This is a genomic window from Coriobacteriia bacterium, assembly GCA_041658765.1.
Classification (GTDB): domain Bacteria; phylum Actinomycetota; class Coriobacteriia; order Anaerosomatales; family JBAZZO01; genus JBAZZO01.
In genome coordinates, this window is the sequence record JBAZZO010000004.1 from 1 (window position 1) to 115,007 (window position 115,007).

Genomic DNA, 115,007 nt, shown 5'->3' on the forward strand with positions numbered 1-115,007 from the left:
ATGCAACCCGCAATTCACGAAACGTGTATCTATGACATTTCGCGATTTCCGACTGGTCGCAAACCCCTGACCTGCACTTTTATCCTCGGACGTGGCCCAGAAGGGCAATTAGCTGCGGAACGCAGGTGTGCAGGTGCGGTACGTCCTGCAACAAGCCGTTCTGCGATGGGTCGCACCTGGAGACGGGCTTCAGCGACGAGGCGTGACCCCGGTGCCCGCCGAGAGGACGATGGCGAGGCCGCTTCCGACCGCGAGGCCTAAGGGGACGGACAATCCGATCAAGGAGACCCGTCCCGAGACCTGAGCGGAATGCGGGACGAACCACGCGATGGCGATGAGGACGAATCCCAAGACGCCGGCGATCCGTATCGCGTCGAGCGCGGCCGGCGTGGACGGTGTCCCTCCTCGCAGTCGGGAGAGGACGCAGACGGCGGCCGAGAAGAGAGCGACGGCCTCCACGCCCGCGACGACGGCGTAGAGCACCCAGCGCGCGAAAGAGCCGAACATTGCGCTCGAGAGCACGAAGATGACGAAAGCTGCCGCGATGAGCGCAGGCGGCCACCACGCGAGGACGCGAACGACGTCGCCCCGTCCCAGCCGGCCCGCGTGGAAGGTGCGGACGGCGAGACCGGCGAGGAGAGGCAAGGCGAGCAAGAGCGTCCACGAGACCGCGCGCGGAGGTGCGACACCGCCGGCCTGCATGAGTGCGGATGCGCCCATCACCGAGACGAGCGAAAGGGACGCGGCGTCACAGAAGAGCACGATCCGGGGGGCGGGGGCGTCCATGGACCCATGGTAACGCTCCGGCGCTAGAATGGATGATGTGACGGCAGGGAGGACGGACTTTGCGCATCGTCGACACGCACACGCACATCTTCCCCGACGACCTCGCCCCAGCGGCCATCGGATCGCTCGAGGCCGAGGGCGGTATCCGCGCGAGATACGACGGGACCCTCTCGGGTCTCGTGTCGGCGATGGATCGCGCGGGGATCGACGTCTCGTGCATCCAGCCGGTCGCGACGAAGCCGGGCCAGGTGCGCCGCATCAACGATTGGGTCGCGACACTGGCGGGCGACCGCATCGTCCCGTTCGGGACGATCCACCCCGACATGCCCGACGCGCCGGCGGAGGTCGAGCGTCTCGCGGCTCTGGGACTGAGGGGGATCAAGCTCCATCCCGAGTACCAGACCTTCGTGCCCGACGATCCACGCATGGACGCACTATACGAAGCCGTGGTCGGATGCGGGCTCGTCGTGCTCTTCCACGCGGGCGCCGACATCAATTTCAAGACCGTCCGCGGCACCCCGGAGGTCTTCGCCCGCCTTCTCGACCGCCACCCGCGGATGCGCGTCGTCCTCGCGCACATGGGGGGCTACATGTGGTGGGACGAGGTCGAGGCCCACCTGCTTGGGAGGGACGTGTTCTTCGACACGGCCTACACGCTCGGTCACCTGCCGGACGAGAGGTTCGTGCGCATGGTGGAGGCGCACGGGTCCCAGCGCGTGCTCTTCGGCTCGGACGGGCCCTGGACGGATGCGGCGGAGGAGGTCGCTCACATCCGGTCGCTCGGGCTTTCGAGCGAGACGTGCGAAGCGGTCCTGGGCGGCAACGCCGAACGACTGCTCGGGCCGGCAGCTAGGTGAAGGCCCGGCCGTCGCTCTCGGCGGCGAGCTGCTCGTACGCCTCGTTCATGAGGTGGATGCGTTCGGCCATCTTCGCCAGCATCTGCCACACCACGGGGTCGCTCACGTAGCTCTTGAAGGTAGCCGTGTCGATCGCTTCGACGACGGTCTCGCCGATCGTCACCGCGGCGGCGGAACGAGGGCCGGGATCGAACAGGCCCATCTCGCCGAAGATCTCGCCCTCGCCGAGGACGGCCAAGGTCATCTCCATGCCGCTCTTCGCTCGGACGATGTGCACCGTGCCTGAGCGGACGACGTACATATCGGCAGCCGGGTCGCCCTGTGCGAATATGGTGGCGCCGTCTGGATAGGTGCGCGGGATGCCCTCGAGCATGCGATCGACCCCCTCGTGTCGCCACCATTCTCGACGTCAGGACGACAAGATGCAACGAACGGAGTCGAACAGATGGGTCCTCGTCGATCCGCAGCCGTTCTCGTGGCCGTCGTTGCGGCGCTCGCGCTCTCGGGATGCACGCCGGCCCTCGACCGTCGACCGGAACCTCGCTCTCAGGGGCCCGCCCGGCCGATGCCCTACGCGAAGCGCCGTTCGGACCTGCCCACCGGATTCCCCATGCAGGTGCCCGTCCTCGATGGGCGCGTCACGCGCGCTCTCGTGCAGCATCCCGGTGCGGTGTGGCTGTACGACATAGAGACATCCCTCACGGTCGACGCGGCCGTCGCGTGGTACCGCGACGCATACACGCGGGCGGACTGGACGGTCTCGGCCCAGTCGGCGAAAGGGATGGCGCAGGCGCGGGCCGTCACCCTCGACCTGCGGAAAGGCGATGGCGCCCAGTCTCTCGTGCGCGTGACGCCGACGAAGGATGCGCGCGCGATGGTGAGCGTGGCCGTCGGTCTCGGCGTGGCGTCATCGCAGTAAGGTCGGACCCGCGTTCCCGGTCTCAGTACCTGAAGACCGCCGAGAGCGTAGCGCCGTCGATCGGACCGGGGTGCACTGTCCCGCCTCCCAGGAATGTGTCGACGGCGGCGTGGTCGGCCAGGTCGTCGTCACCGAGTACGGGTTGCTCGTGTACCTCGACGGTGCCGCTCGCGCGATCGAACGAGCCCCATATCGGCAGGTCGGGAGAGACGAACAGCGTCTCCACCCGGCCGTAGGCCGCGGCCGGCACGACTTCGAGCGGGTCGGCGGATGCGTGCGGGGTCGCGGCGAGGTCGCGGAAGCGCGCGGCCGCCTTCTCCGCGATCCGGTCGAACTCGGGCGCGACGGCGGCGCACGCGCGCCGATGAAGCTCGGAGGGCGTCATCCCGTCCGGGTTCCCCTCGACCGTCGATTCTACGAGACGACGCGACATGTCGGCCTCGCGGTAGAGCCCTGCCAGCGGCTCGGTGGCGGCCAGCACGAGCGGGCCCCCTTCGTTCGCGATCAGGTCCCGGACGCCCGCGGCGACGCGCCGGCAGTATTCGATGAGGTATCGAGTGGTGACACCGCTCTCCGTACCGCCCCCGTGGAACACGGCGGCCCGCCGGCCCGGCGATGCCGTCCGTCCGCCCCTGCCCGTGTGAGAGCGGACCTGCTCGTCACGGCCGTCGTTGCGCACGACCTCGTCGAGGCTGGTCGGCAGGTCTCCGATCGGGGCGGGCGTCAAAGCCATCGACGAGCCTTGCCAGAGGCGGACGCTGTGCTGTGTGAGACTGAGCACGTGGAAGCGTGCGCAGGCGTCGAGGTTCACGAGGAGCGGCTTCACGTGGAATCGCTCGTTCACGGCCACGTGCGGCGCGACATCGTGCGGGAAGCGAGCCACCCGCATGTCGCCGCTCTTGAGGAAGACCGCGACGCCTCCGGGTTGCGGCCGCCAGAAGAGGCCGTCCTCGAGCAACGCGCGGGCGGGGGCCAGCACGCCGGCGACCTCCGATCCTCGCGCATCGAGCGCATGCAGCAGGCCTTCGGCCTCTCGTACGAGTCCCCTGAACGTCGAGTGGTCGCCGTGGTTGTCGGGGGCGGCGGCGTGTGTGGGCAGGTAGATCGAGACGTGGCGTCCGCCGTGGTCGCGGGCGAGGCTCTCGAGGTCCTCGCGCGATAGCGCATCCATCGTGTCCGCCCTTCCCTCGCGCGGGTGAGACGTCCCCGTCATCGCCGGTAGGTCCCGGTGATGCGGCCGGAAGCGGGCACATGCCCGCGCAGCGTGGCGGACACGCGAGGCACGGCGAGCACGGCTTCTCCTTCCGCTTGCGTACTCAGGTATGTACCCGACCTTCCTCCCGTGTGTCTGAACCGAGAGGAACGGGTATATGTATGTCCTCGTGAGTCAATGGCGAGAAGACCGAAGGGGGCGTCCGAGAGGGCGCCCTCGGCGGTTCCCGGGTCCGCGGACGGGGCCGCTTGGGCGTGTCGGCCCCTCGGCCTATACTGATGAGGCTCTCGGCCCCGCGACGCTGACGTCCGGGCCCGGGCGGCGGCAAGTCGTGAACCTGGTCAGGTCCGGAAGGAAGCAGCCATAAGCGGCCTCTGTCGGGTGCCCGGTCCCGGTCGTGAGCGCCGCGGGCGGGAGCGACCAGCCGGAGGGGCCGATGACGCACCAGTCTCTGTACCGCAAGTACCGTCCGCAGGCCTTCGACGAGGTCGTCGGCCAGGACCACATCTCGCGCACCCTGCGCAACGCCGTCGAGGACGGATCGGTCGCGCACGCGTATCTCTTCACCGGGCCGCGCGGTACGGGAAAGACGACGACCGCGCGCATCCTCGCCAAGGCGCTCGACTGCGCGAAAGGGCCCACGGCCGAACCCGACCAGACGTGCGAGGACTGCCTCGAGATCGCCGAGGGCCGTCATCCGGACGTGTACGAGCTCGATGCGGCTTCCCGCACGGGGGTCGATGCCGTGCGGGAGGAGATCATCAGCCGGGTCAACTACGCTCCCACGCGCGGCCGCTGGAAGGTCTATATCATCGACGAGGTCCAGATGCTCTCGACCTCGGCCTTCAACGCGCTGCTCAAGACGCTCGAAGAGCCGCCCTCCAGGACCGTCTTCATCCTCTGCACGACTCATCCGCACAAGGTTCCGGAGACGATCCAGTCCCGCTGCCAGCGGTTCGACTTCCACCGCATAGGCGTCGACGGCATCGTGTCGCGCCTTGCGGCCATCTCGGAGGCCGAGGGGATCTCGGTCGAGGAGGGCGTGCTCGCGCTCGTCGCCAAACACGCGCTCGGCGGTATGCGCGACGCGATCGGCACGCTCGAGCAGCTCGCCGCGTTCGGCGGCAAGACGGTCTCTCTCGCGGACGCGGAGGGCCTGCTCGGGGAAGTCGACACGGCGGCGCTTTTCGAGGTGGCCGGTCTGATACTCGACCGCGACGTCGCGGGTTGCTTCCGCTACATCGCGGACCTCGCCGAGTCGGGCGCGGACATGTCCGAGTTCGTCAAGGGTCTGACCGGGCATTTCCGGGACCTCTTCGTTGTGGCCAGCGTGGGTGACGCACGGCGCATCGTCGAGGTGCTCGAATCAGAGTTCGCTCACCTCGAGGAGCAGGCGCATGCGTTCGGCTCGGAGCGGCTCGCGCGGATCCTCGGCATCCTCGGGGAGGTCTCCGGCGAGCTGCGGTTCTCCCCGGATCCGCGCCTCGTTCTCGAGGTCGCACTCGCAAGGATGGTCCTGCCCCGCGGGGAGCTGACGCTGGCCGCGCTCGCCGAACGTGTCGCGACGCTCGAGCGCGCGCCCGGCGCGGCGCCTGCGAGTCCGGCCGCGAAGCCGGGATCCGCCGCCGCGGCCATACCCGACGCGGTCAAGCCCGCGCGGACCCCACGGGAGCCGGCGGTCGCGACGCAGGTCGCCGGAGGTCCCCGGGCCCCGTCCGGCCCTCTCGACCGGGCGGCTGTCAAGCGTGGGTGGAAGGCCGTGCTCGCCGAGGTCAAGCGGCTGCGGCCGGCTCGTTCTTCGCTCTTCGACGGTACCGAGGTGGACGTGGACGGCGACACCCTTGTCGTCGAGTTCGCCTCGGACGCCGGTGCGGTCATGGCGCTCGCCGGCGAGCAGGAGACGCTACAGCTCCTGCGCACCTGCGTGGAGGCGGTGCTCGGTCTCGACCCGCCGATCGAGTACCAGGCTGGGCGCGGAGGCATCCATCCGTCCGCTGAAGAAGTCCCTGCTGCGGCTCCCGCCGACGATGCGGCGAGGATGCTCATCGACGAGCTAGGAGCCGAAGTCGTGGCCGAGGCCCGACACTCCGACGAACAGGACTGACACTCTCCCAGCGACACGAGGAGGACCCGTGAAGCCGAACATGGCAGGCATGCTCAAGCAGGCTCAGAAGATGCAGGCCGACATGGCCCGCATCCAGCAGGAGCTCAAGGACGAGCGGGTCGAGGTGTCCGTCGGCGGCGGTTCCGTCAGGATCGTCATGACCGGAGACCTGCAGGTGGTGGCCGTGACGATCGATCCTGCGGCGCTCGATCCCGACGACGTCGCCTTGCTCGAGGACCTGGTGACCGCGGCCGTGAACGAGGCCGTGCGCCAGGCGCAGGACCTCGCCACGCGTCGCATGGCGGCGGTGACCGGCGGTCTCGGGATCCCGGGGCTGTAAGTGGGGTACTACGCTCCCTCCATCACCCGCCTGCTCGAGGAGCTCGAACGGCTCCCGGGGATCGGTCCCAAGTCGGCGCAGCGCGTCGCCTACCATCTGCTGAAGGGGGACGACGAGGCTGCCCGCCGTCTCGCCGACGCCGTCGTGGAGGTCAAGCGCTCGGTCAGGTTCTGCGACCGCTGCTTCAACTTCGCCGAGGGGGAACTCTGCGAGGTCTGCGCGGACCCCGAGCGCGACGAAACGCTGCTCTGCGTGGTCGAGGAGCCCCGCGACGTGGTGGCGGTCGAGCGCACCGGAGGCTTCCGAGGGCGCTACCACGTGCTCCAGGGCGCCATCTCGCCCATCGACGGTGTCGGTCCGGAGCAGTTGCGCCTTCGCGAACTGGTCGACCGGCTCGCCGACGGCTCGGTGGTCGAGGTCGTCGTCGCCACGAACCCGAACGTCGAAGGCGAGACGACGGCGCTCTACATCGCGCGACTGATCAAACCGCTGGGGGTGCGAGTGACTCGGATCGCGTCGGGTCTGCCCGTCGGCGGGGACCTCGAGTTCGCCGACGAAGTCACGCTCGGGAGGGCCATCGAGGCGCGGCGGGAGATGTGAGCGGGACTTGCTGGAATACTCTGTCTACCGTTCACCGACGATACGCGCCGCTTACCGCGCCGCCGCGGTGGCAGGCCGTGCCCGCGCGGAGGTCGGCCCTATCCTGTTGAGACCCGACGCCGCGCCTGTGGGAGCTTTGTCTCCGGGTGCCGTCGTCTGAGGACCGTACCGAAGGAAGGGGAGAGGATGCAGCAGCTGACGGAGATCCGTTGGCATGCGCGCGCCGGTCAGGGAGCGGTGACGGCCGCGAAGCTCGTCGCGGAGACAGCGCTCGACCTCGACTGGTATCTGCAGGCGATGCCCGAGTACGGCCCGGAGCGGATGGGCGCGCCGATCCAGGCGTTCACGCGCATCAGCGAAGTGCCGATCGAGATCCACAACAACATCGAACACCCGGACGTGGTCGTGGTCCTCGACGAGACACTGCTCACGATCGTCGACGTCGCCGGCGGGCTCGCCGATGGCGGTGTCGTGATCGTGAACACGTGCAGTCCCCCCTCTGCGCTGCGTGCGGCGCTCCGTCTCGGCGACGACAAGCGCGTGGCGTGCGTCGACGCGTCGGGCATCGCGAACGAGACGCTCAAGCGGGACATGCCGAACACGCCGATGATCGGCGCTCTCGCCAAGGCGACCGGCATCTTCACTCTCGATCAGGTCCGCGACCACATGGTGAAGTCCTTCGGCAAGAAGTTCTCCCAGGAGGTCATCGAGGCGAACGTCGCATCGGTCACCCGGGCCTTCGAGGAGGTGCAGGTAGCGTGAGCTGGGACATCTCGAAGATCGGATCCTGGAAGGCCGAGGACTTCCCTCGCGGCGCGGTCATCCCGGAGGCGGGGAACTCGAAGGACTACGTCACCGGCGGCTGGCGGAGTTCGCGCCCCGTCCGTGACGACGACAAGTGCACGCAGTGCCTGCTGTGCTGGATATGGTGCCCCGACTCGTCGATCGCCGTCGCCGGCGAGAAGGTCACGACCTTCGACTACGATCACTGCAAGGGATGCGGGGTCTGCGCCAACGAGTGCCCGTCGGACGCCATCACGATGGTGCCTGAGGGTTGCGAACTCCCGGAGGTGAAGTAGATGCCGACGCAGAAGACCCTCGCCGTCACCGGGAACATCCTGGTCGCCGAGGCCATGCGGCAGTGTGCGCCCGACGTGATGGCGGCATATCCCATCACGCCCCAGACGACCATCGTCGAGGAGTATGCGAAGTTCGTCGCCCAAGGCAGGGTCCACACCGAGTACGTCACCGTGGAGTCCGAACACTCCGCGATGAGCGCGTGCGTCGGCGCTTCGGCGGCGGGCGCGCGCGTCATGACCGCGACGTCCTCTCAGGGTCTCGCGCTCATGTGGGAGGAGCTCTACATCGCGGCGGGGATGCGGTTGCCCATCGTCATGGCGAACGCGAACCGCGCTCTGTCCGCGCCGATCAACATCCACTGCGACCATTCGGACGCCATGGGCGCCCGCGACTCGGGCTGGGTGATGCTCTTCGCGGAGGACGCCCAGGAGGCCTACGACAACACGATCATGGCGGTGAGGGTCGCCGAGCATCCCGACGTGCTGCTCCCGGTCATGAGCTGTCTCGACGGTTTCATCACGACGCATTCCATCGATCGCGCGCAGGTCATGGACGACGAGTCCGTCGCGACGTTCGTGGGAGAGTACCGGCCCGAGAACGCGCTGCTCGACATCGATGCCCCGGTGGCCCACGGCGCCTTCGCCGGACTCGGCGGGCCGTACTTCGAGTTCAAGAAGGCGCAGCGCAACGCGATCGACCGCTCCAAGGGCGTCATCGAGCAGGTCGGCGCGGAGTTCGCGAAGCTCTCCGGACGTCCGTTCGGCCTCATCGAGACTTGGGGCATGGACGACGCCGAAGTGGCCGTGGTCGTGATCGGTTCCACGGCCGGCAACGTGCGGCATGTCGCACGCGCCGCGCGCGAGCGCGGGGTGAAGGCGGGCGTCGTGAAGGTCCGCTGCTTCCGTCCGTTCCCGGTCGCCGAACTCGCGGCGGCTCTCGCGGGATGCAAAGCCGTCGCGGTGCTCGATCGCGCGGAGTCGTTCGGTGCCGAGGGAGGGCCGCTCTTCCTCGAGACGCGCAGCGCCCTCTACGACACGTCGTCCCGCGTGCCTGTCGTGGACTACGTCTACGGGCTTGGCGGCTCCGACGTGCGCCTCGACCTCCTTGAGCGTGTCTATGGCGACCTGACCGACATAGCCGAGGGTGCGGCCGTCCCGTCCGGTATCACCTACCTTGGCATCCGATAGGAGGACGCGGTGGCGAATCTCAAGGAACTGACGCATCGCGAGGACCGCCTCGCCGGCGGCCACCGGCTCTGTGCAGGCTGCGGCGCCTCGATCGCAGTGAGGCAGGTACTCCTCGGCGCCGGCGAGGACCCTATCGTCGTCGGCTGCGCGACAGGCTGTCTCGAGGTCTCCACGACGATCTATCCCTACTCGTCGTGGAAGACCCCGTTCATCCACAACGCGTTCGAGAACTCCGCGGCGACCGTGTCCGGCGTGGAGGCGGCGTTCCGTGGGCTCAAGCGCGCTGGGAAGATACCCGGAGACAAGCGGGTGAAGTTCGTGGCTTTCGGCGGAGACGGCGGGACGTACGATATCGGCTTGCAGTCGCTGTCGGGCGCCATGGAGCGCGGACACGACATGGTGTACGTCTGCTACGACAACGGCGCGTACATGAACACCGGCATCCAGCGCTCGTCGGCGACGCCGCGCGGTGCGTGGGCGACGACCGCAGAGGTGGGAAAGGCGCAGGCCGGCAAGATGCAGCGCCGCAAGGACCTCACATCCATCATCGCCGCTCACGGGGTCCCGTACGCGGCCCAGGCGTCGATCAGCCACTGGAAGGACCTCACCGACAAGGCCGCCAAGGCTTTCGCGGTCGAGGGACCGGCGTTCCTCAACGTCTTCGCCCCGTGTCCACGGGGCTGGCGCATCGGCTATGACAAGACCGTCGAGATCGCGAAACTCGCGGTGCAGACAGGGTTCTGGCCTCTCTTCGAGGTCGAGGACGGCGCGTGGCGCCAGACCGTCAAGGTGGCGAACCGGAAGCCGGTCGAGGAGTTCCTCAAGCCACAGGGGCGGTTCAAGCATCTCTTCACGCCAGAGAACGCCGGAGTCCTCGCGGCGGTACAGGCGGACGTGGACCGGTACTGGGAGTACGTGCAGCGCCGATGCGAGTGCGCCTGACCTCAGGACATCGAGATAGTGGTCACGGAGGGCCTTCGGGGATTACCCGGGAGGCCCTCCGCGGTTACACTTGGGAAGCCGGGCAAGTCGCCCGGTGCCGGAGGGAGTGTGTGCTAGTGCGCAGCCAATGTCGTCTCGTCCTCATCGTCGTGGTCGCCGTCGCGCTCGGTCTCGGCCCCGTGTCGTGCGCTCGCAAGGGCGACGCGGTCTCCTCCCAGAGCAAGCCGACCGGGCGGATCGAACGGTTGCGCGTGTCGGGTTCGGGTACGGCCCTCCCCCTTCTGCGTCTCCTCACGGACAGCTACTCTCGCGTCGTGCCGGGGGGCGACGTCAGCTTCGTCTACCTTCCAGGTCTGCACTCCGGGGGCGGCGTGAAGGGCGTGGTCGCGGGCGACCTCGAGATCGGCGCCGTCTCGCGCGAACTCACGAAGGACGAGCGCGGGCTTCACCTGAGGTACGTGCTCCTCTCCAACGACGGTCTGGCGATCGCGGTCCACCCCTCGGTCGGCGTTCGGGGAGTCACCACTCAGCAGGTCCGCGAGATCTACTCCGGCAGGTTCGCCAACTGGAAGGAACTCGGCGGAGCCGACCTGCCGATCACGGTACTCGACCGCAACGAGGACGAATCGGCGAAGATCATCCTCCGGAAGTACGTGCTCGGGTCGGACCTCGACGTCACACCTCGCGCCGTCGATCTCTACTACGAGAGCGACATGATCGAGGGCCTCCAGACGACCCCGGGTGCGATAGGCTACTTCTCCCTGGGTTACGGACTCTCCCAGAACGTCTCGGTCGACTACCTGACGCTCGACGGAGTGGCGCCGACCGTCGCCAACATCGAGAGCGGTGCGTATCGAGTGGTCCGGCCGCTCGGTGTCGTCGCGCGCACGGACGCGAGCGACGGGGCGGACCGGTTCCTGGCCTGGGCCTCAGGTGTTGAGGCGGCGGCGCTGATGGAGCGAGTCGGCTTCGTGCCCGCGCGGCGCTGATCGGGCAGCCATGCTTTCGCGGCTATTCGGCAAGCACCTCCACAACCAGATCATCGCGCCCCTCGTCATCGTGGCGGCGATCGTCGGATTCATCGCCACCCTCGTCGCGGTGATCCTGTTGTCCCGGGTCATCGACCAGTGGGTCGACCAGGCCGCACACTCCACCACCGGCAACGTGGTGGCCCGCATCCAGTCCCGGACCGACGACCTGATGCGCAGCGCGACGCTCGCCGCGGAGAACCCGAGGCTGGTGACCGGAGTCGTAGCCGGCGATGCCGGGAGGGTGACCGGAGAACTCGTCCTGTCCAACGCCGCGCTCCGGGCGGACAGTCTGATGGTCGTCGACGAGGACGGCCGGGTCTTGGCGGTGACCGGGCGGCTCGGGGTGTTGCCGGGCCAGCACCCGTTCAGCAGCCGCACCCGCCGATGGGCCGTGCGATCCATGCGCCACCCCGTCCTCACCGAGGTCGCGGGACGAGTGACGCTGACCGCGCTCCAGCCCGTGAGCGAGCCCGGGGGCAACGTCCACGTCCTCGCTCTGTCCACGGTCATCGACGACGCCTTCCTGCGCTCCGTGTCGCGCGGTTCCGCTGCCGACTTCTGCTTCTTCGGGCCCTCGGGTAAGCGGGTCGCCTGCACGGTCGAGTCTTCTTCCGCGCTTCGCTCGATCATGGAGGGTCTGGACCTTCCGGCCCGGGAGGCGATCGCGGCCTCACGACGCGGTGGATCGCCCAGCGCGGACCTGCGCGTGGAGGGTCGGGACATGCGGGTCTGGGCGCAGAGGGTCACGATACCCGGCGATCCGACCGGCGGAGAGGGCTATCTCGTCGCCTTCGTCAGGACCGACGTGAGCGAGCAGACGAGGGCCACCACGACGCGGCTCATCTTGATGTGGTCCGTCTTCGCCATCCTCGTGCTCGTCGGTCTCGGCTGGTGGGTCGCGCGGCGGATCTCGGACCCGCTCGTGCTCCTGACACAGAGCGCGCGGCGTGTCGCCGACGGCGACTTCTCGAGTCGCGTCGAGATCCCCGGCGGCAACGAACTCACGCAGCTGGCCGAGAGCTTCGATCAGATGACGGAGTCGTTGCGCAACCGGACAGAGGTCCTCACGAAGAAGGTCCTCGAGCTTGCCACGCTGTACGAGATCAGCCGTTCGCTCGGTTCGACGCTCGATCTCGACGTGCTCCTCGATTCCGTGCTCGACTCCACGATGCGCATCTTCAACATCGAACTCGGCTACGTCACGCTGCGCGACAAGGAGACCAGCCGGATATCGCTGCGCGCCTGGCGCGGGCCGGGCCAGTCGCAGGCCGACGAGCGCGCCGTGCGTTCCTCCATGGCGGAATGGGTGATACGAGAAGGTCGCCCGCTCATCTTCAACCCGCCGGCGAGTGGCGAAGGACAGCAGGTGGACACCGTCTCCGGTGCGCTCGCCGCGCTCTGCGTGCCCCTCATCTCGGGGGAGGGGACGGTCGGTGCGATTACGGTAGGCACGCACGACCGGACGTTCCGGTTCAGCAGCGACGACGTGCGACTGCTCTCGACGATCGCGAACCACGTGACGATCGCGGTCGGCAACATCGACCTCTTCTCGAGCCTGCAGGAAGCCTATCTGGCGACGGTCCGATCGCTCGCGGCGGCCGTCGACGCCAAGGACCCGTACACGCGAGGTCACTCGGACAAGGTCGCCACGTACGCCATGGCTATCGCGGAACGGCTCGAGTTGTCGACCGAGCAGAGGACGGCGCTCGAGATGGCCGCGTACCTCCACGACATCGGGAAGATCGGCATCCGCGAGGAGATACTTCTCAAGCCGGGGCGCCTCTCCGCGCCCGAGATGGGGCAGATGCGCCATCATCCTCTCATCGGCGCGAACATCCTGCGGCCGGTCGCCTTCCCTTGGCCCATCGCGCCGGTCGTGCGCCACCACCACGAGCACTGGGACGGGTCCGGCTATCCGGCGGGGCTGAAGGGGGAGGAGATCCCCCTGCTCGCCCGGATCCTGACTGTCGCGGACGCGTACGAGGCGATGACCGCCGACCGGCCCTATCGTCCCGGCCGTTCGCGCGAAGAGGCCATCGTCGAGCTCCGGCGGTGCTCCGGCAGCCACTTCGACCCGCGGGTCGCCGAGGCCTTCATCTCCGTGCTCGAGGAGAGTCCCGGCGAGATCGAGTTCGGGCTCCTTCCCGAGACGGAGGACGTGCAGCCGGACGAGGCGCGCGCGATCTTCGTCGCGATATGCGACGGCATGGTCAACAGCTTCCGCCGGCTCGGCGGGCCTCGTCTCGCGACGAACCTCGAAGCCGAGCTCAACGCGTTCTTTGGGCGCGAGGACCTTCCGTACTCGTTCGAGTCGGGTCATCTCTACGTCCGCACGGAAGCGGTCAGCCCCGAAGCCGAACTCGCGGGCATGCGCGCCACGGTGCACCACATCACCGCATCGATGGAGCGGACCTCTGGCCGCAGCCTCGTCGACCACTTCTACCAGGAGGCGCTCACGGGGCTGTCCGAGAGGATGCGCGTGCTCGCGCGGGTGCTCGACCTCTACGTCTCCGTGTGACCTGGTACACTATCCCCCACGACGGCGCCGAAAGGCGCCGCTGAGGCATGTCGACGCTGGAGGGGCGATGGCGCTCGTCGTCCAGAAGTACGGCGGTTCGTCGGTCGGGACGACCGACCGCATCCTGGCGGTCGCGCGACGCCTCATCGAGGCGAAGGAGCGCGGCGATCGAGTCGTGGCGGTCGTGTCGGCGATGGGGGACGTCACCGACGAGCTTCTCGAACTCGCCGGCGCGATCAGCTCCATGCCGCCCGAACGCGAGATGGACATGCTTCTCGCGACGGGCGAGCAGGTCACCATCGCGCTGCTGGCCATGGCGATCCACTCGCTCGGCCACGAAGCGATCTCGCTCACCGGCGCGCAGGCCGGGATCGTCTCGGACGCGAGCCACACGAAGGCCCGGATCCAAGCCGTGCGAGCGGATCGGGTGCTCGAGGCCCTCGACGACGGCAGGATCGTCATCGTCGCCGGATTCCAGGGGCTTACCGAGGACGGTGAGATCACGACGCTCGGGCGCGGCGGCTCCGACACCACCGCCGTCGCGGTCGCCGCTGGACTCTCGGCGGACGTGTGCGAGATCTACACGGACGTCGACGGCGTGTACACGGCGGACCCTCGCATCGTGGCGACCGCGCGCAAGCTCGAGCGGGTCTCGTACGAGGAGATGCTGGAGATGGCCGCGACGGGCGCGCGCGTGCTGCAGCTGCGCAGCGTCGAGTTCGCCCGGAACCACGGCGTCACCATCCACGTCCGCTCGAGCTTCAACAAGGAGCCGGGCACGATCGTCAAGGAGGCTGACGGGTCGATGGAAGAAGCGATCATCTCCGGGGTCACGCACGACACCTCCGAGGCCAAGGTCACGGTCCGCGACGTGCCGGACCGTCCCGGCGTGGCCGCGGACGTGTTCACGCGTCTGGCCGAGCACAACGTGAACGTGGACATGATCATCCAGAACGTCTCCGAGGACGGGACGACCGATATCTCCTTCACCACGCCGAAGGAGGACCTCGTTCGCGCGAGGCGGGCCGTCGAGCTGACGGTCGCCGAGATCGGTGCTCGGGACTGGTCGGTCGACGAGTCCATCGCCAAGGTCTCGCTCGTCGGCGCGGGGATGAAGACCCATCCCGGGGTCGCCGCGAAGATGTTCCAGACGCTCGCGGACGCGGGTGTGAACCTCGACATGATCTCGACATCCTCGATACGCATCTCATGCGTCATCGCGGGTGACATGGTGGAGGCGGCCGTGCGAGCTCTGCATGCGGCCTTCGGGCTCGAAGGGGAGGCCGTTCGCGCCGAGTTCTCACCGGCGGCGCCGAGGGAGGGCAGCTAGATGTCCTGGGACAAGCTCATGCCCGAACGTCCCGTCGTCGCCGTCGCGGGAGCGACCGGCGCGGTGGGCACCGAGATGCTCGCCGTGCTCGAACAGCGCGGCTTTCCCGCGTCGCGCGTCGTCGCGCTCGCGTCGTCCCGCTCGGCGGGACGCCGACTCCCGTTCGCCGGAGGAGAGCTCGCCGTCGAGGAGATGACGCCCGCCTCGTTCGCGAGTGTCGATATCGCGCTGTTCTCGGCCGGGGCGTCGGTGAGCAAGGAGCTGCGCGACGCGGTCGTGGAGTCGGGTTGCGTCATGATCGACAACTCGTCCGCCTTCCGCATGGACGACGACGTGCCGCTCGTCGTGCCCGAGGTCAACCCCGGCGACGCCTCACTCCATTCCGGGGTGATAGCGAACCCGAACTGCTCGACGATCCAGATGGTCGTCGCGCTCGCTCCGTTGCACGCTCTCGCGCCGATCCGTCGCGTCGTCGTCGCCACCTACCAGGCGGCCTCGGGTGCCGGGCAGGCCGCCATGGACGAACTCTACGGGCAGTCGGGCGACTTCCTCGAGGGCCGGCCGCTTCAGGTCCGCGAGTTCGCGCATCGCATCGCGTTCAACTGCATCCCCCACATCGACGTCTTCCTCGATGACGGCTCCACGAAAGAAGAGTGGAAGATGGTCGTCGAGACGAAGAAGATCATGCACGCGCCCGATCTCGCGGTCCACGCGACCTGCGTGCGCGTCCCCGTTCTGCGATGCCACTCGGAAGCGATCGACGTCGAGTTCCACGGGCACGTCGGCATCGACGAAGCCAGAGCCGCGCTTGAGGCCGCCGAGGGAGTGACGGTCCTCGACGATCCGGGCACAAAAGCCTATCCGATGCCGGCGCTGCTCGAGGGGACCGACGATACGTATGTGGGCAGGCTCCGCGTCGACCCCACCGTGGAGCACGGGCTGTCGATGTGGGTCGTCGCCGATCAGCTTCGCAAGGGCGCCGCCTTGAACGCGGTCCAGATCGCCGAACTGCTCCTGAGGTAGCCGCCGAGGGGACTGTGGACGGCGGCGCTGTGGGGTACCATTGGTGAAGGGTCCTTGACCGCAGGGACATGGCGCGTAGGGCACGGGAGGCTGCATGGGCGAGGCGGAGATCCTTATCGTCGAGGACGACGCGACCATCGCGCGTTTCGTCGAGCTCGAACTCGAGCATGCCGGCTTCTCCGTTCGCCGCTCGGCTGACGGACCCGCCGCGCTCGAGGCCGTTTCCGCGGCGCGTCCGGACCTTGTCGTGCTCGATCTCATGCTGCCTGGCCTGGACGGGCTCGAGGTCGCCCGCGCGATCCGGGAGACCGATCCGGACCTGCCGATCCTCATGCTGACCGCGCGTGCGGAGACGGGCGATGTGGTCGACGGGTTCGAGGCCGGCGCCGACGACTACTTGCGGAAGCCCTTCGAGATGAGGGAGCTGCTATCGCGGGTCGGAGCTCTGCTGAAGCGCACCGACTCCACTCGCGACAGGTCGGTGCTCAGGGCCGCGGGTGTGGAGGTCGATCCGCTGGCGCGCAAGGCGAGCCTTGACGGTCTCTCGCTCGACCTGACCGCGCGGGAATTCGACCTCCTCGCGTATCTCGTCGGGAACGCCGGGCGCATCGTGAGCCGCGAGGAGATCCTCGAGGAGGTCTGGGGCGGCCAGAGGGTGAGCGACAGCAACGTCATCGAGGTGTTCGTCTGCCACTTGCGGGGCAAGATAGGCGACACCGACAACTCGGTGATCCAGACCATCCGGGGTGTCGGGTACTTCTTCACCCGATGATCTGATGCATCTCACCTCGTTCCGCGCGCGCATCTTCCTGCTGGCGGTCATGTTCGCCGTCCTCCTCGTGGGCGCCGTCTCGGTCACGACGTACGTCGTCGTGGCGGAGGGGATGTCCGGAGTGGCGTTCGATACCGTCGCCCAACTCTCCCGGCAGGCTGCCGAGGAAGTCCAGCTCCAGGCGACGAACGCCAAGCTCTCGGCGGCGCAGGAGGGGCTCACGGGCGCCGTGCGGGATCGCGAGGCACGGCGGCGCTTCTTCAGGTCCATCCCGGAGATGTTCGGGACCTCCCGGTACGCGGAAGGCGCGTTCGCCGTCTACGACGAGGGCCTGGTACCGGTCTGGTTCTCGGCGAGCAGGGCGGTCCTGCCTCTGGGTTCGGAACGCGCGGAGACTCTGCGTCGCCACCGCGTCCTCCAGACACGTACACGTGCCGGGAGCGTCCTGTCGGGCATGTTCGGCTCCGCGGATCTGGGGGTGTACGCGGTACACGTCCCTGTCCGGTTCCCGGACGGCAGATACGGCGTCCTCGACGTGATCTACTTCCCGGTCCGCGAAGAGGCCACGATCGACGCCATCCGGCGCCCGATGGCGGCTGTCGCCCTGACCACTATGCTCGCGGCAGTGATGATGATGCAGCTCAGCACGGGCTGGGTCCTCGGGCTCATCGACGATCTCCGCATCGCCGCCGACAGCGTGGACGCAGGTCAGTTGGACGTGCACCTTCCCCAATCGGGCCGGAACGAGATCGGCGAGCTCTCCCGCTCGCTCAACCGGCTCATCGATCGTCTCCGACAACGCGCGGGGGCCCAGACGCGGTTCGTCGCCGACGCGTCCCACGAACTCGCGACACCGGTCGCCGGGATCCGGGGCTACGTGAACATCCTGAGGAAGTGGGCCGCGGACGACCCGGAACTGCGGGCAGAGGCGCTGGACGCGCTCGACCGGGAGTCCGGACGCATGATGAGACTGACCCGAGATCTGCTTGCGGCGATCCGCGGGGAGAGCGGGCCGCCGCCAAGGGCGATACGTTTCGATGTGAACGCGGTGTGCCGTGCCGTGCTGAGTTCGGCCTCCGGCCTCTACTCCGGCAAGGCCCTTGCCATCGGGGGACCGGGCGGGGAACCGCTCGTGCTCATGGGCGATCCCGAACGCATCGAAGAGGCGCTCTCGGTGCTCGTCGACAACGCTTGCAAGTACACCTCGCCCGGCGGCTCGGTGAGCATGACCACCGCGAGGGTCGACGACCGGGTGGTCGTACGGGTATCGGACACCGGCGTCGGCATCCCGCCGGACGACCTGCCCTACATCTTCGAACGCTTCTACCGGAGCGATGCGTCGCGTTCGAAGGACACCGGGGGCTTCGGTCTGGGTCTTGCGATCGCGAAGCTGGCGATAGAGTCGAGTGGCGGGACGATCGAGGTCGTGAGCGCGTTGGACGAGGGGACGACGTTCACCGTCTCGCTCCCGGGGGCCATCGTCTGACCGTCGCCGCGACCGCAGTGACCGCCCGTCGTCATGCATGACCGCTGGTCCGAAGAGGAGACCGCGCGTCGCCTTCCCATCGTCGGCCTGCCGAGAACTGCCGATAAAACATCGAAGTAGTATGTCCGGCGGTTCGAGAGGATCCTGGTGGGCAGCGAAGCGGACGTGGTGAGAGGCACCTTCACCTCAGCGGCGTGGCGGCAGACCGCCGATGCGCTCTTCGAAGCGCTCGGTGTCAGCGTCACAGTGTTGGATCTCGAATCACCCACCATAGGTTACCTCGGCCCCGTCGGCGCCTTCTGCCATCTGCTCGGCGAGGACGGATCGTCGTCGGTCGGTCTCGGCTGCGCCATGGACGTCGTCGGCGTCGACCTCACCCGTACGGGTCGAGTGACCTGCCGCGCGGGACTCCCTGTCATGCTCACGCCGCTCGTGGTCGATGGCCGGGCCGTGTGCCACGTCCGGGTGTGCGGCTTCGTGCACGCTGCGAAGGACCGCCCCGCCCTCGTCCAGCGCATGATCGCTCGCGGGGTGACGCCCGGCGTAGCGCGTTCCGCCGTCAGGTCGGTACCCGTCCTCGGCAAGCGCCGTGTCGACTCCGTCGTGCGTCTCGTGGTGTCGCAGGCGCAGACGATCATCGCGAACGCGCTGTCGGGCGCGGACCGTGATGTGAGGATCCGCGAACTCGAAGCGCTCTTCGCCGCGCGTCGCGACATCGAGAGCGCCAGGCTCGACGTCGAGTCGCTCCCGCGAGTGATGCTGGAGCGCGCCCGGACGCTCGTCGACGCGACGGGTGGCGCTCTCTCGATCGTGCGTCCCGAGACCGGCGAACTGGAGACGGTCGCTGTAACGGGGACTTGGGACCCGGCGAGTCTGGGCGGGCGCGAGGCGCTCGACGAGGGTACGCCGGGGCATGTCGTCTCCACCGGTCGCTCCGTGGTCATCAGCGGCCGGGACGCGGTACCGTCGGCGGCCGGTACGGGTCGCACCGGCTCCGCGATCCATGTCCCGTTGCGCGCCGGGGACCGGGTGGTCGGCGTCCTGAGTCTCGAGGTACCCGCGTCGGCGGGCCCCGTCCGCTCGGGCGACCTCGTGCTCGTGGAGCGGTTCGGCCAATTCGCCGGCGCCGCGATCGACGGTCTCGACACCCAGGTCGAGGGCGGGGGCATGCTCGTCGAACTCATGGAGCTCAACGCCGTGGGCGCGAGCCTAGGGGCGACCATCGACGTGGAGCGCATCGTCTCGCTCCTGTCGAGCGTCGTGGACAACACCTTCGACCGCGACATGAGCGGCATCGTCCTTTTCGGCTGGGGTATCGAGGAGCGTCACGTGAGCCTGCGCCGTCAGGTCACGCAAGGGGACGTCCAGACCGTTCTCGCCGAGGCGCTCTCCGACGCCGCGGCACCCGATGCGGGCGACGTGACATTCCATTCGGCCGGCGGAGGCCTCGTCGAGAGCGAGGAGGCGCAGGGGGACTGGTCGGTGGTCACGGCGGACATCACGGCGAAGGGCATCCTCATCGGACGTCTCTTCATCGCCGACGCCACCGCTGGTTCGTTCGGCTATCGGGACGTGCGACTCCTGACCGGCATCGCTTCGCACGCGTCCGTCGCCCTCGAGAAGGCGTCCCTCTTCCGCCGCATGCGCGACGACATGACGAAGACGATCACCGCGCTGTCGGCGACGCTCGACGTGAACGAGCGCTTCCAGCGCGGGCACTCCGATCGCGTCATGGACTACGCGATGGCGATAGGCGAGGAGCTGGGCCTACCCTACGACGACATCGAGGTCCTGCGTTTCGCCGGTCTGCTCCACGACATCGGGAAGATAGGCGTGAGCGAGGAGATACTCCTCAAGCCGACGCGCCTCACAGACGACGAGATGGCTCACGTCAGGCGTCACGCGGAGATCGGGGCGAGCATCGTCGACCAGATCGAGTTCCTCGGTGCGGTCACGCCAGTCATCATGCACCACCACGAGCGTTGGGACGGGACGGGTTACCCGTCCGGTCTCGCGGGAAGAGCCGTCCCCCTGCTGGCGCGCATCCTCGCAGTCGCCGACTCCTTCGACGCGATAACGTCCGTCCGTACCTTCCGGTCGGCTATGCCCGTCTCGGCTGCCCGCATCGAGCTGGAGGCGGGCGCGGGGACCCAGTTCGACCCCGATGTCGTGCGCGCCTTCCTCGCCGTGCTCGACCATCGGGCCGGAGTCGCCGCGACGGGACTGTTCGCGGACCACGTCCGGGGAGCAGGAGAGGCGCGCGACGGTCACGGACTGCCGTCCTGACCCTTCGTCGGGTGTGCTAGCATACCCGGATGGTCACCACGAGGCATATCGCTCGAGCCGGTCTCATCGCCGCGGTCTACGCCGCCCTCACGCTGCTCGTCCTTCAGTTGCCCGGACAACTCGGATGGGGACCGGTCCAGTTCCGCGCGAGTGAGGCGGTCACCGTCATCGCGGTGCTCACCCCTTCGGCCGTCCCCGGCCTCTGGCTCGGCGCGGTCGCCGCGAACGCCTTCATGTTCACGCAGGTGGGCCCGGTCGCCCTACTCGACGTGGTCTTCGGCTCGCTGGGCACTCTCGCCGGCGCCGCGTGGACCTGGCGCTTCCGCCGCCGCCGGGCGCTCGCGCTAGCGGGGCCGGTCGTCGCGAACGCCCTCATCGTTCCGGCATACCTGCCGTTCCTCCTTCGGGGCCTGGGCTTCTACACGCTGCCGTTCGTCGGGACGAGCATCGAGGGCAGCTGGCCCGCGATGTACGCATTCGGCGTGATCGCGGTCGGCATCGGGGAGGCCGCCGTGGTCTACGGGCTCGGATGGCCGCTGCTCGTCGCGCTCGACAGGCTGGGGATCGGCCGTCTGCTGGGAGACGAGGCCGGGTCCGCCTCCCCGGGGAATGAACGGGGAGGGGGAGGCGACCATGCGCGAGGCGCTGCTTTGGACGAGTGAAGGCGAGCGGATCCGCTGTCTGCTCTGTCCCCACGCGTGCAGGATAGCCGACGGCTCACGGGGAGTCTGCGGGGTGCGGGAGAACCGGGACGGCGTCCTGTGGGCGCTCACGTACGGCAAGGTCTCGTCGGTCGCGGTCGACCCCATCGAGAAGAAGCCGGTCTTCCACTTCCATCCGGGCACGTCCGCCCTCTCGCTCGGCAGCGTCGGTTGCACGATGCGCTGCCTGCACTGTCAGAACTGGAGCATCAGCCGGGCGACGCCGGGCGATGCCGGCCGCGCCGGAGAACTCGAAGACCTCCCCGTCGCGGAGGTGGTGCCGCTCGCGCTCCGTCACGGCTGCCGGGGTGTGGCCTTCACGTACAACGAGCCCGTCATCTGGGCGGAGTACGTGCTCGACGTGTCGCGAGAGTGCAAGGATGCGGGTCTCTACACGGTCATGGTGACGAACGGCTATGTGACCGAGGCGGGCCTCGACCTGTTCGGCTCGGCGATCGACGTCTGGCGCGTCGACGTCAAGGGCATCAGCGACGCCACCTACCGGAAGTTGTGCAAGGTGCCCTCGCCGAAGCCCGTCTTCGAGATGGCCGAGCGCGCGAAGTCCGTCTGGGGCATGCACGTCGAGGTCGTGACGAACGTCGTCCCCACGATCAACGACGACGAGGAGACCCTACGCTCGATCGCGGCTTGGATCCACGACCGTCTCGGGCCCGGTACTCCGTGGCACGTCACGCGGTTCTTCCCATACCTGGAGCTGTCGCATCTCGAACCGACGCCGCCCAAGACGCTGCGGCGCGCGCGGGAGATCGGACGGGAGGAAGGGTTGGACTTCGTCTACCTGGGCAACGTCTCGGAGCCGGGCGGCGAGGACACTGTCTGCCCGGGATGCGGCGCCGTGGCGTTGAGGCGTGACGGGTATCGCGTGGAGGATGCGGCCGTGACCGGCGGAGCGTGCTCGGGATGCGGGCGCGGGCTCGGGATCGAAGGGTGACCCCGACGCCGCTGCGGTATGATGTTGAGGCGCTCGCGGCTCCCGGAATGGCCGCGACGACGCCGACGGAGGACGGACGCCCTTGAGTAGCCCCTGCGTGATCATCCCGACGTTCTGGACGAAGGTGCGCGGACGTCCCGCGCCCAACGCCATCACCTACGACCACCCTACCCCGGTGGACGGCAAGAGCACGCTATCCGACTGCCTCCGTTCTCTCGACGGCGTTCGAGGACTCGACAAGGTGGTCGTCATCGTCGCGGCGACCGAGGCTTCCGTCGAGCACGAGGCTGAGGATCGCGTGCGGGACATCCTCGCGGATTTCCCCGGCATCGACTCCCTGCTTTTCGGGCCCGCCGAGCTCGGCTCACTCCATCGCCGACTCGAACAACTCGAGTTCTCCGACATGCTGTCGGGGCTCGGTCTCGCGGGCTACGGCGCGGTGCGCGACGTCGGGTTGCTCGTGGCGGCGGTCCTCGGCTCGGAGGGCGTCGTCTTCGTCGACGACGACCAGATCGTCATCGACGAGTCGTTCCTGGCGCACGCGATGGCGGGGCTGGGCAGCCGCGACGAGGCCGGCCGGCCGATACTGGCGAAGAGCGGGTACTACGTGGACTCGGAGGGGCAGTACCAGCGTCACGACGAACCCCACTGGGCCGACATGTTCTGGCGTCAGGCGGACGCGCTCAACGGCGCGCTCGCCGTCGTCGCTTCGCCTCCGCGCATCAAGCCCAGCACGGTCGCGTTCGGCGGCTGCCTCGCGCTCCACCGCGACATGTACTGCAATGTCTCGTTCGACCCGTGGGTCCAGCGGGGGGAGGACGTCGACTACGTCATCAACGCGCGCATGCACGGCGCGGACGTCTTCCTCGACGGGGACTGGGCCATCATCCACCAGCCCCCGGACCGCCCCAGCGAGGCCGCGGCGTTCAGGCGCGACGTCTATCGGTTCATCTACGCGCACCGTAAGATCGAGTTCGCGAAATCCCAGGTCGACCTGCGGCCCGTATCGGCCGAGTCGCTCGAGCCGTACCCCGGGGAGTTCATGGGCTCGTCGGTGGTGTGGCGATCCGTCGCCACGGCGCTGATGCGCGCCATCTCCGGGCAGGAGCCCAGGGAGTACCTGCGCATCGCGCGGGAAGCTCTCGCCGACGCGAGTGCGTACGCCCGTGCGAACTGCGACAACTACTTCTCCTTCCAGCGGCGCTGGCCCATCATGATGGATCGCTTGTGGGAGGACGTGGCGCTCAAGTCGCTCTTCACCGGCGAACGGCGCATGGACCGCACGGCGATCACCGGTCGCTTCCCGCCGGTCAGGGGTCACTGAGCCGCGTGGGCGGGATCTGGCCGGCGGTCGCCGTCGGCTTCGTCTCCGGGGTCCTCTCTGGGGCGTTCGGTGTCGGAGGCGGACTCGTCACGACGCCCGCCGTCCGTCTCCTCCTGCTGCGTCCCGCACTCGTCGCGGTGGGAACGCCGCTGCCGGTGATCATCCCAGGCGCGCTCGTCGGCGCTCTCACGCACGCCCGCCACGGGAACGCTGACGTCCGCCTCGGTCTTGCCTTGGGGATGTGGGGCGTGGGAGGGTCTCTCGTGGGCGCCTGGTGCTCCTCTCTCGTAGGCGGCAGGGCGGTCATGCTCGTGACGGCCGTGTTCGTCGCCTGGGTGGCGCTCGACATCGCGCGCGGCGACTCTCGCGCGCGAGTGGTCGAGGGAGTCCCCCAGGGAGAGACGCCCCCGGGACATCTCGGCATCGCCGCGCTAGGCATGCTCGCCGGACTCTACTCGGGCTTCCTCGGTCTAGGCGGAGGGTTCGTCATCGTACCGGGGCTCACCCGATGGTTCGGCGTCCCGATGAAGCGAGCCGTCGGCACGAGCCTTGTGACCGTGGCGGTCCTCGCGGTGCCGGGCACGATCGCGCACCAGCTGCTGGGCCACATCGACGGCCGGCTCGCGCTCCAGCTCGCGGCGGGGGTCGTTCCCGGCGCGCTGCTCGGCGCGCGGCTCACCCTGGCCGCTCGGGAACGCTCGGTCCGGTCGGGTTTCGGCGTCATGATGTTCGCGACAGCCTTGTGGCTCGCGTTCGGAGAGCTCTCGGCGGGAGCTAGGTGAGCGCATCGATGAGACCGGCCTCCGACGAGGATCTGCCGGCCGTCTGGAACGCGGCGCGCACCGCGCGTATCTTCCCGGACTCGGCCGCGTTCGAGACCTTCCGCGGCGAGGCGCCTTGGCGCGTCCGCGTCAACTCCCGCGGGGAGGCCGCCGTCGTCGAGCGCTGGCGCGACCACCTGGACCTGCTGGCCATCCGGGGTCTGTGGTGTTCTCCACGTCGGGTCGCCGTCGCCGTCGAGGACCTGCGGGCGGTGGCGCGCGCCCAGGGCCTCGGGCGGCTCCTGGGGCCCCTGCTCTGTGAGGACGCGGCGCGGCCGTATCTCGCGGCGGGGATGCGGGTCGCTCAGCGGACGATCACCCTGCGTCTCGACAGGCCTGGGCGCCACAAGCCCGGACTCTCGATGCCGGAGGGCGTCGGTCTCCGGCTCGGCACGGCGGCGGACCTGCCGGACCTGCTCGATCTCGACACTTCGTGCTTCGACCTGTTCTGGCGCTACGACGCCGTGCATCTGATGCGCTACGTCGCGGAGGAGCGGCTCGCCCTGGCTGAGAGCGCCAGCGGGCTCATCGGCTATACTCTGTGCACCGTCACGGCCGACGAGGGTATGGTCAACCGTCTCGCCGTCCGTCCGGACGCGCGCAACCGCGGGGTGGGGCGCGCGCTTCTCAGTGACGCGATAGCGTACTCGGCCCGAGCGGGGGCGGTCTCCGTGATGTTGTGCACGCAGACGGACAACGCGGCTTCGCGCCGTCTGTACGCCGCCGCCGGCTTCCGCGAGATGGCCGGCCGGATGGTCTTCCCCATCGATGAAGGTCCGGGGCCGGGATGATCGTCGGACGGCTCGAGCGGATCCGTGCCGCGCTCCCTTCCCGCAGTGTCTTCGTCGACCTGACGCTCGTCGGCGCCACCACCGTCATCGGCCTCGTCGCGCTGGCCTCGCTCGTCGTGGAGGTGCCGCGCTACGCCGTCGTCGCGGCGGTCGTCGGACTCCTCGTCGTGGCCGCCGGCACCCTCGTCGCCCGTTTCGCCTCGCGTCCCGACCATCTGCGCGCGATGCAGTCGGAGCAGATCCTCCGCATCGCGACCCAGAGCCTGGCGCACTTGAGGAAGGGCCTCGACGAAGAGACGGCAGGCGCCGTATGCCGTCTCGCGTATCTGGAGAGTGAGGCGGACGCCGTCGCGATCACCGACACGGAGAGGGTGCTCGGTTTCGCGGGGATCGGCGAGGACCATCACACCATCGGTGGGCCGATCCTCACGAGGGCGACGAGGGAGGCGCTCGAGCACAACGAGCACCGCATACTCTCTTCGAAGGAGGAGATCGGCTGCCCCAGGAGGGACTGCATGCTGGCGGCGGCGATCGTGGTGCCGCTCGAGATGCGCGGCAGGCCCGCGGGCACCCTCAAGTTCTACTACACCACCCCGCGCCTGCTCAACGAGACGCAGGTCACGATGGTGGAGGGTCTCGCCTACCTTCTCTCGACGCAACTCGAGCTCTCCGAGCTCGAGCGGCAGACCGAGCTTGCGTGCCGAATGGAGCTCAAGGCCCTTCAGGCGCAGATAAACCCGCACTTCCTCTTCAACACGATCAACACGATCGCCATGCTCATCCGCACGGACCCGGCCGAGGCGCGGCATCTGCTCCGGGAGTTCGCGACGTTCTATCGCCGCACGCTGGAGGCGGGTGACGAGATGGTGACCCTTGCCCGAGAGCTCGAGTACACGCGCTCCTATCTCGGCTTCGAGCGTGCGCGGTTCGGCGACCGCATCCGCGTCGTCGAGGATGTCGCCGAAGACACGCTGCCCGTCCTCGTGCCCGCGTTCGCGCTACAGCCTGTGGTGGAGAATGCGCTGCAGCACGGGATGCCGCCGGAGGGATCGTTGCTGATACGCATCAGCGCCTCGCGCAGAGGCGAGCTTCTCACGCTCGGCGTGGCCGACGATGGTCTCGGGATCCCGGAGGAGCGCCTGCCCCACGTGCTCGAACCCGGCTACGGCAAGGGACTTGGCATCGCCCTCAAGAACGTGGACGATAGATTGCGCGGCCACTTCGGGCCGGGCAGCGGGATCAGCGTCGCCAGCGTGTTCGGCGGCGGCACCACGGTGACCCTCTCAATCGTCTTGGGCCCGGCGACCGCGAGTGAGGCATGAGATGCTGAAGGCCCTCATCGTCGACGACGAAGCTCCGGCTCGCAGCGAGCTGCGTTTCCTTCTGGGCGAGGCGGGCGGCGCGGGGGTCGAAGGCGAGGCGGCCAGCGCCGTGGAGGCGCTGCGGCTCATCAAGGCGACGGCCTTCGACGTCATCTTCCTCGATATCGACATGCCGGGGCTCTCGGGCATGCAGCTCGCCGAGGTCCTCGCGGGCCTCGACCGTCCTCCGGCGGTCGTCTTCGTCACCGCGTACAGCGAGCACGCGGTCAGGGCCTTCGAGGTCGCGGCGGTCGACTACCTCATGAAGCCGGTGGACGTCGGGAGGCTGCGCCAGGCGCTGGAGCGGCTTGCGCCTTCCGAAGAAGCCTCTCAGCGCGTGATCGACCGCGTCCCCGTCGAGAAAGGCGGGCGCAAGTTGTTGCTCGACGTCGGCGACATCGACTACGTCATGGCGCGCGACGACTACTCATACGTCTTCACGGAAGAGGGGCGCTACCTTTCCACCCTGTCGCTGGCGCAGCTCGAGACCCGGCTCGAATCGCGGGGGTTCTTCCGTGCGCACAGGCGCTATCTGGTCAACCTGTCGCGGGTCCGGGAGGTCGTGCCGATGTACGGGGGGACGCTCCTGCTGACGCTGAAGGACACCGCGGCGACGCAGGTGCCGGCTTCCCGCAGGCGCGTCCCGGCCCTGAAGCGGGCCCTCGGTCTCTGATGGCCGGACCGGCCCTGCGCGTGGGTATCGTCTCCGACACGCACGGTTCGCTCTCTCGGGAAGCGAGCGCTCGGCTCGCGGGAGTCGACCACATCCTGCATGCCGGCGATGTCGGCTCGGCCGCGGTGCTCGGTGAGCTCGAGGCGATCGCTCCGACGACGGCCGTGCGGGGCAACATGGACGCCGGTCCCGTGGTGGGCGCGCTTCCGGCTGTCGCGGACGTCACGCTGGGCGGGGTGCGCTTCCTGGTCGGGCACGTCCGCGGCCGGCTGACCGCACGTGGCGCGCCGGACGGAGTGCGCGTCGTCGTCACCGGGCACACGCACGTCGCGGAGATCGAGTCCGCGCACGGCGTGATCTTCGTGAACCCCGGCTCGGCGAGCCGGCCCCCCGACGACGCGCTGCCGACGATCGCGCTCGCTCTCGTCGAGGACGGCGACGTGACCGTCAGGATCGTGACGGTCTGATCGTTCGAGCCGCCTCGGTGAGCGCGCGGGAGAAGCCGGCGACGTTCTCGGCGTCGGCGTCCTGGAGGTCGAAGCGCGCCACCCTTCGCCCGAGCGATGCGAGCGTCGCGAGATCGCCGTCCGCCTGCGCCCCAAAAAGCGCGCGCAAGCCCCATCCGCGGCCTGGGACGGGGACGTCGGTGGCGTCGCGCGTCGTCAGGACGATGAAGACCCCTTCGTCGGGGCCGCCCTTGTGCAGCTGACCGGTGGAGTGGAGGTAGCGCGGGCCCACCTCGAGGCATGTCGCCACGCCGAGAGAGGCGCCGGCGGCGGACAACGAGTCGCGCAACGGGGCGAGCAGATGGTCGTCATCCGGCAGGTAGGCGAGGACGGCGAGGTAGTCCCCCGGCCGGACCGCGGCGAGCACCGGGCGCAGCGCGCTCGCGGGATCGCCGGCGGCGGTCGCCGGCGCGACGAGAGTCCCCGCCAGGATCGCCTCGGTCGCGGACTTGGCGCGTGCGACATCCGGCTGGTCGAACGGGTCGATCCCCATGAGGTGTCCCACGAGCGCGGTCGCGTACTCCCATCGCACGAACTCGGCCGCGAGGTCGAGAGGGGAGTCGAGCGCGAGGTCGAGCACGGGGGTGCCGGGCGGTAGCGCCGCCGTCCAGGCGGTGATGGCGGTGTCCCGAGTCGAGCGGACGAGCACGGCAGCGGCGTCCGAGGCCACGCCAGCCGGCGTCCCTCGCGGTCCGGCGAGGATCGGGACGACGCCAGCGCCTCCCTTTCCGGTGGACTCGGCGAGCAACTGCTCGGCCCAGAGCCCGAAGGCGGCGAACTCGGCGGAGCACGCGATCGTGAGCTTGTCCCTGCCTGACGCCAGAGCGTCGCCGATGAAGGCGGCGAGCTCGGCGGCGGGCCCGCCGGATGCGGCGCACGCCTTCTCCATCGCTTCCGCGCGCGAGAGGAGCGCGGGCAGGTCGGCACCGATCAGCGCGGCCGGCGCCAGGCCGAAGACCGTCAGCGCGGAGAACCGTCCGCCGACGTCGGGCGGAGCCGGCAACGACATCGCGAAGCCTTCGTCGCGCGCCAGCGAGACGAGAGGCGAGCCGGGGTCGGTGATCGCGACGAAGCGCCCGCCCGCCTCGCGTCTGCCGAGCGCCTCGTCGGCCCACGCGCGCAGGATGGCGTAGAGGGAGAGCGGCTCGATCGTCGTCCCCGACTTGCTCGAGACGATGACGAGCGCGCGTCGAGGGTCGAGACGGTCGAGCGCGTCGCGGACCGAGCGGGGAGACGTCGTGTCGAGAACGGTCAGCCGCGCGGCGCCGGGCGCGGTGCCCAGGACCCGCGAGAGCACGAGCGGGGCGAGCGACGAGCCGCCCATGCCGAGCAGGACGACGTCGGAGACGTCGAGACCGCGGGCGTGGTCGACGAGCGCGGCGAGCTCCGGCAGGAGCCGTGCCGCGTCGGTGGCGAGGCGCGTCCAGCCGAGGCGTTCGCGAACGCGCGCGGCTCCTGCCGCGTCGGCGGCCCAGAGCGCCGGGTCGCGGCGCGCGAGCCGGGCCGCGGCGTCGGAGGCGAGCAGGCGTGCGGCGGCGTCCATCGGGGTCTCCTCTCGGTACATGTCGATGTTACCCGTCCTCGGGTCGTGTGTGGTCGAAGGCCATCGCCGGCGCTTCGACGGAGGAGACCGGCGCCAGGCGAGCGACGAGCAGGCCGCCCGCCACGACGAGCGCACCGCCCGTGACGGTCGCGGCGGTCAGCGGCTCTCCGAGGAAGAGCGACGCGAAGAGCACGGCGCTGACGGGCTCGGCGTACGTGAGTATCGCGGCGCGGTCCGTGCGCACCCGGCGGAGCCCGCCGAGGAAGACGATTCCCGCGAAGGCCGTCTGCACGAGCCCGAGGACGGCCAGCGCCGCGAACGCGCGGCCGTTCGAGGGTCCCTGCCCGCGCAGCGAGAGGACGACCACGAACGGCAGCAGGAGGGTGGCCGCCACCCCGTACTCGACGAGCATGAGAGTCGAGCCCGAGACGCCGCGCAGGATGCGCTTGCTGCGCAGGAGCAGCGTCGCGTACGTCAGCGACGAGCAGAAGGCGAAGACGGCCCCCAGCATCTCGCGCCTCGTGCCCACGCCGAGGCCCTGCGGCGCGAGGATGACGACGATGCCGCCGAGCGAGAGCGCGAGCGGCACGGCGATCCGGCGGTCGAAACGCTCGCCGGTGACGAACGGGGCGAGTGCCGCGACGAAGACGGGTCCGGTGTAGCCGAGCAACTCGGCGGTCGCGACGTTCGTCATGTCGAGAGCCGAGAAGAAGAGGAACCAGTTGAGCGTCAGTATCGCGCCCTGCCCCACGATCTGGGCGAGCTTGCGACGCGGGAGACGCGCGACCTCGTCGAGCCGCTTCGTGACGGCCATCCACGCAAGGACCGCGACGGCTGCGAAGACGACCCTGTAGAAGACCTTGACGACCGAGGCGCCGTCCGCGGCTCTCAGCATCAGCGGGATGGTGCCCCATACGACACCAGCGAAAGCGATGCGTGCCAGGCCGGAGGCGCTGTCGCGCCGGGATTCGGGTTCGGTCATACGGCCAGCGTAGCAGACCGTCCGGCGTCAGCAGATGCGCGGGAGCTGCTCCCCGACGAGCATGTCCATGATCCGCGTCGCCCCGAAGGTCGTGCGCACGTAGACCCTGCGAGGCGGCTCGGCCGCGACCTCGCCGACGATGGATGCTTCCTCGCCATAGGGGGCCGAGCGCATCGCCAGGAGTGCGGCCTCGGCCTCGTCGGACGGCACGACGGCGACCATCTTCCCTTCGTTCGCGACCTGGAAGACGTCGTATCCGAGCATCTCGCACGCTCCACGCACCTGCGGGCGCACGGGCACCGCCGTCTCGTCGACGGTGATCGAGACGCCCGAGGCGCTCGCGAGCTCGTTGAGCGTGGACGCGAGGCCTCCCCGCGTCGGGTCGCGGAAGCAGCGCACGTTCGGCGCCGCGTCGATCACGGCGGCGACGAGGCGGTTGAGCGGCGCCGCGTCGGAGACGATGTCGGTCTCGAACGAAAGCCCCTCGCGTGTGGAGATGACGGCGATGCCGTGGTCGCCGAGCGTGCCGGAGAGGAGGACTGCGTCGCCCGGACGGCAGTGGCTCCCCGACAGATCGCGTCCCTCGGGAAGGGCGCCGACGCCCGCGGTGTTGATGTAGCAGCCGTCGCCGTGACCCTTCTGGACGACCTTCGTGTCGCCGGTGACGATGCGCACGCCCGCCTCGCTCGCCGCTTCGGCCATCGAGACCAGGATGCGTCGCAGGTCGTCTACGGGCAGACCTTCCTCGAGGACGAAGCCGACCGAGAGGTAGAGAGGGACGGCTCCCGCGGTCGCGATATCGTTGACGGTGCCGCACACCGCGAGGCGTCCGATGTCGCCTCCGGGGAAGAAGAGCGGGTCGACGACGTACGTGTCGGTCGAGAAGGCGATGCTCGTCCCCGGCATCTCGAGGGAGGCTGCGTCGTCCATGCGAGCGAGGATGTCGTCCCCGAATCCGCGCATGAAGACGTCCTGGATCAGGTCGCGCATCATCGTGCCGCCGCTGCCGTGAGCGAGAAGGATGCGGTCGCCCGCCATATCAGGCCTTCCCGAAGTCGGTGTAGCGGTAGTAGGCGGCGCACGAGCCCTCCGAGGAGACCATGCACGGACCGATGGGGTGCTCCGGTGTGCAGGACTTCGCGAAGAGACGGCAATCGAACGGCAGCGTGATGCCGCGCAGGACCTCGCCGCACTGACAGCCCTTGATCTCCCGCGGCTCGGGCGGCGTCACGTCGAAGCGGCGGGTCGCGTCGAGGTCCGCGAACGCCTCGCGCACGGCGAGGCCGGTGCCCGGTATGACGCCGATGCCCCTCCACTCCGCGTCGCAGGGTTCGAAGACGGTCTCCATCTTGGCGACGGCTGCCCTGTTGCCCTCCGGCGAGACGCCTCGCGTGTAGGCGATCTCGACCTCGGCGCGGCCGTCACGGATCTGGGTCGCCAGCATGAGGACGCCCTGGAGCACGTCGATCGGCTCGAAGCCGGTGATGACGCTCGGAACGCCGAACTCCTGCGCGAGGAACCGGTACGGCTCGATGCCGATTATGGTCGAGACGTGACCCGGCAGGATGAAGCCGTTGACGGCGACGTCGGGGTCGTTGACGAGCGCGCGCAGCGCTTCGGGGACGGTCTTGTGCATCGGCAGCACCGACCAGTTCGTCAGGCCACGCCGGCGTGCCTCCTCGATCGTGAGCGCGACAGTAGGGGCGGTGGTCTCGAAACCGACTCCGAGGAAGACCACCTGGCGCTCAGGCTCGCGTTCCGCGAGGTCGAGCGAGCCGAGCGGCGAGTAGACGACGCGGATGTCGCGTCCGTCGGCCTTCTCGCTCGAGAGCGAGGCGTAGCTGCCGGGGACCTTCATCATGTCGCCGAAGGTGGTGAGGATGACGCCCGGCTGGCGGCCGACCTCGATGGCGAGGTCGATGTCGCGGTTGGCGGTCACGCAGACGGGACACCCGGGTCCGGACATGAGCGTCACGGTCGGTGGCATGACGCCGCGCAGGCCGTGCTTCGCGATCGCCACGGTGTGGGTCCCGCAGACCTCCATGAGCTTCGCGGGCACCGTCGCCGTCTCCGCAAGGGCGCGGATCAACCCCCGGGCGATGTCGGGGTCACGGAAGCCGGCCGTGACGTCCATCCGGTCTCAGACCTCTGCTTCGAGGATGTCGAGATCCTTCAACATCTGCAGCGTCTCGGTGGCGTATTCCTCGTCGACGACCTGGATCGCGAACCCCGCATGCACGAGCACGTGGTCGCCCGCGTGCGCTTCGGGCACGAGGCCCAGGCTCACGTGGCGCACGACGCCCATGATGTCGACGGCGGCCATGTCGTTCTCGTTGATCGAGACTATCTTCGCTGGTATGGCTAGACACATGTGGTGGTGTCCTCCTCGAAGGCGGCGGCGCTACCGGACCGTATGGCGTCCGGCCCAAGCCGCTACGGCCTGGCCGAACGATATCCCGCCGTCGTTGGCGGGAAGTCTTACGTGCGTCAGAGGGACGAGGCCTGACTCGGCCACTCCCCGTAGTGCGTCACCGAGGACTAGGCGGTTCATGAAGACCCCCCCGGCGAGAGCGACATGGCGCACGTCGGCATGCTCGGCCGCAAGGCCAGCGACCCTGATGATAACCTCCGCGACCGCGCGATGGAAGCGAGCCGACACCGTGGAAGGCAGCACGCCATGTGCCATGTCGTCGAGGAGTGCCGACACCACCGGACGCGGATCGATGACGACCGGCCCGTCCCCTTCGAGTCCGAACCGGTATGCTCCTTCTGCGGAGGTGTCGGCGAGGGCCTCGAGCTCGATCGCGGCCTGGCCCTCGTAGAGCGCGTCGTCGCGCACGCCTGCGAGCGCCGCCACCGCATCGAAGAGGCGTCCCATCGACGATGTCGGCGGGGAGTTCACGCCCCTCTCGATCATGCGCAGCAGCGTGGCCTCCTCGTTCTCGGCGAGGCGCGAACGCAGCGCGTCCGCTCCGGGATGGTCGAGCAGGCCTTCGCCGAGCCCCGCGAGCAGCCCGATCGCCATGCGCGCGGGCCGACGGACCGCGGCGGCACCGCCGACGAGCGGGACCTCGGCGAGATGCGCGAAGCGTTCGAAGGAGTCCCACCGGCTGAGCAGCACCTCGCCTCCCCAGATGTGACCGTCGGTCCCGTAGCCCGTGCCGTCGAACGCCACCCCGACGACGAGGTCGCTCACGCCGTGTTCGGCGGTGACGCTCACGATGTGCGCGTGATGATGCTGCACGCCTACGAGCGGCAGGCCGAGCGTCCGTGCGAGCTTCGTCGAGAGATACTCGGGGTGGAGGTCGTGGGCGACGAGCGCCGGCTGCACCCGGAAGAGCCGCTCGTAGAGCAGGAGCGTGCGCTCGAAGTGCGCGAGGGTCTCGGCGTCCTCGAGGTCGCCGATGTGCTGCGAGACGAACGCGTGACCGCCCTTCAGCAGCGCGAAGGTGTGCTTCTGCTCGGGGCCCGCGCCGAGGATGTCGATGTCGGTCTCGAACGGCAGGGCCAGCGGGAAGGGCGCATAGCCGCGGGCTCTGCGGACGGGCTCGACCGAACCGGCGACGACGCGCACGACCGAGTCGTCGTAGCGCGAGCGGATGCCGCGATCGTGGAGGAGGAACGCGTCCGCGATGTCCGCAAGCCGGACGAGCGCCTCGGCGTTCTCCATCGCGATCGGTTCGTCGGAGAGGTTCCCCGAGGTCATCACGAGCGGCCGGCCGAGGTCGGTCAGGAGGACGTGATGCAGGGGCGTGTACGGCAGCACCGCCCCGATCTCCCGCAGCCCCGGCGCCACCGACGGCGCGATCGCCCCGGGAGCGATTCTCGCTCCGGGGGCGGAGGACTCCGACGGGCGATTCGGAGCGCAGGTCGAGACCGAAGGGCTCGGCCGTAGCGCGGAGCTCGCCCGGAGGGGTGCCTCCGCCCCCGGGGCTCCGTGCTCGAGCAGGCGCAGCAGGACGATCGGGCGGACGGGGCCGCTCAGGAGCGATTCCTCTTCGCGGCCGAGCTCGCACGTGCCGGCTATCGACGTGAGGTCGGGGAACATCACCGCGAGCGGCTTGCCCCAGCGCCGCTTCCGCTCTCTCAGGCGAGCGACGGCGGTCTCGTTCGTCGCGTCGCACGCGAGGTGGAAGCCGCCGAGGCCCTTGATCGCGAGGATGTGCCCATCGAGAAGGAGGCGCTCGGCCGCACCGAGGATGGCCTCCGTGCGTACACGTTCGGCGGCGGGGTCGCGGTGCGGCCGGGGCGAGGTCTCCACCATAGGCGACCATCCGGCGTCCTCGGGAAGCGGCGTGGACGCCGTCGTGCCGGTGACGTTGAGATAGAGGCGGGGCCCACACACCGGGCAGGCGTCGGGTTGAGCGTGGAAGCGCCGGTCCGAAGGGTCGCCGTATTCGGCTGCGCACTCGGGGCACATCGCGAAATCGCGCATCGTCGTGAGCGGGCGGTCGTAGGGCACGTCGTCGATGATGGTGAAGCGCGGCCCGCAGTTCGTGCAGTTGATGAAGGGGTAGCGGAACCGGCGGTCGGCGGGGTCGGCCAGCTCGGCGATGCAGGCGCCGCACGTCGCGATGTCCGGCGAGACGAGCGTCATGGCGCCGTCCTCGGCCTCGGAAGCGACTATGCGGAAGCCGTCCGCGCCTTCCGGCTCCGTCTCGCGAACGGTCACCGACTGCACGACCGCCATGACGGGGGCCTGCGTCTCGACCGCGCGAGGGAACGACGCGACGGCGTCGCCTTCTCCCTCGACATGGACCCACACGCCGTCGGATGCGTTGCGGACCCACCCGGAGAGCCCCATCGAGCGCGCGAGGTTGTAGACGAACGGACGGAACCCGACGCCCTGCACCACACCGGTCACGTGCAGTGAGAGCGCCTCTGACACGGTCAGGCCTTGGAGGGCGCTGTGCGGCGGCGGTATCCGTCGGCGACGAAGCGGTTGTTGATGAGCACGAAGAGCTTGTACGCCTGGTCGAGCAGGTCCATCGCCTCGACGGCCATGTGCTCGTCGAGCGACTCCTGCGGGCCGTTGAACGGCGAGTCGTGGATGAAGGCGTTGCGGCACTCGCGCATGTCTCTCCAGCGCCTGGGGAATTCGCGGTAACCGAGCTCGGCCGCCGCGTCCTCGAACTCCTCACCGGTCAGCTGCGGGAAGATCTTGCCGATGCGCATCCCGATGGCTCGTTGCCCGTCCATGAGCGCGCGGCGCACGTCCATGTCCGCGCCGTGCGCCTCGAGGATGCGGTCGAGGATGTCCTCGAGGATCGCCTCGAGGAACGCGGCGGCGAGGATGACGACGACCTCGGACTCCCCCTGGGCGTGATAGGAGCGGATGCGCCGGTCGAGGCGGCGGACGCGCTCGGTCGGGAACGTCCTGCGCTTGCCGCCCTTCGAGCCGCAGTGCGGGCACGCGCTCTCCGAGTCCGCGAAACGCTGGTCGCCGGAGAGGAAGCCGCATGCCGGGCACTCGTGGTAGGCGGGGGTGTCGCCGGTGGGGGTGGCGAAGACGGTGTGGTGCTTCTTCATGGCCGGATTGTACCAGGCGCCGCGCAGGGGCGGCCGGCGCGCGCCGAGGGCGGGGTCTCGAGCCCGTGCGCGAAGAGCAGCGCCTCGTCGGAGAGGACGTCCTTGCACGGTCCGTCGGCCGCCACGCGTCCGGCGTCGAGGATGACCGCTCTCTCGCACAACTCCCATGCGAGATCCATGTCGTGCGTCGCGACGAGTCGAGTCACCCGCAGCGATGTGATGAGGGCGATCATGTCGCGGCGAGCACGCGGGTCGAGGTTGCTCGTCGGCTCGTCGAGCACGAGCAGGGAGGGGTCCATCGCCAACACCGTCGCCAGGGCGATGCGCTTGCGCTGACCGAAGCTCAGGTGCTGGGCCGGTCGGCTCGCCTGGTCGGCCAGGCCGACGGCATGCAGCGCTTCGTGTGCGCGCCGATCGGCCTCGTCGGGCGGAAGGCCCATGTTGAGCGGCCCGAACGCGACGTCGTCGTAGACGCTCGTCATGAAGAGCTGGTCGTCGGGATCCTGGAAGACGAGCCCCACGCGGAGCCGCACCTCGCGCACGGTCGCGTCCTCGATCCCGACGCCGTCGACCGCCACCGTCCCGCTACTCGGTCGCAACACGCCGTTCGCGTGCAGCATGAGCGTCGACTTCCCCGCTCCGTTCGGCCCGAGCAGCGCGACGGACTCGCCCGCGAGCACCGACAGGTCGATCCCGTCGAGCGCGAGGGTCCCGTCCGGATAGCGGTGGCTGAGTCCGATGAGCTCGAGCGCGGGGATCTGCATCTCGTGTGTCCTTCAGTAGAGGGCGACGGCGGTGGCGGTCATGGCGACGAGCGCGAGCAGCAGGATGTCCCCGGCGCCGAAGCGCAGGGTCTCGGCGGTCGGCAGCGTGCCGTCGAAGCCGCGCGACAGCATGGCGGCATGTACGCGCTCGCCGCGGTCGTACGCGCGGACGAACAGGTTCCCCGCGAGGTTGCCGTAGAGGCGCCACCGGCCCAATCGGCCCATCGTCGGCGCCCTGCTGTCCAGCGCGATCCGCAACGAGCGCAACTGCGCCCGGAAGATGTCCACGTAGCGCGAGAGGAAGGAGAACAGAGTGATGAAGATGTCGGGCACGCGCAGCGCCTCGAGCCCGCGGATGAGCCTCGGCACCGGGGTCGTCGCCGACAGGACCACGGTAGCGAGCGCGCAGAGCCACGCCTTGGAGAGGATGGCCCACGCCGCGATCCAGCCGCCGCCGGCGTACGCGCCCGCGATACCGCCGACGGAGAGGGAGCCGCCGCTGTGTGTCACCGGCGCGAAGGCCGCGATCGTCCCCGCCACGGGCAGCACGACGCACGCGCGCGCGAACAGCGTCGCGATAGGCAGCCGCGAGATGGCCGCGACCGCCGCGAACATGACGACGAGGAGCGCGAACTCGAACGGGCGCACCGGCGGGGTGAGCACGATGGCAAGGATCAGGACGATGGTCGCGACGGTCTTCGACCGGGGGTCGAGGTCGTGGACGGGCGACACGAGATAGGTGAGCTGCTCGAAGCCGGTACCGTGGCGGTGCTCGTGCGCGGATCCGGCGTGGTGGTGCGGATGCCGGTGCACCGCGCTCGCGTGCTCGTGCTCGTGGCGGTGGATCCCGGGCGCGCCCGTCATGAGACGGCCCTCCGACGTCTGAAGGCCTGCAGCGCCGTGTACGTCAGGAGTCCGGTGACCGTAAGGCCGACGAGGCCGGCGAGGATCCCGGCCAACGCGTCGCCGGTGATGCCGGGTATCGTGTAGCCGGCCAGCGGACTCTCCGTCCAGAGCGGCTCGGCACGCTGCAGGAACGACAGTTCCGCCGCGACGCGCTCGAGGCCGTCGGGCCGGCGGTACGCGAGGAAGGACAGGGCGGCTGCGGCGAGGGCGGTCGCGCCGAGCGAGCCCGCGAGCCCGCGCGCGCTCATGGTCCGGGCGTCGCCCCGCACCAGGTCGGGGCGCACGGCGAGCACGTACGCGACGAGGCCGGCGGTGACGAACCCCTCGCCGATCCCGATGATCGCGTGCCAGAATCCCATCGCGCCGAGCACCGGCAGCAGCGGCGCTGCGCCCGATGCCCACACCAGCATCGCGGCGCTCAGCGAAGCGGCGACACACGCCGTCCACGCTGCGATGAAGGCCCCCGCGGTACGTCCCCCCCGCGTGTCGCTGACGCGCACCGCGAGGCTGTAGACCCACCACCCGACGAATGGGGCGACTATCGCCATGTCCAGGACGTTCGCCGCGAGAGCGGTCACTCCGCCGTCGGCGAAGAAGAACGCCTGGACGAAGAGGACGGCGGTCACGACGAGGACCGCCGGCCAAGGCCCGAGCAGGATCGCCGCGAGCGCGCCTCCCGCGAAGTGGCCGGACGTGCCGCCCGCCACGGGGAAGTTGAGCATCTGGAGGGCGAACACGAGCGCGGCCATCACCGACATGAGCACGAGGCGGCCGTCGGTCATCCTTCGGCGGACATCGCGGACCGCCCAGGCGAGCGCCGGGACGGCCGCGGCCCACGTGGACGCGACCGTCTTCGTGTCGAGCATCCCGTCGGGGATATGCATGGACGGCCGCCCTTCTCCGAAGTCAGAGGTGCGAGCCGGTGGTGGTCGTCACGAGCTTCCCGTGCTTGACGCCCTTCGTGCCGAGCAGCGTGTCCGCGATGGCCCGCACGCCGGCGCTCGCGCCGCGCACGACGATGACCTCCAGGCAGTTGTGCGCGTCGAGGTGCACGTGCATCGCCGACACGATCTCGTCGTGGTGTGCGTGCTGGACGGCGTCGAGCTTCTCCGACAGGTCGGATGCGTGATGGTCGAAGACCATGGTGATGGTGCCGACTATCTCCTGGTCGGAAGACTCCCACTCGGCGTCGACGAGCGCGTCGCGCACGAGGTCGCGCACGGCCTCAGAGCGGTTGGCCGCCGTTCCGCGCCGCTCGACGAGTCCGTCGAAGCGGGCGAGCAGCGTCTCGTCCATGGCGACCCCGAACCGTGCGAGTCTTCCCATCGTCGCGCTCCCTCGTGTCGGTAACACGAATGGGAGAAGCGTAGCACGCGAGATGGGACCGCGCTAGACGAGTTCGACGGTCACGCCCGCGTCGCCGCCGTCGCCCTCGAGCGCCTCGACGGCGGTCTCGAGGCGGTCGCGCGCCTCGCCGAGCATGACCGTCACCTGCGCGACGGCCGCGCTCGCGTCGTGCGCATGGCCGTGGTCGGCGAGGTGATGGAGCTGCTCGAGCCATTGCTGGGCGAGGCCGAGCAGGTCGTCCACCTGCGAGACGGCGAGCTTGAGCTGACCCGTGTTGACGCCGTGCTCACACATGGGTGCCTCCTAGCCGATCCACTGGGCGAGGTCGTCGAGGAGCCGCTTCTTGGGCATGGCGCCGACGATCTTCTTCACGACCTGTCCGTCCTTGAACAGCAGCAGCGACGGGATCGAGAGGATGTCGAAGCGCGCCGCTACCGCTGGGTTCTCGTCGACGTTGAGCTTCGCGACCACGAGCTTGCCGGCCTGCTCGGTCGCGAGCTCCTCGAGCACGGGCTCCATCATGCGGCACGGGCCGCACCACGGCGCCCAGAAGTCGAGGAGCACGGGGAGCGTGCTCTTGAGGACCGAGTCCTCGAAGCCGGCGTCGGTGACGTGCGTGACGTTCTCGCCCATCCTCGGGCTCCTTTCGTCAGACGGGGCAGACCCGCTCATCGATATGGCGCAGCGCCTCGAACGCCGCGGAGGCGCCCTTCGCCGCCGCGGTCACGACCTGCTTGAGGTCGGAGTCGGTGACGTCGCCCGCGGCGAAGAGGCCCGGTTGCGACGTGAGTCCGTTGCAGTCGACCTTGACGAACCCGCCGTCGTCGACGTCGCAGATGTCCCGGACGAGCTCGCTCGCCGGGTGTATGCCGACGAAGATGAAGACGCCCTCGAGCGGCAGGACCTCGTCGGGCTCGCCCTTCGTCGAGGTGAGCCTCACGCCGGTCACCTTCCCGCCTTCCCCGAGGATCTCGACGACCCTGCGGCTGAAGTGGGGCTCGATGCGTTCGTTCGCGAAGCACCTCTCCTGGATGCACTTCGTCGCGCGCAATTCGTCGCGGCGATGCACGAGGTGGACACGGCTGGCGAACTTGGTGAGGAACATCGCCTCTTCCACCGCGGCGTCACCGCCGCCCACGACAGCGACGGCCTTCTCCTTGAACAGCGCGCCGTCGCACGTGGCGCACCATGACACGCCTCGGCCGGTGTGCTCGGCCTCGCCAGGCACGCCGAGCTTGCGCGGTACGGCCCCGGTCGAGAGGATGACCGTCTTCGCGACGACGTCCTGTGCGTCGTCGAGCGTGAGGCGGAAATCGAGCCCCTCGGGGCGGATCGACGTCACGGTCGCGAAGGTGCGCAGATCGCAGCCGAACCGCACGGCCTGGTCCCGCATGAGCTCGCCGAGCTCGGACCCCTGTACGCCTTCGGGGAACCCGGGGTAGTTCTCCACCACGTCGGTCGTCACGATCTGGCCGCCGGGCAGGCCGGTCTCGAAGACGACGGTGCTCGCCCGCGCCCGCGCGGCGTAGAGCCCCGCGGTGAGGCCGGCGGGACCCCCGCCGACGATGGCGATGTCGATGTGCTCGGTCACGATGTCGTCTCCACGCTGCTGGGGACGCGCAGCTTCTGGCCGGCCGCCGCGGCGTCCTTCTCGACCTGCGCCAGGCTCGTCGCCGCGTCTCGGTGCACCTGCTGCGCGTGGACGTCGCCCCCTCTGGTCAGCTCCAGGACCTTCTCGAACTGGGCGGCGGCGGCGATGTAGTCCTGTCTGCCCCGCCAGTAGAACACGCCGAGGTTGAAGTTCGCCTGCACCTGGTTCGGATCGGACTTCAGCACCCTCGAGGTCTCCTGGATCGCGCGGTCCGTCTGACCCCCGTAGAAGTACGACGCCGCCAGGTCGGTGCGCACGCTCACGTCGTTCGGACGCATCTCCAGCACCCGCTCGTAGTGCTTGATCGCGAGCTGCGAGTAGTTGGGATCGCCGCTCTGAAGCCGCAGCTCGTAGTAGAGGTTCGCCAGGTCGAGACGGGTGTCGACGTCTCGCTCGTTGCGTTCGAGGGTGACGAGGTAGTCGAGGATCCTCTGCTGGCTCGGCGACAGCTGGTCGCGGAACTCGGACGGGACCCCGATCGAGACGCTGCCGCCGCCGAGGTTGGGGCTTCGCACCGCGAGCACTAGGATCGCGGCGAAGACGGCGAGCGCGACCGAGAGGATGCCGAGCGGGATGCGGTAGCGCTGGAAGGGCCGGATGATGTAGCGGCGCCCGAAGCTGCCCTCGACGCCGTCCATGTGCCTCTGGACGTGCACGTCGTAGGTCTGCGCCTTGAGGAGCATGTTGAGGTCGTTCGTGACGAGCGTCAGGTCGTCGCAACCTTCGTGACAGACCTGGAGAGCGACGGCGAGGATGCGGTCGTCGGAGTTGCGCGACGAGAGGCCCTCGGGCATGTCCGTGTCGGTCTCGAGTGGGACGACGCGCAGGCGCCCTCCGTCGGGCAGGTCGACCCCTCCGATGAGGCTTCCCTGCTCGGAGAGCTCGAAGAGCATGCGGCTGACCTCGCGGCCCCGGAAGCGAAGGTCGGGGTCGACGCGGGACGTCTTGAGCTTGTCGAGCTCGGAAAGGACCGTCTCCGGGATGATGACCTCGGCGTCCGGGAACGTGAGCAGCGCGCCGGGATCGGCGAGCAGGACGTTCGTGTCGAGGACCACGGTGCGCATACGACCTCGCTCGATTCCGTGCGGCGCCCCGGGCGGGCTCCGGCTTCTCGGTAGCCATTCTAGTCGAAGGGCGCGACGCCGTCCGCGTCCCTTGCGAAGCGTACGAGGTTCGTTCCCTCAGCCGTGCCCGTTCTGACGGCCGCGGCCGTTGCGAGTGGCCTCGGTGCGCTCCGCCGCGCTCACCCGGCGCCGGATGAAGACGAGCATGCCCACGAGGACGAGGACCACGCTGCCGAGCAGGACGAGCCGGTCCATGTACGACGCGCGCACCGTCACCGTCGTCTGAGCGACCGGGACGTCTCCCGCGAGTACCGTGACGTCTAACGTTTGGGAGATCGCCTCCCTCAGGTCGACGGGGACGGTGACGTACGTCTCGTCGGGCTGGAGGACGACGCTCTCGGTGGTCGTCCGTCCTAGAGAGGGAGTCCGGGGCGCGACCCGCAAGGTCACGACCAGCAAGCGTCCCGAGCCGTTCCGCACGACCACCGGCAGTCTGCCGCGACGCCCGGACAGGGTCACGTCCTGGGCCTGCACCGAGATCCCCGACAGGATCGTGCGCGCGGTCCGCGAGGCGGCGGAGGCGAAGGCTCGCCCGCGGTCGGCGAGACTCCAACTCTCGTCCGGCCCCGCCCAGCAGCGGCTCTCCGCCAGGAGCAGCGCGATGCGGGCCGCTTCGGCGTCCGCGTCCCCGGGTCCCGCCGCCGCTTCGAGCGCGCGCGCCAGGCGGCGCGATACAGCGACCTCCTGCCAGTACCCCGCAGGCGCGGGGCGGCCTTCGCGCACGCTCGTGGGCAGCGACAGCGTGCCGAGGCTGGGGAGTCTCGCCGCCTCGCTGACCGTCACGAGCCGCACCCAGGGGACTCGCGAGCATGCGAACAGCGCCGCGCGCACGGCGGTGGCGTCGGCGGTCATCCCGGGTCCGAGGGTCACGATCGCCACGACCGGGCCGCTCGTATCTCCCGAGACGGCGAGGTGGAAGACGCGATCGGCAAGCCAGGAGCCACCTCCCGCGAGCGCTCGCGAGGCGGCCGGATCGATGACGAGCGCGGTGAGGGTCGACTCGCGGACGCGCCATGCCCCGGAGGCGGGCGTCCCCTCGACGGAACGGGACCCTTCGGGGCGGACCAGGACGGTGTTGATGCCCGCCGCGGCGAGCGCGGGCACGGCGGCGCGCGGCACGCCGTCCCCGAGGACGGCGGTCCCGGCCGAAGGCGTGGCGCGCAGCGAGGCCAGGGTCGCGGAGACTCCCTGCGCGTACTGGGCCGTCAGATCGGGCAGCGCGCCGATGGTCTGGAGCCCACCGAGGTCCGGATCGGAGTACGGCACGTCGAGCAGCTCCGCGCGGCGGGTCACGAGCGTGCGCCGGAGCGACTCGAGGAGGCGGGCGTAGGAGAGCGGCACCGGCTCCGACTCCCTCACCTCGCCCACGCCCTCCGGTCCCGTGGTGTGGTAGCCGGAGGCCACGCGCGCCCATTCGTCGAGGAGCGCGGGCGGCGCGGCGAGCGATACCCGCGCTCCCGTGATCCGTGCCAGCGCGTCGGTGAGAGCGAAGGCTTCGTCCCGCCCCCGCGTCGTGAGGCCCGGGTCGGTCACGAAGCGGCCGGCGGCGTCGAATCCGGGAGAGGAAGAGAACCGCACGACGACGGCGAGAGGCATCACCGGTCCGCCGGGGTCGTACACGAGAAGCCGCCCGACGGTCTGTGTCGGCTCCATGCCGGTCGCGCGGACGCGGATCTCGAGCGGGTATCGGCCGGGACGCACTTCGAGGTCGGCCAGCGATCGGGCGAAAGCCACCGACAGCGTGCCCGGCTCGACGTTCGCGCGGACCTCGGTCTTCTGGTAGATGAGGTGGCCCGACGGGCGACGCACGCGAAGTCGGACCTCGACGTAGGGGGTCAGCGTCGCGACTCGCGCGGAGACGTCGAGGGCCATGGTATCGGTCGAGCTGACGTACGGCACCGGCTGCCGGATGGCGACGCGCGTGAGCGGCGCCGTTGTGGAAAAGGGCGCCGCGGGGGCGTGGGGTGGCGTGGTGAGGGCGACCAGCGCCGCGGCGATGGTTACGAGGAGGGCGAGTCGTGGCGTCGAAAGACTTGAGTGAGGCATCCGGATCTTCCATGCGAGGCGTCCCCGCCCCGAGTGGGTGGGGTCGGCCGCACCGTGTACCATACGACCGTGTCGGGCAAGATTATCTCACGACCGCGAACGGAAGGACGGCGCGCATGTCCGTACGAGACGAGACCACGGCCATTCCCGAGGTGCTCCCCCTCATACCTTTGCGCGACCTGACACTCTTCCCGAACCTCGTCGTGCCGCTCTTCGTCGGACGCGAGCGCTCGATCGCCGCGCTCGAGGAGTCGATGCGCGCCGACCATCTCGTCGCGCTCGTGACCCAGCGCACCGCCGAGACGCAGGACCCGGGACACGAGGACCTGTACGACGTCGGCTGCGTCGCCTCGATCCTCCAGGAGCTGAAGCTCCCCGATGGGACGGCCAAGGCGCTCGTAGAGGGTGTCACGCGCGTCCGCGTCCTCGAGTACCTCGAGGACGAGTCGATCGTCCGCGTCCGCGTGGAGGTCATCGAGGAGCCCGTCGACGTGGACGTCGAGATCCAGGCGCTCATGCGCTCGCTCGTCAACGACTTCGAGAAGGCGGCCCACCTCGGCAAGCCCATACCGCACGAGGTGCTCATGGCTTCGACGTCGATCGAGGAGCCGGGCCGCCTCGCGGACTTCGTCGCGTTCCACCTGAGCCTGAAGGTCGAGGAGAAGCAGGCGATCCTCGAGGCCGACGGCGCGCGCGAGCGTCTCGAGAAGACGATCGCCTTCCTGCGCAAGGAACTCGAGATCCTCGAGATCGGCAGCAAGATACAGAACCGCGTCAAGGAGTCGATGACCAAGTCGCAGCGCGAGTACTTCCTGCGCGAGCAGCTCAAGGCGATCCAGCAGGAGCTCGGCCAGTTCGACGAGATGCAGGCGGAAGCGGAGGACTACCGCGAGAAGATCCGCGCCGCCGGTATGACCGAGGAGGTCGAGGAGAAGGCGCTCAAGGAGCTGTCGCGCCTCGAGAAGATGCCCCAGGCCGCCGCCGAGACCGCGGTCATCCGGACGTATCTCGACTGGCTCGTCGGTCTCCCGTGGAAGACGGAGGACGAGGAGAAGCTCGACCTGATCGAGGCCCAGACCGTCCTCGACGACGACCACTACGGGCTCGAGAAGGTGAAGGAGCGCATCCTCGAATACCTCGCGGTCCATAAGCTCACCGACCGCATGCGCGGACCGATACTGTGCTTCGTCGGTCCTCCCGGCACCGGCAAGACGTCGATCGGACGCTCCATCGCCAGGGCGCTCAACCGGAAGTTCATCCGGATGTCGCTGGGCGGCGTGCGCGACGAGGCCGAGATCCGTGGCCATCGGCGCACATACGTCGGAGCGCTGCCCGGCCGGATCATCCAGTCGATCAGCCAGGCCGGGACGAAGAACCCGGTCTTCATGATGGACGAGATCGACAAGGTGGGCATGGACTTCCGGGGCGATCCGACGAGCGCGCTGCTCGAGGTCCTCGACCCGGAGCAGAACAACACGTTCCAGGACCACTACCTCGAGGCTCCGTTCGACCTTTCCGACGTCATGTTCATCACCACCGCGAACCTGTTGGACCCCATACCGGCGGCGCTGGCCGACCGCATGGAGGTCATCCACTTCCCCGGATACACCGAGGACGAGAAGCTCAACATCGCGAAGCGCTACCTCGTCCCGAAACAGCTCTCTGAGCACGGCCTCCGCACGACTCGGCTCGAGATCGACGACCCGGCGCTGTTCGAGATCATCCGCCGCTACACGCGGGAGGCTGGGGTGCGCGGGCTCGAACGCCAGATCGCCACCATCTGCCGGCAGGTCGCCCGGAAGGTGGTCGAGGGTAAGAAGGGGAAGACGCGCGTCACCGCTCGCACGGCCCACAAGTACCTCGGTCCTCAGAAGTACAGCTTCGGCCTCGCCGAGGAGCGCGACGAGGTCGGTGTCGCGACGGGACTCGTCTGGACGGAGGCCGGCGGCGACATCATCTTCATCGAGGCCACGACGATGAAGGGCAAGGGGAACCTGATACTCACCGGCCAGCTCGGCGACGTGATGCGCGAATCGGCCCAGGCGGCCGTGAGCTACATCAGGACACACGCGGGCGACCTCGGTATCGACGAGGACTTCCAGGAGAAGCTCGACCTGCACATCCACGTGCCCGCCGCGGCGATCCCGAAGGACGGTCCGTCGGCCGGCATCACGATGGCCACAGCGCTCGCGTCCGTGCTCGGGGGATGCCCTGTGCGCCGGGATATCGCGATGACAGGCGAGATCACCCTTCGCGGGCACGTGCTGCCCATCGGGGGGTTGAAGGAGAAGCTGCTCGCCGCGCATCGCGCCGGCGTCAAGACGGTTCTGATCCCGAAGGAGAACGTCCGCGACCTCGAGCTCGTCCCGGAGCACGTCCGCACGGAGATGGAGATCGTCCCCGTCGCGACGATGGACGAAGTGCTCGCGGCCGCCCTGGTGGCCCCATGTGCGCCTGCCGGGGCGAAGCGGAAGACGCGCACGCGGAAGGCGTCTCGCTGATGCGCGTCCTCGTCACCGGCGGGGCGGGGTTCATCGGATCCAATCTCGTCCGCCTCCTCATAGGGGCGGGACACGAGACCGGCGTCATCGACGACCTGTCCACCGGCCGTGTCGACAACCTGCATCCCGCTTCGTGGTTCAGGCGGCTCGACATCCTCGATCCCACGCTCGCCACGGCCGTGGCCGAGTTCGCGCCGGAGGCGGTCGTCCACCTCGCCGCGCAGGTGAGCGTCGGCGAGTCACTGCTCGACCCCGTCCGCGACCGGCTCGTGAACGTCGAGGGTACGCGGGCCGTCGCGCGCGCCGCCGCCGACGCGGGCGTCCGGCGGGTCCTCAGCGCCTCGTCGGCCGCCGTCTACGGTGAACCGGCGACGGTGCCGCTGCCGGAGACGGCGCCGAAGCGCCCGGAGAACCCCTACGGCGAGTCGAAGCTCGCCGCCGAGGGCGTGCTCGCCGAGGAGCTGAGGCCGCGCGGCGTCGACTTCGCGAGTCTGCGTTTCGCCAACGTCTACGGCCCTCGCCAGGACTGGCGCGGAGAAGGCGGCGTGGTCGCGATCTTCGCGGGCAGGATGGCGCTGGGGGAGAACCCGGTCGTCTTCGGCTCGGGAGAGCAGACGCGCGACTTCGTCTACGTCGGCGACGTCGGCGCTGCGGTGTTCTCGGCTCTCGAGTGGGAGGGTCCGCTCGCGGCTCCGGGGGACGACGGTCCCGCGTACAACGTCTCGACCGGCGAGGAGATCTCGGTCGAGACCCTCACGGCGCATCTGCGCGCGGCCGCGCGCTTCGCTCGGCCGATCGAACACGCTCCGGCGCGAGCGGGAGACATCGAGCGCAGCGCCCTCGACCCGGGAAAGGCCCGGAAGACGTTCGGCTGGAGCGCCGCGGTGGGGCTGCCTGCCGGTCTGGAGCTGACCGTCCGGTGGTTCGCGGAGCACCGTTGACCGGCGAGACGGCCGATCCGCGCGCGATGTTCGCGGCGAAGGCGGTCGCGGAGCTCGCCGACGCGGACGCGTCGTGCCTGGGTTCGGACGCCGTGAGTTGGTGCGGCGAGGTCCTCGGGGACCTCGCGCTCGTCAAGGGCTCTCCGGGCGCGGCCGACATAGCCGCGGGGGTCGTCCTCGCCGGCGAGGACGGCGAAGCGGCGCGGCGGGCGCTCGAGGCGCTCGGCGTGGCGTGGGCCGAGGTCTTCGCGACGTGTTCCCGGCCCTCTAGCGAGGCTTCCGGCGAGCAGCGAGCGGTCCGGCTGCGCCTGCAGATCGAGGCGGTCGACCCGCTCGCGGTCGTCGCGCTCGACGCCGAGGCCGCCGCCGACCTGGTCGAGGCGACGGGAGCGGGCCCTCTCGTGGCCGGGGAACTCGTACGCTGGGCGGGGAGGACGCTGCTCGCGGTGGACGGTCTCGAGGCATCCCTGACCGATCCTCGACGCAAGGCGCGCGTGTGGTCGCAGCTGCGCCGCCTGCGTGACGGACTGCGCGTGCCCTGATCAGTCCTCTTCGATCTCCGTGATCGCGCCCATCGGACACTCCTCCATGCACGTCGCGCAAGCCGTGCAGTCGTCCTCGTTCACCGGGTCCGCCTTGTCGTCGATCAGCTCGAGCACGCCCTCCGGGCACGAGTCCACGCAGATGCCGCAACCGGAACACTCGTCCGCGATGATGATGGGACGGGGCATGCCGTTCCTCCGTTCGCCGGGTGGACCGGTCTCAGGCCGGGACACGTCGGCACGTACCATACCCGACGCCCGCGACACCCGCAAGGGCGCCTCCCGAGGTGTTTGGCGGCGATGCCGATGGGGTACAATGACATCTGCCAGTCATAAAACTTGACACGTACACACTCAAGTCCTAGCATCTTCCCCGGAACGACACCGGAAGGAGAGATCCGACATGGCTAAGACAATCGGCATCGACCTTGGGACCACCAACAGCGCCGTAGCGGTGCTGGAAGGCGGCGAGCCCACGGTCATCATCAACGCGGAGGGCGATCGCACGACGCCGTCCGTCGTCGGCTTCCGCAAGGAGGGCGACCGCGTCGTCGGCAAGACGGCGAAGAACCAGGCGATCACGAACCCCGAGAACACCATCAAGTCCATCAAGCGCTTCATCGGGCGCAAGTTCGAGGAGACCTCCTCCGAGCGCAAGACCGTCGCGTTCAAGGTCGGAAAGGGCTCCGACGGCCGCGCGGTCGTCGACATCGACGGGAAGAACTACACCCCCGAGGAGATCTCGGCGATGATCCTCCAGAAGCTGAAGGCGGACGCCGAGGCGTACCTGGGCGAGCCCGTCACCAAGGCGGTCATCACCGTCCCCGCGTACTTCAACGACATGCAGCGCCAGGCCACGAAGGACGCCGGCCGTATCGCCGGCCTCGAGGTGGAGCGCATCATCAACGAGCCGACCGCGGCCGCGCTCGCGTACGGCTTGGACAAGGGCGGCACCGAGCAGACGGTGCTCGTCTTCGACCTCGGCGGCGGGACGTTCGACGTCTCCGTCCTCGAGCTCGCCGACGGCGTCTTCGAGGTGAAGTCGACCAGCGGCGACAACCATCTGGGCGGCGACGATTGGGACCAGAAGGTCATCGACTGGCTCGCCGACAAGTTCAAGTCGGACAACGGCATCGACCTGCGCGCCGACAAGATGGCCCTGCAGCGCCTGAAGGAGAAGGCCGAGCAGGCCAAGATGGAGCTGTCGCAGGCGCAGACGGTCCAGATCAACCTCCCGTTCATCACGGCCGACGCGTCGGGCCCGAAGCATCTCGACTACACACTCACCCGCGCCGAGTTCCAGCGCGTGACGGCGGACCTGCTGGAGCGTTGCCGCAAGCCCGTCGAGGCCGCGATGAAGGACGCCGGGATGAAGATGGGCAAGCTCGACGAGGTCATCCTCGTCGGCGGCTCGACCCGCATGCCCGCCGTCCAGGAGCTAGTGAAGTCGCTCACCGGCAAGGACCCGCACATGGGCGTCAACCCCGACGAGGTCGTGGCGCTGGGCGCCGCGATCCAGGCGGGCGTGCTCGGCGGCGACGTGAAGGGCATCCTCCTCCTCGACGTGACGCCGCTGTCGCTGGGCGTCGAGACCCTCGGCGGCGTCATGACGCGCATGATCGAGCGCAACACGACCATCCCCACCCGCAAGATGGAGACCTACACGACGGCGGCCGACGGCCAGACCTCGGTCGAGATCCACGTGTTGCAGGGCGAGCGCGAGATGGCCGCCTACAACAAGACGCTGGGCAAGTTCACGCTCACCAACATCCCGGCCGCGCCGCGCGGCATGCCTCAGATCGAGGTCACCTTCGACATCGACGCGAACGGCATCGTGAACGTCTCCGCGAAGGACACGGGCACCGGCCAGGAGCAGAAGATCACCATCAGCGGCACGACCGCGCTCTCCGACGAGGAGATCGACCGCATGGTCAAGGACGCCGAGGCGCACGCGGCCGAGGATCAGTCGAAGAAGGAGGAGGCGGAGGTCCGCAACTCGGCGGACACCATCGTCTATTCGACGGAGAAGACGCTCAAGGACCTTGGGGATAAGGTCCCCGCCGAGATGCGCGAGACCGTCGAGGAAGCGATCTCCGAGACGAAGACGGCGCTCGAGGGCGACGACACCGACGCCATCAAGACCAGTGTCGAGAAGCTCGCGGAGGTCTCCCTCAAGCTCGGTGAGATCGTCTACCAGGACGCGCAGGCCACCTCGGACGGCGAGGGCTCTCCCTCCGCCGGCGCCGGCTCCGACGAGGAGGTCGTCGAGGCCGACTACGAGGTCGTCGACGAGAAGGAGTGACGATGGCCGGCAAGCGTGCGGAGCGGGAGACGCCGCCCGTCGACCCCGAGGTCGAGGACGACCTGGGTTCCGTGCTGGAGATGCGCGCGGACGGCATCGAGGCGCGGCTCGAAGCGGCGGAGGCCGAGGCGGCCGCGAACCTCGATCTCGCGCTGCGCTCGCAGGCCGAGTTCGACAACTACCGCAAGCGGGTCGCGCGCGACCAGGCCGACTCGGTCGCCCTGGCGTGCCGTCGCATCGTCGAGGAGCTCCTCCCGATGCTCGACGGTCTCGAGAAGGCGATCGACCACGCGATAGCGGGCGACGACTCCGAGCACCTGCTGACCGGCGTCGAGATGGTCCGCGCGCAGGTGCTCGACGTCTTCGCCAAGGAGGGCGTGGAGGTGATCGATCCGTTCGGTCAGCCGTTCGACCCCACGGCCCACCAGGCGATACAGCAGCGTGAGGACCTCGAGGTCCCCGACGCGACCGTGATCGAGGTGTTCCAGAAGGGCTACGTCATGGCGGGACGCGTCGTGCGGCCGGCGATGGTGGTCGTGAGTTTGGGCGGGAAGGCGCGCCACCTCTGACGGGAGTGGGCCGGCATGGCTCGCAAGGACTACTACGACATACTCGGCGTGAAGCGAACCGCGACCGCCGATGAGGTCAAGAAGGCGTTCCGCCGCGCCGCGAGGAAGCACCATCCGGACACCGGCGGCTCGGAGGAGGCCTTCAAGGAGGTCAACGCGGCGTACGAGGTACTCTCCGACCCCGAGAAGCGCGCCCAGTACGACCAGTTCGGCCAGTACTTCCCCGGCCCGGGCGGCCCGGGAGGCCCCGGACGAGCGCCTGGGGGTCCTCCTCCCGGCGGCTTCCAGAACGTGGACCTCGGCGACCTCTTCGGCGGTGTCTTCTCTGGCTTCGGGGGCTCCGCCGCCGGCTCCGCGCGTCGCGGAGGCGACCTGCAGTACGACGTCACGCTCACCTTCGACGAGGCCCTGCGCGGCGTCTCGCGTAAGGTCGAGGTGCGTCGCGCCGAGGAGTGCGGGACGTGCCACGGGACGGGAGCGAAGCCGGGCACCAGCCCGGTGAAGTGCCCGAACTGCGGCGGGGTCGGTCACGTCACGCAGGGCCAGGGGCTCTTCGGGTTCTCCAGGCCGTGTCCGCGCTGCGGCGGCAAAGGGAGCATCGTCGAGGAGCCGTGCGCCACATGCCGCGGTAAGGGCCAGGTCGTGCGGGTGAAGCCGGTGACGGTGAACATCCCCGCCGGAGTGGCCGGCGAGGGCAAGATCCGGTTCAAGGGCAAGGGCGAGCCCGGTTCGGCCGGCGGCCCGGCCGGGGACCTGTACGTCGTGACCCACGTCGCGCCCCATCCCTACTTCTCTCGCGACGGCGCCGACGTGCTCATGGACCTGCCGGTCACGGTGACCGAGGCCGCTCTCGGCGCAACCCTGACGATACCGACGCCGGACGGCGCCAAGGTCAAGCTCAAGATCACAGAGGGGACCCAGGACGGTTCGGTCCACCGCCTGGCGGGGAGGGGCGTCCCGCGGTTGAAGGGCAAGGGCAACGGCGACCTCAAGGTGCGCATCAAGGTCAGCGTCCCGACCAAGCTCAGCGGCGAGCAGAAGGAACTGCTCAAGCGGTTCGCGTCCTCTCGCGAGGACGAGGACGTGAGGGCGCACGTCCGGTAGCCGGGCGTGACACGTGTCGACGAAGGAGGAGCAGAGGATGAGCGACCGGCGCGGGAACGACCGCGAACGCCCGCTATACATGATCAGCGTGGCGGCGGAGCTGTCCGGGATGCATCCCCAGACCCTGCGCATCTACGAGCGCCGGCGCCTGGTCCAGCCGCAGCGCTCGGCGGGGAACACGCGGCTGTACTCCGACGCCGACGTCGAGAGGCTCCGTCTCATCCAACGGCTCACGCAGGACGAGGGCGTCAATCTGTCGGGCGTCCTGCGCATCATGGAGCTCCAGGCCGAGATGGACCGGCTCCGCGCCGAGCTGGAGGCGCTGCGGGCGCAGGCCGACGCGTTCGAGCGGCGCTTGGCGTCCGAGGTGCGGCTCGCGCACGCGGGCTACCGCGCCGACATAGTGCTCGCGCCGCGGGGCGGGATCGCGCGCCGGGGATAGGAGCGCGGGCGTGTCGAGGAGTGAGGCGAGATGAGGCTCGACAGACTGACGGTGAAGGCCCAGGAGGCGCTGCAGGCCGCGCAGGGGATCGCCGACGACGCCGACGGACCCGCGATCGAACCGGAGCACCTGCTCAAAGCGCTTCTCGACGACGCCGAGGGCGTCGTGAGGCCCGTCGTGCAGAAGGTCGGGGCGGACCCCGACCTCATCGAGGCCGAGATGACCACGGCGATCCAGGCGATCCCGCGTGTCACGGGCCCGGGAGCGACCGGGCCCGCCGGCATCGGCGCGCGTCTCCAGACCGTTCTCGCCGAGGCGTTCAAGCTCGCCGAGAAGCTCAAGGACGCGTACGTCTCGACCGAGCATCTGCTCGCGGGCATCGCGGCCGACCGCGGCGAGGCCGGTCGTGCCCTCGAGCGCGCGGGCGTTACGTCCGAGCGCATCGAGGCCGCGCTCGTGCAGCTTCGCGGCGGCGCTCGAGTCACGGATGCGAACCCCGAGGCGCAGTTCCAGGCGCTCGAGAGGTTCTCCCGCAACCTCACGCAGGCGGCGCGCGACGGGAAGCTCGATCCCGTCATCGGGCGCGACGCCGAGATCCGCCGTGTCATCCAGGTGCTCTCCCGCCGGACGAAGAACAACCCGGTGCTCATCGGCGAGCCCGGCACGGGCAAGACCGCGATCGTCGAGGGGCTCGCCCAGCGCATCGTCTCGGGCGACGTCCCGGCGACGCTCAAGGACAAGGACGTCGTCGCGCTCGACCTTGGGGCGATGGTCGCCGGCACCAAGTACCGCGGGGAGTTCGAGGACCGCCTCAAGGCCGTCCTGCGCGAGATCGAACGGGCCGAGGGCGGCATCGTGCTCTTCATCGACGAGATGCACACCATCGTCGGCGCGGGCGCCGCCCAGGGCGCGATAGACGCCTCGAACATGCTCAAGCCGGCGCTCGCCCGCGGCGAGCTGCACGCGATAGGCGCGACGACGCTAGACGAGTACCGCGAGCACGTCGAGAAGGACGCCGCTCTCGAGCGGCGCTTCCAGCCGGTCTTCGTCGGCGAGCCGGACATCGACGACACCATCGCGATCCTGCGCGGCCTCAAGGAGCGCTACGAGGTCCACCACGGCGTGCGCATCACCGACGGCGCCCTCGTGGCCGCGGCGACGCTCTCGCACCGCTACATCGCCGACCGCTTCCTCCCCGACAAGGCGATAGACCTCATCGACGAGGCGGCGAGCCGGCTGCGCATAGAGATCGACTCGATGCCGACCGAGATCGACGTCGTCGACCGGCAGGTCCGCCAGCTCAAGATCGAGGAGGCGGCGCTGGCGAAGGAGACCGACGAAGCGAGCGGCGAGCGGCTGGAGAAGCTCCGCGCGGAGATGGCCGGCATCGAGGAGCGGCTGTCGGGTCTGAAGGCTCGCTGGCTCTCGGAGAAGGACGTGATCTCCGGCGTGCGGCGTGTGAAGGCCGATCTCGATGCCGCACGCGGCGACGAGGAGCGCGCCGAGCGCGAAGGCGACCTGCAGCGGGTCGCGGAGATACGCTATGGCCGGGCGCCCGCCCTCGAGGCCGAGCTCGTCGAGGCCGACGCCCGCCTGAAGCAGCTCCAGGCCGGCGACGCGATGCTCAAGGAAGAGGTCGACGAGGAGGACGTCGCGCAGGTCGTGGCGGCCTGGACCGGCATCCCCGTCGCGCGCCTCATGCAAGGGGAGCTCGCCAAGCTCTCGCGACTCGAGGAGGAGCTGCACAGGCGCGTAGTCGGGCAGGACGAGGCGGTCGTCGCGGTGGCGAGCGCGATCCGTCGCTCGCGGGCGGGGTTGGCCGATCCCGACAGGCCGCTGGGATCGTTCATCTTCATGGGGCCGACGGGCGTGGGCAAGACCGAGCTGGCGAAAGCGCTCGCCGAGTACCTCTTCGACGACGAACGCAACCTCGTCCGCCTCGACATGAGCGAGTACATGGAGAAGTTCTCGGTGCAGCGCCTCATCGGCGCCCCGCCGGGGTACGTCGGCTACGAGGAGGGCGGCCAGCTCACGGAGGCCGTGCGCCGCCGCCCCTACGCGGTCGTGCTCCTCGACGAGATCGAGAAGGCGCACCCCGACGTCTTCGGCGCGCTGTTGCAGGTGCTCGACGACGGCAGGCTCACCGACGGCCAGGGCCGCACCGTGAGCTTCCGCAACGCGATCCTGATCATGACGAGCAACGTGGGCAGCCAGTTCATCGAGGAGCTCGCGAAGGAGGGCGACGATGCGAGGATCAAGACCCTCGTCGAGGAGGCGTTGCGCGCGACGTTCCGCCCGGAGTTCCTCAACCGGGTCGACGACATCGTCGTCTTCCACTCGCTGTCGATGGAGCAGATCGCGGACATCGTCGAGCTGCAGCTCGCGAAGGTGCGCGAGCGGCTCGCGCAGCGGAAGGTGACGCTCGAGATCACGCCCGCGGCCCTTGAGAGGATCGCCCTCGACGGCTTCGATCCCGTGTACGGCGCGCGGCCGCTGAAGCGCGTCATCGCGCGCGAGGTCGTCGACCGGGTGGCGAAGGGACTCGTCGACGGGACCGTGCGCGAAGGCGGCGCCGTCACGGTCGACGTGGTGGGAGACGAGTTGGTGGTTGCGTAGGGGGCGAGCATGGATCGGTTCGACCGAGCGCATGACGATTTGGTGCGGTGGCGCAGGAGCCGCGACGAACTCGCGACGTCTCGTTCCGGCGATAGCGCGTTCGAGTCCGCCGCCAGGGCTGTGGATTCCGCGTTCAAGGCTGAGGTGCTCGAGTTCAGGATCCGACGCGTGCTGAATGCGCACGTTCTGAACGAGGTCGAGCTCGAACACGTTGACCCGCAGAAGACACCGACGGGCCAGCATATGTGGGACTTCGACTGGTGGCTGACCGAGTCGACGATGCGTAAACTCCACGGCGGGGTGGATGCGCTCGCACAGCTGTTGAACGTGGTTCTTGGATGCGGAGTAGGCGTCGATGATCCAAAGCATGCCAAGGAGGTTGCGGACGCAGTCTGCAGCAGCATCGGCGCAGACAGCGATCTTTGCGTGGCCATCAGGAATCTTCTTGGTGCGTCAGAATTTCGGGACCTTGCGGCCTTTGTGAACCACGTGAAGCACCAGGGGTTCCCCGAGCGGCGTGCAGCAGGCTTCCCGAGTGCGGATGATCGGGCGACGACCATCGGGAGATTTTGCCAGGCGAAGGCGGTGTTCGGGGAATGGAGCCCCCGAGATATTGCCGTGATCATCGATGGAACGAGGTGTCACCTGCTCCATATGGTCGAGGCCGCAGTCGCAGTTGCGCCGGTGCCGCCTCAAACTGCCTGAGGCATCTCGCTCCACTCGCGACCTTGGAGCAACTCCAGTATTGCGCGCGTGTTGTCAGAGACCGGGGTATACTGATAACGCAGGCATGCGCGAGAACAAACTCAGGTCGTCTTCGGATGGCAGCCCCCCAGGGGTGGGATCCTGAGTCTCGGGGCCTGCATTCCTATTGTCCGGGGTTCACAGGTTCGAGAGGAAGGCGCTGGCGCCCAGAATCTCCGGCCTGGGGGGCGGCCATATTTTCACACCGTAGCCCAAGATCGCCTGGTCGCGCCGGTACAACACGGGGCGCAGGGTGTCCGCATAGGATGTCTCGATGTTCCCGAAAGCGTCCGGCTCGACAGCGACGAAGTGCGAGTAGGCAACGGCGTCGGCGATCTGTAGTCCCATCAGCTTGCCGGCGGTGAGCGACTCGATCTTCTCCGGGCGTATGACAGTCCAGTCGATCGCCACGTCGAACGTGTCGGGATCGGATTCGAGGCGGCTAAGATACGCGCGCATGTCGTCGTACGACATCGTTGCTCGGTTCGAGAAGACCACTCGCGCTGTCCCATTTCCGGGATCCTGTGATCCGAGATGGTCCCTGCACAGCCAGGAAACGCGCTCGAGCAGGAACTTGACCGCGTAGAAGTAGAGCCGACTCCCATCCTGGAACTTCTCCGGCTCGGCAATACTTGGTTTGTGGACCATCACAGACACGGTACGGAGTCGTGCTGCGGCGATCGCCTGCGCGAACGGTCTGCGGTGATGATGTTTGAGGTCACGGAAGTGGAGAGGCTTCTTCGGTTCCTTGCCCAAGATGGCCCGAACGTCGTCAACGAGCTTTACCGTCTCGAGGTCCAAGTGAGTTCTGGTTACCACGGCGGAAAGCACGAACCATGACGACGAGCCATCCCCGAAGCGGAATCCCTCGCAGCCGGACTCGTCGATGTAGACAACGTAGCTGGTTGCCACTTGCTCCCCACTTTCTACTGCGAAGCAGAATAGCAGGGAGCACGATGTCAAGTGCGGGATTTGTGTCGGTGCGGGCAAGATCGAGCGGGTTAAAGTGTTCGCAGAGTACCGCGTCGACGACGACGTCGTCTTCCACTCGCTGTCGATGGAGCAGATCGCGGACATCGTCGAGCTGCAGCTCGCGAAGGTGCGCGAGCGGCTCGCGCAGCGGAAGGTGACGCTCGAGATCACGCCCGCGGCCCTTGAGAGGATCGCCCTCGACGGCTTCGATCCCGTGTACGGCGCGCGGCCGCTGAAGCGCGTCATCGCGCGCGAGGTCGTCGACCGCGTGGCGAAGGGACTCGTCGACGGGACCGTGCGCGAAGGCGGCGCCGTCACGGTCGACGTGGTGGGAGACGAGTTGGCCCTGCGGTAGGGGCGCTCAGCCGCCGATCGCGCGCACGAGCGGTGCGCCCTGCGGCGTGCACAGTGCGAGGACGACGGCGAGGCTCAACGCGGCTCCGAAGCGGCTGCCCGTGGCGACCGTCCGCCACCACGGCAGGATCGCGACGAGGCTGAGCGCGGCGCCGGCGAGAGCGGCTTCGCGCCACCAGGTCAGCTCGCCGAGGAGCGCTCCGACGCTTGCGACGATCGCCGCGCACGAGGCGAGGAAGATCAATCCCCACGCCTTGCCGACGGGTCCGTTGAAGCCGACGTCACCCGGAAGGATCCACGGCTCCGGAACGAAGCCGAGGGGCATCTCGACGAACCACGCCGAGAAGAAGCCGGCCGCCATACCGACGCCGTGCAGTCCCCATAGCACCGCGAACGCGATCCTCGCGGCCATGGGGTCCGTCACTCTCCGAGCGGCAACTCGACGACGTCGCTGGCGATCGACGCGCCGATCGCCATCAGGATCGGTGCGAGAAGCCAGCCGGTCTCGAGAGGGTGACCGGGCCGGTAGAGGTCGGCCGACGAGAGCACCGAGTGGGCGGTGTCGCTCACGCCGAGGGCGAGGACGCCGAGCGCGAAGGCGATCCACGGCCACGACAGGCGCCCTCCGTAGAGGCGCGAGACGACGATCGTCAGGAAGAGCGCGGGCGCCAGCGCGCCGAGCACGTCGGCGAGGGGGTAGAAGACGGCGAGCGCCCTCGCCGTCCCGGTGAGGCCGCCTCCGGCGATCACGTAGGGCTCGAGCAGCGAGAAGTACACCACGATGCCGATGCCGTACGACACCACGGCCGATACGGCGAGCGGCACGCGGGCGTCGATGAGGTCGCGGTACGAGAACGCCGCGAGGAGCAGTCCGGTGCAGAGCAGGACGTAGCCGGTCACGCGCAGCGCGTCCGGCAGGCCCGGCGCGGCACTCGCGCCCAGCGCCGCGCCGGCGAAGAACGACGCGAGCTCGCCGCCGACGAGCGCGAGCAGTCCGAGGCCGATCAGAGACCACTGGCGCCGCAGGGACTCGCCGCGTTCGAACCCGAGCGCGGTCCGAAGCGTCACCGCCGCGGCGACGACCAGCACGGCCAGAGGACCCGCCTCCGCCAGCAGCCGTGAGGTGGGCTCGCCGCCGACCTGGAGCCCCATGAGCGCACGGACGACGAGAACACCGACGAGCCCGCCTACCGCGAGGGCCATGGTGCGGCGGGAGACGAGCGGCTCCGAGAGGAGCTGGACCCCGTTCACGCCGAGATTCGCGCGACTATGGTCTCGATGGTGGGGCGGGACGCGATGGGCGACAGCAGCCGCCGGATGTTCGCGCTCAACACGGGTATGTCGCCGGGGTCGAGCTGCTCGCAGGTCTTCCCCACGGAGAGCGCGGTCGCCCTCACGCACGTGTCCGCGATGATCGGTCCGACATACGGATGGAGAACGTCGCGGACCTCTTGCGCCAGCATCCCGGTCCCCCCTAGGTCCCGCAACGGGTTTCAGCCTTCGAGCAACTCTCCGTCGGGCCCGACGTAGCCATCATCAGCATAACACCACATCCAGTCCTGGCCCGGCATCGCCGACTGCATGATCGCGTGACCCGTCGCCTCCCAGTGCGCGCGGGCGTGATGGTTCGGCGAGGAGTCGCAGCACCCCACGTGGCCGCAGACCCTGCATCGGCGCAGGGCGACCCACGTCCCGCCGGTCTTCGCGCAGTCCTCGCAGGCGTCGGCCGCGCCGCCGATCTCCGGGTCCGCCTGGCCGTAATGCGAGCACTTCATGCCCCACCTCCCGTCTCGGAGTCTGTACCCGTTCGTCGCCCCGATGCCGCTGTGGCGAGTGTACCGCCGGCGTCGGGGGAATAACTGGAAGCATCGACCACGAAAGGCCGACCCTCGTGACCCGCTTCCTCGCCGCGCAACTCGACTACATCCTCTTCGTCGGCGGACTGAACTTCGCCGTTCTGGCGACGCACAGCTTCCTGCTGGCCAGGGCGGGGAACAAGCGGCTGCCGTGGCTCTGGCTCGGCGCGTTCGGCGCCGTGCAAGCGGTTGCGGAGTGGTTGACGCTCGCCTCCATCGAGTACGCGCCTCACGCGGCCCTCATGATGGCGGGCGACGTGCTCAAGCTCGTGGCCTATCTCGCGCTCTTCGAGTTCGGTCGCCGTGGACGTTTGGCCGACAGTCGGAGGCGCGTCCCGATCTGGTCGTATGCGGTGCTCCTCGGGCTCTTTGGTGCGGTTCAGGTCACCGAGGGTTGGAGCGATCTCGGCGCCGTGCATCGGGTGGTAGGGGTCCTCGCGAGCATGGTCGTCGCGGGCACCCTGTACGAGACGGGGGGCCACCTCGAGCGCTCCGACAGGCGGTCGCTGAGACTCGCAGCATGGGCGTTCGCCGCCTATGGGCTGGTATGTCTGTTCATCCCGGAGGCTGGTGCCCGGTTCCCCGCCTCCGTCATGAACGCGGACACGTTCCTCCAGTTCACAGGACTGCCGATCCAGCTCATCCATGACTTCGTCGCGTTCGGCTTCGTCTTCCACCTCGGCGGTTACGCCGTCGCGAGAGCCCGTTTCTCCGAAAACGGAGAGGAGATGCCTGTCGTTGGGCCACGGTTGGGTGTGGTGCCGTTCCTGGTCGTCGTGCTGGCGCTCGGGTGGGCGGCGACCTACGAGCTGGGACACCGTGCCGAAGGGCGGATGCGAGCGAATCTGAAGCGGACTGCAGAGACCGCCGCCGCCGCTCTCGACGCGCACCACATCATCCATCTCAGTGGCGGTTATGCGGACTACGGCCTGCAGGAATACCGACATCTCCAACTCCAGCTCCAAGCCATGCTGTCGGCGAACCCGGACTTCACAGACCTCTACCTGATGGGTACCCGGGAGGGTCGCGCCGTCTTCCTCGCCGACGGGACCGAGCCGGGTGGACGCGGGTACTCGCCCCCGGGGCAGCCCTATCCCGAGGCGCCGCCGCGCCTCGTTCGGCTCCTTGAGGGCAGGGGAGGCGCCTTCGTCGAGGGACCGCTCGAGGACCGCTGGGGGGTGTGGGTCTCGGCGTTGGCGCCCGTGAGGGACCCGGAGACCGGCCGTGTCGTAGCCGTCATCGGCGCGGACCGGTCCGCGCACTCCCTGCAGGCCGAAGTGGCCAGCAATCGCGCGAGCGGGATCGCGTACGAGATCCTCGCGATCACGATCCTCCTCATGCTCTACATCTCCCTCGCGCTCACTCGCTCCGCCGCGAGCGCGATCGCATCGTCGGAGTCACGGTTCCGCGCCACCTTCGAGAACGCGCCGGAGGTCATCTTCATCGTCGACGCCGAGACGTACGCGATCCTCGACGCGAATCCGTTCATGGAACACATCCTCGGCTACACGGGTGTGGAGTTGCGCGCGATGACACTCGAGTCGCTGAAGGATCGTCCCGACACGGTCCACCCCGACGAGGTGCTCTCGTCGGGGGCGGCATGCGTGATCGAGGATCTCCGGTACCGCAAGAGTGACGGGATGTTCCTGGACGTGGAGGCGACATGCGTCGGCCTGAGATATCGCGGCCGCGACGCGGTGCTCATCTTCGCCCGCGACATCTCCGATCGGAAGAGGGCCGCTGAGATCGTCGCTCGGCGCAACGACTTCAACAACCTGGTCACGATCATCTCGACCGAGTTCATCGCCATCGAGCCGGACGACATACCGAAGGAGATCGAGCGCACGATCGAGGCCTTCGGGCGGTTCGCACTAGCCGACCGCGCCTACGTCATGGAACTCGACGGAGACCTGAAGACGATGACGAACACCTTCGAATGGTGCGCGCCCGGGATCGCGTCGCGCCGGACCGCGTTCCAGGGCGCGAGCGTCGAGGGCTATCCGTGGCTGCTCGAGCGGATCGGCGCCTTCGAGATGGTCCGAGTCCCCGACGTCGAGAAGCTGCCCCCCGAGGCGGGCAGGGACCGCGAGAGCCTGACCAAGGCGGGCATCAAGTCGATCGTCATCGTCCCGCTCGTCAACGAGCGCAGGGGGATAGGGTTCCTCGGCCTCGACTCGGAGCGGGTCGCCCGGACTTGGGACGAGGAGGAGGTCGTGCCCCTGCGCGTGGTCGGCGCCATCATCACGAACGCGATCCAGCGCAAGCGCGCGGCCGACGATCTCGCGCAGGCGATGCGCGCCGCCGACGCGGCGAACCAGGCGAAGAGCGAGTTCCTCGCGACGATGAGTCACGAGATCCGCACGCCGATGAACGCGATCATCGGCATGGCCGAGCTTCTCGACGAGACCGCGCTCGACGAGACGCAACAGCGCTACGTCCGCATCTTCCGGACGGCGGGAGAGGCCCTGCTCACGCTCATCAACGACGTGCTCGACCTCTCGAAGATCGAGGCGGGCAGGCTCGACCTCGAGAGCATCCCGCTCGATCCGTGTGAGGTCGTGCAGAACGTCGTCGACCTCATGGAGGGCCGCGCGCGGGAGAGAGGCGTCTCCATCTCGATGAGGTGTGGGATGGTCCCGCACCGGCTGCTCGGCGACCCGGCGCGGTTGCATCAGGTGGTCGCGAACCTCGTGGGCAACGCGCTGAAGTTCACCGAGCACGGCAGCGTCGGTGTCCTCGTCGAGCCGGACCCTGACGGGCGAGAGCCGGGAGACCTGCGCATCAGCGTCGAGGACACGGGCATCGGTATCTCCCCCGACCAGCTCCAGCGCATATTCGAACGCTTCGCTCAGGCGGACACGTCCACGACGCGGCAGTACGGCGGCACCGGCCTCGGGCTCGCGATATCGCAGCGCCTCGTGGAGCACATGGGCGGCCGGATCTGGGTCGAGAGCGAGGTCGGGACCGGGAGCACCTTCAGATTCACCGTCTCACTCGAGGTCCCCGGCGAGGACGCGGGCGGGGCCGCCCCGGCCGCGGTGTTCTCGGTGCCCGCCGTCGCGCCCGCAGACGCCGTGCCGACGACGGGACGGGTCCTCCTCGCCGACGACTCCGAAGACAACCGCTTCCTCATAGAGGCGTTCCTGACGGGCTCGGGGTATGAACTCGAAGAGGCACAGGACGGTGTCGAGGCCGTCGAACGCTTCAAGAGCGCTGGCCCGGCCGCCTACGACCTCGTCCTGATGGACGTCCAGATGCCGGGGATGGACGGTCACGACGCGACGCGCGCGATCCGAGCGTGGGAGGCCGAGTCCGGCGCCCCGCGCACCCCCGTCGTCGCTCTCACCGCGTACGCGATGCGCGAGGAGGTCGAGCGCGCGCTCGAGGCGGGTTGCGACGGACATCTCGCCAAGCCCATCAAGAAGGCCGCGCTTCTCGAAGGCGTCGCCCGGTACGCGAGAGGCGGTGCGGGCGCATGACGGACCGGCGGCCGGTCGTGCTCACGGTCGATGACGACCCCGACCTTCTCGACCTCCACGAGCGGGTCCTCGAGGCGGCCGGATACGAGGTCGCGACGGCTCGCGACGGCGAGGAGGGCCTTCGTGTCGCCGAGGAACGCGACCCGGATGTCGTCCTACTCGACCTCATGATGCCGCGCATGGACGGGTTCGCGTTCTGCGAGAGGCTGCTCACGCGCCCCGGCGCCAGGCAGGTCCCGGTCGTCTTCGTGACGGCGGTGGGCGGCGAGCAGGACCGGGCCCGCGCGTTCGCGGTCGGCGCCGCGGACTATCTCGTCAAGCCCGTGATGCCGGCCGATCTGGTCTCCGCGGTCGAGCGTCACCTGGAGGGCGTGGCCCGCTGGGACCGCATCGAGAAGGAGACGAGGTCCTGGTCGGAGCGGATCGTGCCCGCGAGGTTCCTCGAGTTCAAGGAGAAGCTCCTGTCGACGCCGGACCTGTCGCCCCAGGCTCGAGCCGCCCTGGTCTCGATGACTCCCGATCGCGTCTACGAGTCAGCCTCGGGCGCCGGCATGAGTCCCCGCGAGATGGCGAGGGCGATCGCCGAGTTCCTCGGCATGTGCCACGCGGAGCGCATCGAGCCCGAACAGCTTCGTCTGGGGGTCCTGCCGACGCCGTTCTGCCGCCGGAAGCTCGTCGTCCCGGTCTGGGACGACGATGGCGAGGCCTCTTTCGTCGTCTGCGACCCGTTCGACTGGGAACTCGTCGAGACGCTCGAGCGGCAGGCCGACCTGAGTTCCGAGAGCGGTCTATGCGTCGCGGCGCCGGATGTCGTGCGCGCGGCGTTCGGTGGCGGGCTGACCGTGAACGCGCAGGGCGTGGAAGAGGTCGCGACCGGCGAGGACCACGACATGCTCAGCATCGGCTCCGAGTGGCGCGTCGCGCTCGAGGAGAGCGCCATCTCCTCGCAACCCGTCGCATACGTCGCGAACAGCCTGCTTCTCTCGGCGGTCGAGGCGCGAGCGAGTGATATCCACATCGAGCCGAAGCCGGACGAGTCGACGATCAGGTTCCGGGTCGACGGCGACCTTCGCGACATCGTCTCCATCGGCTCGGCGACGGCGGCGAGGCTGATCTCGAGGTTCAAGGCGATCGCCGGGCTCGACATCGCCGAGCGGCGCAAGCCGCAGGACGGCATGCTCGAGGCGTCGATCCGCGGCGCCATCTACAAGTTGCGCCTCGCGACGACGTCGACGCCAAGCGGCGAGAGCCTCGTGATCCGCCTGCTCGACGTGACGAGCGGACCGGGCGACCTCGAGGGCCTCGGGATGAGCGTCGAACAAGCGAAGGAGCTGCGGGACCTAGCGAAGCGGACGATGGGCCTCGTCCTCGTCGTCGGTCCGACCGGCTCCGGCAAGTCGACGACCGCGTACAGCATGCTCTCCTCACTCGATCTCTCGGGCCGCAGTCTCGTGACCGTCGAGGACCCGGTCGAGTACCGCATCCCGCTCGCCAACCAGCAGCAGGTGAACGAGAAGGCGGGACTGACGTTCGAGTCGCTTCTCCGCTCGGTCGTGCGGCAGGACCCCGACGTGCTCTTCCTCGGAGAGATCCGCGACTCGTTCTCGGCGAAGGCGGCGGTGGACTTCTCGAGCACCGGGCACCTCACCCTGTCGACGGTCCACGCCTCGAACGCGATGGCGGCGGTCTTCCGGCTCGAGCGCCTTGGGGTGAACCGCCCGACGATGGCCGACGCGCTGCTCGCCATCGTCGCCCAGCGGCTCGTGAAGCGCCTGTGTCCCGATTGCCGGCGCATCGAGAAGCCCACTCCTGACGAGATCAAGATGCTCGAGCCGTTCCTGTCCGCCCCGCTCGAGCGGGTCGCCCGCCCGATCGGCTGCCCGGCCTGCGGCGGCACAGGGTTCCGCGGGCGCCGGGTCGTGGCCGAGGTCATCGAGTTCGACGACGATGTCGCGGAGATGGTCCGCCGCGGCGATCCGGTCACGAAGATCCGGCTCTTCGTGCGCGGGCAGGGAGTGCAGCTCATGGCGGACGCCGCCGTCCAGGCCGTGCTCGCCGGCGACATCTCGGTCGCGGACGCGTACAGGGTCGCGATCGCCGACGACCCCCGGCTCGAGGAGGAAGGGGCAGCGGTGGTCGCCGTCGCGGAGCCCGCCGCAACGGCGACGCCGGCGCCGGTCGGGCCGGAAGCCCTCTCCGTCGCTCCCTCGATCCTCGTGGTGGAAGACGACGAAGACTCCGCCGCGGCCATCGAGCGGATGCTCCTCGACTCGGGTCACTTGGTCACAGTCGCCACCGACGGGGTCGACGCGCTCTTGCAGCTCGGACGGGAACGGTTCGACCTGGTGCTCTCGGATGTCGACATGCCGCTGCTCGACGGATTCCAGCTCCTCGAGATGACGAAGGGGAAGGGGATCGGCGTCCCCGTGGTATTGCTCACAGCCTCCGGAGACGAGAGTTACGAGGCGCGCGCCCTGCAGCTCGGGGCCGCGGACTACATCCGCAAGCCCGTGCGAAAGGACGTGCTCCTCGCGCGACTCGGTAGGATACTGGGAAGGTGACTGCCGACTAGGGTGGAGGTGCGCGTGGAGCGCGAAGGGGCACGGCGGGGTTTCGCGTCGGACAACCAGGCGAGCGCGCATCCGGATGCGCTCGCGGCGATCGCGGCCGCGAACGCCGGTCACGCGCCCGCGTACGGAGACGATCCTTGGACCGCCAAGGCCGAAGCGGCGTTCCGGTCGCACTTCGGTACTAGCGCTCGCGCGTTCCCGGTCTTCAACGGCACCGGAGCGAACTCGACGGCGCTGGTCTCCCTCCTGCGTCCATGGGAGGCGGTCGTGTGCAGCGAGTGCGCGCACATCGACACCGACGAGTGCGGCGCTCCCGAGCACTTCACCGGTTCGAAGCTGCTCCCCGTCGCCGCGCCCGACGGCCGCGTCACGCCCGCCGGGGTCGCTGACAGGTTGCGCGGCATCGGCGTGGAGCACCACTCGCAGCCGCGCGCGCTGTCCCTGACCGAGGCGACGGAGTACGGGACCGTCTACGGTCCGGCTCGCGTGCGGGAACTCGCGGACCTCGCCCACGAAGCCGGTCTCTTCGTCCACATGGACGGCGCGCGACTCGCGAACGCCGCCGCCGCCCTCGATCTTCCCATGCGCGCTCTCACCACGGACGCGGGTGTGGACGTCCTCTCGTTCGGCGGGACGAAGAACGGTCTCGTGATGGGCGAGGCCGTCGTCTTCCTCTCGGACCGCGTGAGCCGGGCCGCGGACGCGTTCAAGTACGCGCGCAAGAACGGCGGCCAGCTCGCCTCGAAGATGCGCTACGTCTCCGCGCAGCTGAGCGCGCTCCTCGATGGCGACCTGTGGCTGCGCAACGCCCGCCACGCGAACGCGATGGCCGCGCGACTGGAGAAGGGCGCGCGCGGCGTGCCCTGGGTCGAGATCGTCGCGCCCGTCGAGGCCAACGAGATCTTCGCGAGGATCCCGGGGCGGGTCGTCGGGGACCTCCAGGACGCATATCCGTTCTACGTCTGGGACGAGCGGGGAAGAAGTCTGGAAGACCATACGGTGGTCGTGCGATGGGTGGCCTCGTGGGACACGACCGAAGACGACGTCGACGGTCTCGTCGCGGCGCTGGCCGATGCATAGGAGCGCTCCCCTGCTGTAACATGGGAGCGCGAAAGCGCCAGGCCGCCGACGATACGAGGAGGTGCGATGGGCCGACGCATCCACCGACGCGCGCTCGTCGCGGTCTGCTCGCTGGCGGTCTCCCTCGCGCTCGCGACGCCTGCTCCCGCATCGGCGACGGTACGGATATGGGAAGGTCTCGGCGTCGGCTCCGCCAGGCTCGGGTACCACGACTCGACGTGCATCAGGTCGCTGGGGACACGGGTCGCCCGCAGCGGACGGAGCACGGAGTACGAGGGCCAGACCGTCTACTACGCCTATCTCGGCACGCGCCTGTCCAGCGGCTCGTATCCGCTCGAGATCTATTCGAACGCGTCGAGACACGTCTTCATCTTCGTGGTGAACGGGTCGGGATACGCGACGGGGCGCGGCGCGCGGGTCGGCACGACGGAGGCCGCGCTGCGTCGGGCGTACGGCTCCGCTCTGCGCCGGGTCCCGGGATCCGTCTACACGAAGTACGTGCTCGGAGGGCGCAAGGGCACCGACTTCTACGTGAGGTCGGGCGTCGTCAAGCAGATCATGGTCCGGACGTACTGACATGCGCCCGACGGACCCCATACGGATACTCGCGGCGTCGTTGCTGACGGCGTCGCTGCTCTTCGCGCCCGCTGTGTCGCGCGGGACCGGCGCACCCGAGGCTCCCCTCGTCTCGCTCGGCGAGGCCGAGGCCCGCGCCCGCGCCGTGCGGCTCGACGTGACGGTCGCTCCCGGCGCGCGGGAGGTCGCGCTGCTGCGCGACGGAGTCGAGACGACGCGCGCCTCGGTGCCCGATCCCGACTCGGGAGGGACGCTCGCGATACGCGTGCACGTGGCTGCGGACGTCGAGACGTACACCGCGATCGCGTACGGCGAGGGCGGGGAGGCCGGCCCGGCGAGCGAGCCGTTCGTGGCGAGCGCCGCCGACTTTCGCCCGCGGACGCCGGGGCTCGCGGTGGCGTCGGGAACCGTGGCGCGCCGGGTCGTCGCCGCCGGGACCTGCGACACGCGCACGGTCAGCATCATCGTGGACGCCGGCGGCATGTACCTCATGCAGCGCCGCGTCGAGCCGTCGGGCGCCGCCGCTTTCGATCTGCCTTCGGCGAAGATCCCCTACGGCGGGATCGCGGTGCGCGTCCGCGCACGCAACGCCTGGGGGGACACGCCCTCCGAAGAGGTCGTCGTGTGGAACCTCGGTACCACGCCGGGCGCGGCGCGCTACGTGCTCGTCGACAAGTCCGACATGATGCTCTACCTGGTCGAGCACGCGCGCCTCGTCGCGTCGTTCCCCGTGGCGATCGGCATGCCCGGGACCCCGACGAGGGTCGGCACTTGGTACATCCGCACGAAGGAGCGTCTGCACGGGGGCAGCGCGTACGGCGTCCTGCGGATGTCGATGTGGAGCCGCAGGCCGGGCGGATGGCACTTCTCCGGCTACTACATCCACGGCACGAACCGGCCGAGCAGCATCGGCACGATGGCGAGCATGGGTTGCGTGCGCATGTACAACCCCGACGTGCTGCGTCTCTCCACACTCGTCCCGCTCGGCACGCTGGTGCGCACGCGGGAGTAGTCCGTCGCGCCGGTCTCCCTGCTTCAGAAGTCGATGTAGATGAAGGGCGAGCCGCCGCCCGCGAAGACGAGTACGGCGACGAGCAGCGCCGCCCACAGCAGCGCCCAGCCGGCGTCGATCGCCAGTTCGCGTGCGAGACGTCTGAAGTCGCTCATGCGTCAGCTCCCCGCCAGTCGGGCCAGCAGGAGCCCGAAACGCCCCACCGGCATGACGAACAGGCCCCACCCGAACGTGACGAGCGCGAACGTCAGCAGGCCGCCCGCGAGCGAGGCGAGCGGTCTCATCCTCTCCGGCGCGCGCAGCCCCGTCCGCTCGACGACGTGACGCCACACGCGGTACGTACAGAGCAGCGCTCCGTGGTAGAGGCCCCACGCGACGAAGTGCCACGCCGCGCCGTGCCACAGGCCCGAGACCGCGAAGGCGACGAGCGTGTGCAGGACGGTGCGAGCGAGACCCTTGCGGTTCCCTCCGAGCGGCCTGTAGATGTAGTCGGAGATCCAGGAGGTGAGCGACATGTGCCAGTGCCGCCAGAACGAGGCGATGTCGGCCCGCAGGTAGGGCCAGGAGAAGTTCTCCGGGACGCGGATGCCGAAAAGCCTCGCGCTGCCGATGGCGATGTCTGAGTATCCGGAGAAGTCGAGGTAGATCTTCAGGCCGTACGCGAGCAGAGCCACAAGGAGATCGGCGCGGCCGGTGCCGGACACTCCCGCCCTGGAGAGCAGCAGCTGGATCCAGAGGGAGAGCGTGTCGGCGAGGACGATCTTCTTGGCCGCTCCGACGAGGATGCGCGTGATCCCCTCCTGTGCGTCTTGGGGCGTGAGGCGCGCCCCGCGCAGTTGTTCGAGGAACGCCGGGAAGCGCTTGATCGGTCCCGCGACCATCGTCGGGAAGAAGACGGCGAAGGCGAGGAAGTCGCCGAGGCCGTGTTCCGGCAGTGCGCCGCGCCGGCCTTCTATGAGGTAGTGGACGAACTCGAAGGTGAAGAACGAGAGCGCCAGCGGCAGGTAGAGCGATTCGAACGTGGGAAGACCGCCGCGGCCCAGCAGGGCGAGCACGCGCTGCGCGGTGTTCACGGCCATGCCCGAGTACTTGAACCACGCGAGCGCGCCGATCGTCGCGCCGAGTCCCGCCGCGAACGCGGCGCGCGAGCGGCGTACCATGCGTCCGGCGACCCACACCACGGCTATCTCCACGGCGAGCAGCCACAGGAACGCCGTCGCGTAGTAGGCGTAGAACGCGAGCCCCGTCGCGAAGAGCCACCAGGGCCGCGCGCGGCCCGGCAGCAGGTGGAAGACCGCGACAGTGACAGCGAGGAACAGCGGGTAGATCGCTTCGTTGAAGATCACGGCGACACCCCCGCTCCCGGCGCCGGTCCGGCCGTCACCGTCGACGCGGGAGCGCGGCCGAGCAGGTACGCGCCGGCGTCGCGCCAGAGTCGCTCGCCGGTGAGTCTCCCTCCCTCGGCGGTGGTGTGGCTGATGTCGGAGAAGTCCTCGGAGGTGAGGAACGGGCGGTCGTGATAGTCGAGCACGGGGAAGTCCGGGCCGACCGCGGCTCGGATCACGTCCAGGTTCGCCGCATACCGCCCGGGGCCGATGAGCTTGTAGGCGGCGATGACGTCCTCGTTCATGGGCGAGACGAAGAAGACGGCGCGCTTGTCGTGCCGGCGCAGGAGGTCGGCCATCCTGCGTAACGAGACCACCTCGACATCGCCGGGGCGCGCGCGGAAGGAGCTGCGCCGCGCGTAACGGGCGACGACGACCATCTGCCGGGCGGGCGGCAGGGAGTCGAACGCCGCGACCCCGTCCTGCGACGCGACCGAGCCCTGCGTCTGTGCGCCCCGCGCGCTCTCCCATGCCCGGAAGAGGCGCCGCTCCGGGCCGTCGCCGAGCACGCGCCGCACGATGAGGTCGCGCTCGCGATAGAGCGCCCAGCGCCGTCGCATCCACGAGCGCAGCGCCGCGCCGAGATCGATACCCGGCGTCGGGCGAAGTCCCAACGCCGCGGCGTCGGCGGAGGTGACCGGGACGCCGAGAGCCTCCGGCAGGCCCGGCTCCCTTATCGGCGAGGGCTCCCGCGCGGCGGGCGAGAACGTGTGGTAGGTGAGCTGGACGACGAAGGCGTCCCCGGCGCCGGCCAAGCGCGCCAGGACGTAGCCCTCGTCCGCGGGCAGCCATCCGTCCCCGGAGACGTTGTACGCCTTCGCGCCGGGCGTGCCTTCACGGCGAGCGGCCCGCTCGAAAGCGTAGGGGAAGGTGTCCGCCGCGTCGCGGATGCCGTGACCCCATGTCGGCGAGGCGCCGATGAAGACGACCGTCGGGGTGGCTCCGTCCGCGCGCATCCGCTCGATGTGGTCGGCGTAGGCGGGAAGCGAGCCGATCTCCCCGCCGGGCGGAAGGCGGTAGTCGCGTTCGAACGCGCCGGAGGGCGGGACCGTCCTGACGACCGCGGCATCGAGGAGGGCGAGGAAGACGAGGCAGAGGGCGACGCGGCGCAGGAGCCGCCACGCCGGCAGCCCCTCGCGTTCGCGTGGCCCCGCGCCGTCGGCGCGCGGCCCGAAGTCGGCCGTCCTGCGTTCTCCCATGACGCGTGCCATCGTCGGCGAAGGGCACTCGGCGGGTCAAGCCGGGCCGCGCCCGGACACCGTGGCCGGGGGTCGTCGGTTCGACATGGGGGCGTGCCGCGGCTATACTCGCTCGGACGAACACGGAGACTGATGACGTTCGATGAACTCGGGCTCGAGGCGCGCCTACTCAAGAGCGTGCATGCCATGGGGTATTCCGAGCCCACTCCCATCCAGCAGGACGCGATTCCTCTCGCCTTGGCGGGCAGGGACGTCGTCGGCTGCGCCCAGACGGGCACCGGCAAGACCGCGGCGTTCGTCCTTCCCGCCCTTCAGCGCCTGAGCCACGCGCCGGGCATCAAGGCCCTCGTGGTCACCCCCACGCGCGAACTCGCTCTCCAGATCGAGGAGGTCGCGCGGGTCGCGGCGCGCTTCACCGGGCATCGGGTCCTGTGCGTGTACGGGGGCGTCGGCTACGAGCCTCAGGTCGCGGCGCTGCGCAAGGGCGTCGACTTCCTCGTCGCCACTCCCGGTCGCCTCCTGGACGTCTGCCGCCGCGGCGACGCGAATCTCGGACATGTCGAGATCCTCGTGCTCGACGAAGCGGACCGGATGCTCGACATGGGCTTCTGGCCGGACGTCCGCCGGATCCTGGCGCTCCTCCCCGAGAAGCGGCAGAACCTGCTCTTCTCCGCGACGATGTCCGACGAGGTGCTGCGCGTCGTCGCCTCGACCCTCGACGACCCGGTCCGGGTCGACGTCGGGCAGGTCGCGACGCCGGTCGACGCGGTGCGGCAGGCGGTCTACGCCGTCGACGCGGCGCAGAAGGCCGAGCTGCTCGTGGAGCTAGTGCGCCGCCAGGACCTCACCAGGGTGCTCGTCTTCGTCCGCACCCGGCATCGGGCCGACCGTGTCGCCCGGGTCCTCGTGCGCAACGACATCGAGTGCTCGGTCATCCATTCGGACCGGACGCAGGCTCAGCGCCAGAAGGCGCTCGAGGGGTTCAAGGACGGGCGCGTGCGCGTTCTCGTCGCCACCGACATCGTCGCCCGCGGCATCGACGTCGAGTCGATAAGCCACGTCGTGAACTTCGACATCCCGGCGAACCCCGAGGACTACGTCCATCGGGTCGGACGCACGGCGCGCGCCGGCGCGACCGGGACGGCCATCAGCTTCCTCGCCGCCGAGGAGGTCCCCGACCTAGAGCAGATCGAGCGGTTCATCGGGATGACCATCGCGTGCGAGGACCTGCCCGGCTTCACGTACAAGGAGCGTTTCGTCCCCCCCGCCGATCGCACGCCGATGCAGAAGAAACCTCGCGTCGTGTACGGCGGCCGCGTCATGGGCAGGCGCCGCAGGGGGCGCCGCTAGGCGACCGTTCGCACCGGTGCGCTCCACCCGTATACTACCCATCGGAGCCGCAAGTCGCCGTCGTGAGGGAGCGCCGATGATCGCCGTCCGCATGTTCGAGCCAACGGATCTGGACTCCTGTGCGAGCTTGCTCATCGATGCGTCGCGTGGCGTTCTCGGGATGCCGGCGTCGATGGAGCGCGCCCGGGAGTATCTCGAGGACGTCTACGGGATGATCGGCTTCGGAGGCCTCGTCGCGGTCGAGGGCAAGCGCACGGTCGGGTTCCTGATGGGGTTCCGCCGCCGCTGGCTCGAAGGAGACGAGTTCCAGGTGGTGGAGCTCGGTGTCGACCCGGCCTGGTCGGGAAGAGGCGTGGCGGACGAGCTGGTCACGACCCTGAAGAGGACCCTGGCGGGAAAGGGCTACCGCAGCATGGAGGTCATGACGAGCCACACGGTGGTCTCGACGCACTTCTACGAGCGGCACGGCTTCCACCCGGATCCCACGGTCCAGTACATGCGCGCCCTGCTCTAGATGCGCCTCAGCGCAACCCTCCGGTAGCGTCGAGCAGACCGACGGCGGCGTCGAGCGCGCGCCCGGCGAACAGCGGGGAGAAGTCGGCGATCGCCCACCACTGTTCGAGCAGGCTCCGTGCCTCCTCGAGCCGTGCCGAGTCGCCCGAGAGCCGCCACAGGCGCACCGCGTTCTCCGCCGATGTCGCCGCGCCCGAGGGCGTCGGCTCGTCGCGCTCCTCGCGCGCACGCACTGGCAGGTCGGTCTTATCGTCGGTCATGTAGAGCGTGTCTTGGGACCCGAATCGTGCCAGCGCCTCGTCGTGAAGGGCGGCGGCCGTGGGGAGCAGGTCGTCGCGTCCGGCGATCTCCGCCGCCGTGAGGCACGCGGCCGACAGCGCGGCGGCGTCCTCCAGCAGCCGGACATCCTCCATGGAAGGGTCATCGAGGACGTGAGGCACGCCGTCGCCGCGGGCGGCGAGCGGGAGGAGGGCGTCGAGCGTCGAGAGCCCCGAGCGGGTGAGATGCGGGTCGTCGAACGAGGCGCCCGCCTCGAGAAGCCCTCTCGCGGCGAGGGCGTTCCACGAGACCACCAGGTTCGTGTCGGGCTCGGGCGTCGCGGCACCGGTCGCCACCGCCGCGTGGAAGAGGCCCCCGGAAGCGGCGAGGTCGCGTTCGAGGAACGCCGCGGTGCCGCGAGCCGCCGCCGCCCATTCCTCGCGCGGGTCGACGCCGTGCGCGCGGGCGAGGTCGCTCAACAGCAGCGCGGAGTCGTAGAGCGTCTTCTCGGGGGACGGCGCTGTCCAGTCCGCGCCTGCCGCGTATCGGAACGGACCGCCGCCGGCGTGGTCATACCCTCCACCACGGATGCGTCCCTCCAGCGAGCGCATGGCGTGGTAGCGGGCCTCCCCGTCGCCGAGAGAGTGCGCGAGCGCGAGCAGGAAACCGGTCACCGTCGACAACGGGAACTTCGGCACGGTGCCGAAACCGCCGTTCGTCTCGTCGGCCTCGCGCATCACGTACTCCGCCGCCCGCTCGACGACCGTGAGGTCGATGTCTCCCCTAGGGCGCGGCGCGGCCTGGTCGCGCAAGAACCCCTCGCCCGCCGCCGCCGCCTGCCGCACGCCCGCGCGATCGTCGCGCCATGAGTCCGCGACGGTCTCGAGCACGCCGATGAGGTCCGCGACATCCTCGCTCGCGTCGCGCGGGAGGTAGGTCTCTCCGAAGAACGGCCATCCCTCGGGCGTGAGGAAGACGGCGAGAGGCCAGCCCCCCGAACCCGACGTCGCCGTCACGTAGTCGAGGTAGACGGCGTCCACGTCCGGGCGGCAGACACGATCGACCATCACGGGGACGAATCGTTCGGCCAGCAGGCGGGCGACCGCGGTGTCCCCGAACGATCCGAGGCGCAAGGCGCGGCAACGCTCGCACGAGTGATATCCGATGGACGCGAAGAGCGGGCGGTCGAGATCGCGCGCCTCGGCGAACGCTGCGACTCCCCACCGCCGCCACGGGATGGGGCCCGCGGCGTGGGCCGCCAGGTACGGCGACACTGAGCCGCCGAGCGCGTCCGTGGAAGGCGCATTCTTGGTCACGAAAGGTTTGTCCCCCGAATGAGCGGTCCCGTTCGTCGGACGAACGGTGCTGAGACCTTCATCTTCGAGAACCTCCTACCGATTATCAGAGTATGAACGGTGACGCATCGGGCGTCGCCGGGACGGACTTCTGGAAGGAGGCGGAGCCATGAACGGCATCATGACCCTTAGGAACCCGGCTCCCGCCGTGGTGCACGTCGATGACAGTATCGCACCTCTCGTGCCTCGCTACCTCGCTCGGCGCGCGGACGACGCGCACGCCATGCGCGACGCGCTGGACTCCGGCGATCTGATGACCGCGAGGACCATCGGGCACAAGATGCGCGGCTCCGGCGGCGGCTACGGTTTCGACTACCTCACCGACCTAGGCGCCGAGGTCGAGGCGGCCGCGGTGCGCGGCGACCTCGTGACCCTGCGCGAGTGTGTGAGCGCGCTCGAGGAGTACCTGAGTCACGTGCGCGTCGAGTACGTCGCGTGATCCGCCCGGTCGTGACACGCCGGGGTTAGAATACTCGCCATCATCAACTCGATGGTGGAGGTGGTAGCCATGACCCTGCGGATCCGGATGCTCGTGCTCGCGGCGGCGGTCGTCGTTCTCGCGACGCTCGTCGGCTGCACTGGTGCCAAGAGCGGCTCAGGCGGCTCTTCCGTGTCGATCAAGGGCTTCGCCTTCGAACCCGCGAGTCTCAAGGTCGCCAAGGGATCGACCGTCGTCTGGACGAACAACGATTCTGTGGACCACACGATCATCGGCGAGGGCTTCAACAGCGGCCAGATCGCCCCCAGCTCGACGTTCAGATACAAGTTCGACAAGGCGGGTACTTACGACTACTCCTGCGGCATCCACCCGTCGATGAAAGGCCAGGTCATCGTCGAGTAGGGCGGGTCGTCGGGCTGTTCGCCGTCAGGCGGTCGCTTCGCGCGAAGCGCGGATGACGCCGAGCACGTCCTCGGCGTGTCCCTCGACCTTCACCTTCGGCCACACGTGCGCGATCGACCCGTCCGGTCCGACGAGGAACGTCGTGCGTCTCGCACTCACGCCGAGCACCTCCCGCGCTCCCCACGCGGCGATGGTCCGCTTCTCGGTGTCCGAGATCAGCGGGAACGTCAGATCGAAGGCGTCGATGAAACGTCGCTGCACCTCGGGCTTGTCCGCGCTCACGCCCACCACGAGGGCGTCGAGGGCCTCCAGGTCCACCGCATGGTCCTGGAAGTCCTTCGCTTCGTGGGTTCAACCAGGGGTGTTCGCCCGCGGGAAGAAGTACACGACGACCCATTTCCCTCTCGCCTGCGCGAGGTCGAACTCTCCGCCTCCGGTGACGGTCGCTGCCAGTGGCGGCGCGGCGTCGCCGACCCGCGGGAGTGCGCTCTCCGTCATCGTGACCTCCTCGGTCCTCTGCACTCGGGGGCGTGGGATCCTCTCGAAGGTATGTACCGCGACGCGCGTGCGCTAGACTGACGGTGTCCCCGGAAGCGTCGTAGGAGGCCGAGATGGACGAGTGCGAGCTGCGCAAGACGGCCGGGGAAGGCGTCTTCTCGTGCGACACTGGCGATTGCGTCTTCTGGAGACTCGCAGGCCACCTCGACCTCGCGGAGTGGCCCGACTCGGGGTGCGCCGTTCAGTACTTCGATCTTCTCGGCGAAGGCGGCAGCGACGTCGCCGCCTGGTTGCTCAGCGTGAAGGAACGCGTCGAGCTCCTCCCGCAGGCCGGCAGCTAGGAGGTCGAGGGATGTCCGAAGTGCGGCACGTCGTGATCCTCGGCTCGGACATGCGCGCGGGCTGTTGAGGCCCACCGTCGGCGTCCCGTGCGGACACCGGTTCGATGCGCGAAGAGGCGGCGGACGCCGCCGCCAGGGTCTCGGCGCGCTTCGGCGACCGGGTCCGCGTGACGTACTTGGACACGTGCGAGCCCGCCATCGAGGACCATCCGTACGCGCGACCCTTCACCTTGCTCGGTCCGGCGGCGCTTCCCATCGTCTTCATCGACGAGGAGCCCGCCGTCTTCCGCTCGGCGGACCCCGGGGAGATCATCGCGATCCTCGAGGGGTGACCGGTCCGGCCGGGGCGGCGTACCATGGCAGGATGCGCTACCTGGTCGACGGATACAACGTGACGAAAGGCGACCCCGCCACCCGTGACCTTCCCATCGAGGGACAACGGACGGCACTGGTGGCGCGTCTCGCGACGCGAGGCCGCGACCTGCTCGGCTCGGGCGACGTGCTCGTGGTCTTCGACGGGAGGGCCGGACTCGGCGGCGGCGAGCGCCAGGGCGCGGTGTCCGTCCGTTACTCGCGGGACGAGTCCGCGGACGAGCTCATCGTCCGCGTCGCGCGCGAGGCGGTCTCGGCGTTCGCGCTCGTCACCTCCGACCACGAACTTGCGCAGAGGGCGGCCGATGCGGCGGAGGTCGCGGTCGAGGTGCGCGGACGCGAGTCGGTCTACGGGGGAGCGAAACCGCGCCGGCGCCGCGCGGGACGTCCGGGTCGGGACGAGGAGTCGCCGCCCGATGCGAGCGCCATCACGAAGGAACTGAAGGACCTTTGGCTCTCGAAGGAGGAGTGATCGTGCGCGGGGTCTTCGTCAACATCGTCACGGTGCTCGCCGGCACGGCGGTCGGGCTCGGGTTCGGCCGCCTCATCCACGAGCGCTTCCGTACGATCGCGATGACCGCGATGGGCCTGGCGACGCTGGCCATCGGCATGAAGATGGCGATCTCGACCCACAACCCCGTCATCCTGGTGGGGAGTCTCGTCGTCGGCAGCATCATCGGCGAGGCGGCGGGCATCGAGCGCCGTCTCGAGTCGTTCGGCGAGTGGCTGCAGCGCGTCGTGCACGGGAGCGCGCTGCTCGCCCCGTCTCCCGACCGGCACGGGCACACGCTCGTCGAGGGGTTCGTCACCGCCAGCCTGCTCTACTGCGTCGGCGCGATGACGATCCTCGGGTCGATCAAGGACGGACTGGGAGACCCGACGCTGCTCTACCTGAAGGCGACGATGGACGGCGTCGCCTCGATCGCGCTCGCCTCGACGCTCGGCGTCGGCGTCGGCTTCTCGGTGATCCCGATCCTGGCGATCCAGGGCGGTCTCGCCCTTGGGGCGCACGCCGTGCAGCCGTACCTCACTCCCGCGGTCATCCGTGAGCTGTCGGCCGCCGGCGGGACGCTCATCCTCGCCATCGGTCTCGACTTGGCGAAGGTCAAGCGGCTGCCGGTCGGGAACATGCTCCCAGCGATACTCGTCGCCGCCGTCGCGGGATGGTTCTGGGGGTAGCGTCCTACGGCGCCTCGCGCCACCCCTGGACGGCGAACGCGTTCGGGCACAGGCCGTTCAACACGCACGCGCCGCAGACCGGCCGCTTGGCGTCGCATACGGCGCGGCCGTGTTCGATGAGCCGGTAGGTGACGCGGAACCACTCCTTGCGCGGCAGCAGCGCCATCAGGTCCCGCTCGACCTTGACCGGGTCCTTCTCCGACGACAGTCCTAGCCGGTGGGCGAGCCGCGACACGTGCGTGTCGACCGCGATGCCCTCCACCTTGCCGAAGAGGTTGCCGAGCACGACGTTGGCGGTCTTGCGCGCGACGCCGGGGAGGGTCAGCAGCTCCTCCATCGTGTCGGGGACCGTGCCGCCGTGCTCCTCGAGAACGAGTCGCGCGGCGCCGATGACGTTGCGGGTCTTGTTGCGGAAGAAGCCGGTCGGCCGGAGGTCGCGCTCGAGGTCGGCGGGATCGGCGCCGGCGAACGAGGCGACCGTCGGGTACTTCGGGAACAGCGCCGCCGTGACCTCGTTCACCTTCCGGTCGGTGCACTGCGCGGAGAGGATCACCGCCACGAGCAGGTGGAAGTCGGTGTCGTACGAGAGCATGATCCGCGCGCCGGGGTAGAGCCCGGTGAGCCGCCGGTCGATCTCGAGCGCCCGTTCTCCGACATCCATCGCGTCCTCCCGGTTCTCCGGCCATCTTACGGCCATCCACCGACGGCGTCTTGCCCGTTCCCGTTGCCTGCGGTGCAATGGTGTCTGCCGTATGTCAGCCCGTCGGGGCATCCCGCGGCCGCTTGTGTCGAGAAGGAGCCGGGATGCTGTTCCGCGAAGGACCCGTGATCGCGCCCGCGACCGTCGCGCCCGAGGCCTGGGCCGCCGCGTTCGCTCCCGAGCGGGGAGCGCTGGTGCTCGCTCCGGGTTCGTCCAGCGGCTGGCTCGGCGGACTCACCCTCGTCGCGTGCGATCCCGAGTGGAGCCGCTTTCCCGCAGGCGACGACACGTCGCCCTACTCCCCGAGCGAGGCCTTGAGCGGGGCGGGGAGTGCTCTCGATGAGGTCCTGGGCTCCCGGGACGGGGAGGGGTTGTGCGCCGTCCTGCTGACCTACGAGGGGGCGGCGACGGTCGCGCGGTTCCGGCGCGGTCTCGCGCGGACTCCCGGCGGTTGGCGGGCGTGGGGAGATTGGCGTGGCGGGACGCCGCCGCAGCCGGTGGAGGCCCTACCGCTTCCGGCATCGGCGCCTCTCCTGCTCGACGCGGCTTCCGATCTCGATGCGGGGTCGTTCATGCGAGGCGTCGAGGCGGTGAGGGAGGCCGTCCTCGCGGGCGACGTCTACGTGCTCAACCTGACGCGTCGGGTGACGGGTGTCCCGGCGGCATCCCCCGGCGTCCTGTTCGCTTCGATGCTGGAGCGCACCTCGGCATCGATGGCCGCGTCGTGGGTCATGCCCGATCGCGCTCTGATCTCGGCGTCGCCGGAGCGGTTCCTCTCACTCGGGCGGGGGCTGGTGACGGTCGAGCCCGTGAAGGGGACGAGGCCGCGTCACTCCAGCCCGGAGCGCGACGCCGCCGCCATGTCAGAACTCTCGGCGTGCGAGAAGGAACTGGCCGAGCACGTGATGGTCGTCGACCTCGAGCGCAACGACCTCGGCCGGGCGTGCTCGCCCGGGAGCATCGTCGTCTCGCCGCTCGCCATGCTCGTGTCGACACCCTACTGCCACCAGCTCGCGAGCCGGGTCGGCGGGCGGCTCGCGGACGGGTCCGGATGCGCCGAGCTGCTCGCCGCGACGTTCCCTTGCGGTTCTGTCACGGGAGCGCCGAAGAGGTCGGCGATGTTGCACATCTCTGAGCTGGAGTCCGGTCCGCGAGAGGAGTACACGGGGAGTCTTCTGGTGGCCGTTCCCGGCAGGCTCGATTCCTCCGTGCTGATCCGCTCGCTGGTGGTGCGTGGAGACGAGGCGGTCTACGGAGTGGGCGGCGGGATAACGATCGATTCCGACCCGCTGCTGGAGTGGGAGGAGACGATCGTGAAGTCGATCCCGGCATGCGGCGCGGCCGCGGCGATTGACCCCGCCCCGCTTGGGAGATAGTCTCGTCCGACACCCCGCCCGGTCTCCGGTGCGGGGCCGTCGTGCTGCTTTGAAGGGACGCCCGTGCCGCCGCTGCGATCCATAATGGAGAGACTCCGCCTCGCTCCCGCGTTCGCCCGGGCGGCGGCGATGCTCGCCGCCGGTGACGATTGCTCGCTCGCCCTTCCCGGGCTCGTGCGGCCGGTCGTGACCGCGGCGCTGTACGCGTCGAGTCCGCGCCCGACGCTCGTCGTCGTGCCGGGCGAGGAGGCCGCCGAGCGATTCGTGCGCCAGGTCGCGGCGTATCTGCCGCGCGACGTGGTACTGCCGCTGCCGACGAGGCTCGACATGCCGTGGTCGCGCGAGCCGGCCGACCTGGAGCGCGCCGGCAGGCGCGGCAGGGCGCTCTACGCGCTCGACCGCGGACGCGACGCCCTCGTCGTGACTTCCGCCCGCGCGCTGCTGCGCCGCTTGCCTCCGCCCGGTGCGCAGGTCTTCGACCCGGTCCTGCTCGCCCCCGGCGCTCCTATCGACCTCGACGCGACGATCGAGCGGCTGGCGCGCATGGGCTACGAGCGGTTGCCGAGGGCGGAGAGCCGCGGCGAGTTCGCGGTGCGCGGGGGCATCCTCGACGTCTTCCCGTCGGACGCCGCGTATCCCGTCCGGGCCGAGTTGTCCGGCGACGAGGTCGAGAGCCTCGTGCGATACGTCTCCTCGACGCAACAGGCGGTCGGTCCTTCGGGTCCGGTGGAGGTCTTCCCTTGCCGCGAGGTCCGTCTCGGCACGCGCGCCGCGCAGAGCGCGCGCCGCGCGTTCGGGGAGCGCGCCCGCGAAGACGAGGGACTCGCTCGCGACCTCGAGCGTATCGACGCGGGGATCTGCTTCGACGGAGTGGAGGGCTATCTGCCCCACCTGTACAAGGAGACCGCGACCGTCATCGGGTACGTCTCTCCCGCCACGCTCGTGGTGGTCGCCGAGCCGCGCGCGATCTTCGACGACATGGTGCGCGGTCACGAGGACCTCACTACCCGCGCGAGCGCCGCCGGGCGCAGGGTCGACGAGGGGTTCGTCGCTCCGGGGTCGGTCGATCTCGGTGGGCGCCAGCGCATCACCTACCTCTCGCTGCTGCGGGCGGGCGGCGCGGTCGACGGCGAGATCGCCGCGCGGCGGCCGGAGGTCGCCGGAGGCGAGGAAGCGTTCGTCTCGGGGGTCCGCGCGCTGCTCGACACCGACCATCGCGTGCTGGTGGCGGCGCGCGATCGAGCGGGTCGTGAGCGCCTGGCGGTCGCGCTGACCGGCGCCGGCATATCCGTGGAGGACGCGCGCGCCGAAGACGGGCTGCGTGCGGGCGTCGCCGCGCTCGCGGTCGCCGACATCCCCGCGGGCTACGTCGTGCCGGACGCCCGGCTCGCCGTCGTGAGCATGGAGGACGTCTTCCCGCGGGCGCGAAGGGCCGCGGGTGGCGCGGTCAACGCCGCGGACCTCACCTTCTCGTTCAAGCCGGGCGACCACGTCGTCCACGCCGTCCACGGCATCGCGCTCCTAGTCGGCATCGTGCGCCAGACGGTCGCCGGGGTGGACCGCGACTACCTCCTCCTCGAATACGCGAAGGGGGACAAGCTCTACGTTCCCGTCGAGCAGATCGACCGGGTCACGCGCTACGTAGGTCCGGACGGCGGTGCTCCGAAGGTCACTCGGCTGAACACCGCCGACTGGTCGCGCGCGACGCGCGGGGCCCGCGCGGCCGCCCGCAAGCTCGCCTTCGACCTCGTCGACCTCTACGCGAGGCGCGCCACCGTCACCGGTTTCGCGTTCTCGCCCGACACGCCCTGGCAGATGGAGATGGAGGCGGCTTTCCCCTTCGAGGAGACGCCCGACCAGCTCGCCGCGATAGCGGACGTCAAGTCGGACATGGAATCGGAAGAACCGATGGACAGGCTCGTGTGCGGCGACGTCGGCTACGGGAAGACCGAGGTCGCTATCCGCGCGGCGTTCAAGGCCGCTCAGGACGGCAAGCAGGTCATCGTCCTGTGCCCGACGACCATCCTCGCTCAGCAGCACTTCACGACCTTCTCCGAGCGGTACGCGCCGTTCCCGGTCCGTGTCGAGGTCCTCTCCCGGTTCCGCTCGAAAGCCCAGCAGGCCGACGCGCTCGCCGGGTTCGCCGCGGGGAGCGTGGACGTGCTGATCGGCACCCATCGCTTGCTTTCACAAGACGTGGGGCCGCACGACCTCGGGCTGGTCGTCATCGACGAGGAGCAGAGGTTCGGCGTCGGTCACAAGGAGCACATGAAGCACCTGCGCGAGCAGGTCGACGTCCTCACGCTCACGGCGACCCCGATCCCGCGCACGCTGCAGATGTCCCTGTCGGGCGTGCGCGACCTGTCGGTCATCGACACGGCCCCGCCGAACCGCTTCCCGGTCGCCGTGCACGTGGGCGAGTGGGACGCCGAGGTCGTCGGTCCGGCGATACGCCGCGAGATCGAGCGTGGCGGGCAGGTCTACTACGTGAGCAACCGCGTCGGGACGATCGACGACGCGGCGCGCCGCGTCTGCGCACTCGCCCCCGAGGCCCGCGTCAGCGTCGCGCACGGTCAGATGTCCGAGCGCGAGCTCGAGCGCGTGATGGAGTCCTTCTCAGCCGGCCGCACGGATATCCTCGTCTCGACCACGATCGTGGAGAGCGGCATCGACAACCCGCACACGAACACGCTGGTGATCGAGGACAGCGAGCGTCTCGGTCTCGCGCAGCTCTACCAGCTCAAGGGCAGGGTGGGACGCAGTCACGTCAAGGCGTACGCGTACTTCCTCTTCCCGAGCGCGCATCGTCTCACCGATCCCGCCTACGAGCGGCTGACCGCGATCCGGGACAACGCCGATCTCGGGAGCGGCATGAAGGTCGCCCTGCGCGACCTCGAGATCCGCGGCGCGGGGAGCCTGCTCGGCGCCGAGCAGCACGGCAACCTCTCCGCGGTTGGCTTCGACCTCTACGCGCAGATGCTCAAGGAGGCGGTCGCCGAGGCGAGGGGCGAGGCGGTCTCGACGCTGCCGGAAGTGCGCGTGGACATCCCGGTGCCCGCCTTCCTGCCCGACGACCACGTCCCCGACGTGGACGAGCGGGTGGCCTTCTACCGGCAGCTGGCGGGAGCCCCGACCCCCGAGGCCGTCGAGCGCGTCGCCTCGCGCCTCCGCGAGCGTCACGGACCGCCGCCGCCGCCCGCCGCGGCGCTTCTAGCGGTGGCGCGCATCCGCGCGCTCGCCATAGGCCTCGGCGTTGCGAACATCGCGTACGCGCGCCGTCGCGTCGTCGTCAAGCCCGTCACCCTCGACGGCGCGCAGCGAGGCGCGCTGGCGGCGTCGCGCAACGCGGTCTATCTCGAGCGGGACCGCTCGGTGAGCTTCGTCGACGACGGCGCCGAGGGTCCCGTGCAGGCCACGCTCGACGCTCTCAATGCTATACTGTCCGTCGTTGAATCCGCCTGACATGTTCTCCGGAGAGGAACTCGAATGAAGCCGTGGTCCAGACTCATGGCCATCGCGCTCGCAGTGACCCTGGTCGCCACGGTGAGCGGCTGCTCCAAGAAGGACGTCGCCGGTACCGTGAACGGTGAGGTCATCAAGAAGAGCGAGGTCGAAGAGCAGATCGCCCAGATCAAGAAGCAGTACCCGCAGATGTTCACCGGCGCCGACGGCGAGGCCCGGATCGCGGACTTCCGCAAGCGCATCATCGACAACATGGTGACGGAGATCCTCGTCCGCCAGGCCGCGAAGGACGCAGGGATCAAGGTCTCCGACAAAGAGGTCGACGCCCAGGTCACCGAGCTCAAGCGCGGCTTCCCGAACGAGAAGGCCTTCCTCGCCCAGATCCAGAAGGCCGGTATGACCCTTGAGGGCCTTCGCGACCAGGTGCGCGACCAGCTCATCACCCAGAAGCTCCTGAAGAACCTCACCTCGAAGGTGAAGGTCTCCGAGGCCGACATCTCCAAGTACTACGAGACCAACAAGACGCAGTTCAAGGAGGACGCGGCGATCCACGCGCGTCACATCCTCTTCAAGCAGAGCGACAAGGCGACGGCGCAGCGCGTCCTCGGCCAGATCCGGGGGGGCGCGGACTTCGCGGCCCTCGCGCGGCAGTACTCGCAGGACACCGCGACCAAGTCGCGCGGCGGCGACCTCGGGTGGCCGACCACGCCGTTCGTGGCCGAGTTCCAGGCGGCCGCCGACCGGCTGCAGCTGGGTCAGGTCTCCGACCTCGTGCTGACGCCGTTCGGATGGCACATCATCAAGATCATCGAGAAGCGCCCCGCCCGTCAGCAGACGCTCGCGCAGGTGAAGGAGCGAATCAAGTCGATCCTCCTGCAGGAGAAGCAGGCCGAAGTCTACCAGAAGTTCATCAACGCGCTGAAGAAGAAGGCGAAGATCCAGCTGGCGAAGTAGCCCGCGGCGGCGTCTTGAGGGGGGCGGACGTGGGCTCGATCTCCATCGTCGGACTCGACGAGCGCGACGGTGTCTTGAGCGCGGCGGCGGTCGAGAGGCTTCGCCGCTCGGAGCGCGTGCTCGTCCCTTCCACGACCGGGCGAGTCGCCGACGCACTGTCCGCAGCCGGGGTCGTGACCACCGGATACGCCGATGTCGGCGTATCCGAGGGCGCGTCATCGTTCGAGATCGTCTCCGGGATACTCGCTCTTGCCCGCGACCACGATGTCAGCATCGCCAGCGTGGGATACCCGCTCCTGCGAGAAGGGGTCGTATCGGGCCTGCTCGCGAGGGCCGGCAGAGGAGTCGAGATCTTCCCGGCCGACTCGCCCTCGCAGGTCGTGTTGCTCGCGCTCGATGTCGACGTGACCGCCGACCTCGACATCATCGATGCTCGCAGCCTGCGCTCGGCCGACCTCCGACGAGACGGTCATCTGGTCGTCACCGAGGTGCGCGGCCAGGGCGCGCTCGGCCGTGTGGCCGAACGGTTGGCGCAGTCCTTCCCGGTCGAACACCCTGCCGTCGTCGCCGACTGCCAGACCGACGGGGCGATCCGTCTCGAGATGACGAGCCTGTCAGACCTCGCTTCCGCGAACGCTTGCGAGGACGCGGTCGTCTACGTCCCGCCGGTGCGCGTGCCGGCCCCCGGCGGATTCGACGAGCTGGTGCGCATCATCCGCTTGCTGCGCGGCCCCGGCGGGTGCCCTTGGGACCTCGAGCAGACCCATCGGTCCCTGCGGCAGAACATGATCGAGGAAGCGTACGAGGCGGTCGCCGCGATCGAGTCCGGCGACGACTCGGCCCTCGCGGACGAACTGGGTGACGTGCTGCTCCAGATCATGCTCCACTCGAGGATGGGCGAGGAGGACGGCACGTTCACCATCGATGACGTGGTGAGCGGGATCACCGCCAAGCTGCGCCGCCGCCATCCGCACATCTTCGGCTCGGCCAGCGCCGGCACCGCTTCCGAGGTCATCGCGCGCTGGGACCAGCTCAAGCGCGAGGAGCGTGCGGGAGAGGGCGTCCTCGACGGAGTGCCCGATGCCCTGCCGTCGCTCATGTACGCGCAGAAGATCTCGCGGCGCGCGGCCGCGGCGGGTTTCGAATGGGAGACCGTCGACGACGTGTGGGAGAAGGTACACGAGGAGATCGACGAGTTGAAGGCCGCGGCCCCCGGCACGCCCGAGGTCGAGGACGAGCTCGGGGACCTGCTGTTCACGGTCGTCAACGTGGCCCGCAAGCTCGGCGTCGACTCCGAGACGGCCCTGCGGGGCACTTGCGAGAAGTTCCGGCGGAGGTTCGCGGACATGGAGGCGCAGGCGCTCGAGCGCGGCGTCGAGCTGTCCGAGACCGACGCGAGCACGATGGAGGAGTTCTGGAAGAGCGCGAAGCAAAAGGAGCGGGCTGAAGGGAGCCGGACACGATGAGCTACATCACCGACATCTTGGCGCGAGAGGTCCTCGATTCGCGCGGCAATCCGACCGTCGAGGTCGAGGTCGAGCTCGACGACGGCGCCCTCGGGCGAGCCGCGGTGCCGTCGGGCGCCTCCACCGGCGCCTTCGAGGCGATCGAGCTGCGCGACACGGATTCGGGACGCTACCTCGGCAAAGGCGTTCTCACGGCGGTCGGCAACGTCAACGATCTCGTCATGCCCGAGCTGCTCGGGATGGACGCCAGCGACCAGCGCGCGATCGACGCCGTGCTGCTCAATCTCGACGGGACGCCGAACAAGGCCCGGCTCGGCGCGAACGCCGTGCTCGGCGTCTCGCTGGCCGTCGCCAAGGCGTCGGCGGCGTCCTTCGGCATGCCGCTCTACTCCTACGTCGGCGGCGCGAACGCTCACACGCTGCCCGTCCCGATGATGAACATCCTCAACGGCGGCGCGCATGCGGACAACAACGTCGACCTGCAGGAGTTCATGGTCATGCCGGTCGGCGCCGCCACCTTCGCCGAGGGGCTTCGCATCTGCGCCGAGGTCTACCACACCCTCAAGGGCGTGCTGAAGAAGCGCGGGCTCTCCACCGGTGTCGGTGACGAAGGGGGATTCGCTCCCGACCTGGGCAGCAACGAGGAGGCCCTGACGGTCATATCCGACGCGGTGAAGGCGGCAGGCTACTCTCTCGGCGACCAGGTCGTCTTCGCGCTCGACCCGGCGTCCACCGAGTTCTACAAGGACGGGAAGTACGTCCTGGCGGGAGAGGGCCGCGAGCTGACCTCGGCCGAGATGGTCGAGTACTACGCGGGTCTCGTCGACCGTCACCCCATCGTCTCGATCGAGGACGGGATGGCCGAGGAGGACTGGGACGGCTGGAAGCTGATGACCGAGCGGCTCGGTTCCAAGATCCAGCTCGTCGGGGACGATCTGTTCGTCACGAACGTCGAACGGCTGCGCCGCGGCATCTCGTCCGGTGTCGCGAACTCGATCCTGATCAAGTTGAACCAGATCGGCTCGCTGACCGAGACGCTGGAGACCATCGAGACCGCGAAGCGGGCGGGATACACGTGCGTGATCTCGCACCGCTCCGGTGAGACCGAGGACACGACGATCGCCGACCTCGCGGTCGCGGTGAACGCCGGACAGATCAAGACGGGAGCGCCAGCCCGCAGCGACCGGGTCGCGAAGTACAATCAACTCATGCGCATCGAGGAGGAACTGGGCGACTCGGCGGTCTACCCAGGCATGGCCGCGTTCTACAACCTCGGTCGCTAGAGGCCGGGAAGAGGGGCACGGGAGGATGACGAAAGACCGCGAACTGGGGTCGACGTACCTCCTCGGCGTGCCGTTCGAGTCGACGATCGCGCGTCGGGAGCGTCTCGCCGACAACTACGACATCGACTTCGGGCAGGAGCGTATCTTCCCGGAGCTGCTCGCCGCCGTGCTCGAGGAGGTGCCCGAAGGCGCGGACGTGCTCGAGGTCGGCGCCGCCACGGGCCTCGCGACCAGGCCGTTGCTGGGGCGCGCGGGCACCGTCACCGCGATGGAGCCCTCCGCGGGGATGCTGCGGCGCCTGCTCGCGAGCGACGTCGCCGACTCTCCCAAGCTCAGGACGATCAAGGGCCTCGTGGAGGAGCTGCCCGCGCTGCCGTCGTTCGACGCCGCCGTCGTCACGTTCACGCCGCGTCGCGGCGTCGCTCTCGCTCGGCTCCTCACGGAGCTCGGGAAAAGGGTCCGGGACCGCGTCGTCATGATGCTCGACGAGGACCGCTCGCTCGACTGGGCGTATCTGGCCCGCGGGGCGGCGGCGCAGGGATTCGACGTGACGCTGAGGATCGTCTCGACCGCCGACTCGCGGCGTCACGCCGTGCTGCTGATCGCGCGTCTGCACGGAGCCGTGGTACCGGAGCAGGGAGCGGAGCCCGAGGACGAATGGGCGGTCGATGCCCGCGAGATAGCTGTGCCCTTCCCGGCGCCGCGCGGAGCGGCGACTCGGCTCATACGCTACTTCCTTGCCGGGGGAGACCGCGCCGTGTTGGTGCGCACCGATCCCGAGGGCGTGGACCGGCTCTACGGCAACCTGCGGACCGCCGTCCATCGGCTCGGCCGCAGCGAGCTCACTGTCCGTCGCGACGGAGACGCAGTGCAGGTCGTGCGTCTCCCGCGTGCCGGCGACCGCGAGCGGCTCTCCGACGCGGACGAGCTGCCCTGACTCCTCCCGGAGGTGGGGCCATGCGCCGCACCCGCATCGTCGCCACGATCGGCCCGGCCTGCGAGTCGCCGGAGATGCTCGACCGTCTTCTCGCAGCGGGGATGGATGTCGCGCGCCTCAACGCCTCCCACGCCGGCCCGGGGGAGCTCGATGCGCGGCTGCTCGCCGTGCGCGAGGCGGAAGAGCGCGCGGGACGCCCGGTCGCGGTCATGCTCGATCTCGGCGGACCGAAAGTGAGGGTCGGGGACGTCGGTGAAGGCACGGTCCTCGTCGCGGGGACGAGATTCGACCTCGTCGCGGGGGAGTGTCCCGGATCCGCGACCCAGGCCTGTGTCACGTACGCCGACCTCGCCAGCGACCTGACCGCGGGGGACCGCGTGCTGATCGACGACGGGCGGATCGCGCTGGTGGTGGAGTCGACGGCGCCGGGCCGGGTGAGCACGAGGGTCGAGACGGGCGGGCCGCTCTCGAGTCGCAAGGGCGTGAACGTCCCCGGTGTGACGTTGGCCGTGGACGCGATCACGGCGAAGGACGCCGCCGACCTGGCGTGGGGACTCGCCGCCGGAGTCGACCTCGTGGCGATGTCGTTCGTGCGGGAGCCCGGAGACCTCGATCGGCTGCGAGCGCTCATGGGCGAGCGTCGACTCCCGATCGTCGCGAAGATCGAGAAGCACGAGGCGGTCGAGCGCCTCGGGTCGATCGTCGAGGTGGCGGACGCGATCATGGTCGCGCGCGGCGACCTCGGGGTCGAGACGTCGCCGGAACGGGTCCCGCTGGTGCAGCGGCGCATCATCACAGCCTGCCGCGACCGGGGCGTCCCGGTCATAGTCGCGACGCAGATGCTCGAGTCGATGGTGTCGGCGCCGCGCCCGACCAGGGCCGAGGCGTCCGACGTGGCCAACGCCATCTTCGAGAGGGTGGACGCGGTGATGCTCTCCGGGGAGACGGCGGTGGGCGCTCATCCCGTGGAGGCCGTCGAGACGATGGCACGCATCGCCGCGGCGGCGGAAGAGGAGTTCACGCCGGCCGGACCGCTCCCGTCCCGTGGCGGCAGCGTGACCGAGGCCGTGAGCGCGGCGGCCTGTGAACTCGCCGCCGACCTTCGGTTGGCGGCGATCGTGACGGCGACCGAGTCCGGGGCGACCTCTCGCGCGGTCGCGCGGCATCGGCCGTCGACCCCGGTCCTCGCGCTCACGCCGGATCCGCGCGTCGCCAGGGCGCTGATGCTCGTATGGGGCGTCACGCCCCGGGTCGTGGCGCCCTCCGATTCGGTCGAGCACATGGCCGCGCTCGCGGCGAAGGCCGCCGCGGAGTATGGGCTGGCGCGGTCCGGCGACCTCATCGCACTGACGGCGGGCGTGACGGTCAACCGGCCGGGCACGACGAATCTCGTCGAGGTCATCCCCGTCCCCTAGGGGCGCGGAGATCGTGGTCGCCGCAGGTAAGGGACGGTGTGTACCCTTGACCTCGCGTAGAGGTCGAGATTTCTCGTAGCCTGTGATAGGATGCGCTCGGGCGCCGTGTTGCGGCGCATCGACGATATCGCCGGCCTTCACCCAGGACGATCACCCCATGGCAGCCAGACCACCATCGCGGCAAGGGGCCAAGGCGAGGAGCACGCGGAAGTCCGCGGGTCGGACTGACGCGGCCCCGCGGTCGCGCTCGCCGCGCGTCCCGGGTGCAGCCGGCGCCCCCCGAGCGAACGCTTCGCGCGGACGCGGGAGATCCGTGGCCGCGCCGGTCCTGCTCGTGGCGGCAGTCGCCCTGGCGGTGTGGGCGCTCTTCCCGACCGTGCGCATGGGTGTCTCCGAGCGGGCGCAGCGAGCCGCTCTTCAGAGCGAACTCGACGGGCTGCAGCGCCGCAACGACACGCTGCGGCGACAGGTCGACCGCCTCAAGACCCCCGAAGGCGTCGAGCAGGTCGCTCGCACGAGCCTGGGGATGGTCCGCCCGGGCGAGCGCGCCTACATCGTCGCGGGGACGACCGCCTCCCGCGAGGCCTCTCCGGCATCGAAGGACGCCTCCTCGAGCGCTCGAGCGAGCTGGCTCGGAGCTCTCGCGCGTCTCGTCGGTCTCGGGCGGTGACGCCTTGTCCTGTGACGAGACGGTCGTCGCCGCGCAGCTCGGACGGCGGCCCAGGGGTAGCTGGAGGGTCGCGTCGCGCTGCCCGCACGGCAATCCGTCCGTGATCGCCACCGCCCCGCGGTTGAAGGAGGGCGAGCCGTTCCCCACGACGTTCTGGCTCACGTGTCCCGATATGGTCGCGGCCGTCGGCGCTTTGGAGTCCGCCGGTGGCGTCGCCGAGTGGGCCTCGCGTCTTGCGCACGATCCCTCGCTCGCCCGGCGGGCGCTCGAGGCGGATGAGGAGTACCGCAGGATCCGGGACGCGGAGGGCGGGGTGCCCGGGCCAAAGGACGTCGGCACCGCCGGTCAACGCGACCCGCTGCGGACGAAATGCCTGCACGCACATGTCGCGGCGGCGCTCGCGGGCATCTCCGACCCCGTCGGCGAGGCGGTGCTCTCCGGACTCGCGGACGGTTGCGCCGACGCCGCCTGCGGATCGCGACGGTCCTGACGTGCGCGTCGCCGCGATCGACATCGGCACGGTCACGACGCGTCTGCTCGTGGCGGACGTCGAGCGAGGTACGCTGACCGAGGTCGAGCGGGGACTCGCGTTCACGCACCTCGGAGAGGGGATGACCTCCAGCCGGCTTCTCGCGGACGCGGCCGTCGCCCGCGTGACGGCCGCGGTCGGGGTGTTCGCGAAGCGGGCGCGCGAACTCGGCGCCGTCTCCGTCACGGCGGCGGCCACCTCCGCCGCACGAGACTCGTCGAACGCCGGCGTTCTCGTCGCACGGGTCGCGCGGGAGGGCGTCGACCTGCGCGTCATCCCCGGGGACGAGGAGGCCCGTCTCTCGTTCGCGGGCGCCACGTACGATCTCGACGGAGAGGGCCTTCTCGTCATCGATCTCGGTGGAGGTTCGACCGAACTGGTCCTCGGACGCGCGTGGGCCCACGGGGACGCTCGCCACACCGAGGTGGTCGCGGCGCGCTCCTTCGACGTGGGCTCCCGTCGCGTGACCGATCTCTTCCTCTCTTCGGACCCGCCCTCGACCGAGGAGCTCCTTTGCGCGAGGGAGTGGGTAGCGGCCGAGATGCGCGGATACTTCGAGGCTCTCCCGCAACCGCCTCGCGTCGCGGTCTCCCTCGCCGGCACGGCCACGAGCCTCGTGGCCATCGACCGGGCCATGGGAACGTACGATCCCGCCGCCGTCCACGGCTGTGTCCTCTCCCGCGACGACGTGGCGCGGCTCGCGGCGCGGCTCGCCGCGCTCACACTCGCCCATCGCGAGCAGGTCGTCGGTTTGGAGCCCGAACGCGCGGGCGTTATAGTTGCTGGTGCGCTCGTCCTCGAGGTCGTCCTGGGCTTGGCGGGTCTCGGGGAGACCGTCGTCTCGGAGCACGACATCCTGTACGGTCTCGCGCTCGATGAGGCCGGCGGGCGCGGGTAGCGCGGGCCGATGGCGGAACCGGTAGACGCGGCGGTCTTAAAAACCGCTTCCTTCGGGAGTGGGGGTTCGATCCCCTCTCGGCCCACCAAGAGTTGCTGTCCGGCGCCTCACCCGTCCGCGTGAGGGGACCGATGCGAGACACAAGGGAGGTCGGGCCGGTGAGTGACGCCGTGGCGCGCTTGTACCAGGCGTTCGTGAGCCAGGACCCGGCAGGGGCCATCGCGGTCGTCGAGGAGGCGAAGGGCGCCGGCGCGCAGCGCGGGGCTCTCTTCGACGACCTCTACGCCCCCTCGCTCGCCATGCTCGGCGGCGCCTGGGCGTCCCGGGCGCTCGACGAGGTCGCCTTCGCGCAGGCCTCGGTCGTCGCGGAGCAGATCGGCCCCTTCGTCGTGCCGCCCGCGGCCGCTCCCGACACCGGGATCACCATCGTCGTCGGTTGCGCGGCCTCAGACCGTCACGACATCCGCAAGAACGTCATCGCCGCCGCGCTCAAGGAAGCCGGCCACCGCGTCGTCGACCTCGGCGCCGACGCGCGTCCGACCGAGTTCGTCGAGAAGGTGGCGCAGACGGGCGCGCGGATAGCGATCGTGTGCGCCGAGCTCACCGGGACCGTCGCGTCGGTGCGGCGGGTGCGCGAGCTGCTCGCCGCGGACGGCCGCGACGACGTCGTGGTCCTAGCGGCCGGAGGTCCGTTCGACGCGGATGGGAAGATCGCGCGCGAACTCGGCGCCAACGGTGTCGTGCTCGGAGCCGAGAGCGCGCTGCGTCTGGTGGCGCGCATCGCGAGCGACCTCTTCGCGCCACGGCCGGACGAGGACGCCTGAGTTGGCGCCGTCGCGGTCGTCCCAGACCCGTCTCGCCGAAGGACTCGCCCGCCAGGGTCAGATCGACCCTGCAGTCGACGCGTGCTTCCAGGGACTGCGTCTCGACGAGCGCGACGTGCTCGCGCACTGCCTTCTGGCGGAACTCATGCTCGCGGGGGACTTCTACGACGAGGCGATCGCGGAGGCGACACTCGCCATCGAGTTCGACCCCGACTGCGCGCCGGCGTACCTCGCTCTCGGTCTCGCCTACGATCGTCGTGGCGGCATGTGGGACCAGGCGGTGCTCGTCTGGCACGAGCTCGCGGAGGTCGTGCCTGACCTCGTGACCGCGCACGTGCAGCTCGGCGAGGCGTTCTGGGCGGCCGCCTTCGAGGAGGAAGCCGTCGAGGCATGGCGAGCCGCGCTCGCGCTCGACCCGAAGGAGCCGCGCGCGACGTACAACCTCGCGGTGGCCGCGCTCGAGCGCGAGGGGATGGCGACCGCGCTCCCGCAGTTCCGCAAGGCGGGGGAGCTCGATCCGAGCCAGGACGAGCTCTTCTTCGCGCTCGCGGGCGACGGCGACGGCGTCGCCCTGGCGCGCGGAGGCGACCTCTTCGGCGCGCTGGACAGCGCACGCGCCGTCCTCGACGAGCGTCCCGATGAGGCGTCCGCGCTCGCCCTCGCGTCTTACGCGTACCTGAAGCAGGAGGGGACGAACGAGGCGACGGCGCTCGCCCTGCGGGCGCTCGAGTGCGAGCCCGGAGTCCCTGGCGCGCTCTACTGCCTCGGAGTGGCCTACTCCCGCCGCCCGGGCCTCGACCGGCACGCCGCGCGCGTCTTCCGCGCTTTGACCAAGGCCGCTCCGCGCCACCCGATGCCGCACGTCCTGCTGGCGGAGTCGCTCCTCGGCCTGCAACGCTTCGACGTGGCGCGGTCGGCGTATCGCACCGCCGTCCGTCTCGATCCGGCGTGCGTCCGCGCGCGGTTCGGCCTCGCCGCCGTGCTCCTCACCGAGGGCCGCCACGCCGAGGCCTCGTGGGAGGTACGCCGCGCGGCGTACCACGACACCCGGCGTCAGGGCCTGTTCTGGAAGCTGTTCGACGCCTATGCGGAGGGGGTCGAGGACGCATGAGCGAGCCGAGGCCCGTCTTCCCGGTCGGTGTCGCGTACCACGCGATCGACGACGAGCGGCGCAGCTGGTCGGACTGGTACGACCGCGACGCCGACGCCGACTTCGCATCTCTCGCCGAACACCGCATCTCGCTCGCCCGGGTCTTCGTCTCCTGGCATTGTCTCGAGCCGCAGGTCGGCCAGTACGACGAGGACGCTGCGGAGCGGCTCGACCGTGTCGTCGCCGCGGCCGGCGCCCACGGCATCCGGCTTATCGTGACCTTCTTCGCGGACGACCGCGTCGCCGAGCTCATGGACGTGGCGTGGGGTAAGCGCCGCGACCCGCGCACCGACGACTACCTGATCGGACGGGAGTCGGCCCTCGTCCAGCGCATAGTGAACCGCTACCGTGCCGACGACACGATCTTCGCGTGGGACCTCGGCAACGAGGCGTTCCTCTCGGGATTCACGTCCGCCGAGGACCTCGACCGCTGGGCCGGCGCCATGCGCGACGCCGTCCGCGAGGTCGATCCCGACAGGCCGATCATGCTCTCGGCCGACCCGGAGACGCTCTTCCGCTCGTCGCGGGTCGACGCGACGCACGCGCTCGACCGGTTCGAACTCGGCGCGAGTCACGTAACGTCGGCGTACGTCGCCTTCGCGGCTGAGGGGCCGGTCACCTCGGGCCCGGCGACATATATCGACGGCTACCTGCTCAGGTGCGCGTCGCGAGGTCTTCCGGTGCTGATGGACGAGGTCGGCGCCGTCTCGCTCGACGCGAGCGTGGGGGAAGAGGCCGCCGCCGTCAGGACCTCGATGTGGTCGGGACTGATGAACGGGGCTGCCGGTGTGGTGCTGCGACGGTGGCGCGACATGGAGACCGAGCGCCGGGAGCCGTACTTCCGCGACCCGTTCGAGTTCCCGGTGGGTGTCGTCGACACGAACGGGTCGCCGAAGCCGGTGCTGGCAGAGGTGCGACGGTTCGCTCGCGTCGCCCTCGCGCTCGACCGGCGCCGCTACGAGCCGGCGGCCGAGGACGTGGCGGTGCTCCTCCCGGCGGAGCGCTACCATGCGCTCCCGTCGATGGCGGGCCTCTACGGTCCGCGCTCGTGTCTGCAGTCGTACATCCGCGCTAAGGAGGCGCACCTGCCCGTCACGCTCGTGCGCGAAGGCGAGGAGATCGGCCGTCTCGCCGCGCTCATCGTCCCCTCGGTAGCGGAGCTCGAGCCTGGGACCTGGGAGGCGCTTGCCGCATGGGTGCAGGACGGCGGCAGCCTCGTCATGAGCTATGGCGGCGGCGACCCGCCCGCCGAGGTCAGAGGTCTGTTCGGCATCGAGTTCCTCGGCGATCACGGCAGACGCGAGACGTTCGCGTGCCGCGTGGCCCAATCGGACCTTCTCCCCGGTCTCGTACCCTTCGACTGCGCGCTCCCGTTGCAGCACCACGCACTGCTCGGTCAGGCGGGTGCGACGGTCGTGGCGACCGACGCGACGGGCAGCCCGCTCGTCACACTGCAGCGTCACGGCCAGGGGAGAGCGGTCTTCGTCGCCGCGCCGATCGAGAGGGCGTTGGCGCAAGGTGACCCGTGGGCCGCGCCGGATGCGGCCGCATCGTTCGTTCGGACCGTCTACGCTTCCGTCGCCGACGCCTGTGGCGCCGCTGGCTCGGTGCGCTGCGACCGGCCCGGGGTGGAGGTCGCGCACTTCCTGGGAGAGGCCGACGACATCCTGCTGCTCCTCAACCACTCTCCCGAGAAGACGGTCGCGACGCTGTCCTTCGACCGGGCTGTCGCGTCGGTCGCCGACGTCCGCGGAGGAGCGGCCGCTCCGGTCGAGGGTGGCGCGTTCGGTGTCCCGCTCGGGGCGAACGGCGTCGCCGCGCTGCGCGTGAACTTCGCCTGAGGGGACTCGGGCCGGGGTCTTGATGCTATGCTGATGCGGTTCGGGACGCGGTAGGTCGAGGGAGGGTCTTTCGGCGTGGCGAAGGAATCGCATGCGGGCAACGCCCACGACTTCCTGCTCGAGTCCTGGCTCGAGCTTCGCGAGGCGATAGAGTCGCACCCCGAGGTGCGCCGGATGCTCTTCGACCCCGTCACCGGTCTGCCGACCACACCACTGTTGTTCCCCCGCATCGAGTCGCTGCTCGATGAGCGCGGCGAGGTGTCGCTGCTGTGCTTGAACATCGTCCGCTACTCGCGCATCGAGGAGATCTACGGCTGGAAGGTATTCGACCAGGTCATGCTGCAGGTGTCCGAGGCGCTCGAGGCGATCACCGGCTCGGACATGCGCGACTCCGACATCATCGCCGAGCTCATGATCTCGGGGAACTCGTTCGTCATCGTGCTTTCCCCGCCGCGCAACGCCGTGCGTATCGAGCGGGAGGACCTCGACATGCTCGCGAAGCGCGTGCGGTCGCGCGTGAGCGAGGTGCTCGAAGCGGCGATGGAACCGGCGCTCTTCCGCAAGTTCGGCTGCTACGTCGGCTCGGCGGTCATCGCGAGGGACCCGAACGTGCGGCTCGAGCGGCTGGTGCACGACGGGCTCGAGCAGGCGTTGCACGAGTCTGGGTCCCAGGAGGCCGTCGACGCGGCCGAGCGCACGATGCGGCTGCGCGAGGTGATCGATCGCGGGGATGTGCGCACGCTCGTCCATCCCATCTTCGATCTCGCGGGACTCACCGTGATCGGATACGAGGCCCTCTCGCGTGGACCCGAAGGCGGGGAGTTCGAGCGTCCCGACAAGCTGTTCAAGGCGGCCTACGACGCCGACCTCGTGATGCGCCTGGAGCGCCTCTGCCGCAAGCGCGCCATCGAATCGGCGGCGGCGATGCCCGACGACAGGCTGCTCTTCATCAACATCGAACCGGAGGCGGTAGCCGATCCGCAGCTGCGGGACATCATGTTCACCACGCTGCTGGCCGACGCCGCGTTGACACCCGAGCGCATCGTGCTCGAGATCACCGAACGCACCGCGATCGCCGATTTCAGCGCCTTCCGTGCGACGCTCGAGTACCTTCGCGCCCTCGGGTTCTCGGTCGCCGTCGACGACGCGGGAGCAGGCTACGGTTCGCTGCAGTGCCTCGCCGAGGTCGTCCCCGAGTGGCTGAAGGTCGACATCTCGCTCGTGCGCGACATCGACACCGACGACGTGCGCCGTCAGCTCGTCGAGAGTCTCGTCCTCTTCTCTTCGCGCATCGGCGTGAAGCTCATCGCCGAGGGCATCGAGACGCTGGGCGAGTTGCACACCCTGCGCAGCATCGGAGTCCGGTTCGGCCAGGGCTTCCTCTTCATGCAGCCTGTGAAGCCGTTCCCCGCGGATCCGGCCTTCGACTTCTCGTGACGCTTGCCGCGCGTCGCGCCGCCTACGACCGGAGGGAGGTCGCGTGGACCGCATCCGCCTGACGCAGATGTCCTCCAAGTCCGGTTGAGCCGCCAAATGGGGTCCGGGTGACCTCAAGGGCATCCTCGACATGATCTCGCCCGGCGAGTCGGAGCAGCTTCTCGTCGGCTTCGAGACCTCGGACGACGCGGCGGTCTACCACCTCGAGGGCTCGACCGACGCGGTCCTGCTCACGGTGGACTTCTTCACGCCGATGGTCGACGACGCCTACGACTTCGGGCGCGTGACGGCGGCGAACGCGCTATCCGACATCTACGCGATGGGCGGGACGCCGCTGGCCGCGATGAACCTGCTCGCGTTCCCCTGCAAGCTCGGCCCCGACGTGGTCGCCGAGGTGCTGCGCGGCGGGGCCGACGTCTGCGCGAAGGCGGGCGTGGTGATCGTGGGCGGCCACACGATCGACGACGACGAGCCGAAGTTCGGTCTCTCGGTGATGGGTAGAGTGGCCCCGGACGCGGTCGTGCGCAACACCGGCGCACGCGCCGGAGACGCGCTCGTGCTCACGAAGCCGATCGGCGTCGGCATACTCACGACTGCGCTCAAGCGCGGTCTCGAGACCGAGGAGTCGCTACGCGACGTCGTCGAGTCGATGGCGCACCTCAACGCCCGGGCAGCCGCCGCAATGGTCGAGGTCGGCGTGAATGCCGCCACCGACGTGACGGGGTTCGGGCTCCTCGGCCACGGCCGCGAGATGGCGCTCGGCAGCGGTCTCGCGCTCGAGGTGGAGATGGCCGCCGTGCCGGTGTGGCGCGAGGCGCTGGGGTACGCCGCGAAAGGCGTGCGGCCGGGACGCACCGACGACGTGCTCGCCTTCCTCGATCCCCACACCGATTGGGGCCCCGCCGACGAGGCCTGGCGCGGCTTGCTCGCCGACCCACAGACGAGCGGAGGGCTGCTGATCGCACTCGACCCGTCGAAGACCGGCGCGCTGCTCGCGGCCCTGAAGGCCCGCGGCGAGTCGGGGAGCGTCGTCGGGCGCATGACGGACGGCGAGGCGGGGCGGGTCTCCGTCCGCTGAGGGGCTGCACGCGGCCGGAGCCGGGCGGGGTAGGCATGGTAACCTAGCCGCCGGATCGCCGTTCACTCGTCTCATGTCCTCGATCGCACAGCGGGGATGGCCACGCTACCACGGAAGGGAGGCCATGGACTCGACCCTCTTCCTTCGTGCCGTGGCCGAAGACCGTCTCGACCTCGCGCCGATCTCGATCGATGTCCTGCAGCTCAACATCACGCGGCTCTGCAACCAGGCGTGCGTGCACTGTCACGTGGCCGCGTCCCCGACCCGCACGGAGACGATGTCGGATGAGGTCATCGAGCGGTGTCTCGAGATCGTGTCGTCGCATCCCGGGATCCGGACCGTGGACATCACCGGTGGCGCGCCCGAACTGCACGCTGGATTCGAGCGGCTGATCGAGGATATCCGCGCCCTCGATCGCCACGTCATAGTCCGGCACAACCTGACCGTCACTATGGATCGGCACCCGCGCACGGGCGGATCGATGCGCCACCTGCCCGAGCTGTTCGCGCGCAACCGGGTCGAGGTCACGGGTTCCTTACCATGCTATCTGCCGGAGAACACCGACGCACAGCGCGGTGCTCGCGCACACGAGCGCAGCATCGATAGCCTTCGACTGCTGAACGCGCAGGGATACGGGGTCCCGGGCTCCGGCCTCACACTCAACCTCGTCACCAACCCTGCCGGTCCGCAGCCGCCGGCGCCGCAACGCGCCCTTGAAGAGGAGTTCCGCCGCGAACTCGGGGCGCGCTACGGCGTCGTGTTCAACTCGCTGTTCGCGCTCGCCAACATGCCGATCGGGCGCTTCGCGGTGCAGATGGATGAGCTCGGCTCCACTGATGAGTACCGTGATCGCCTCGCGCAGGCGTGCAACCCGGCAGCGGCCGCGGGTGTCATGTGCCGTTCGATGCTGTCCGTCGCCCACGACGGGACTCTGTACGATTGCGATTTCAACCAGATGCTCGGTCTCGCGATCGGCGAGGAGAGACCTCGGACGGTGTTCGACTTCGACGAGCGTGCGCTCATGGTCCGGGTCATCAGGTTCGCCGATCACTGCCTGGGTTGCACCGCGGGGGCCGGCAGTAGCTGCTGGGGGGCTACCGCCGGCTGAGAAGGCACGGTGGACCGCGAGTCTCAGGTCGGCGATCAGTGGGACACGTCTCCCATGGACAATAAGTGGTTGTTATGACGAGAATATGCAGATACTATGATGCTGACGGATGGCAGCGGGACTCCCGCGCTGACGACTGAGGAGAGACTGTGAACGCGAAACGCTTTGGTCGGGTCCTTGCGCTTCTGCTGCTCGTGGGAGTGCTTGTGACCAGCACCGGCTGCACGAAGCAGAAAGCCGAGCAGGCGAAACCTGCCGCGACGGAACAGCCCGCCGCCGAGACTTCGGCGCGTGCCGACCTCCTGGTCTCGGTGGAGGACCTGGCTGCCGCGCCGGACCAGTACTTCATCATCGACGCACGCGATCCCAAGGCGTACGAAGCCGGGCACATCCCCGGCGCGGTCAGTGGTCCTTGGCAGACCTTCGCGACCGTCGCGCAGGGAAAGCCCGGCGACAAGGACTGGGGCGTTCTCGCCAAGCCTCAGGCCATCGCGGACGCTGCGGGCAAGCTCGGCGTGGATACCGACAAGACCATCGTCATCTACTCCGACCCCACCGGCTGGGGTGAGGACGGCCGCGTCGTCTGGACCCTGCGGAGCATCGGCATAGAGAACACCCGTATCCTCGACGGCGGCTTTCCGGGTTGGACCGCTGCGGGCAAGGAGAGCTCGACCGAGGTGCCGAAGCTCGCTGCGACGACGGTCGCCGTCGCCGGTGACAAGCTCGGCGATATCAACGTGACGACCGACGAGGTCAAGAAGGCCGTCGAAGACGGCAGCGCGATCATCGTCGATGCGCGTTCCGCGAAGGAGTACGGTGGCGCCACGGACTTCGGCGAGGCGCGGGGCGGTCACATCGAGGGCGCGGTCAACATCCCCTTCCCGACGCTGTTCAACGAGAACGGCACCCTCAAGAGCGACGACGATCTCAACGCGATGTTCACCGAAGCGGGACTCGGCACCGACAAGCCCATCATCGTCTACTGCACCAAGGGCATCAGGTCGGCGTTCATGACGGAGGTCCTGCGTATGCTGGGTTACGCTCAGGCTAAGAACTACGATGCCTCCTACTACTCCTGGGCCGGCGATTCGGCCCTGCCCATCGAGAAGTAGGAGCGCTCCGAGTGGAGTGAACTTGAAGGGACCGCTGCGTCCGCGGCGGTCCCTTTCCTGTCGACGGGAGTCCTGATGGTCGCGGGAGAGGAGAAGCGCAGCCGCTGGTGGTTAGGGCCGCTGTGCGCCGTCACGCCCTTGGTCGTGCTGGCGGCGGCGTATCTTCTCGTGCCCGGGGTGAACGTCCTAGTCCGGACTGCGGGCAGCGTCGTGAAGAGCGAGGAGACCTCGGCGATACGGATCTTCCTCGCCACGTGGGGACATCGCTCACCGATCGCGGGGTTCGCGCTCGTGGTGTGGCAGGCGCTGCTGTTCCCGCTTGGGGACGTCCCGGTCTTGCGGACGAACGGGCTGATGTGGGGGCCTGTGTCCGGTGCACTCATCAACTGGTCGGGTCTGGTCGCGGGCGCCTCGCTCGCGTTCGCGGTGAGTCGCGGGCTGGTGGGGATGGCGCTGTCGCGTCGCTATCCGCTCAGGCGCGAGCCTCTCGGGATCGCGCGATGGGTGCTGCTCGGCTTCAGGCTCGTGCCGTTCGTCCCGCAAGACCTGGTGTCGCTGCTCGCGGGCGGGACTCGAACGCGCTTCCGTGAGTTCCTGTTGCCGACGGCCGCCGCTGCGCTTCTTCCGGCGACGGTCCACGCTGTGTGGCCGGATGGGGGTGCCCCGATCGAGATCCACGTCTGGGCTGCCACGGTCGCAGGCGTCGTGCTGCTGGTGGCGCTGGCGTGGCGCTACCGCTCGCACATCCCGACGGGGGAGCTGTCGGTCGAGCGGAAGCGCAACATGGTGGCGGGGTCGGTCGTGGTGGTCGCAGCTTGCCTCACGTACCGGTTCGTGCCGTCCGTGAAGGCGGGCGTGGACGAGGCGGTGCGGCACATGGCGGCGGGCGATATCTCGGCGGTGCGTGACTACCTGCTCACGTTCGGTGTCTGGGCGCCGATCGTGTCTGCTCTGCTGATGGTGCTCCAATCCGTGCTCGCCCCTCTTCCCGCGTTCGTGATCACCTTCGCGAACGGTATGCTTTTCGGCTGGGCATGGGGTGCGCTGTTGTCGTGGTCGAGCGCGATGGCGGGGGCAGCGCTATGCTTCTACCTGGCCAGAGTGTTGGGAAGGCCTGCCGTCGAGCGGCTTGTGGGGGGCAGTACGGCGCTCAAGGTCTCGGACAGCTTCTTCGAGCGCTTCGGGGAGCGGGCCGTGCTCATCGCCCGCCTGCTCCCGTTCGTCTCGTTCGACATCATCTCCTACGGTGCCGGCCTCACATCGATGAGGTTCTGGCCCTTCTTCGTGGCGACGGGGGTCGGGCAACTGCCGGCGACGCTCGTGTATTCGTACCTCGGACAGAACATGAGCAGTTCGGTGCGTATCCTGTTCTTCACCTTCGTGATCACCATCGCGCTGTTCGTGACTATCGCGGCCGCGCGTCCGGTGTTCATGCGCTGGATGGAGCGCGACCGGGAAGCGGGGGAGGAGGAGGAGGCCGGTGCCGACGGGGTGGCCTGAGGCTTCCGGAGGACTCGGAGAGGTGGTCGCCGAACCCGTGCTCGTCGCGAGCGAGAGGGGGCCGACAGGCGCGTTTCGGATCGTTCTTCGCGTCGGGGTGAGTGCGCTCGCGCTCGGTGTCGTCTTCACACGTGTGCCCGTGAGAGAGGTGGCCGGGTCCATCACCACTCTGGACCCCTTCTGGCTGACGATGGCGTTCGTCTTCGTCTATGCGGCGATCCTTCTCTCGGCCTACAAGTGGAAGCTGCTTCTTGAGGCGCGTGGCTACTCGCTGGGCTTGGGTCGGCTCACCAGGCACTACTTCGTGGGGTTGTTCTTCAACGATTTCTTGCCGACGTCTGTCGGAGGAGATGTGGTCCGCGCGTGGGATGCCGGACGCGACCTCGAAGATGCTCCCGAGGGAGCGGCCTCCGTGATCGCCGAACGCCTCGTGGCCTCTTTCGCCCTGGGCGTCACCGCCGCGCTGGGGCTGCTCGCCGCCGACGCCGGGCCGCGAGCGGCCATCGCGGTCGTTGTCGTGCTCGTCGCCTCGGCGGCCTTCGTCGCGCTGTTCCTGTGGCCCGCGCGGTCCGCAGCGATGGTACGCGGCGCGATGGGCGGCCGCTTCGATCCGGCGGCCGACTCGGTCGGGCGGTGCGTGCACGCGGTCAACGACACGCTTCGCTCGCGCGGCCGGGTGGCGGCTGTCTTCGCGTTGTCGATCGCGTTCCAGGTGCTCGTGGCGCTCGTGAACTGGTGCATCTTCCGCGCGCTGGGCGCGCCTGTCACCCTGGGCGCGTGCGTCGTGTTCACCTCGATCATCTCGGCGGTGACGATGGTTCCCATCTCGATCTCCGGCCACGGAGTCCGCGAGGCGGGCTACGCGTACTTCTTCGGACTCGTGGGGGTCGCCTCGGCGGTCGCCGTCAGTGCTTCGTTGCTGTTCTTCGCCGTCGTCGCTATCGCCACCCTGCCCGGTGCGGCCTTCTTCGCGATAGGGAGGCGCTCGTGATGTACATCCGGCATGCGCGGGCGGCGGACAGCGCTCGCGAGCACTACGCCGCTGGCTGCAACTGCGCTCAAGCCGTCATCGGCGCGCTGGCCGAGGTACCCGGCCTGCCCTCGCTATCTCCGTCGCTGGGTGCTGGCTACACGACGGGCATCGGTGGGAGCGGCTGTGTGTGCGGGGCCCTAGCCGGCGGCGTGGCCGTTCTCGGCGAGTACGCGTCGAACCGCGGCCTCGAACCCGTCGCCGCACGGCAGCTCGCCGAGGAGCTCTCGGCGACCCTGCACGCGCGGTTCGCCGAATGCTTCGGCGCAGCGTGCTGCCGCATCATCAAGCGCGGCCAGACCGAGGGTTCCGACGAGTGGCTCGCCCATTGCACGTTGCTGATCGAGGAGACCGCACGTATGGTGGCCGACGTCGCCGCCGATCATTCGAGGGCCGTCGCGCCCGGTCGCTGGAGCGCCAGGGACGTCCTCTCGGTCGCGCGGCGCGCGGCGCTCGGCGGCTTGGCGGGCGGCGGGATCGCGCTGCTGGCAGCGCTCTTCGCGCCTGTGGCCCATCTGGCGAGCGCTTTCTCGGCGGTCGTGATCGTTCTTGCGCTCGCGGCGATCATCCTTGAGCTTGGCGGTCCGGGACTCCGCCGGATGGGGCGGGTCCTGCGCACCTCCGGGGTCACGGCGGCCGCGCTCCTCGCGGTCGCGGCGCTGCTTGTACCGACGCGAGCGGCCGCGGTGCTCGGACCCCTGTTCGCGACCGGGCCCGCGACCCTCGTCGCCGCACGGGCGGCCCTTGCTGTCTGCGCTCTGGTCGTTGCAGCCTCCGCCGCGTTCGCGATGAAGCGGCATCGGTAGTGTCTCGAAAGGAGGCGGCTGTGAAGCGCCTGGGCGTCATCGGGGGGACGAACGCGGACTTCGCGTTGTCACAGGCTGATGACGTGCACGTCGAGACGCCCTACGGCTCGGTCGACGTCTCCGCGGGCACGGTGCCCGGTACGGACGCGAGCGCCTGCTTCATCAGACGGCACGGGCGTGCTCACGAGCGACTTTCGTCGATGGTCGAGCACCGCGCGAACGTGTGGGCACTGCGGGAGGCGGGTTGCACGGCGATCCTGGGGACGACCGTCTGTGGCATCATCGATCCGGAGATGCCCCTGGCCACGGCCATCCTCTTCGACGACCTCTTCTTCCCCGACAACCGGTTTCCGGACGGGTCGCCGTGCACGTTCTTCGACACCCCCGGGGAGGCAGGACGCGGGCACTACATCTTCGGCCCACCGTTCTCTCCTGCGATGTGTGAGGCGCTGGCGGCATCCGCGCGGGAGGCTCGGGTACCGCTGCGCGAAGGTGGCACGTACGCCTACGCTCTGGGGCCGCGCTTCAACTCCCGTGCCGAGATCGCCTGGATGCGCGGCGTCGGCGCATGCGCGGTCAGCCAGACCGCGGGGCCGGAAGCCGTGCTCGCCGGAGAGCTCGAACTGCCGTACGCGCTGCTGGGTTTCGGCATCGACTACGCCAACGGCGTGCAGACCGAGCCGACACCCGTGGAGGTTCTCGACGCCAACATAGCGGCGAGCCGGCCGGCGTTCGAGGCGATCGTGAGCGGTGCGGTCGCCGTGCTCGCGAGCTGCGCCTTCGACTCCGGGTTCGTCTACCGCTTCGAGTAGCGTGCTCTCCACGACGCGAGTATCGCAGGCGAGACACCCAGCTCACGCCCGAGAACGGTCGCGGTGTTCAGGGCCGTGTAGCGCCACGGCCCCATCTCGCGCCATCGGCGGTCGGAGGTGACGACAGCGGTGGGGGCGGTGCGAACCTCACCTGCTCTGCGGGCCGCTCTCACTAGATCGTAGTCCTCCATGATGGGTACCGCGGGGAACCCGCCGAAGGCCCGCCATGCCGCCGTGCGCATGAACAGCCCCTGATCGCCGTAAGGGAACCCTAGTCTCGAGCGCAGGTTCGTTCCCCATTCGATCAGTCTCATCTTCGGTGTGTCAGCGCCGTTCGAGAAACGGAACGCCCCCACCAGCACCTCCGGATCGCAGAGCACGGCGAGCGCATCGCCGACGAATCCGTACGGCGGCGCCGTGTCGGCATGCAGGAACAGGACGGCGTCGGACATGGCTGCGGCCGCCCCGGCGTTCATCTGCGCAGCGCGGCCGCGGTATCCCTCGATCACGGGGATTCCCGCTCGGCGGGCCACGTCCGCCGTCCCGTCCGTGCTGCCCCCATCGACGACGATCGTCTCGACGTCAGCCTGTTCCACCGCCGCCAGCAGCGCGGGCAGGGTCTCAGCCTCGTTCAGCGCGGGCACCACGACGGTCAGTGTCCGGGGTGGTTCGTACCACTGCGCCCGGATCGCCTCCCAGGCAGGCAGGTCCTCGGGACGGTCGATGTCGGCACGCGGTTCGAGGATCTCGACGTCGATGTGGGCGCGAGCGAGAGCGGCGCGAGTCTGATCGGCCACGTGTTCGGTGCCCCATGCGATCCCTGCGAGCAGCCCGGGCAAGCGCTCGGCCGAATCGCGGGTGAGCGCCATCAGGCAGAAGCCTCCATCGGTCGCGGGGATGAGCGCGCCTCCTCGATGGCTTGCCGCCTCAAGCGCCTGGCGGATACCTGCGGCATCCACGGTGGGGCAGTCCCCGCCGAGGACCGCGGCGATGCGACCGGACCGCAACCCATCCTGCAGCGCGCGCTCGAGCCGGTCGCCCAGACTGCCCTCGCCCTGAGGGACGCAGCGCAGCCGCAGCCACCGACGCGCTTCCCGGAAGTCGTCACCCGTGATCCGGGCCTCGACGGTGACACCGTCCGTTGCCGATAGGATGCGAGCTTGCCGCGCGACGTGCTGCGTCATCTCGCGCTGGAGCCGAGCGGCGCCCGGGGCGCCGAGAACGCCGCTCAGACGGGTCTTGGACTCCCCGGCCACGGGTGAGCGCGTGAAGATGCTGAGTGTCGAGATCGTGGGAGACATGAGGCTCATGTCACGCGTTGCGCGGCGCGATCTGGCCCGGCCCGTCATCTTGAGTCGTCCCCAGCGGGACCACGTCCTCCGAACGAGGCGTCCCCAGGCAGGGCTCGGCGGTGTAGCGCTCGGCGAGGAAGGCGGCCCGGTCGGCGGCGTTGAGCATCAGCGGCATGAGGTCGCGTCCGGCGATGTGGCCGAGTGCCCCGCGCAGGCAGTCGCGCTCGCCGAACACCGACACGTCGTCGCGCCCGGCGGCGCCGCCGGCGAGCAGTACGGGGACGGCCTCGCCCGAGTGGTAGAGGGGGCCCGAGGACGGTGTGGCGTGGTCGCCAGTGACGGCGACGACCAGGTCGCCGGAGAGAAGCCGCTCCAGGTGCGGGGCGATGGCTGCGTCGAGCGTCTCGATCACCTCGCGCTTGCGCGAGGGCGACTTGCGGTGGCTCGCTTGGTCGGGCCACTTCGTGTGCACGTGGACGAAGTCGGTGTTCCCGCCGTCGAGCAGGGCGATGCCGGCAGCGATGCGCTCGGAGAACCCGTCGCGGTCGTCTCCGGCGTCGATGTGCGTCAGCCCCAAGGCGCGTGCGAGCCCCGCGTAGAGCGGCCCGGTCGAGAGCGTGGCGCCGCGTAGGCCGGTGCGCTGCGTGAACGTGGCAAGCGGCGCGCGGGAGCCGGACCACTTCACCACCGCGGTGTCCAGCTCGCATCCGGCCGACCGCTCGCGCGCGAGGAGCATCCATGCGTTGAGGATATGGGCGGTACGGGCGGCCGCGGCCGGGTCTGCGGCTTCGGCGAGGGGCAGCACTCGACGCACCGGGGCGTCCTCGCTCAGCGGGTCGGCGTCTGTGACCTCGTGCGACAGCGTGCCGCCGAGCGGGGTGAGCGTGAGGATACCCTGCTTGGCGCCGGTGTGGGTGAACGTGCACATCACGCCGTCGATCTCGGCGTCGAGGTCCGCGTCGGCGTTGGCCGCCGGCCCCTCGCGGGGGTCGGGGCGCTCGGCGACCCACAGCACTCCTTCGCGGTTCACGGCACGCAGGAAGCTCGCGCGGCAGACGACGTCGCCCGCTGCGGGCTCGAGTCCCTCGCCGTACGCTTCGAGCAGGCCTCGGCCCGGGAACTCGTGCGGTTCGAACCCGAACAGCACCGCGTGCGCGAGAGGGGAGGATGGCGCGCGCCCCGGTCCGAGCGGCCATACGAGCCCGGTGGTTCCGGCGGCGGCGAGCGCGTCGAGCACCGGCGTGTGCGCAGCCTCCAGCGGCGTCAGGCCGCCGAGGTCCGGCGCCTGCCGGTCGCCGAGACCGTCGAGGAGGATCAGCAGGATCGGGCGCGCGGAGCCGTTCACGAGTGATTTCCCGCCAGGACGTCGCCGACGACCGTCTCCCAGTCGGTGCGACCGGATCCCATCGCGTCGACGATCGCCATCCCCGCCGGGACCAGGTATTCGGACAGGAGCGCCGCGGGTGGTCCGGAGACGACCGGCGAGCCATCCAAGGCCTTCTCGTTGTCAGAGAGCACACACCGCAGTTGCGGCGAACCGCCGGGCCAGCGCGGACCGAGCAGACTCTCGATGCCGGACGTCGCGGCGATCCCCCTGACGGGGAGGGCGAGCTCGATCCCGGCGTGCGCGAGCACCCGCGCGTAAGCGTCCAACGCTTCCGGAGTCTGGTTCGCCTTGGTGCGCGCCCCGTGCCGCTCGCGTTCTCCCGACACGATCACTGAGGTGTCGAGTTCGCGGGCGAGTGGGACGCGTAGTACGTGGAGGTACAGGTGACAGCCGACGCACGGCAGCCATGCGCCGAACCGGGCGGCGAGCGCCGAGGCGAACCTCCCGTTGAGCGCGCGCCACAGCGTGGGATCCGCGAGGCGCACGAGGTCTGAGAGGCGGGCGCCCGTGCGCAGGCCGAGCTCCTCGCGCAGGAGGGCGACGTTGGCCTCGATGCCCGAGAAGTCGCCGAACTCGGTGCCGGTGGAGGCGTAGCTCGGCACGTAGTCCGCGACCTCGGGATGGGAGTCCGCGAACGCGAGGGCCGCGGCGATGCTGTCGGCGCCCGAGACCTCGACCAGGACCGGCATCCTGCACCCCCTTTATGCGTCGAAGAAGTCTCTGACGAGACGACAGGTGCGCGCGGTCTCGTCCCGGTCGTGCAACTCGATGGTCCACCAGTCGCAGCCAGTCTCGCACAGCGCACGCAGGGTATGCACCATCGGTTCGAGTCCGAGCGGCGCGTGGTGGCCGTCGTGGTCCTCGTACTCGTAGACGTGTGCCGTCTCGATCCGCGGCGACATCAGCGACACGAAGCGCTCGGCTCCGAAGCCGAGGCCCGCCGCCGCGCTCGACGACGCATGTCCGATGTCGAGGGTGACCCCGGCGTCGGCGGACTCGACGAGGGCGAGGAATGAGAGCGGGTCCGAGGTGTCGCCCCAGCGCAGGTTCTCCAGGCAGATGCGCACGCCGGAGCGCGCGCCGGTCTCCACCAGACGGGCGAGTCGCTCGGCCGTCCTCTGGAAGCGGTCGCCTTCGCGCGACCCGCTGGGCAGTGCGGCGTGTACGGTGAGATGCGATCCGCCGCAATCGCTGACGAAGCCGATCAGCCTGGAGACGGCACGCTCGGCGACGCTCGCCTCGTCGCTGTCGGCGCTCGAGAATCCGTGGCCGCACAGCGGGAAGTGGTAGCGCGCCGGGAGTCCCTCGCGCCTGAGAGCGTCGGCGAGCGGGGCGATGGCGACGCCGTCCTCGGGGTCGATGGTGATCTCCACCCCGGCTCGGTCGCCGCACTCTAGCGCGAGCTCGACCGTGCCGGCGAGCGTGTCGGTGGGGCGGTGACATACGGCGAGGCGAGGGCGCATGGCTTCATTCTATCAGGGTTGCGGATACATGGTATAAATCAGGACGACGATAGCATCGCGGCGACGACTGCCGCGCTCGACCTGGGAGGGCATCGTGGCCAAGCGCATCCTGATCATGTCAGACCGAATGGGCTCCGGGGACGACGAACTCGGCCGTCTACTGATGCGCAACTTCCTGTACTCGCTCGCCCGCGAGGAGGGCCAGCCGGCTGCTGTCCTGTTCAGCAACGGCGGTGTGCGTCTCGCCTGCGAGGGCTCCGAGTCGCTCGACGACCTGCGACTGCTCGTCGAGAACGGCGTGGCGGTGAGGGCGTGCGGGACGTGCCTCGACTTCCTCGGCCTGAAGGAGTCGCTCGCCGTCGGCGAGGTCGGCGCGATGCCGGGCCTCGTGGCGTCGCTGTGCGGCCCCGACGATATCGTCACCATCGCCTAGGGTCGGCGCCCTCTCGGGTACACTGGTCCCATGGATGTCCAGGAACACTTGCGGCGGCTCCCCAAGGTCGATGTCCTCCTCGAGCGGGACGACATCGCCGGGCCGCTGGCGGACGTGCCGCGCACTCTCGTCCTCGAGGCGGTGCGCGAGGCGGTCGAGGCGGTGCGCGCACGCATCCTCGCGGGCGAGGACGCGTGCACCGACGCCGACGCAGTCGCCGCCGACGCGGTGTCGCGCGCTCGCGCGAAGGCGGCCCGCTCGCTCGTGCCGGTCGTGAACGCGACCGGCATCATCGTCCACACCAACCTCGGCCGCTCGGTTCTCGCGCCGGCCGCGGTCGCCGCTGCCGCTCGGGTCGCGGCGGGCTACTCGACGCTCGAGTACGACCTCGCCGCGGGCGAGCGCGGGTCTCGCCATGTGCACGTCGAAGCGCTCCTCACGCGGTTGACCGGCGCCGAAGCGGCGATGGCGGTCAACAACAACGCCGCCGCGGTCCTTCTCGGCCTCGCCGGGCTCGCGCGGGGACGCGAGGCGATCGTCAGTCGCGGGCAGCTCGTCGAGATCGGCGGCTCCTTCCGCATCCCCGACATCATGCGGGAGTCGGGTGCTTCGATGGTCGAGGTCGGCGCGACGAACAAGACGCATCTGGCCGACTACGAGCGTGCCGTCAGCGAGCGGACCGGCCTGCTGCTGAAGGTCCACTCCTCGAACTTCCGCGTCGTCGGGTTCTCCGAGGAGGTCTCGCTTCCCGATCTCGTCGCTCTCGGAGCCAAGCACGGCGTTCCGGTGATGGAGGACCAGGGCTCGGGTGTGCTCATCGACCTGTCGGGGCACGGCCTGCCCGACGAGCCGACGCTGCGCGACGCCGTCGAGGCGGGGGCGGACCTCGTCACGGCTTCGGGCGACAAGCTGCTCGGAGGGCCGCAGGCCGGCATCCTCGTCGGGAAGCGTGGTGTCATCGACGCGCTCAAGAAGCATCCGCTCGCCCGCGCCCTGCGGCTCGACAAGCTCACGCTCGCCGCACTCGAGGTGACGTTGCGCCTCTACCTCGAGCCCGAGCGGGCGCTTCTCGAGGTGCCGACGCTGCGCATGCTGACCGAACCGGCCGCGCAGGTCGCGGCTCGCGCGGCACGGCTCGCTGACGCCGTTCGCGCGGCGTGCGGCGAGGCCTACGACGTGACGACCGCGGAGGACGTCTCGCGCGCCGGCGGAGGGGCGCTGCCGCTCGCCGACATCCCGACGACCGTCGTCGTCGTCGCTTTGCGAGGTACCGGAGTCGTCGCGCTCGAGGCCCGCCTGCGCGCCGGCGACCCGCCCGTGATCGCTCGCATCGAGCGCGACCGTCTCCTCATCGACCCGCGCACTCTGAGCGAGCCCGAGGAGGCCATCGTCGTCGAAGCGTTACGTCGCGCTGCGGAGTAGCGTCCGGCGCGGATCAGTAGCTGATGCCTCCGGATGACGAGAGCTTCCGCAGCCACATCTCCTCGAGCGTCTGAAGGTCGTCCGACGGGTCGTTGCCCGGCAGGTCCGAAGGCTCCAGGGTGTCCAGGATCTCGAACTCGAAGACCTCGGCCCCGGACGCGTTCCAGTCCGTCTGCAGCGAGCCGTTCGGGTGGGAGCCCAGGTCAAGTTGGAATCTCAGCCGGTTGAGCATCGCGGGGAGATCGACGGTCGACCCGACCAGGAAGCGCCCGTTCGCGGTGTTGCGCACGCGGTAGACCCCCATGGGGCGGGGAGTCTCCTTGTACCGGCGGATGCGTTCCTTGCGGTCCACGCGACTCCGTCCCCGGGCGGGTGAGACTGCTCAGGACGCCACCCTCAGCGACCGTGCGTTGATCGCGACGATGACGGTGGAAGCGGACATGAACACGCCTCCGATCGCCGGGCTCAGCAGGATCCCGACCCCTGCCAGCACGCCTGCGGCGAGCGGGATAGCGATCACGTTGTAGCCTGTCGCCCACGCGAGGTTCTGCACCATCTTGCCGTACGTGGCGCGGGCGAGAGCGATGATCGTCGCCACGTCCCCCAGGTTGCTGCGCACGAGAACGACGTCGGCGGTGGCGACCGCCACATCCGTGCCGGCGCCGATGGCGATGCCCACGTCGGCCGATGCCAGCGCTGGTGCGTCGTTCACGCCGTCGCCGACCATCGCCACGACCTTGCCCTCCGAGCGGACACGCTGGACGGTCGCCGCCTTCTCGGCCGGCAGGACCTCGGCGAAGAAGCGCTCGATGCCGAGTTCGGACGCGATGCGCTCGGCGACCACAGCATTGTCGCCGGTCAGCATGATCGGCTCGATGCCCATCTCCTTCAGCCGCCGTACCGCTTCGACGGATTCAGGCCGGACGATGTCGGAGAGCGAGACGGCTCCCTCGATGCGTCCGTCGCGCAGGACGTAGACGACCGTGCGGCCCCCCTCCGAGAGCCCGTCCGCGCTCGCGGGCGCGGAGACCCCGATCTCCGCGAGGTAGCCCGGGCTGACGACCGCCACGTCGTGCCCGTCGACTCGTCCACGCGCTCCCTTGCCAGGGATAGCCTCGAAGCCGTCCACCGCAGACTTGGCCGGCGCCGCGTCGGCGATGGCGCGGGCGATGGGGTGCTCGGAGAACTCCTCGATCGAGCCCGCGAGAGAGAGCAGCTCGTCCCGGGTGGAGTCGCCGAACGACACGACGTCGGTCACGCCGAAGTGGCCGAGCGTCAGCGTGCCGGTCTTGTCGAAGATGACCGCGTCGAGCAGACGCGCGTTCTCGAACGCCATGCGGTTGCGGACGAGCAGCCCGCTGCTCGCGCCCAAGGAGGTCGAAACAGCCACGACGAGCGGGATGGCCAGCCCGAGCGCGTGCGGGCATGCGATCACCATCACGGTGACCGCGCGTTCCATCGCGAAGGAGAGCGGCCGGCCGAGGATCATCCATGCCGCGAACGTCGCCGTGCCCCCGCCGAGCGCCACCAGGGTCAGCCACATCGCCGCCCGGTCGGCGAGGTCCTGGGTCTTGGACTTCGACTCCTGCGCCTCGCGCACGAGATCGATGACCTGGGACAGGAACGATTCCGCTCCCGTGCGGCGCACCGTCACCACGAGGGCGCCCTCGCCGTTGACCGCTCCGCCGATGACCTCGTCTCCGGCCGCCTTCGACACCGGGACCGATTCGCCCGTGAGCATGGACTCGTCTACGGACGACGCGCCTTCCAGCACGTCGCCGTCGGCGGGGACCTTCTCCCCGGGCTTGATCACGACGACGTCACCCGACTGCAGCGCCTCGAGCGGCACGTCGGTCATGGTGCCGTCCGCGCCACGGCGATGGGCCTGCGAAGGCATGAGCTTGGCCAGCGACTCGAGAGCCTTGGACGCCTCGCCCACGGAGCGCATCTCGATCCAGTGGCCGAGCAGCATGATATCGATGAGGGTGGCGAGCTCCCAGAAGAACGGCATGCCCGCGACGCCGAACACGGTGGCGGCGCTATAGAGGTAGGCGACGCTGATCGCGACCGCGACGAGCGTCATCATCCCCGGCTTGCGTTCGCGAAGCTCCCTCGCCAGGCCCATGAGGAACGGCCTGCCACCGAAGACGTACAGGAACGACGAGAGCGCGAGCAGGATCCAGTCCGCACCCGGGACCGGGAGTATCCGGTCGCCGCGGACGAGCGGCAGCCCCGGCGACATGAGGATCACCGGGATCGTGACCGCGAGGCTTATCCAGAAGCGCTGCCGGAAGTCCGTGACCGAATGGCCCTCGTGGCGACTGCCCGAGTGCTCCGAGTGGCCGCCGTGCGCGCCGTGCGCGTGCTCCGCGTGACTATCCACCCAGAGCCCGCAAGAGCTCGTCGTACTGATCCTTGGCGATCTCGCCGCTCGCCAGCCTTCTCCTCGCTATCGCGACCGCTTCGTCGTGTTTGATCGAGGCGGCGGAGGGGTGTGCCGCGCCCGGATGGGCCCCATGGCCGGAGGCGGCCCTCACGGCCCAGATGATGAGCAGGACGATCCCCGCGACCACGAGCGCCCCGAACACCATCATGAGCAGGCCGCCCAGCCACCAGCCGCCCATCATGTTCCCGTACCCGTAGTCGAAACCCCGACCGTACATCATCTCGCGCTCAACTCCTTCAGGTAGGCGATCACGTCCGTGATGTCCTCGTCGGTCATGTCCCACCGCGGCATCGGGGTGCGCAGGCGCTTCCCATCGGGCTCGATCCCGTCCCGGATCGCCCGCGCGATGTCGGCGTCGGACCACTCGCGGATGTATGTGCCGTCTTCCGAGCGCACGCTCGAGAGCGTCGAGTACCTGATGTCCGGGACATCCACGGTGCCGTACATCATGCCGATAAGACCGCCGCGGCCGTCCTCGCCGTGGCAGTCGACACACGCCGTGCCGCCCATCATCCCGAAGCCCGCGCCCGCTCGCGGGATCACCCCGGCTTCGTCGGTGCCCGTGTAGTAGATGCGCTGGCCGTTCGATGAGAAGCCGCCGAGAGGCGACGATCCGCTGGCCGTCGCGAAGACCACGGCTAGGCCGATCGCGCCGACAGCGATCGAAGCCAATGCCCATAGGAGTGTCGCTCGCTGCTTCATGCTCCCCTTATTCCCGTTCGCCGTCGCGTCGAAGAAGCCCCGGCCCCGCGGTCGCCCGCTCGCCGGGCTTTCACGCGGTCATCGCGTCGAACCCGGCTTCGCGTATGGTGTCCACGATGGTGACGCTATCGACGAGGCTCTCATCGAAGAGCACGGAGGTCGTGCCGGCAGACAGCGTCGCAGTGACGGCGACCACGCCCGGGAGCCCCTGTAGCGCTTTCTCGACCAGGGCGGTGCAGGCGTCGCACATGAGTCCCGGTGTCTTGACGTGTATCGCGTTCAAGGTGGTCCTTCTTCCGGTCTCGAAGGGACATCGCTGGAAGCGATCGGCGGCGAAGGCGGAGCGGCCCTGTTCGGGACCGCTCCGCAAGGCCGATCTCTAGTACGCCGAACCCATCATGCCGTAGCCGCGATCCGAAGCGCCGGTGCCGTCGAGACACGGTGGGGCTACCCTGCCGCTGGTGACGTCGTCGTGCATGCGCGCGACGTCGACCCTGCCGTCCGCGGTGCGATAGCGGCTCATGAAGGAGTTCATCTCGGCGATGCTGGGTCGGCTGGCCGACACCGTTCTCGCGGACGGGCGCATCATGGTGCGGCCGAGGTAGGCGCGGCCCGTCCACGCGCGCGGCGTGGCGTACGCGGTACCCACGAATGCGGCGCTGGCAACGAGCCCGGCCATCAAGCTCACGGCGATCTTGGTCCTGGTGTTCATGTCCTTCTCCTTGTTGCTCAAGCCCTCTTGGGGCGGGGTCTGGTCGTCCATCTCGGTCTACGTGCGCTCATGGCGCGCTATCTCGCCTTGCCGCCGACGAGGACCTCGGCGCCGAAGCCGATGTCCGCCACGCGCGCGCGGATGTCCTCGGCGTTCACGATCTCGGGGTCGAACAGCACCGACGTCAGCTGTAGCTCGCGAAAGGCGCGCGCGGCCTTGACGCCGGGCAGATGCTCGATCGCTGCCTCGATGCGAGGCGGGCACGCGCCGCAGTGCATGCCGGTGGTCAGGATGTGGACTGCGTTCATCGGTGATCCTCTCGTCCTTGCCGATACGCGACCGTATCGACGTCGCGGGCTGCTTCTCATCGCCGAAGGGGCCGATGAGCGACGAGGGGCTCCTAGATGCGCAGACGCCCGTTGAGCGGGTCCGCGGGAGTGAGCGGCGCCGCGATCGCCGACAGGCGTCGCGCGGGTGAGTGTGCCGAGCCGACTGCAGCCGCCACCACGACCGCCGCGACGAGCAGCTGCGTCACGAGCGTCCGCGCGGATCCCGTCTCGATCGCCGACCCGAGGACGCTCGAATGTGTCATCAAGAGGCACTTCGGGCTCATGCTCTGGAGCATCGAGGCGTGGACGCCCAGGGGGCATGCGATCACCAGGACGGCGGAGAGCAGTAGGGCGACGAGGAGCGTCGCCACCAGCTTACTGTTGTCACTAGCGAACTGCATGAGACCTCCGGACGACTTCGAGACGAGGCGGGATGACGCAACTGCTGTGCCACCTCCAGCTGCGCGGATGTGGAGTTCTTGTGTGGTTCGCGCGGCGCGGTCAGCTGGAAGCGGCGGCCCGCCCGACAGCCGGCTCGCGCAATGTCCGAACGGCTCCGACCAGACCCATGACCCATCCGACCGGATAGGGAGCCAGGACGAGTGTCCACCAATACGAGAGGCCGCTCCCCGGCCCGAAGCCTCCGAGCGCACTCGACCCGAACATCGCGCCCACGCCGACCGCTACGAGAGCGAGCGACCAGCAGAGGAACGCCCGGTGCCGGCTCTTGCCGAGCCAGGCTCCGAGGGCGACGAAGGCGGCCCCGGGGAGGATGAGAAGCGATCCTTCGAGAGGGTCGAGGGCTCCGATCACCATGGCGGCCAGCCCGACGATGACGAGGATGCGTGGCCACCGGCCCGATCCATTCACGACAGCCTCCTTCGGCTGGCTTGGAGCGAGACACGGCGTGTCTCAGGCCGCGAGAAGTGTGTTCACTGCCTCGATCGCCTCGAAGAGCGTGGCTGTCGGCGGCGTCGGCACGGTTCCGGCGACTTGCGCCCGTACCAGTCTCTCAGCTACAGCGTCACTGGCGCAACACAGTGCGACGATCACGCCTCGCTTATCGAGCGCTTCCACGGCGTCCCTCAGCGCTACCAAGCCCGTGAGGTCGATGAACGGAACGTCGACGAGTTTGAGCACGATGGCCCTCGGATCGGTGTCCGTGTGCAGGAGAGCGCTCTCGAACTGCTCGATCGCGCCGAAGAAGAACGGTCCGTCCACCGTGTACACGAGGACACCCGCAGGGACCGCATCGGCCTGTTCCGCCGGTAGGCGAGATGCGATCTCCTCTTCGTTCAGCGAACGGACTTCCACCGCGGACGTCATGCGGCGGAAGAAGTTGAGCATCGCGAGGATCACTCCGACCTCGACCGCGATCGAGATGTCGGTGAAGACGCTCAACGCGAGAGTGACCAGCATGATGGCGACGTCCGAGCGCGGAGCCCTTCGCGCGACCCGCACGAGTCTTCCTGCCTGGCTCATGTTGAAGGCGACGACGAACAGGATCGCCGCCAGGGTCGTCAACGGGACGTACGACGCCAGAGGCGCGAGGACCAGGAGCACGAGAGCCACTGTGGCGGCGTGGGCGATGCCCGCGATGGGGCTGTCACCACCGTGCCTGATATTCGTGGCGGTGCGAGCGATCGCCCCGGTCGCCGCGAACCCGCCGAAGAGGGCCGCGCCCATGTTCGCGATGCCCTGTCCCACCAACTCCTGGTTCGGGTCGTGTCTGGTTCCCATCATGCCGTCGGCGACGGTCGCCGAGAGTAGCGATTCGATCGCGCCGAGAAGAGCCACCGCGATCGCAGGCTGCAGCAGATCGAGGACGGTCACGAGCGTCGGGCGCGGGAGCGTGAGCGGCGGAAGTCCGCGTGGGATCCCGCCGAAGACGGACCCGATGGTCGCGATGCCCGGCGGATGGAAGACGGCGATCACGATGGTCGCACCGGCGAGGGCGACCATCGGCGCAGGGAACCTGCCCGCGACC

At 69.5% G+C, this 115,007-nt stretch carries 115 protein-coding genes, 1 tRNA gene and 1 other RNA gene (1 of these 117 running past the window's edge); 72 read left to right on the top strand and 45 right to left on the bottom strand.

All coding sequences use genetic code 11. The annotated features are described in order from the left end of the window. Nucleotides 1-189: 189 nt before the first annotated feature. Entirely contained in the window at nt 190-786 is a 597-nt protein-coding gene (locus WC971_03475; GenBank protein MFA5843872.1) for a hypothetical protein, read from the bottom strand. A 59-nt stretch (nt 787-845) separates the two neighbouring features. Here WC971_03475 and WC971_03480 point away from each other — a divergent pair, with 59 nt between their 5' ends. Beyond that, the gene (locus tag WC971_03480) at nt 846-1,643 is read left to right on the top strand and encodes an amidohydrolase family protein (protein ID MFA5843873.1); all 798 of its coding nucleotides are present in this window, start codon (nt 846-848) and stop codon (nt 1,641-1,643) included. Here WC971_03480 and WC971_03485 read toward each other — a convergent pair. Next, on the bottom strand, nt 1,636-2,016 hold the full coding sequence (locus WC971_03485; protein MFA5843874.1) for a cyclic nucleotide-binding domain-containing protein: 381 nt from the start codon (nt 2,014-2,016) through the stop codon (nt 1,636-1,638). The two genes, WC971_03480 and WC971_03485, sit on opposite strands and share 8 nt — an antisense overlap. A gap of 72 nt (nt 2,017-2,088) precedes the next feature. On the opposite strand from WC971_03485, the gene WC971_03490 reads away from it, so the two are divergent. Next, complete coding sequence (locus WC971_03490) at nt 2,089-2,562, top strand: hypothetical protein (protein MFA5843875.1); 474 nt, start codon at nt 2,089-2,091, stop codon at nt 2,560-2,562. A 22-nt stretch (nt 2,563-2,584) separates the two neighbouring features. Here WC971_03490 and WC971_03495 read toward each other — a convergent pair whose 3' ends face one another. Beyond that, nucleotides 2,585-3,733: a hypothetical protein gene (locus WC971_03495; GenBank protein ID MFA5843876.1), complete on the bottom strand. Its 1,149-nt coding sequence runs from the start codon at nt 3,731-3,733 to the stop codon at nt 2,585-2,587. A gap of 347 nt (nt 3,734-4,080) precedes the next feature. Between WC971_03495 and ffs the strand changes: the two genes are divergently transcribed. The 23 genes from ffs to WC971_03610 all read left to right on the top strand — a co-directional run bounded on the left by ffs (nt 4,081) and on the right by WC971_03610 (nt 27,564). Then, nucleotides 4,081-4,176: signal recognition particle sRNA small type (ffs, locus tag WC971_03500), an RNA gene on the top strand. A 35-nt stretch (nt 4,177-4,211) separates the two neighbouring features. Beyond that, nucleotides 4,212-5,879 (top strand): DNA polymerase III subunit gamma/tau, encoded by a 1,668-nt coding sequence (dnaX, locus tag WC971_03505; GenBank protein MFA5843877.1) that lies wholly within the window; start codon nt 4,212-4,214, stop codon nt 5,877-5,879. Between the two features lie 40 nt (nt 5,880-5,919). After that, nucleotides 5,920-6,219, top strand: coding sequence for a YbaB/EbfC family nucleoid-associated protein (locus tag WC971_03510; GenBank protein ID MFA5843878.1), 300 nt, complete (start codon nt 5,920-5,922; stop codon nt 6,217-6,219). Next, complete coding sequence (gene recR, locus WC971_03515) at nt 6,220-6,819, top strand: recombination mediator RecR (protein MFA5843879.1); 600 nt, start codon at nt 6,220-6,222, stop codon at nt 6,817-6,819. It begins immediately after the preceding gene. Nucleotides 6,820-7,005: 186 nt separating this feature from the next. Then, nucleotides 7,006-7,581, top strand: coding sequence for a 2-oxoacid:acceptor oxidoreductase family protein (locus WC971_03520; GenBank protein MFA5843880.1), 576 nt, complete (start codon nt 7,006-7,008; stop codon nt 7,579-7,581). Beyond that, nucleotides 7,578-7,898: a 4Fe-4S dicluster-binding protein gene (locus WC971_03525; protein ID MFA5843881.1), complete on the top strand. Its 321-nt coding sequence runs from the start codon at nt 7,578-7,580 to the stop codon at nt 7,896-7,898. The genes WC971_03520 and WC971_03525 overlap by 4 nt, the downstream gene beginning before the upstream one ends. Continuing rightward, nucleotides 7,899-9,086: a pyruvate ferredoxin oxidoreductase gene (porA, locus tag WC971_03530; GenBank protein MFA5843882.1), complete on the top strand. Its 1,188-nt coding sequence runs from the start codon at nt 7,899-7,901 to the stop codon at nt 9,084-9,086. It abuts the gene before it with no gap. Between the two features lie 9 nt (nt 9,087-9,095). Next, entirely contained in the window at nt 9,096-10,028 is a 933-nt protein-coding gene (locus tag WC971_03535; GenBank protein MFA5843883.1) for a thiamine pyrophosphate-dependent enzyme, read from the top strand. Between the two features lie 110 nt (nt 10,029-10,138). Beyond that, the gene (locus WC971_03540; GenBank protein MFA5843884.1) at nt 10,139-11,017 is read left to right on the top strand and encodes a substrate-binding domain-containing protein; all 879 of its coding nucleotides are present in this window, start codon (nt 10,139-10,141) and stop codon (nt 11,015-11,017) included. Between the two features lie 10 nt (nt 11,018-11,027). Then, nucleotides 11,028-13,577 carry an HD domain-containing phosphohydrolase gene (locus tag WC971_03545; protein MFA5843885.1) on the top strand — a complete coding sequence of 850 codons (2,550 nt, stop codon included), beginning with the start codon at nt 11,028-11,030 and terminating at the stop codon, nt 13,575-13,577. Between the two features lie 67 nt (nt 13,578-13,644). Beyond that, nucleotides 13,645-14,907 carry an aspartate kinase gene (locus WC971_03550; protein MFA5843886.1) on the top strand — a complete coding sequence of 421 codons (1,263 nt, stop codon included), beginning with the start codon at nt 13,645-13,647 and terminating at the stop codon, nt 14,905-14,907. Next, nucleotides 14,908-15,930, top strand: a complete 1,023-nt coding sequence (locus WC971_03555) for an aspartate-semialdehyde dehydrogenase (protein ID MFA5843887.1) — start codon at nt 14,908-14,910, stop codon at nt 15,928-15,930. Between the two features lie 94 nt (nt 15,931-16,024). After that, nucleotides 16,025-16,702 carry a response regulator transcription factor gene (locus tag WC971_03560; protein ID MFA5843888.1) on the top strand — a complete coding sequence of 226 codons (678 nt, stop codon included), beginning with the start codon at nt 16,025-16,027 and terminating at the stop codon, nt 16,700-16,702. A 4-nt stretch (nt 16,703-16,706) separates the two neighbouring features. Next, nucleotides 16,707-18,188, top strand: a complete 1,482-nt coding sequence (locus tag WC971_03565; protein ID MFA5843889.1) for a HAMP domain-containing sensor histidine kinase — start codon at nt 16,707-16,709, stop codon at nt 18,186-18,188. 147 nt (nt 18,189-18,335) lie between these two features. Continuing rightward, complete coding sequence (locus WC971_03570) at nt 18,336-20,474, top strand: HD domain-containing phosphohydrolase (protein ID MFA5843890.1); 2,139 nt, start codon at nt 18,336-18,338, stop codon at nt 20,472-20,474. Nucleotides 20,475-20,503: 29 nt separating this feature from the next. Continuing rightward, a complete protein-coding gene (locus WC971_03575) occupies nt 20,504-21,136 on the top strand; it encodes a QueT transporter family protein (GenBank protein ID MFA5843891.1) in 633 nt (210 codons plus the stop codon). Beyond that, nucleotides 21,108-22,127 carry an AmmeMemoRadiSam system radical SAM enzyme gene (gene amrS / locus WC971_03580; protein MFA5843892.1) on the top strand — a complete coding sequence of 340 codons (1,020 nt, stop codon included), beginning with the start codon at nt 21,108-21,110 and terminating at the stop codon, nt 22,125-22,127. Before WC971_03575 ends, amrS begins: the two co-directional genes overlap by 29 nt. Before the next feature lie 82 nt (nt 22,128-22,209). Beyond that, complete coding sequence (locus WC971_03585; protein MFA5843893.1) at nt 22,210-23,451, top strand: hypothetical protein; 1,242 nt, start codon at nt 22,210-22,212, stop codon at nt 23,449-23,451. Nucleotides 23,452-23,456: 5 nt separating this feature from the next. Continuing rightward, a complete protein-coding gene (locus WC971_03590; GenBank protein MFA5843894.1) occupies nt 23,457-24,233 on the top strand; it encodes a sulfite exporter TauE/SafE family protein in 777 nt (258 codons plus the stop codon). Then, entirely contained in the window at nt 24,230-25,063 is an 834-nt protein-coding gene (locus WC971_03595) for a GNAT family N-acetyltransferase (GenBank protein ID MFA5843895.1), read from the top strand. The genes WC971_03590 and WC971_03595 overlap by 4 nt, the downstream gene beginning before the upstream one ends. Further along, nucleotides 25,060-26,385 carry a histidine kinase gene (locus WC971_03600; protein ID MFA5843896.1) on the top strand — a complete coding sequence of 442 codons (1,326 nt, stop codon included), beginning with the start codon at nt 25,060-25,062 and terminating at the stop codon, nt 26,383-26,385. Before WC971_03595 ends, WC971_03600 begins: the two co-directional genes overlap by 4 nt. Nucleotide 26,386: 1 nt before the next feature. After that, nucleotides 26,387-27,097, top strand: a complete 711-nt coding sequence (locus WC971_03605) for a LytTR family DNA-binding domain-containing protein (GenBank protein MFA5843897.1) — start codon at nt 26,387-26,389, stop codon at nt 27,095-27,097. Then, nucleotides 27,097-27,564 carry a metallophosphoesterase family protein gene (locus WC971_03610; protein ID MFA5843898.1) on the top strand — a complete coding sequence of 156 codons (468 nt, stop codon included), beginning with the start codon at nt 27,097-27,099 and terminating at the stop codon, nt 27,562-27,564. The genes WC971_03605 and WC971_03610 overlap by 1 nt, the downstream gene beginning before the upstream one ends. Here the strand turns inward: WC971_03610 and WC971_03615 are convergent. The 16 genes from WC971_03615 to WC971_03690 form a co-directional block, all read right to left on the bottom strand. Further along, nucleotides 27,545-29,146 (bottom strand): glucose-6-phosphate isomerase, encoded by a 1,602-nt coding sequence (locus WC971_03615; protein MFA5843899.1) that lies wholly within the window; start codon nt 29,144-29,146, stop codon nt 27,545-27,547. The two genes, WC971_03610 and WC971_03615, sit on opposite strands and share 20 nt — an antisense overlap. A gap of 28 nt (nt 29,147-29,174) precedes the next feature. Then, the gene (locus WC971_03620; protein ID MFA5843900.1) at nt 29,175-30,128 is read right to left on the bottom strand and encodes a DMT family transporter; all 954 of its coding nucleotides are present in this window, start codon (nt 30,126-30,128) and stop codon (nt 29,175-29,177) included. A gap of 27 nt (nt 30,129-30,155) precedes the next feature. Next, nucleotides 30,156-31,166 carry a hydrogenase expression/formation protein HypE gene (gene hypE / locus WC971_03625; GenBank protein ID MFA5843901.1) on the bottom strand — a complete coding sequence of 337 codons (1,011 nt, stop codon included), beginning with the start codon at nt 31,164-31,166 and terminating at the stop codon, nt 30,156-30,158. A gap of 1 nt (nt 31,167) precedes the next feature. After that, nucleotides 31,168-32,262, bottom strand: a complete 1,095-nt coding sequence (gene hypD, locus WC971_03630; protein ID MFA5843902.1) for a hydrogenase formation protein HypD — start codon at nt 32,260-32,262, stop codon at nt 31,168-31,170. A gap of 6 nt (nt 32,263-32,268) precedes the next feature. Further along, a complete protein-coding gene (locus tag WC971_03635) occupies nt 32,269-32,499 on the bottom strand; it encodes a HypC/HybG/HupF family hydrogenase formation chaperone (GenBank protein ID MFA5843903.1) in 231 nt (76 codons plus the stop codon). Nucleotides 32,500-32,529: 30 nt separating this feature from the next. Further along, the gene (locus WC971_03640) at nt 32,530-35,016 is read right to left on the bottom strand and encodes a carbamoyltransferase HypF (protein ID MFA5843904.1); all 2,487 of its coding nucleotides are present in this window, start codon (nt 35,014-35,016) and stop codon (nt 32,530-32,532) included. A gap of 2 nt (nt 35,017-35,018) precedes the next feature. Further along, nucleotides 35,019-35,657 carry a hypothetical protein gene (locus tag WC971_03645; GenBank protein ID MFA5843905.1) on the bottom strand — a complete coding sequence of 213 codons (639 nt, stop codon included), beginning with the start codon at nt 35,655-35,657 and terminating at the stop codon, nt 35,019-35,021. Beyond that, complete coding sequence (locus WC971_03650; GenBank protein ID MFA5843906.1) at nt 35,654-36,421, bottom strand: ABC transporter ATP-binding protein; 768 nt, start codon at nt 36,419-36,421, stop codon at nt 35,654-35,656. The genes WC971_03645 and WC971_03650 overlap by 4 nt, the downstream gene beginning before the upstream one ends. A 12-nt stretch (nt 36,422-36,433) precedes the next feature. After that, a complete protein-coding gene (gene cbiQ, locus WC971_03655; protein ID MFA5843907.1) occupies nt 36,434-37,285 on the bottom strand; it encodes a cobalt ECF transporter T component CbiQ in 852 nt (283 codons plus the stop codon). Continuing rightward, complete coding sequence (locus WC971_03660) at nt 37,282-38,211, bottom strand: energy-coupling factor ABC transporter permease (GenBank protein ID MFA5843908.1); 930 nt, start codon at nt 38,209-38,211, stop codon at nt 37,282-37,284. The genes cbiQ and WC971_03660 overlap by 4 nt, the downstream gene beginning before the upstream one ends. Before the next feature lie 22 nt (nt 38,212-38,233). Next, complete coding sequence (nikR, locus tag WC971_03665) at nt 38,234-38,653, bottom strand: nickel-responsive transcriptional regulator NikR (protein ID MFA5843909.1); 420 nt, start codon at nt 38,651-38,653, stop codon at nt 38,234-38,236. Nucleotides 38,654-38,716: 63 nt separating this feature from the next. Continuing rightward, entirely contained in the window at nt 38,717-38,968 is a 252-nt protein-coding gene (locus WC971_03670) for a dynein gamma chain protein (protein MFA5843910.1), read from the bottom strand. A gap of 9 nt (nt 38,969-38,977) precedes the next feature. Beyond that, nucleotides 38,978-39,307, bottom strand: coding sequence for a thioredoxin (trxA, locus tag WC971_03675; GenBank protein MFA5843911.1), 330 nt, complete (start codon nt 39,305-39,307; stop codon nt 38,978-38,980). Between the two features lie 16 nt (nt 39,308-39,323). After that, a complete protein-coding gene (gene trxB, locus WC971_03680) occupies nt 39,324-40,265 on the bottom strand; it encodes a thioredoxin-disulfide reductase (protein ID MFA5843912.1) in 942 nt (313 codons plus the stop codon). Continuing rightward, a complete protein-coding gene (locus WC971_03685) occupies nt 40,262-41,389 on the bottom strand; it encodes a PIN domain-containing protein (GenBank protein MFA5843913.1) in 1,128 nt (375 codons plus the stop codon). The genes trxB and WC971_03685 overlap by 4 nt, the downstream gene beginning before the upstream one ends. A gap of 117 nt (nt 41,390-41,506) precedes the next feature. Next, nucleotides 41,507-43,348 carry a hypothetical protein gene (locus WC971_03690; GenBank protein MFA5843914.1) on the bottom strand — a complete coding sequence of 614 codons (1,842 nt, stop codon included), beginning with the start codon at nt 43,346-43,348 and terminating at the stop codon, nt 41,507-41,509. 263 nt (nt 43,349-43,611) lie between these two features. On the opposite strand from WC971_03690, the gene lon reads away from it, so the two are divergent. From lon to WC971_03705, 3 genes are read left to right on the top strand one after another with little or no spacing between them, the layout of a single operon-like run. Next, complete coding sequence (gene lon, locus WC971_03695; protein MFA5843915.1) at nt 43,612-45,996, top strand: endopeptidase La; 2,385 nt, start codon at nt 43,612-43,614, stop codon at nt 45,994-45,996. Then, on the top strand, nt 45,996-46,937 hold the full coding sequence (locus tag WC971_03700) for an NAD-dependent epimerase/dehydratase family protein (GenBank protein MFA5843916.1): 942 nt from the start codon (nt 45,996-45,998) through the stop codon (nt 46,935-46,937). Before lon ends, WC971_03700 begins: the two co-directional genes overlap by 1 nt. Continuing rightward, nucleotides 46,934-47,479, top strand: a complete 546-nt coding sequence (locus tag WC971_03705) for a hypothetical protein (GenBank protein ID MFA5843917.1) — start codon at nt 46,934-46,936, stop codon at nt 47,477-47,479. The genes WC971_03700 and WC971_03705 overlap by 4 nt, the downstream gene beginning before the upstream one ends. On the opposite strand, the gene WC971_03710 is transcribed toward WC971_03705, so the two are convergent. Next, nucleotides 47,480-47,668, bottom strand: a complete 189-nt coding sequence (locus WC971_03710) for a 4Fe-4S binding protein (GenBank protein ID MFA5843918.1) — start codon at nt 47,666-47,668, stop codon at nt 47,480-47,482. A gap of 214 nt (nt 47,669-47,882) precedes the next feature. Here WC971_03710 and dnaK point away from each other — a divergent pair, with 214 nt between their 5' ends. The 6 genes from dnaK to WC971_03740 are packed head-to-tail and all read left to right on the top strand — an operon-like array spanning nt 47,883 to nt 55,217. Then, entirely contained in the window at nt 47,883-49,781 is a 1,899-nt protein-coding gene (gene dnaK / locus WC971_03715) for a molecular chaperone DnaK (protein MFA5843919.1), read from the top strand. A 2-nt stretch (nt 49,782-49,783) separates the two neighbouring features. Next, nucleotides 49,784-50,350: a nucleotide exchange factor GrpE gene (gene grpE, locus WC971_03720; protein MFA5843920.1), complete on the top strand. Its 567-nt coding sequence runs from the start codon at nt 49,784-49,786 to the stop codon at nt 50,348-50,350. 15 nt (nt 50,351-50,365) lie between these two features. Further along, on the top strand, nt 50,366-51,454 hold the full coding sequence (gene dnaJ / locus WC971_03725; GenBank protein ID MFA5843921.1) for a molecular chaperone DnaJ: 1,089 nt from the start codon (nt 50,366-50,368) through the stop codon (nt 51,452-51,454). 37 nt (nt 51,455-51,491) lie between these two features. Then, complete coding sequence (locus WC971_03730) at nt 51,492-51,896, top strand: helix-turn-helix transcriptional regulator (protein MFA5843922.1); 405 nt, start codon at nt 51,492-51,494, stop codon at nt 51,894-51,896. A 30-nt stretch (nt 51,897-51,926) separates the two neighbouring features. Beyond that, nucleotides 51,927-54,512, top strand: a complete 2,586-nt coding sequence (gene clpB, locus WC971_03735) for an ATP-dependent chaperone ClpB (GenBank protein MFA5843923.1) — start codon at nt 51,927-51,929, stop codon at nt 54,510-54,512. A 9-nt stretch (nt 54,513-54,521) separates the two neighbouring features. Then, the gene (locus WC971_03740) at nt 54,522-55,217 is read left to right on the top strand and encodes a hypothetical protein (protein MFA5843924.1); all 696 of its coding nucleotides are present in this window, start codon (nt 54,522-54,524) and stop codon (nt 55,215-55,217) included. A gap of 177 nt (nt 55,218-55,394) precedes the next feature. On the opposite strand, the gene WC971_03745 is transcribed toward WC971_03740, so the two are convergent. Then, the gene (locus WC971_03745; protein ID MFA5843925.1) at nt 55,395-56,168 is read right to left on the bottom strand and encodes a DUF3800 domain-containing protein; all 774 of its coding nucleotides are present in this window, start codon (nt 56,166-56,168) and stop codon (nt 55,395-55,397) included. A 94-nt stretch (nt 56,169-56,262) separates the two neighbouring features. Here WC971_03745 and WC971_03750 point away from each other — a divergent pair, with 94 nt between their 5' ends. After that, entirely contained in the window at nt 56,263-56,583 is a 321-nt protein-coding gene (locus WC971_03750; GenBank protein MFA5843926.1) for a hypothetical protein, read from the top strand. A gap of 6 nt (nt 56,584-56,589) precedes the next feature. Here WC971_03750 and WC971_03755 read toward each other — a convergent pair whose 3' ends face one another. Genes WC971_03755 through WC971_03770 form a run of 4 tightly spaced genes read right to left on the bottom strand, consistent with a single transcriptional unit; the run spans nt 56,590 to nt 58,357 of the window. Next, a complete protein-coding gene (locus WC971_03755) occupies nt 56,590-56,994 on the bottom strand; it encodes a hypothetical protein (GenBank protein MFA5843927.1) in 405 nt (134 codons plus the stop codon). 8 nt (nt 56,995-57,002) lie between these two features. Next, a complete protein-coding gene (locus WC971_03760; protein MFA5843928.1) occupies nt 57,003-57,833 on the bottom strand; it encodes a hypothetical protein in 831 nt (276 codons plus the stop codon). Next, nucleotides 57,830-58,045 carry a hypothetical protein gene (locus WC971_03765; GenBank protein MFA5843929.1) on the bottom strand — a complete coding sequence of 72 codons (216 nt, stop codon included), beginning with the start codon at nt 58,043-58,045 and terminating at the stop codon, nt 57,830-57,832. The genes WC971_03760 and WC971_03765 overlap by 4 nt, the downstream gene beginning before the upstream one ends. A 30-nt stretch (nt 58,046-58,075) precedes the next feature. Further along, nucleotides 58,076-58,357: a UBP-type zinc finger domain-containing protein gene (locus WC971_03770; protein ID MFA5843930.1), complete on the bottom strand. Its 282-nt coding sequence runs from the start codon at nt 58,355-58,357 to the stop codon at nt 58,076-58,078. 116 nt (nt 58,358-58,473) lie between these two features. Between WC971_03770 and WC971_03775 the strand changes: the two genes are divergently transcribed. From WC971_03775 to WC971_03795, 5 genes are all read left to right on the top strand, one after another. After that, entirely contained in the window at nt 58,474-61,917 is a 3,444-nt protein-coding gene (locus tag WC971_03775) for an ATP-binding protein (GenBank protein MFA5843931.1), read from the top strand. After that, entirely contained in the window at nt 61,914-64,478 is a 2,565-nt protein-coding gene (locus WC971_03780; protein MFA5843932.1) for an ATPase, T2SS/T4P/T4SS family, read from the top strand. Before WC971_03775 ends, WC971_03780 begins: the two co-directional genes overlap by 4 nt. A 24-nt stretch (nt 64,479-64,502) precedes the next feature. Beyond that, entirely contained in the window at nt 64,503-65,567 is a 1,065-nt protein-coding gene (locus tag WC971_03785) for a beta-eliminating lyase-related protein (protein MFA5843933.1), read from the top strand. A 66-nt stretch (nt 65,568-65,633) separates the two neighbouring features. Beyond that, nucleotides 65,634-66,143, top strand: a complete 510-nt coding sequence (locus tag WC971_03790; GenBank protein MFA5843934.1) for a hypothetical protein — start codon at nt 65,634-65,636, stop codon at nt 66,141-66,143. Between the two features lies 1 nt (nt 66,144). Next, complete coding sequence (locus WC971_03795) at nt 66,145-67,155, top strand: L,D-transpeptidase (GenBank protein ID MFA5843935.1); 1,011 nt, start codon at nt 66,145-66,147, stop codon at nt 67,153-67,155. Nucleotides 67,156-67,178: 23 nt separating this feature from the next. Here WC971_03795 and WC971_03800 read toward each other — a convergent pair whose 3' ends face one another. The 3 genes from WC971_03800 to WC971_03810 are packed head-to-tail and all read right to left on the bottom strand — an operon-like array spanning nt 67,179 to nt 69,739. Further along, nucleotides 67,179-67,310 (bottom strand): hypothetical protein, encoded by a 132-nt coding sequence (locus WC971_03800; GenBank protein MFA5843936.1) that lies wholly within the window; start codon nt 67,308-67,310, stop codon nt 67,179-67,181. A 3-nt stretch (nt 67,311-67,313) separates the two neighbouring features. Continuing rightward, a complete protein-coding gene (locus WC971_03805) occupies nt 67,314-68,501 on the bottom strand; it encodes an MBOAT family O-acyltransferase (protein ID MFA5843937.1) in 1,188 nt (395 codons plus the stop codon). Continuing rightward, nucleotides 68,498-69,739, bottom strand: coding sequence for a hypothetical protein (locus WC971_03810; GenBank protein ID MFA5843938.1), 1,242 nt, complete (start codon nt 69,737-69,739; stop codon nt 68,498-68,500). The genes WC971_03805 and WC971_03810 overlap by 4 nt, the downstream gene beginning before the upstream one ends. A 132-nt stretch (nt 69,740-69,871) precedes the next feature. On the opposite strand from WC971_03810, the gene WC971_03815 reads away from it, so the two are divergent. Together WC971_03815 and WC971_03820 are read left to right on the top strand one after the other, a co-directional pair. Further along, entirely contained in the window at nt 69,872-71,089 is a 1,218-nt protein-coding gene (locus WC971_03815; GenBank protein MFA5843939.1) for a DEAD/DEAH box helicase, read from the top strand. Between the two features lie 76 nt (nt 71,090-71,165). Beyond that, complete coding sequence (locus tag WC971_03820) at nt 71,166-71,603, top strand: GNAT family N-acetyltransferase (GenBank protein ID MFA5843940.1); 438 nt, start codon at nt 71,166-71,168, stop codon at nt 71,601-71,603. 7 nt (nt 71,604-71,610) lie between these two features. Here WC971_03820 and WC971_03825 read toward each other — a convergent pair whose 3' ends face one another. After that, nucleotides 71,611-73,176: a DUF255 domain-containing protein gene (locus tag WC971_03825; protein ID MFA5843941.1), complete on the bottom strand. Its 1,566-nt coding sequence runs from the start codon at nt 73,174-73,176 to the stop codon at nt 71,611-71,613. A 148-nt stretch (nt 73,177-73,324) separates the two neighbouring features. Between WC971_03825 and WC971_03830 the strand changes: the two genes are divergently transcribed. Continuing rightward, nucleotides 73,325-73,654, top strand: a complete 330-nt coding sequence (locus WC971_03830) for an Hpt domain-containing protein (protein MFA5843942.1) — start codon at nt 73,325-73,327, stop codon at nt 73,652-73,654. Between the two features lie 69 nt (nt 73,655-73,723). Further along, entirely contained in the window at nt 73,724-74,056 is a 333-nt protein-coding gene (locus WC971_03835; GenBank protein MFA5843943.1) for a cupredoxin family copper-binding protein, read from the top strand. A 24-nt stretch (nt 74,057-74,080) separates the two neighbouring features. Here WC971_03835 and WC971_03840 read toward each other — a convergent pair whose 3' ends face one another. Continuing rightward, complete coding sequence (locus tag WC971_03840; protein ID MFA5843944.1) at nt 74,081-74,554, bottom strand: peroxiredoxin; 474 nt, start codon at nt 74,552-74,554, stop codon at nt 74,081-74,083. A gap of 113 nt (nt 74,555-74,667) precedes the next feature. Between WC971_03840 and WC971_03845 the strand changes: the two genes are divergently transcribed. The 4 genes from WC971_03845 to WC971_03860 all read left to right on the top strand — a co-directional run bounded on the left by WC971_03845 (nt 74,668) and on the right by WC971_03860 (nt 76,446). Then, nucleotides 74,668-74,895: a hypothetical protein gene (locus tag WC971_03845; protein ID MFA5843945.1), complete on the top strand. Its 228-nt coding sequence runs from the start codon at nt 74,668-74,670 to the stop codon at nt 74,893-74,895. Nucleotides 74,896-74,999: 104 nt separating this feature from the next. Next, the gene (locus WC971_03850) at nt 75,000-75,227 is read left to right on the top strand and encodes a hypothetical protein (GenBank protein ID MFA5843946.1); all 228 of its coding nucleotides are present in this window, start codon (nt 75,000-75,002) and stop codon (nt 75,225-75,227) included. Between the two features lie 32 nt (nt 75,228-75,259). After that, complete coding sequence (locus WC971_03855) at nt 75,260-75,739, top strand: NYN domain-containing protein (protein ID MFA5843947.1); 480 nt, start codon at nt 75,260-75,262, stop codon at nt 75,737-75,739. A 2-nt stretch (nt 75,740-75,741) separates the two neighbouring features. Further along, the gene (locus tag WC971_03860; protein MFA5843948.1) at nt 75,742-76,446 is read left to right on the top strand and encodes a DUF554 domain-containing protein; all 705 of its coding nucleotides are present in this window, start codon (nt 75,742-75,744) and stop codon (nt 76,444-76,446) included. Nucleotides 76,447-76,450: 4 nt separating this feature from the next. Here WC971_03860 and nth read toward each other — a convergent pair whose 3' ends face one another. Further along, nucleotides 76,451-77,107 carry an endonuclease III gene (gene nth, locus WC971_03865; protein ID MFA5843949.1) on the bottom strand — a complete coding sequence of 219 codons (657 nt, stop codon included), beginning with the start codon at nt 77,105-77,107 and terminating at the stop codon, nt 76,451-76,453. Nucleotides 77,108-77,250: 143 nt separating this feature from the next. On the opposite strand from nth, the gene WC971_03870 reads away from it, so the two are divergent. The 22 genes from WC971_03870 (at nt 77,251) to WC971_03975 (ending at nt 102,834) form a co-directional block, all read left to right on the top strand. Then, complete coding sequence (locus tag WC971_03870) at nt 77,251-78,522, top strand: anthranilate synthase component I family protein (GenBank protein MFA5843950.1); 1,272 nt, start codon at nt 77,251-77,253, stop codon at nt 78,520-78,522. An 84-nt stretch (nt 78,523-78,606) separates the two neighbouring features. Then, complete coding sequence (gene mfd / locus WC971_03875) at nt 78,607-81,984, top strand: transcription-repair coupling factor (protein MFA5843951.1); 3,378 nt, start codon at nt 78,607-78,609, stop codon at nt 81,982-81,984. A 24-nt stretch (nt 81,985-82,008) separates the two neighbouring features. Then, nucleotides 82,009-82,938: a peptidylprolyl isomerase gene (locus WC971_03880; protein ID MFA5843952.1), complete on the top strand. Its 930-nt coding sequence runs from the start codon at nt 82,009-82,011 to the stop codon at nt 82,936-82,938. Nucleotides 82,939-82,967: 29 nt separating this feature from the next. Next, the gene (gene mazG, locus WC971_03885) at nt 82,968-84,404 is read left to right on the top strand and encodes a nucleoside triphosphate pyrophosphohydrolase (GenBank protein MFA5843953.1); all 1,437 of its coding nucleotides are present in this window, start codon (nt 82,968-82,970) and stop codon (nt 84,402-84,404) included. Beyond that, nucleotides 84,401-85,687: a phosphopyruvate hydratase gene (gene eno / locus WC971_03890; GenBank protein ID MFA5843954.1), complete on the top strand. Its 1,287-nt coding sequence runs from the start codon at nt 84,401-84,403 to the stop codon at nt 85,685-85,687. Before mazG ends, eno begins: the two co-directional genes overlap by 4 nt. 25 nt (nt 85,688-85,712) lie before the next feature. Then, entirely contained in the window at nt 85,713-86,624 is a 912-nt protein-coding gene (locus WC971_03895; protein ID MFA5843955.1) for a class I SAM-dependent methyltransferase, read from the top strand. Between the two features lie 20 nt (nt 86,625-86,644). Next, nucleotides 86,645-88,039: a pyruvate kinase gene (gene pyk, locus WC971_03900; GenBank protein MFA5843956.1), complete on the top strand. Its 1,395-nt coding sequence runs from the start codon at nt 86,645-86,647 to the stop codon at nt 88,037-88,039. 313 nt (nt 88,040-88,352) lie between these two features. After that, nucleotides 88,353-88,709 (top strand): septum formation initiator family protein, encoded by a 357-nt coding sequence (locus WC971_03905; GenBank protein MFA5843957.1) that lies wholly within the window; start codon nt 88,353-88,355, stop codon nt 88,707-88,709. 4 nt (nt 88,710-88,713) lie between these two features. After that, nucleotides 88,714-89,199, top strand: a complete 486-nt coding sequence (locus WC971_03910; protein ID MFA5843958.1) for a DUF501 domain-containing protein — start codon at nt 88,714-88,716, stop codon at nt 89,197-89,199. Nucleotide 89,200: 1 nt separating this feature from the next. Continuing rightward, complete coding sequence (locus WC971_03915) at nt 89,201-90,136, top strand: Ppx/GppA family phosphatase (GenBank protein MFA5843959.1); 936 nt, start codon at nt 89,201-89,203, stop codon at nt 90,134-90,136. A 3-nt stretch (nt 90,137-90,139) separates the two neighbouring features. Further along, nucleotides 90,140-90,224 (top strand) — tRNA-Leu (locus WC971_03920). A gap of 70 nt (nt 90,225-90,294) precedes the next feature. Continuing rightward, complete coding sequence (locus WC971_03925) at nt 90,295-90,960, top strand: cobalamin-dependent protein (GenBank protein MFA5843960.1); 666 nt, start codon at nt 90,295-90,297, stop codon at nt 90,958-90,960. Nucleotide 90,961: 1 nt separating this feature from the next. Continuing rightward, nucleotides 90,962-92,071, top strand: a complete 1,110-nt coding sequence (locus WC971_03930; GenBank protein MFA5843961.1) for a tetratricopeptide repeat protein — start codon at nt 90,962-90,964, stop codon at nt 92,069-92,071. Then, nucleotides 92,068-93,951 carry a cellulase family glycosylhydrolase gene (locus WC971_03935; protein ID MFA5843962.1) on the top strand — a complete coding sequence of 628 codons (1,884 nt, stop codon included), beginning with the start codon at nt 92,068-92,070 and terminating at the stop codon, nt 93,949-93,951. Before WC971_03930 ends, WC971_03935 begins: the two co-directional genes overlap by 4 nt. Before the next feature lie 75 nt (nt 93,952-94,026). Beyond that, nucleotides 94,027-95,388, top strand: coding sequence for a bifunctional diguanylate cyclase/phosphodiesterase (locus WC971_03940; GenBank protein ID MFA5843963.1), 1,362 nt, complete (start codon nt 94,027-94,029; stop codon nt 95,386-95,388). A gap of 67 nt (nt 95,389-95,455) precedes the next feature. Further along, nucleotides 95,456-96,466 (top strand): selenide, water dikinase SelD, encoded by a 1,011-nt coding sequence (gene selD / locus WC971_03945; protein MFA5843964.1) that lies wholly within the window; start codon nt 95,456-95,458, stop codon nt 96,464-96,466. A gap of 124 nt (nt 96,467-96,590) precedes the next feature. Then, nucleotides 96,591-97,574 (top strand): arsenosugar biosynthesis radical SAM (seleno)protein ArsS, encoded by a 984-nt coding sequence (gene arsS / locus WC971_03950; protein MFA5843965.1) that lies wholly within the window; start codon nt 96,591-96,593, stop codon nt 97,572-97,574. A gap of 149 nt (nt 97,575-97,723) precedes the next feature. Further along, nucleotides 97,724-98,686, top strand: coding sequence for a sulfurtransferase (locus WC971_03955; protein MFA5843966.1), 963 nt, complete (start codon nt 97,724-97,726; stop codon nt 98,684-98,686). A gap of 75 nt (nt 98,687-98,761) precedes the next feature. Next, complete coding sequence (locus WC971_03960; GenBank protein ID MFA5843967.1) at nt 98,762-100,186, top strand: VTT domain-containing protein; 1,425 nt, start codon at nt 98,762-98,764, stop codon at nt 100,184-100,186. A gap of 22 nt (nt 100,187-100,208) precedes the next feature. Next, complete coding sequence (locus tag WC971_03965; GenBank protein MFA5843968.1) at nt 100,209-101,177, top strand: lysylphosphatidylglycerol synthase transmembrane domain-containing protein; 969 nt, start codon at nt 100,209-100,211, stop codon at nt 101,175-101,177. Beyond that, nucleotides 101,177-102,022 carry a C-GCAxxG-C-C family (seleno)protein gene (locus tag WC971_03970; GenBank protein ID MFA5843969.1) on the top strand — a complete coding sequence of 282 codons (846 nt, stop codon included), beginning with the start codon at nt 101,177-101,179 and terminating at the stop codon, nt 102,020-102,022. The genes WC971_03965 and WC971_03970 overlap by 1 nt, the downstream gene beginning before the upstream one ends. A gap of 20 nt (nt 102,023-102,042) precedes the next feature. Next, nucleotides 102,043-102,834: an MTAP family purine nucleoside phosphorylase gene (locus WC971_03975; GenBank protein ID MFA5843970.1), complete on the top strand. Its 792-nt coding sequence runs from the start codon at nt 102,043-102,045 to the stop codon at nt 102,832-102,834. Here the strand turns inward: WC971_03975 and WC971_03980 are convergent. From WC971_03980 to WC971_03995, 4 genes are read right to left on the bottom strand one after another with little or no spacing between them, the layout of a single operon-like run. After that, a complete protein-coding gene (locus WC971_03980) occupies nt 102,819-104,135 on the bottom strand; it encodes a TIGR04283 family arsenosugar biosynthesis glycosyltransferase (GenBank protein MFA5843971.1) in 1,317 nt (438 codons plus the stop codon). The genes WC971_03975 and WC971_03980 overlap by 16 nt on opposite strands. Nucleotides 104,136-104,145: 10 nt before the next feature. Continuing rightward, complete coding sequence (locus WC971_03985; GenBank protein MFA5843972.1) at nt 104,146-105,471, bottom strand: phosphoglycerate mutase; 1,326 nt, start codon at nt 105,469-105,471, stop codon at nt 104,146-104,148. Continuing rightward, complete coding sequence (locus WC971_03990) at nt 105,468-106,202, bottom strand: hypothetical protein (GenBank protein MFA5843973.1); 735 nt, start codon at nt 106,200-106,202, stop codon at nt 105,468-105,470. Before WC971_03990 ends, WC971_03985 begins: the two co-directional genes overlap by 4 nt. A 12-nt stretch (nt 106,203-106,214) precedes the next feature. After that, the gene (locus tag WC971_03995; GenBank protein MFA5843974.1) at nt 106,215-106,976 is read right to left on the bottom strand and encodes a TIM barrel protein; all 762 of its coding nucleotides are present in this window, start codon (nt 106,974-106,976) and stop codon (nt 106,215-106,217) included. 94 nt (nt 106,977-107,070) lie between these two features. Between WC971_03995 and yedF the strand changes: the two genes are divergently transcribed. Further along, on the top strand, nt 107,071-107,409 hold the full coding sequence (yedF, locus tag WC971_04000) for a sulfurtransferase-like selenium metabolism protein YedF (protein MFA5843975.1): 339 nt from the start codon (nt 107,071-107,073) through the stop codon (nt 107,407-107,409). A gap of 30 nt (nt 107,410-107,439) precedes the next feature. Continuing rightward, nucleotides 107,440-108,831, top strand: coding sequence for an L-seryl-tRNA(Sec) selenium transferase (gene selA, locus WC971_04005; protein ID MFA5843976.1), 1,392 nt, complete (start codon nt 107,440-107,442; stop codon nt 108,829-108,831). 13 nt (nt 108,832-108,844) lie between these two features. On the opposite strand, the gene WC971_04010 is transcribed toward selA, so the two are convergent. From WC971_04010 to WC971_04055, 10 genes are all read right to left on the bottom strand, one after another. Then, nucleotides 108,845-109,183, bottom strand: coding sequence for a GIY-YIG nuclease family protein (locus tag WC971_04010; GenBank protein ID MFA5843977.1), 339 nt, complete (start codon nt 109,181-109,183; stop codon nt 108,845-108,847). A 30-nt stretch (nt 109,184-109,213) separates the two neighbouring features. Then, complete coding sequence (locus WC971_04015; GenBank protein MFA5843978.1) at nt 109,214-111,214, bottom strand: copper-translocating P-type ATPase; 2,001 nt, start codon at nt 111,212-111,214, stop codon at nt 109,214-109,216. After that, nucleotides 111,207-111,497, bottom strand: a complete 291-nt coding sequence (locus WC971_04020) for a hypothetical protein (GenBank protein MFA5843979.1) — start codon at nt 111,495-111,497, stop codon at nt 111,207-111,209. The genes WC971_04015 and WC971_04020 overlap by 8 nt, the downstream gene beginning before the upstream one ends. Beyond that, on the bottom strand, nt 111,494-111,979 hold the full coding sequence (locus tag WC971_04025; GenBank protein MFA5843980.1) for a cytochrome c: 486 nt from the start codon (nt 111,977-111,979) through the stop codon (nt 111,494-111,496). Before WC971_04025 ends, WC971_04020 begins: the two co-directional genes overlap by 4 nt. Before the next feature lie 70 nt (nt 111,980-112,049). Next, complete coding sequence (locus WC971_04030) at nt 112,050-112,262, bottom strand: heavy-metal-associated domain-containing protein (protein ID MFA5843981.1); 213 nt, start codon at nt 112,260-112,262, stop codon at nt 112,050-112,052. A gap of 96 nt (nt 112,263-112,358) precedes the next feature. Next, nucleotides 112,359-112,742 carry a hypothetical protein gene (locus WC971_04035; protein MFA5843982.1) on the bottom strand — a complete coding sequence of 128 codons (384 nt, stop codon included), beginning with the start codon at nt 112,740-112,742 and terminating at the stop codon, nt 112,359-112,361. A gap of 26 nt (nt 112,743-112,768) precedes the next feature. Next, complete coding sequence (locus WC971_04040) at nt 112,769-112,999, bottom strand: heavy-metal-associated domain-containing protein (GenBank protein MFA5843983.1); 231 nt, start codon at nt 112,997-112,999, stop codon at nt 112,769-112,771. A gap of 92 nt (nt 113,000-113,091) precedes the next feature. Beyond that, a complete protein-coding gene (locus WC971_04045) occupies nt 113,092-113,421 on the bottom strand; it encodes a hypothetical protein (GenBank protein MFA5843984.1) in 330 nt (109 codons plus the stop codon). A gap of 100 nt (nt 113,422-113,521) precedes the next feature. After that, entirely contained in the window at nt 113,522-113,890 is a 369-nt protein-coding gene (locus WC971_04050; GenBank protein ID MFA5843985.1) for a hypothetical protein, read from the bottom strand. A gap of 42 nt (nt 113,891-113,932) precedes the next feature. After that, nucleotides 113,933-115,007 carry the 3' portion of a SulP family inorganic anion transporter gene (locus WC971_04055; GenBank protein MFA5843986.1) on the bottom strand. The gene runs 572 nt beyond the window's last position, so the window shows 1,075 of its 1,647 coding nt (coding positions 573-1,647); the start codon falls outside the window, past its right edge — the gene reads right to left on this strand; the stop codon is at nt 113,933-113,935.

Coding starts and splice junctions, on each gene's coding strand:
- WC971_03475 (MFA5843872.1), bottom strand. CDS start 786: ATGGACGCCCCCGCCCCCCGGATCGTGCTCTTCTGTGACGCCGCGTCC.
- WC971_03485 (MFA5843874.1), bottom strand. CDS start 2,016: ATGCTCGAGGGCATCCCGCGCACCTATCCAGACGGCGCCACCATATTC.
- WC971_03490 (MFA5843875.1), top strand. CDS start 2,089: ATGGGTCCTCGTCGATCCGCAGCCGTTCTCGTGGCCGTCGTTGCGGCG.
- WC971_03495 (MFA5843876.1), bottom strand. CDS start 3,733: ATGGATGCGCTATCGCGCGAGGACCTCGAGAGCCTCGCCCGCGACCAC.
- dnaX (MFA5843877.1), top strand. CDS start 4,212: ATGACGCACCAGTCTCTGTACCGCAAGTACCGTCCGCAGGCCTTCGAC.
- WC971_03510 (MFA5843878.1), top strand. CDS start 5,920: ATGGCAGGCATGCTCAAGCAGGCTCAGAAGATGCAGGCCGACATGGCC.
- WC971_03520 (MFA5843880.1), top strand. CDS start 7,006: ATGCAGCAGCTGACGGAGATCCGTTGGCATGCGCGCGCCGGTCAGGGA.
- porA (MFA5843882.1), top strand. CDS start 7,899: ATGCCGACGCAGAAGACCCTCGCCGTCACCGGGAACATCCTGGTCGCC.
- WC971_03545 (MFA5843885.1), top strand. CDS start 11,028: ATGCTTTCGCGGCTATTCGGCAAGCACCTCCACAACCAGATCATCGCG.
- WC971_03550 (MFA5843886.1), top strand. CDS start 13,645: ATGGCGCTCGTCGTCCAGAAGTACGGCGGTTCGTCGGTCGGGACGACC.
- WC971_03555 (MFA5843887.1), top strand. CDS start 14,908: ATGTCCTGGGACAAGCTCATGCCCGAACGTCCCGTCGTCGCCGTCGCG.
- WC971_03560 (MFA5843888.1), top strand. CDS start 16,025: ATGGGCGAGGCGGAGATCCTTATCGTCGAGGACGACGCGACCATCGCG.
- WC971_03565 (MFA5843889.1), top strand. CDS start 16,707: ATGCATCTCACCTCGTTCCGCGCGCGCATCTTCCTGCTGGCGGTCATG.
- WC971_03575 (MFA5843891.1), top strand. CDS start 20,504: ATGGTCACCACGAGGCATATCGCTCGAGCCGGTCTCATCGCCGCGGTC.
- amrS (MFA5843892.1), top strand. CDS start 21,108: ATGCGCGAGGCGCTGCTTTGGACGAGTGAAGGCGAGCGGATCCGCTGT.
- WC971_03600 (MFA5843896.1), top strand. CDS start 25,060: ATGATCGTCGGACGGCTCGAGCGGATCCGTGCCGCGCTCCCTTCCCGC.
- WC971_03605 (MFA5843897.1), top strand. CDS start 26,387: ATGCTGAAGGCCCTCATCGTCGACGACGAAGCTCCGGCTCGCAGCGAG.
- WC971_03610 (MFA5843898.1), top strand. CDS start 27,097: ATGGCCGGACCGGCCCTGCGCGTGGGTATCGTCTCCGACACGCACGGT.
- WC971_03615 (MFA5843899.1), bottom strand. CDS start 29,146: ATGGACGCCGCCGCACGCCTGCTCGCCTCCGACGCCGCGGCCCGGCTC.
- WC971_03620 (MFA5843900.1), bottom strand. CDS start 30,128: ATGACCGAACCCGAATCCCGGCGCGACAGCGCCTCCGGCCTGGCACGC.
- hypE (MFA5843901.1), bottom strand. CDS start 31,166: ATGGCGGGCGACCGCATCCTTCTCGCTCACGGCAGCGGCGGCACGATG.
- hypD (MFA5843902.1), bottom strand. CDS start 32,262: ATGGACGTCACGGCCGGCTTCCGTGACCCCGACATCGCCCGGGGGTTG.
- WC971_03635 (MFA5843903.1), bottom strand. CDS start 32,499: ATGTGTCTAGCCATACCAGCGAAGATAGTCTCGATCAACGAGAACGAC.
- WC971_03645 (MFA5843905.1), bottom strand. CDS start 35,657: ATGAAGAAGCACCACACCGTCTTCGCCACCCCCACCGGCGACACCCCC.
- WC971_03650 (MFA5843906.1), bottom strand. CDS start 36,421: ATGCAGATCCCCGCGCTCGAGCTCATCGGACTCAGCCACCGCTATCCG.
- cbiQ (MFA5843907.1), bottom strand. CDS start 37,285: ATGACGGGCGCGCCCGGGATCCACCGCCACGAGCACGAGCACGCGAGC.
- WC971_03660 (MFA5843908.1), bottom strand. CDS start 38,211: ATGCATATCCCCGACGGGATGCTCGACACGAAGACGGTCGCGTCCACG.
- nikR (MFA5843909.1), bottom strand. CDS start 38,653: ATGGGAAGACTCGCACGGTTCGGGGTCGCCATGGACGAGACGCTGCTC.
- WC971_03670 (MFA5843910.1), bottom strand. CDS start 38,968: ATGTGTGAGCACGGCGTCAACACGGGTCAGCTCAAGCTCGCCGTCTCG.
- trxA (MFA5843911.1), bottom strand. CDS start 39,307: ATGGGCGAGAACGTCACGCACGTCACCGACGCCGGCTTCGAGGACTCG.
- WC971_03685 (MFA5843913.1), bottom strand. CDS start 41,389: ATGCGCACCGTGGTCCTCGACACGAACGTCCTGCTCGCCGATCCCGGC.
- lon (MFA5843915.1), top strand. CDS start 43,612: ATGTCCGTACGAGACGAGACCACGGCCATTCCCGAGGTGCTCCCCCTC.
- WC971_03700 (MFA5843916.1), top strand. CDS start 45,996: ATGCGCGTCCTCGTCACCGGCGGGGCGGGGTTCATCGGATCCAATCTC.
- WC971_03710 (MFA5843918.1), bottom strand. CDS start 47,668: ATGCCCCGTCCCATCATCATCGCGGACGAGTGTTCCGGTTGCGGCATC.
- dnaK (MFA5843919.1), top strand. CDS start 47,883: ATGGCTAAGACAATCGGCATCGACCTTGGGACCACCAACAGCGCCGTA.
- grpE (MFA5843920.1), top strand. CDS start 49,784: ATGGCCGGCAAGCGTGCGGAGCGGGAGACGCCGCCCGTCGACCCCGAG.
- dnaJ (MFA5843921.1), top strand. CDS start 50,366: ATGGCTCGCAAGGACTACTACGACATACTCGGCGTGAAGCGAACCGCG.
- WC971_03730 (MFA5843922.1), top strand. CDS start 51,492: ATGAGCGACCGGCGCGGGAACGACCGCGAACGCCCGCTATACATGATC.
- clpB (MFA5843923.1), top strand. CDS start 51,927: ATGAGGCTCGACAGACTGACGGTGAAGGCCCAGGAGGCGCTGCAGGCC.
- WC971_03740 (MFA5843924.1), top strand. CDS start 54,522: ATGGATCGGTTCGACCGAGCGCATGACGATTTGGTGCGGTGGCGCAGG.
- WC971_03755 (MFA5843927.1), bottom strand. CDS start 56,994: ATGGCCGCGAGGATCGCGTTCGCGGTGCTATGGGGACTGCACGGCGTC.
- WC971_03765 (MFA5843929.1), bottom strand. CDS start 58,045: ATGCTGGCGCAAGAGGTCCGCGACGTTCTCCATCCGTATGTCGGACCG.
- WC971_03770 (MFA5843930.1), bottom strand. CDS start 58,357: ATGAAGTGCTCGCATTACGGCCAGGCGGACCCGGAGATCGGCGGCGCG.
- WC971_03780 (MFA5843932.1), top strand. CDS start 61,914: ATGACGGACCGGCGGCCGGTCGTGCTCACGGTCGATGACGACCCCGAC.
- WC971_03790 (MFA5843934.1), top strand. CDS start 65,634: ATGGGCCGACGCATCCACCGACGCGCGCTCGTCGCGGTCTGCTCGCTG.
- WC971_03795 (MFA5843935.1), top strand. CDS start 66,145: ATGCGCCCGACGGACCCCATACGGATACTCGCGGCGTCGTTGCTGACG.
- WC971_03800 (MFA5843936.1), bottom strand. CDS start 67,310: ATGAGCGACTTCAGACGTCTCGCACGCGAACTGGCGATCGACGCCGGC.
- WC971_03810 (MFA5843938.1), bottom strand. CDS start 69,739: ATGGGAGAACGCAGGACGGCCGACTTCGGGCCGCGCGCCGACGGCGCG.
- WC971_03815 (MFA5843939.1), top strand. CDS start 69,872: ATGACGTTCGATGAACTCGGGCTCGAGGCGCGCCTACTCAAGAGCGTG.
- WC971_03820 (MFA5843940.1), top strand. CDS start 71,166: ATGATCGCCGTCCGCATGTTCGAGCCAACGGATCTGGACTCCTGTGCG.
- WC971_03830 (MFA5843942.1), top strand. CDS start 73,325: ATGAACGGCATCATGACCCTTAGGAACCCGGCTCCCGCCGTGGTGCAC.
- WC971_03835 (MFA5843943.1), top strand. CDS start 73,724: ATGACCCTGCGGATCCGGATGCTCGTGCTCGCGGCGGCGGTCGTCGTT.
- WC971_03845 (MFA5843945.1), top strand. CDS start 74,668: ATGGACGAGTGCGAGCTGCGCAAGACGGCCGGGGAAGGCGTCTTCTCG.
- WC971_03850 (MFA5843946.1), top strand. CDS start 75,000: ATGCGCGAAGAGGCGGCGGACGCCGCCGCCAGGGTCTCGGCGCGCTTC.
- WC971_03855 (MFA5843947.1), top strand. CDS start 75,260: ATGCGCTACCTGGTCGACGGATACAACGTGACGAAAGGCGACCCCGCC.
- nth (MFA5843949.1), bottom strand. CDS start 77,107: ATGGATGTCGGAGAACGGGCGCTCGAGATCGACCGGCGGCTCACCGGG.
- WC971_03870 (MFA5843950.1), top strand. CDS start 77,251: ATGCTGTTCCGCGAAGGACCCGTGATCGCGCCCGCGACCGTCGCGCCC.
- mfd (MFA5843951.1), top strand. CDS start 78,607: ATGGAGAGACTCCGCCTCGCTCCCGCGTTCGCCCGGGCGGCGGCGATG.
- WC971_03880 (MFA5843952.1), top strand. CDS start 82,009: ATGAAGCCGTGGTCCAGACTCATGGCCATCGCGCTCGCAGTGACCCTG.
- eno (MFA5843954.1), top strand. CDS start 84,401: ATGAGCTACATCACCGACATCTTGGCGCGAGAGGTCCTCGATTCGCGC.
- WC971_03895 (MFA5843955.1), top strand. CDS start 85,713: ATGACGAAAGACCGCGAACTGGGGTCGACGTACCTCCTCGGCGTGCCG.
- pyk (MFA5843956.1), top strand. CDS start 86,645: ATGCGCCGCACCCGCATCGTCGCCACGATCGGCCCGGCCTGCGAGTCG.
- WC971_03935 (MFA5843962.1), top strand. CDS start 92,068: ATGAGCGAGCCGAGGCCCGTCTTCCCGGTCGGTGTCGCGTACCACGCG.
- arsS (MFA5843965.1), top strand. CDS start 96,591: ATGGACTCGACCCTCTTCCTTCGTGCCGTGGCCGAAGACCGTCTCGAC.
- WC971_03960 (MFA5843967.1), top strand. CDS start 98,762: ATGGTCGCGGGAGAGGAGAAGCGCAGCCGCTGGTGGTTAGGGCCGCTG.
- WC971_03970 (MFA5843969.1), top strand. CDS start 101,177: ATGTACATCCGGCATGCGCGGGCGGCGGACAGCGCTCGCGAGCACTAC.
- WC971_03980 (MFA5843971.1), bottom strand. CDS start 104,135: ATGTCTCCCACGATCTCGACACTCAGCATCTTCACGCGCTCACCCGTG.
- WC971_03990 (MFA5843973.1), bottom strand. CDS start 106,202: ATGCCGGTCCTGGTCGAGGTCTCGGGCGCCGACAGCATCGCCGCGGCC.
- WC971_03995 (MFA5843974.1), bottom strand. CDS start 106,976: ATGCGCCCTCGCCTCGCCGTATGTCACCGCCCCACCGACACGCTCGCC.
- selA (MFA5843976.1), top strand. CDS start 107,440: ATGGATGTCCAGGAACACTTGCGGCGGCTCCCCAAGGTCGATGTCCTC.
- WC971_04020 (MFA5843979.1), bottom strand. CDS start 111,497: ATGATGTACGGTCGGGGTTTCGACTACGGGTACGGGAACATGATGGGC.
- WC971_04025 (MFA5843980.1), bottom strand. CDS start 111,979: ATGAAGCAGCGAGCGACACTCCTATGGGCATTGGCTTCGATCGCTGTC.
- WC971_04035 (MFA5843982.1), bottom strand. CDS start 112,742: ATGGACGACCAGACCCCGCCCCAAGAGGGCTTGAGCAACAAGGAGAAG.
- WC971_04040 (MFA5843983.1), bottom strand. CDS start 112,999: ATGAACGCAGTCCACATCCTGACCACCGGCATGCACTGCGGCGCGTGC.
- WC971_04045 (MFA5843984.1), bottom strand. CDS start 113,421: ATGCAGTTCGCTAGTGACAACAGTAAGCTGGTGGCGACGCTCCTCGTC.